The 115343-nt window shown below is 44.5% G+C and carries 116 protein-coding genes, 1 tRNA gene, 3 other RNA genes, 7 pseudogenes and 1 other annotated feature (2 of these 128 cut by a window edge); of the genes and pseudogenes, 22 read left to right on the top strand and 105 right to left on the bottom strand.

Annotated elements, in window-relative coordinates; translation table 11 throughout:
* The 4 genes in view from P8F77_RS07755 to P8F77_RS07740 are tightly spaced (at most 26 nt apart) and all read right to left on the bottom strand, a layout consistent with a single transcriptional unit that may run on beyond the window.
* Nucleotides 1–469: the beginning of an aminoacyl-histidine dipeptidase gene (locus P8F77_RS07755; RefSeq protein ID WP_287517953.1), read on the bottom strand. Its footprint begins 980 nt before the window's first position; only the first 469 of its 1449 coding nucleotides appear in the window; the start codon lies at nt 467–469; its stop codon lies beyond the left edge, outside the window.
* A gap of 2 nt (nt 470–471) precedes the next feature.
* The gene (locus P8F77_RS07750) at nt 472–1836 is read right to left on the bottom strand and encodes a PFL family protein (RefSeq protein ID WP_024727860.1); all 1365 of its coding nucleotides are present in this window, start codon (nt 1834–1836) and stop codon (nt 472–474) included.
* Nucleotides 1837–1848: 12 nt separating this feature from the next.
* Nucleotides 1849–2121 (bottom strand): ACT domain-containing protein, encoded by a 273-nt coding sequence (locus P8F77_RS07745; protein ID WP_006567296.1) that lies wholly within the window; start codon nt 2119–2121, stop codon nt 1849–1851.
* Nucleotides 2122–2147: 26 nt separating this feature from the next.
* Nucleotides 2148–2927 carry an MBL fold metallo-hydrolase gene (locus P8F77_RS07740; RefSeq protein WP_287517943.1) on the bottom strand — a complete coding sequence of 260 codons (780 nt, stop codon included), beginning with the start codon at nt 2925–2927 and terminating at the stop codon, nt 2148–2150.
* 208 nt (nt 2928–3135) lie between these two features.
* On the opposite strand from P8F77_RS07740, the gene P8F77_RS07735 reads away from it, so the two are divergent.
* The 3 genes from P8F77_RS07735 (at nt 3136) to P8F77_RS07725 (ending at nt 3937) form a co-directional block, all read left to right on the top strand.
* Entirely contained in the window at nt 3136–3342 is a 207-nt protein-coding gene (locus P8F77_RS07735; RefSeq protein WP_287517940.1) for a sigma factor, read from the top strand.
* Between the two features lie 156 nt (nt 3343–3498).
* Nucleotides 3499–3657, top strand: a complete 159-nt coding sequence (locus tag P8F77_RS07730) for an RsiV family protein (RefSeq protein ID WP_235824554.1) — start codon at nt 3499–3501, stop codon at nt 3655–3657.
* 73 nt (nt 3658–3730) lie between these two features.
* Nucleotides 3731–3937, top strand: coding sequence for a hypothetical protein (locus tag P8F77_RS07725; RefSeq protein ID WP_330625595.1), 207 nt, complete (start codon nt 3731–3733; stop codon nt 3935–3937).
* Between the two features lie 26 nt (nt 3938–3963).
* Here P8F77_RS07725 and coaE read toward each other — a convergent pair whose 3' ends face one another.
* From coaE to P8F77_RS07710, 3 genes are all read right to left on the bottom strand, one after another.
* The gene (gene coaE, locus P8F77_RS07720) at nt 3964–4563 is read right to left on the bottom strand and encodes a dephospho-CoA kinase (protein WP_024727864.1); all 600 of its coding nucleotides are present in this window, start codon (nt 4561–4563) and stop codon (nt 3964–3966) included.
* Entirely contained in the window at nt 4564–7197 is a 2634-nt protein-coding gene (gene polA / locus P8F77_RS07715) for a DNA polymerase I (protein ID WP_287517933.1), read from the bottom strand.
* Between the two features lie 181 nt (nt 7198–7378).
* Nucleotides 7379–7981 carry a pyridoxal-phosphate dependent enzyme gene (locus tag P8F77_RS07710; RefSeq protein ID WP_270431811.1) on the bottom strand — a complete coding sequence of 201 codons (603 nt, stop codon included), beginning with the start codon at nt 7979–7981 and terminating at the stop codon, nt 7379–7381.
* Nucleotides 7982–8227: 246 nt separating this feature from the next.
* On the opposite strand from P8F77_RS07710, the gene P8F77_RS07705 reads away from it, so the two are divergent.
* Both P8F77_RS07705 and P8F77_RS07700 read left to right on the top strand, forming a co-directional pair.
* Nucleotides 8228–9829 carry a transposase gene (locus P8F77_RS07705; RefSeq protein WP_347256053.1) on the top strand — a complete coding sequence of 534 codons (1602 nt, stop codon included), beginning with the start codon at nt 8228–8230 and terminating at the stop codon, nt 9827–9829.
* 315 nt (nt 9830–10144) lie between these two features.
* The gene (locus tag P8F77_RS07700; protein ID WP_347256425.1) at nt 10145–10990 is read left to right on the top strand and encodes an MATE family efflux transporter; all 846 of its coding nucleotides are present in this window, start codon (nt 10145–10147) and stop codon (nt 10988–10990) included.
* Nucleotides 10991–11051: 61 nt separating this feature from the next.
* Here P8F77_RS07700 and P8F77_RS07695 read toward each other — a convergent pair whose 3' ends face one another.
* The 6 genes from P8F77_RS07695 to P8F77_RS07670 all read right to left on the bottom strand — a co-directional run bounded on the left by P8F77_RS07695 (nt 11052) and on the right by P8F77_RS07670 (nt 15945).
* Complete coding sequence (locus P8F77_RS07695; protein WP_024727866.1) at nt 11052–11489, bottom strand: RrF2 family transcriptional regulator; 438 nt, start codon at nt 11487–11489, stop codon at nt 11052–11054.
* Between the two features lie 333 nt (nt 11490–11822).
* Nucleotides 11823–11906: transfer RNA gene (locus P8F77_RS07690), tRNA-Leu, on the bottom strand.
* A 79-nt stretch (nt 11907–11985) separates the two neighbouring features.
* Entirely contained in the window at nt 11986–13710 is a 1725-nt protein-coding gene (ilvB, locus tag P8F77_RS07685; RefSeq protein WP_024727867.1) for a biosynthetic-type acetolactate synthase large subunit, read from the bottom strand.
* A 91-nt stretch (nt 13711–13801) separates the two neighbouring features.
* Nucleotides 13802–14380: a TetR/AcrR family transcriptional regulator gene (locus P8F77_RS07680; protein WP_287518215.1), complete on the bottom strand. Its 579-nt coding sequence runs from the start codon at nt 14378–14380 to the stop codon at nt 13802–13804.
* Between the two features lie 185 nt (nt 14381–14565).
* The gene (locus tag P8F77_RS07675) at nt 14566–14745 is read right to left on the bottom strand and encodes a (2Fe-2S)-binding protein (RefSeq protein WP_024727869.1); all 180 of its coding nucleotides are present in this window, start codon (nt 14743–14745) and stop codon (nt 14566–14568) included.
* A 60-nt stretch (nt 14746–14805) separates the two neighbouring features.
* Nucleotides 14806–15945 (bottom strand): AI-2E family transporter, encoded by a 1140-nt coding sequence (locus P8F77_RS07670; protein WP_024727870.1) that lies wholly within the window; start codon nt 15943–15945, stop codon nt 14806–14808.
* A 156-nt stretch (nt 15946–16101) separates the two neighbouring features.
* On the opposite strand from P8F77_RS07670, the gene P8F77_RS07665 reads away from it, so the two are divergent.
* Together P8F77_RS07665 and P8F77_RS07660 are read left to right on the top strand one after the other, a co-directional pair.
* A complete protein-coding gene (locus P8F77_RS07665; RefSeq protein ID WP_024727871.1) occupies nt 16102–16830 on the top strand; it encodes a LytTR family transcriptional regulator DNA-binding domain-containing protein in 729 nt (242 codons plus the stop codon).
* 19 nt (nt 16831–16849) lie between these two features.
* The gene (locus P8F77_RS07660; protein ID WP_024727872.1) at nt 16850–17593 is read left to right on the top strand and encodes a LytTR family DNA-binding domain-containing protein; all 744 of its coding nucleotides are present in this window, start codon (nt 16850–16852) and stop codon (nt 17591–17593) included.
* A gap of 129 nt (nt 17594–17722) precedes the next feature.
* Here the strand turns inward: P8F77_RS07660 and P8F77_RS07655 are convergent.
* The 17 genes and pseudogenes from P8F77_RS07655 to P8F77_RS07575 all read right to left on the bottom strand — a co-directional run.
* A pseudogene (locus P8F77_RS07655) lies at nt 17723–17962 on the bottom strand (group II intron reverse transcriptase/maturase); the annotation flags it as partial.
* 648 nt (nt 17963–18610) lie between these two features.
* Nucleotides 18611–18789: non-coding RNA, 6S RNA (ssrS, locus tag P8F77_RS07650), on the bottom strand.
* A gap of 69 nt (nt 18790–18858) precedes the next feature.
* Nucleotides 18859–19449, bottom strand: a complete 591-nt coding sequence (locus P8F77_RS07645) for a DUF5662 family protein (RefSeq protein ID WP_024727874.1) — start codon at nt 19447–19449, stop codon at nt 18859–18861.
* A gap of 2 nt (nt 19450–19451) precedes the next feature.
* Nucleotides 19452–20030, bottom strand: a complete 579-nt coding sequence (locus tag P8F77_RS07640) for a chromate transporter (protein WP_024727875.1) — start codon at nt 20028–20030, stop codon at nt 19452–19454.
* Nucleotides 20027–20578: a chromate transporter gene (locus P8F77_RS07635; protein WP_024727876.1), complete on the bottom strand. Its 552-nt coding sequence runs from the start codon at nt 20576–20578 to the stop codon at nt 20027–20029. Before P8F77_RS07635 ends, P8F77_RS07640 begins: the two co-directional genes overlap by 4 nt.
* Before the next feature lie 109 nt (nt 20579–20687).
* On the bottom strand, nt 20688–22172 hold the full coding sequence (locus P8F77_RS07630) for a glutamate synthase subunit beta (RefSeq protein WP_287518217.1): 1485 nt from the start codon (nt 22170–22172) through the stop codon (nt 20688–20690).
* 12 nt (nt 22173–22184) lie between these two features.
* Nucleotides 22185–26717, bottom strand: coding sequence for a glutamate synthase large subunit (gene gltB, locus P8F77_RS07625; protein WP_287518219.1), 4533 nt, complete (start codon nt 26715–26717; stop codon nt 22185–22187).
* Nucleotides 26718–27279: 562 nt separating this feature from the next.
* Entirely contained in the window at nt 27280–28455 is a 1176-nt protein-coding gene (locus P8F77_RS07620; RefSeq protein ID WP_024727879.1) for an iron-containing alcohol dehydrogenase, read from the bottom strand.
* Nucleotides 28456–28618: 163 nt separating this feature from the next.
* Nucleotides 28619–29281, bottom strand: coding sequence for a 7-cyano-7-deazaguanine synthase QueC (queC, locus tag P8F77_RS07615; protein WP_024727880.1), 663 nt, complete (start codon nt 29279–29281; stop codon nt 28619–28621).
* A gap of 17 nt (nt 29282–29298) precedes the next feature.
* The gene (gene folE / locus P8F77_RS07610) at nt 29299–29886 is read right to left on the bottom strand and encodes a GTP cyclohydrolase I FolE (RefSeq protein ID WP_024727881.1); all 588 of its coding nucleotides are present in this window, start codon (nt 29884–29886) and stop codon (nt 29299–29301) included.
* Nucleotides 29887–29892: 6 nt separating this feature from the next.
* The gene (gene queE / locus P8F77_RS07605) at nt 29893–30561 is read right to left on the bottom strand and encodes a putative 7-carboxy-7-deazaguanine synthase QueE (protein ID WP_024727882.1); all 669 of its coding nucleotides are present in this window, start codon (nt 30559–30561) and stop codon (nt 29893–29895) included.
* A gap of 2 nt (nt 30562–30563) precedes the next feature.
* Nucleotides 30564–30983, bottom strand: coding sequence for a 6-carboxytetrahydropterin synthase QueD (queD, locus tag P8F77_RS07600; protein WP_024727883.1), 420 nt, complete (start codon nt 30981–30983; stop codon nt 30564–30566).
* A 287-nt stretch (nt 30984–31270) separates the two neighbouring features.
* Nucleotides 31271–31564, bottom strand: coding sequence for a hypothetical protein (locus tag P8F77_RS07595; protein ID WP_051405227.1), 294 nt, complete (start codon nt 31562–31564; stop codon nt 31271–31273).
* Complete coding sequence (locus P8F77_RS07590; RefSeq protein ID WP_347256424.1) at nt 31557–31679, bottom strand: hypothetical protein; 123 nt, start codon at nt 31677–31679, stop codon at nt 31557–31559. Before P8F77_RS07590 ends, P8F77_RS07595 begins: the two co-directional genes overlap by 8 nt.
* 49 nt (nt 31680–31728) lie before the next feature.
* A pseudogene (locus tag P8F77_RS07585) lies at nt 31729–31944 on the bottom strand (DUF4368 domain-containing protein); the annotation flags it as partial.
* Nucleotides 31935–32084, bottom strand: a pseudogene (locus tag P8F77_RS07580) (replication initiation factor domain-containing protein); the annotation flags it as partial. The pseudogenes P8F77_RS07580 and P8F77_RS07585, both read right to left, overlap by 10 nt.
* 583 nt (nt 32085–32667) lie before the next feature.
* Nucleotides 32668–33195 carry a GNAT family N-acetyltransferase gene (locus tag P8F77_RS07575; RefSeq protein WP_024727885.1) on the bottom strand — a complete coding sequence of 176 codons (528 nt, stop codon included), beginning with the start codon at nt 33193–33195 and terminating at the stop codon, nt 32668–32670.
* Between the two features lie 374 nt (nt 33196–33569).
* Between P8F77_RS07575 and P8F77_RS07570 the strand changes: the two genes are divergently transcribed.
* Complete coding sequence (locus P8F77_RS07570) at nt 33570–34421, top strand: site-specific integrase (RefSeq protein ID WP_287518223.1); 852 nt, start codon at nt 33570–33572, stop codon at nt 34419–34421.
* Nucleotides 34414–35565: an IS91 family transposase gene (locus P8F77_RS07565; RefSeq protein WP_287518225.1), complete on the top strand. Its 1152-nt coding sequence runs from the start codon at nt 34414–34416 to the stop codon at nt 35563–35565. The genes P8F77_RS07570 and P8F77_RS07565 overlap by 8 nt, the downstream gene beginning before the upstream one ends.
* A 563-nt stretch (nt 35566–36128) precedes the next feature.
* Here the strand turns inward: P8F77_RS07565 and P8F77_RS07560 are convergent.
* A complete protein-coding gene (locus P8F77_RS07560) occupies nt 36129–36206 on the bottom strand; it encodes a hypothetical protein (RefSeq protein WP_081723854.1) in 78 nt (25 codons plus the stop codon).
* A 164-nt stretch (nt 36207–36370) separates the two neighbouring features.
* Here P8F77_RS07560 and P8F77_RS07555 point away from each other — a divergent pair, with 164 nt between their 5' ends.
* A complete protein-coding gene (locus P8F77_RS07555) occupies nt 36371–36535 on the top strand; it encodes an EamA family transporter (RefSeq protein WP_334293353.1) in 165 nt (54 codons plus the stop codon).
* 71 nt (nt 36536–36606) lie between these two features.
* Here the strand turns inward: P8F77_RS07555 and P8F77_RS07550 are convergent, their stop codons facing one another.
* From P8F77_RS07550 to dapF, 30 genes are all read right to left on the bottom strand, one after another.
* Nucleotides 36607–37380: an ATP-binding cassette domain-containing protein gene (locus tag P8F77_RS07550; RefSeq protein WP_024727888.1), complete on the bottom strand. Its 774-nt coding sequence runs from the start codon at nt 37378–37380 to the stop codon at nt 36607–36609.
* Nucleotides 37377–38258: an ABC transporter gene (locus P8F77_RS07545; RefSeq protein WP_024727889.1), complete on the bottom strand. Its 882-nt coding sequence runs from the start codon at nt 38256–38258 to the stop codon at nt 37377–37379. The genes P8F77_RS07550 and P8F77_RS07545 overlap by 4 nt, the downstream gene beginning before the upstream one ends.
* Nucleotides 38259–38271: 13 nt before the next feature.
* Entirely contained in the window at nt 38272–39279 is a 1008-nt protein-coding gene (locus P8F77_RS07540) for an ABC transporter substrate-binding protein (RefSeq protein ID WP_287518228.1), read from the bottom strand.
* A gap of 135 nt (nt 39280–39414) precedes the next feature.
* Nucleotides 39415–39652 (bottom strand) — a binding site (T-box leader).
* Nucleotides 39653–39710: 58 nt separating this feature from the next.
* Nucleotides 39711–40346 carry a cell wall hydrolase gene (locus P8F77_RS07535; RefSeq protein ID WP_024727891.1) on the bottom strand — a complete coding sequence of 212 codons (636 nt, stop codon included), beginning with the start codon at nt 40344–40346 and terminating at the stop codon, nt 39711–39713.
* A gap of 106 nt (nt 40347–40452) precedes the next feature.
* Entirely contained in the window at nt 40453–40575 is a 123-nt protein-coding gene (locus P8F77_RS07530) for a hypothetical protein (RefSeq protein WP_347256423.1), read from the bottom strand.
* Between the two features lie 250 nt (nt 40576–40825).
* An RNA gene (gene rnpB, locus P8F77_RS07525) (RNase P RNA component class A) lies at nt 40826–41163 on the bottom strand.
* A gap of 47 nt (nt 41164–41210) precedes the next feature.
* The gene (locus P8F77_RS07520) at nt 41211–41411 is read right to left on the bottom strand and encodes a hypothetical protein (RefSeq protein WP_024727893.1); all 201 of its coding nucleotides are present in this window, start codon (nt 41409–41411) and stop codon (nt 41211–41213) included.
* A gap of 538 nt (nt 41412–41949) precedes the next feature.
* Entirely contained in the window at nt 41950–43605 is a 1656-nt protein-coding gene (locus P8F77_RS07515) for a nucleoside kinase (protein WP_024727894.1), read from the bottom strand.
* 25 nt (nt 43606–43630) lie between these two features.
* On the bottom strand, nt 43631–44413 hold the full coding sequence (locus tag P8F77_RS07510) for a Nif3-like dinuclear metal center hexameric protein (RefSeq protein ID WP_024727895.1): 783 nt from the start codon (nt 44411–44413) through the stop codon (nt 43631–43633).
* Nucleotides 44400–45095: a class I SAM-dependent methyltransferase gene (locus P8F77_RS07505; protein WP_024727896.1), complete on the bottom strand. Its 696-nt coding sequence runs from the start codon at nt 45093–45095 to the stop codon at nt 44400–44402. The genes P8F77_RS07510 and P8F77_RS07505 overlap by 14 nt, the downstream gene beginning before the upstream one ends.
* Nucleotides 45096–45106: 11 nt before the next feature.
* Nucleotides 45107–46201 carry an RNA polymerase sigma factor RpoD gene (rpoD, locus tag P8F77_RS07500; protein ID WP_009291195.1) on the bottom strand — a complete coding sequence of 365 codons (1095 nt, stop codon included), beginning with the start codon at nt 46199–46201 and terminating at the stop codon, nt 45107–45109.
* Between the two features lie 34 nt (nt 46202–46235).
* On the bottom strand, nt 46236–47993 hold the full coding sequence (gene dnaG, locus P8F77_RS07495; RefSeq protein WP_024727897.1) for a DNA primase: 1758 nt from the start codon (nt 47991–47993) through the stop codon (nt 46236–46238).
* A gap of 81 nt (nt 47994–48074) precedes the next feature.
* Complete coding sequence (locus P8F77_RS07490) at nt 48075–49082, bottom strand: deoxyguanosinetriphosphate triphosphohydrolase (RefSeq protein ID WP_024727898.1); 1008 nt, start codon at nt 49080–49082, stop codon at nt 48075–48077.
* Nucleotides 49083–49124: 42 nt separating this feature from the next.
* Complete coding sequence (locus P8F77_RS07485; protein ID WP_024727899.1) at nt 49125–49874, bottom strand: sigma-70 domain-containing protein; 750 nt, start codon at nt 49872–49874, stop codon at nt 49125–49127.
* Between the two features lie 9 nt (nt 49875–49883).
* Nucleotides 49884–50711 (bottom strand): undecaprenyl-diphosphate phosphatase, encoded by an 828-nt coding sequence (locus P8F77_RS07480; RefSeq protein WP_024727900.1) that lies wholly within the window; start codon nt 50709–50711, stop codon nt 49884–49886.
* A gap of 70 nt (nt 50712–50781) precedes the next feature.
* Nucleotides 50782–51021, bottom strand: a complete 240-nt coding sequence (gene rpoZ / locus P8F77_RS07475; protein WP_009291193.1) for a DNA-directed RNA polymerase subunit omega — start codon at nt 51019–51021, stop codon at nt 50782–50784.
* A gap of 14 nt (nt 51022–51035) precedes the next feature.
* Nucleotides 51036–51650, bottom strand: a complete 615-nt coding sequence (gene gmk, locus P8F77_RS07470; protein WP_024727901.1) for a guanylate kinase — start codon at nt 51648–51650, stop codon at nt 51036–51038.
* A gap of 13 nt (nt 51651–51663) precedes the next feature.
* Complete coding sequence (locus P8F77_RS07465; RefSeq protein ID WP_024727902.1) at nt 51664–52545, bottom strand: YicC/YloC family endoribonuclease; 882 nt, start codon at nt 52543–52545, stop codon at nt 51664–51666.
* Between the two features lie 83 nt (nt 52546–52628).
* A complete protein-coding gene (locus P8F77_RS07460) occupies nt 52629–53162 on the bottom strand; it encodes a Holliday junction resolvase RecU (RefSeq protein ID WP_024727903.1) in 534 nt (177 codons plus the stop codon).
* Complete coding sequence (locus P8F77_RS07455) at nt 53144–54133, bottom strand: RluA family pseudouridine synthase (protein WP_024727904.1); 990 nt, start codon at nt 54131–54133, stop codon at nt 53144–53146. Before P8F77_RS07455 ends, P8F77_RS07460 begins: the two co-directional genes overlap by 19 nt.
* A gap of 12 nt (nt 54134–54145) precedes the next feature.
* Nucleotides 54146–54904, bottom strand: a complete 759-nt coding sequence (locus P8F77_RS07450) for an SDR family NAD(P)-dependent oxidoreductase (protein ID WP_287518235.1) — start codon at nt 54902–54904, stop codon at nt 54146–54148.
* Between the two features lie 20 nt (nt 54905–54924).
* The gene (locus P8F77_RS07445) at nt 54925–55590 is read right to left on the bottom strand and encodes an HAD family phosphatase (protein ID WP_270431576.1); all 666 of its coding nucleotides are present in this window, start codon (nt 55588–55590) and stop codon (nt 54925–54927) included.
* Nucleotides 55584–56306, bottom strand: coding sequence for a pseudouridine synthase (locus P8F77_RS07440; RefSeq protein ID WP_270431578.1), 723 nt, complete (start codon nt 56304–56306; stop codon nt 55584–55586). Before P8F77_RS07440 ends, P8F77_RS07445 begins: the two co-directional genes overlap by 7 nt.
* Nucleotides 56306–57667: an RsmB/NOP family class I SAM-dependent RNA methyltransferase gene (locus P8F77_RS07435; RefSeq protein ID WP_287518239.1), complete on the bottom strand. Its 1362-nt coding sequence runs from the start codon at nt 57665–57667 to the stop codon at nt 56306–56308. The genes P8F77_RS07440 and P8F77_RS07435 overlap by 1 nt, the downstream gene beginning before the upstream one ends.
* Nucleotides 57668–57675: 8 nt before the next feature.
* Complete coding sequence (locus tag P8F77_RS07430) at nt 57676–58479, bottom strand: GTP pyrophosphokinase family protein (RefSeq protein WP_006567368.1); 804 nt, start codon at nt 58477–58479, stop codon at nt 57676–57678.
* A gap of 205 nt (nt 58480–58684) precedes the next feature.
* A complete protein-coding gene (locus P8F77_RS07425) occupies nt 58685–59647 on the bottom strand; it encodes a beta-ketoacyl-ACP synthase III (RefSeq protein ID WP_148459990.1) in 963 nt (320 codons plus the stop codon).
* 87 nt (nt 59648–59734) lie between these two features.
* A complete protein-coding gene (gene spoIVA, locus P8F77_RS07420; protein WP_095142990.1) occupies nt 59735–61207 on the bottom strand; it encodes a stage IV sporulation protein A in 1473 nt (490 codons plus the stop codon).
* A 129-nt stretch (nt 61208–61336) separates the two neighbouring features.
* The gene (locus P8F77_RS07415) at nt 61337–62206 is read right to left on the bottom strand and encodes a shikimate dehydrogenase (RefSeq protein WP_148459989.1); all 870 of its coding nucleotides are present in this window, start codon (nt 62204–62206) and stop codon (nt 61337–61339) included.
* Nucleotides 62207–62444: 238 nt separating this feature from the next.
* Nucleotides 62445–63905: a UDP-N-acetylmuramoyl-L-alanyl-D-glutamate--2,6-diaminopimelate ligase gene (locus P8F77_RS07410; protein WP_287518246.1), complete on the bottom strand. Its 1461-nt coding sequence runs from the start codon at nt 63903–63905 to the stop codon at nt 62445–62447.
* Between the two features lie 24 nt (nt 63906–63929).
* Nucleotides 63930–64766 (bottom strand): diaminopimelate epimerase, encoded by an 837-nt coding sequence (gene dapF, locus P8F77_RS07405; RefSeq protein WP_095142972.1) that lies wholly within the window; start codon nt 64764–64766, stop codon nt 63930–63932.
* A 151-nt stretch (nt 64767–64917) separates the two neighbouring features.
* Between dapF and P8F77_RS07400 the strand changes: the two genes are divergently transcribed.
* Nucleotides 64918–65799, top strand: a complete 882-nt coding sequence (locus P8F77_RS07400) for an AraC family transcriptional regulator (protein ID WP_095142973.1) — start codon at nt 64918–64920, stop codon at nt 65797–65799.
* Nucleotides 65800–65847: 48 nt separating this feature from the next.
* Here the strand turns inward: P8F77_RS07400 and P8F77_RS07395 are convergent, their stop codons facing one another.
* Genes P8F77_RS07395 through P8F77_RS07385 form a run of 3 tightly spaced genes read right to left on the bottom strand, consistent with a single transcriptional unit; the run spans nt 65848 to nt 69997 of the window.
* Entirely contained in the window at nt 65848–68103 is a 2256-nt protein-coding gene (locus P8F77_RS07395) for an alpha-galactosidase (protein WP_270431589.1), read from the bottom strand.
* A 27-nt stretch (nt 68104–68130) separates the two neighbouring features.
* Nucleotides 68131–69513, bottom strand: coding sequence for a melibiose:sodium transporter MelB (melB, locus tag P8F77_RS07390; RefSeq protein ID WP_270431591.1), 1383 nt, complete (start codon nt 69511–69513; stop codon nt 68131–68133).
* A gap of 13 nt (nt 69514–69526) precedes the next feature.
* On the bottom strand, nt 69527–69997 hold the full coding sequence (locus P8F77_RS07385) for a PTS glucose transporter subunit IIA (RefSeq protein ID WP_006567380.1): 471 nt from the start codon (nt 69995–69997) through the stop codon (nt 69527–69529).
* 331 nt (nt 69998–70328) lie between these two features.
* Here P8F77_RS07385 and P8F77_RS07380 point away from each other — a divergent pair, with 331 nt between their 5' ends.
* A complete protein-coding gene (locus P8F77_RS07380) occupies nt 70329–71696 on the top strand; it encodes an MATE family efflux transporter (protein ID WP_270431595.1) in 1368 nt (455 codons plus the stop codon).
* Nucleotides 71697–71722: 26 nt separating this feature from the next.
* On the opposite strand, the gene P8F77_RS07375 is transcribed toward P8F77_RS07380, so the two are convergent.
* From P8F77_RS07375 to P8F77_RS07310, 14 genes are all read right to left on the bottom strand, one after another.
* Nucleotides 71723–72973: an aminotransferase class I/II-fold pyridoxal phosphate-dependent enzyme gene (locus tag P8F77_RS07375; RefSeq protein ID WP_347256439.1), complete on the bottom strand. Its 1251-nt coding sequence runs from the start codon at nt 72971–72973 to the stop codon at nt 71723–71725.
* Nucleotides 72974–73005: 32 nt separating this feature from the next.
* Nucleotides 73006–74022: an NAD(P)H-dependent glycerol-3-phosphate dehydrogenase gene (locus P8F77_RS07370; protein ID WP_287518255.1), complete on the bottom strand. Its 1017-nt coding sequence runs from the start codon at nt 74020–74022 to the stop codon at nt 73006–73008.
* A 9-nt stretch (nt 74023–74031) separates the two neighbouring features.
* Nucleotides 74032–74658, bottom strand: coding sequence for a glycerol-3-phosphate 1-O-acyltransferase PlsY (gene plsY, locus P8F77_RS07365; RefSeq protein WP_095142978.1), 627 nt, complete (start codon nt 74656–74658; stop codon nt 74032–74034).
* On the bottom strand, nt 74658–75980 hold the full coding sequence (gene der / locus P8F77_RS07360; RefSeq protein WP_095142979.1) for a ribosome biogenesis GTPase Der: 1323 nt from the start codon (nt 75978–75980) through the stop codon (nt 74658–74660). The genes plsY and der overlap by 1 nt, the downstream gene beginning before the upstream one ends.
* Nucleotides 75981–76070: 90 nt before the next feature.
* Nucleotides 76071–76889: a peptidoglycan editing factor PgeF gene (gene pgeF / locus P8F77_RS07355; protein WP_095142980.1), complete on the bottom strand. Its 819-nt coding sequence runs from the start codon at nt 76887–76889 to the stop codon at nt 76071–76073.
* The gene (locus tag P8F77_RS07350; RefSeq protein ID WP_095142981.1) at nt 76879–77220 is read right to left on the bottom strand and encodes a YraN family protein; all 342 of its coding nucleotides are present in this window, start codon (nt 77218–77220) and stop codon (nt 76879–76881) included. Before P8F77_RS07350 ends, pgeF begins: the two co-directional genes overlap by 11 nt.
* A complete protein-coding gene (locus tag P8F77_RS07345; RefSeq protein WP_235824643.1) occupies nt 77217–77864 on the bottom strand; it encodes a ribonuclease HII in 648 nt (215 codons plus the stop codon). Before P8F77_RS07345 ends, P8F77_RS07350 begins: the two co-directional genes overlap by 4 nt.
* A 10-nt stretch (nt 77865–77874) precedes the next feature.
* Entirely contained in the window at nt 77875–78429 is a 555-nt protein-coding gene (lepB, locus tag P8F77_RS07340; RefSeq protein WP_095142983.1) for a signal peptidase I, read from the bottom strand.
* A gap of 8 nt (nt 78430–78437) precedes the next feature.
* On the bottom strand, nt 78438–79292 hold the full coding sequence (ylqF, locus tag P8F77_RS07335) for a ribosome biogenesis GTPase YlqF (protein WP_095142984.1): 855 nt from the start codon (nt 79290–79292) through the stop codon (nt 78438–78440).
* Between the two features lie 13 nt (nt 79293–79305).
* On the bottom strand, nt 79306–79830 hold the full coding sequence (gene lepB / locus P8F77_RS07330; protein ID WP_148460002.1) for a signal peptidase I: 525 nt from the start codon (nt 79828–79830) through the stop codon (nt 79306–79308).
* 98 nt (nt 79831–79928) lie between these two features.
* A complete protein-coding gene (gene rplS, locus P8F77_RS07325) occupies nt 79929–80270 on the bottom strand; it encodes a 50S ribosomal protein L19 (RefSeq protein WP_006567393.1) in 342 nt (113 codons plus the stop codon).
* Between the two features lie 115 nt (nt 80271–80385).
* A complete protein-coding gene (trmD, locus tag P8F77_RS07320; RefSeq protein WP_024727917.1) occupies nt 80386–81072 on the bottom strand; it encodes a tRNA (guanosine(37)-N1)-methyltransferase TrmD in 687 nt (228 codons plus the stop codon).
* Nucleotides 81065–81577 (bottom strand): ribosome maturation factor RimM, encoded by a 513-nt coding sequence (gene rimM, locus P8F77_RS07315; RefSeq protein ID WP_006567395.1) that lies wholly within the window; start codon nt 81575–81577, stop codon nt 81065–81067. Before rimM ends, trmD begins: the two co-directional genes overlap by 8 nt.
* Nucleotides 81578–81595: 18 nt before the next feature.
* Nucleotides 81596–83389, bottom strand: a complete 1794-nt coding sequence (locus tag P8F77_RS07310) for a DUF885 domain-containing protein (protein ID WP_287518267.1) — start codon at nt 83387–83389, stop codon at nt 81596–81598.
* Between the two features lie 117 nt (nt 83390–83506).
* On the opposite strand from P8F77_RS07310, the pseudogene P8F77_RS07305 reads away from it, so the two are divergent.
* The 5 genes and pseudogenes from P8F77_RS07305 (at nt 83507) to P8F77_RS07285 (ending at nt 87589) form a co-directional block, all read left to right on the top strand.
* Nucleotides 83507–84187, top strand: a pseudogene (locus P8F77_RS07305) (response regulator transcription factor).
* A 116-nt stretch (nt 84188–84303) separates the two neighbouring features.
* Nucleotides 84304–85242 (top strand): ATP-binding cassette domain-containing protein, encoded by a 939-nt coding sequence (locus P8F77_RS07300; protein WP_006567398.1) that lies wholly within the window; start codon nt 84304–84306, stop codon nt 85240–85242.
* A gap of 19 nt (nt 85243–85261) precedes the next feature.
* A complete protein-coding gene (locus P8F77_RS07295; RefSeq protein ID WP_347256422.1) occupies nt 85262–85918 on the top strand; it encodes an ABC transporter permease subunit in 657 nt (218 codons plus the stop codon).
* Between the two features lie 14 nt (nt 85919–85932).
* Nucleotides 85933–86670 (top strand): ABC transporter permease, encoded by a 738-nt coding sequence (locus P8F77_RS07290; RefSeq protein WP_227032000.1) that lies wholly within the window; start codon nt 85933–85935, stop codon nt 86668–86670.
* A 16-nt stretch (nt 86671–86686) separates the two neighbouring features.
* The gene (locus P8F77_RS07285) at nt 86687–87589 is read left to right on the top strand and encodes a HAMP domain-containing sensor histidine kinase (RefSeq protein ID WP_347256421.1); all 903 of its coding nucleotides are present in this window, start codon (nt 86687–86689) and stop codon (nt 87587–87589) included.
* A 1-nt stretch (nt 87590) separates the two neighbouring features.
* On the opposite strand, the gene P8F77_RS07280 is transcribed toward P8F77_RS07285, so the two are convergent.
* From P8F77_RS07280 to P8F77_RS07270, 3 genes and pseudogenes are all read right to left on the bottom strand, one after another.
* The gene (locus tag P8F77_RS07280; protein WP_287518277.1) at nt 87591–88370 is read right to left on the bottom strand and encodes a 1,4-alpha-glucan branching protein; all 780 of its coding nucleotides are present in this window, start codon (nt 88368–88370) and stop codon (nt 87591–87593) included.
* Nucleotides 88351–88820 (bottom strand): annotated as a pseudogene (locus P8F77_RS07275) (sigma-70 family RNA polymerase sigma factor). Before P8F77_RS07275 ends, P8F77_RS07280 begins: the two are co-directional and overlap by 20 nt.
* Nucleotides 88821–88858: 38 nt before the next feature.
* Nucleotides 88859–89188, bottom strand: coding sequence for a hypothetical protein (locus P8F77_RS07270; protein ID WP_287518279.1), 330 nt, complete (start codon nt 89186–89188; stop codon nt 88859–88861).
* 431 nt (nt 89189–89619) lie between these two features.
* Here P8F77_RS07270 and P8F77_RS07265 point away from each other — a divergent pair, with 431 nt between their 5' ends.
* Nucleotides 89620–90339: an Ig-like domain-containing protein gene (locus P8F77_RS07265; protein ID WP_287518281.1), complete on the top strand. Its 720-nt coding sequence runs from the start codon at nt 89620–89622 to the stop codon at nt 90337–90339.
* Nucleotides 90340–90473: 134 nt separating this feature from the next.
* On the opposite strand, the gene ssrA is transcribed toward P8F77_RS07265, so the two are convergent.
* The 13 genes from ssrA to P8F77_RS07200 form a co-directional block, all read right to left on the bottom strand.
* Nucleotides 90474–90820, bottom strand: a transfer-messenger RNA (tmRNA) gene (ssrA, locus tag P8F77_RS07260).
* Between the two features lie 215 nt (nt 90821–91035).
* Nucleotides 91036–91692 (bottom strand): glycoside hydrolase family 25 protein, encoded by a 657-nt coding sequence (locus P8F77_RS07255; protein WP_287518283.1) that lies wholly within the window; start codon nt 91690–91692, stop codon nt 91036–91038.
* Between the two features lie 60 nt (nt 91693–91752).
* Nucleotides 91753–92223, bottom strand: a complete 471-nt coding sequence (gene smpB / locus P8F77_RS07250; RefSeq protein WP_024727921.1) for an SsrA-binding protein SmpB — start codon at nt 92221–92223, stop codon at nt 91753–91755.
* Entirely contained in the window at nt 92186–94357 is a 2172-nt protein-coding gene (gene rnr / locus P8F77_RS07245; RefSeq protein ID WP_270431614.1) for a ribonuclease R, read from the bottom strand. Before rnr ends, smpB begins: the two co-directional genes overlap by 38 nt.
* 135 nt (nt 94358–94492) lie before the next feature.
* Complete coding sequence (gene secG, locus P8F77_RS07240; RefSeq protein ID WP_006565422.1) at nt 94493–94729, bottom strand: preprotein translocase subunit SecG; 237 nt, start codon at nt 94727–94729, stop codon at nt 94493–94495.
* Nucleotides 94730–94970: 241 nt separating this feature from the next.
* Nucleotides 94971–95387, bottom strand: a complete 417-nt coding sequence (locus P8F77_RS07235; protein WP_287518290.1) for a hypothetical protein — start codon at nt 95385–95387, stop codon at nt 94971–94973.
* Between the two features lie 53 nt (nt 95388–95440).
* A complete protein-coding gene (eno, locus tag P8F77_RS07230) occupies nt 95441–96736 on the bottom strand; it encodes a phosphopyruvate hydratase (RefSeq protein ID WP_024727924.1) in 1296 nt (431 codons plus the stop codon).
* A gap of 123 nt (nt 96737–96859) precedes the next feature.
* A complete protein-coding gene (gene gpmI, locus P8F77_RS07225) occupies nt 96860–98401 on the bottom strand; it encodes a 2,3-bisphosphoglycerate-independent phosphoglycerate mutase (protein WP_024727925.1) in 1542 nt (513 codons plus the stop codon).
* A gap of 100 nt (nt 98402–98501) precedes the next feature.
* On the bottom strand, nt 98502–99818 hold the full coding sequence (locus P8F77_RS07220; protein WP_287518293.1) for a hypothetical protein: 1317 nt from the start codon (nt 99816–99818) through the stop codon (nt 98502–98504).
* A 77-nt stretch (nt 99819–99895) separates the two neighbouring features.
* Nucleotides 99896–100645: a triose-phosphate isomerase gene (tpiA, locus tag P8F77_RS07215; RefSeq protein WP_024727927.1), complete on the bottom strand. Its 750-nt coding sequence runs from the start codon at nt 100643–100645 to the stop codon at nt 99896–99898.
* A gap of 39 nt (nt 100646–100684) precedes the next feature.
* Entirely contained in the window at nt 100685–101878 is a 1194-nt protein-coding gene (locus P8F77_RS07210; RefSeq protein ID WP_024727928.1) for a phosphoglycerate kinase, read from the bottom strand.
* Between the two features lie 244 nt (nt 101879–102122).
* Nucleotides 102123–103139 carry a type I glyceraldehyde-3-phosphate dehydrogenase gene (gap, locus tag P8F77_RS07205; RefSeq protein WP_148460109.1) on the bottom strand — a complete coding sequence of 339 codons (1017 nt, stop codon included), beginning with the start codon at nt 103137–103139 and terminating at the stop codon, nt 102123–102125.
* Nucleotides 103140–103308: 169 nt separating this feature from the next.
* Nucleotides 103309–104982, bottom strand: a complete 1674-nt coding sequence (locus P8F77_RS07200; RefSeq protein ID WP_024727930.1) for a Na/Pi cotransporter family protein — start codon at nt 104980–104982, stop codon at nt 103309–103311.
* Between the two features lie 158 nt (nt 104983–105140).
* On the opposite strand from P8F77_RS07200, the gene P8F77_RS07195 reads away from it, so the two are divergent.
* Nucleotides 105141–105950, top strand: a complete 810-nt coding sequence (locus P8F77_RS07195; RefSeq protein ID WP_270431627.1) for a histidinol-phosphatase HisJ family protein — start codon at nt 105141–105143, stop codon at nt 105948–105950.
* A 63-nt stretch (nt 105951–106013) separates the two neighbouring features.
* On the opposite strand, the gene P8F77_RS07190 is transcribed toward P8F77_RS07195, so the two are convergent.
* The 3 genes from P8F77_RS07190 to nagA all read right to left on the bottom strand — a co-directional run bounded on the left by P8F77_RS07190 (nt 106014) and on the right by nagA (nt 108917).
* Nucleotides 106014–106883, bottom strand: coding sequence for a radical SAM protein (locus P8F77_RS07190; RefSeq protein WP_287518300.1), 870 nt, complete (start codon nt 106881–106883; stop codon nt 106014–106016).
* A 28-nt stretch (nt 106884–106911) separates the two neighbouring features.
* Complete coding sequence (locus tag P8F77_RS07185; protein WP_270431631.1) at nt 106912–107589, bottom strand: L,D-transpeptidase family protein; 678 nt, start codon at nt 107587–107589, stop codon at nt 106912–106914.
* Between the two features lie 206 nt (nt 107590–107795).
* Nucleotides 107796–108917, bottom strand: coding sequence for an N-acetylglucosamine-6-phosphate deacetylase (nagA, locus tag P8F77_RS07180; RefSeq protein WP_287518304.1), 1122 nt, complete (start codon nt 108915–108917; stop codon nt 107796–107798).
* A gap of 295 nt (nt 108918–109212) precedes the next feature.
* Here nagA and P8F77_RS07175 point away from each other — a divergent pair, with 295 nt between their 5' ends.
* Nucleotides 109213–110475: an IS110 family transposase gene (locus tag P8F77_RS07175; RefSeq protein ID WP_148460424.1), complete on the top strand. Its 1263-nt coding sequence runs from the start codon at nt 109213–109215 to the stop codon at nt 110473–110475.
* Nucleotides 110476–110558: 83 nt separating this feature from the next.
* Here P8F77_RS07175 and nagB read toward each other — a convergent pair whose 3' ends face one another.
* Complete coding sequence (nagB, locus tag P8F77_RS07170; RefSeq protein WP_148460106.1) at nt 110559–111296, bottom strand: glucosamine-6-phosphate deaminase; 738 nt, start codon at nt 111294–111296, stop codon at nt 110559–110561.
* 86 nt (nt 111297–111382) lie between these two features.
* Nucleotides 111383–111568 (bottom strand): annotated as a pseudogene (locus P8F77_RS07165) (PTS transporter subunit EIIB); the annotation flags it as partial.
* Here P8F77_RS07165 and P8F77_RS07160 point away from each other — a divergent pair.
* A pseudogene (locus P8F77_RS07160) lies at nt 111568–111798 on the top strand (transposase); the annotation flags it as partial. The pseudogenes P8F77_RS07165 and P8F77_RS07160 overlap by 1 nt on opposite strands.
* On the opposite strand, the gene P8F77_RS07155 reads toward P8F77_RS07160, so the two are convergent.
* Together P8F77_RS07155 and P8F77_RS07150 are read right to left on the bottom strand one after the other, a co-directional pair.
* Nucleotides 111794–111943 (bottom strand): hypothetical protein, encoded by a 150-nt coding sequence (locus P8F77_RS07155; protein ID WP_347256420.1) that lies wholly within the window; start codon nt 111941–111943, stop codon nt 111794–111796. The pseudogene P8F77_RS07160 and the gene P8F77_RS07155 overlap by 5 nt on opposite strands.
* A gap of 242 nt (nt 111944–112185) precedes the next feature.
* Entirely contained in the window at nt 112186–112563 is a 378-nt protein-coding gene (locus P8F77_RS07150; RefSeq protein WP_024727938.1) for a helix-turn-helix domain-containing protein, read from the bottom strand.
* Nucleotides 112564–112749: 186 nt separating this feature from the next.
* Between P8F77_RS07150 and P8F77_RS07145 the strand changes: the two genes are divergently transcribed.
* Nucleotides 112750–113040 (top strand): hypothetical protein, encoded by a 291-nt coding sequence (locus P8F77_RS07145; RefSeq protein ID WP_024727939.1) that lies wholly within the window; start codon nt 112750–112752, stop codon nt 113038–113040.
* A 209-nt stretch (nt 113041–113249) separates the two neighbouring features.
* Here P8F77_RS07145 and P8F77_RS07140 read toward each other — a convergent pair whose 3' ends face one another.
* The 4 genes from P8F77_RS07140 to P8F77_RS07125 form a co-directional block, all read right to left on the bottom strand.
* On the bottom strand, nt 113250–113825 hold the full coding sequence (locus P8F77_RS07140) for a helix-turn-helix domain-containing protein (RefSeq protein WP_024727940.1): 576 nt from the start codon (nt 113823–113825) through the stop codon (nt 113250–113252).
* Between the two features lie 175 nt (nt 113826–114000).
* Nucleotides 114001–114234: a hypothetical protein gene (locus P8F77_RS07135; protein ID WP_081723853.1), complete on the bottom strand. Its 234-nt coding sequence runs from the start codon at nt 114232–114234 to the stop codon at nt 114001–114003.
* 23 nt (nt 114235–114257) lie between these two features.
* Entirely contained in the window at nt 114258–114788 is a 531-nt protein-coding gene (locus P8F77_RS07130) for a DDE-type integrase/transposase/recombinase (RefSeq protein WP_287520419.1), read from the bottom strand.
* A 27-nt stretch (nt 114789–114815) separates the two neighbouring features.
* Nucleotides 114816–115343, bottom strand: the 3' portion of a protein-coding gene (locus tag P8F77_RS07125) for a GntR family transcriptional regulator (protein ID WP_009291144.1). Its footprint extends 246 nt past the window's final position; only the last 528 of its 774 coding nucleotides appear in the window; the start codon falls outside the window, past its right edge; it ends in the stop codon at nt 114816–114818.

The raw sequence follows: 115343 nt of genomic DNA, 5'->3' as shown, positions 1-115343 counted from the left end.
CCGTGGCTCCCTCCATGCCCACCTCTTCTTCTGTAGTGAACACCACTTCCAGAGGTGGATGTTTCATTGAATCATCGTCCAGGAGCGCCAGGCAGTAAGCCACCGCAATACCGTCATCTCCTCCCAGCGTCGTTCCTTTTGCAGAGACAAAATCTCCGTCGGTCTGAAGTTCAAGCGCGTCTTTTGCAAAATCCACCGGACTGTCAGGGTCCTTCTGGCACACCATATCCAGATGCCCCTGAAGGATCAGGGCCGGCTTATGGGCACAAGAAGGAGAGGCCTCCTTTTTGATGATCACATTATAGTGGTCGTCCTGTATCACAAAAAGGCCTCTCTTTTTGGCAAAGTCCACGCAGAAATCACTCACGGCCTTACAGTTGTAAGAGCCATGAGGAATCGTTGTCAGAATCTCAAAATATTCAAATACTTTTTTTGGTTCTAAATGATCTAATACCCCAAAAGTCTTCACCTCTAATTTTTAAAACTGTGGATTGGCGCAGGAATTCTTCCGCCGCGGTTAATAAAATCATCACATGAAAATTCATTGACTGGCATGACCGGAGCGTATCCCAAAAGACCTCCGAATTCCACCTGGTCTCCCACATCTTTTCCGATGGCCGGGATAATCCGGACTGCGGTAGTCTTCTGGTTGATCATTCCGAGAGCCATCTCATCGGCGATGAGTCCCGCGATTGTCGCCGCCTTTGTCTTTCCTGGGATTGCGATCATGTCAAGACCCACGGAGCAGACACAGGTCATAGCCTCTAATTTTTCCAGAGTCAGGGCGCCTGCGTTGACCGCATCGATCATCCTCTGGTCCTCGCTGACCGGAATAAATGCTCCGCTTAAACCTCCCACGTAAGAAGATGCCATGACGCCGCCCTTCTTTACCTGGTCATTCAGCATGGCAAGAGCCGCCGTGGTTCCCGGTGCACCTGTGTACTCAAGGCCGATCTCCTCTAAGATCTCTCCAACGCTGTCGCCCACTGCCGGGGTCGGCGCGAGGGAAAGGTCGATGATGCCGAACGGGATTCCAAGGCGTTTGGATGCTTCCTTGGCAACCAGCTGTCCCACACGTGTGATCTTAAACGCAGTCTTCTTGATGGTCTCACAGAGAACTTCAAAATTCTCCCCGTGTACCAGTTCGATGGCACGTTTCACAACACCGGGTCCGCTGACTCCCACATTGATGACAGAATCTGTCTCGGTCACGCCGTGGAAGGCGCCTGCCATAAAGGGATTGTCATCCGGAGCGTTGCAGAATACGACAAACTTTCCGCATCCTAAACAGTCATTGTCTTTTGTCAGTTCGGCAGTCTCTTTGATCATCTCCCCGATGAGCTTTACGGCGTCCATGTTGATGCCTGTCTTTGTACTTCCAACATTGACAGAAGAGCAGACAAAATCCGTTTCCGCCATGGCTTTCGGTATGGAACGGATCAGCAGTTCATCCGCTTTCGTCATGCCTTTGCTCACCAGTGCGGAATATCCTCCGAGGAAATTGACTCCCACCTGCTTTGCCGCCTTGTCAAGCACCTTTGCAAGCTCTACGAAATCATCCGAAGTTTTACAGACATTCCCCGCCACCAGTGCGATCGGAGTGATGGAAATCCTTTTGTTTACGATTGGAATTCCAAACTCCTTTTCAATATCCTTCCCGGTTTTCACAAGATCTTTCGCCACCGTGGTAATTTTCGCATAAATATTTTCTTTTACTTCAGAGAGCGTGGAACCGACACAGTCCAGCAGGCTGATCCCGATGGTGATGGTTCTGACGTCCAGATTCATCTCTGAGATCATCTTATTTGTTTCGATTACTTCATTAATATTTATCATTTCAGACCCCCGTTAAATCCTGTGCATTACATTAAAAATCTTTTCGTTCTGTGCCTGAATGACAACGCCTAACTCTTCTCCGATCTGTTTGAGTTCTTCTGAGAATATTGTGATATCTTTTGTCGCCTCGGAAGAATCCACAACCATCATCATGTTGAAAAATCCCCCTGTGATGGTCTGGGAGATATCCAGAATATTCACATGATTGTTGGCCAGATAGGTGCAGACCTTTGCGATAATTCCAACATTGTCTTTCCCTACCACTGTAATTACTGTCTTATCCATTTTAAATCCTCCTAAAAATATGTATCTTAACTGACTTTTGTGATGGATGAAATGCTGTCTCTCTTTGCCACCTCCATCAGGAAATCCGGCTTTGTAAGCGCCACCTTTACGGTCTCATAGGCCAGCTCTGCAAAGTTGTTCTCCTTGCTTAAATGTCCCAGATAAACCTTCTTTGTCTTCTCCGTCACAGTATCTTCTATAAGCTGGGCACACCGCTCATTGGACAGATGTCCGTGATCCCCCAGTATACGCCTTTTCAGATAATACGGATAACTTCCCACCTGGAGCATATTCACATCGTGGTTTGCCTCTACAAACAGGATATGGGAATCTCTGATCTTTTCCACCAGATATTCATCGTAGTCTCCAAGGTCCGTGGCAATGCTTGCCTTGAACCCTTCTGAATAGAAGGAATAGCATACCGGGTCTGCCGCATCGTGCCAGACATGTGATGCCTCCACTGTTATATCGTCAAGCTGAAACGGGTGATCCGCCTCGATCGGATGAAACAAGTCCTTGTCTACCTTTCCGATGTACCTGCTGTCCAAAACCGCATCGATGGTCTTTGCCGTGGCGAAGACCGGAAGTCCATATCTTCTCAGCATCACTCCCAGCCCTTTGATGTGGTCGGAGTGCTCGTGGGTGATCAGTATCCCGGAAAGCTCAGACGCCCTGGTATCCAGTTCGTCCAGAGACTTTTCAATCCTCTTGGCACTGATGCCGCAGTCTACCAGAAGCTTGGTTTCCTTTGAACCTACGAATATAGAGTTGCCTTCACTGCTGCTTGCAATACTTGTTAATTCCATTCTTCTACCTCAATTCATCTTCGTCCGCATAAACACGTGCGGCGAATCTATCTGCCATTATATCATAAGGTAATAAAAAATGTATAGCATTTTCAAGTCAACATCCTGCAAAAATTTTTTATCACTCTTTGCGTTATAATGGATTTGAAACTATTTTTCTCCCTGCCGCGTCTAACTTTTGTAGCTACAAAACAAGGAGGTTTCATTCATGACAAAGATGCGGGAGATGGAAGATCTGACAGCCGGTATCATTCTCGATGAATATGAAAGCCTGTACCGTATGGCTTATACTTATGTCCATAATGAAAGTGATGCCATGGATATCGTTCAGGAAAGCGCATATAAAGCTATCACCAAATGTCAGACGGTAAAGCCCCGGTATCTGAAAACCTGGATTTATCACAACAGATTATGAAGTTCTTCTGAACAATGATTCCTTCCTTTCCATCCGGATCCGAACCGAGACTTCAGAAGCAAGCTCTCATTCCTACAGCCGCATTTATAACATCAATAAAAAGGCAGGTAAGATCATGAAACTTGGCAGCCTGTTTCGAAAAAAACTGATGTCCCGGTGGACGAATTCAAAAAAATTTCTGCCTCACAGAATTTTTACCTGACGTCATCCGGAGATCTGGTGATCGTATTTGACAAATATGAGGTTGCTCCGGGATATATGGGTGCCCCTGAATTTACAATTTCAAAGAAGCTGCTTTCTTCCATCTTACGATAAATAACAAAAAACCTGACACAGTGCTGTCAGGTTTTTTCTATTATAATAGAAATATCCGGAAAGAAGTTTTATTATGGATGAATTAAAAATAATCGCTGTAGACGAAAACAATATCGGCCAGGAACATATCTGCTGTGCTATCACTGACAAGAAAGGTGAAACCTGTGTATCTTCCAAAAAGGCCTGGATGCAGGAACGTTTTCCGGACAGGCTGGTGTTCAGAAAGCTTAATGTGCGCGGAAAAGTATTTATCGAATATATCCCTGCCGAGAACGCATGATTTGAAAAATTCATACAGCAGAACTTTTAAATTTCTGCTCCCAATATCTCTGCGATCTGCCGTTTTGTCTCATTAAGGCTTCCGGAATTGTCAATGATATGCGTCGCTGCCTTGCGGAAGCTCTCCTCTCCCGGCTGGCTCTTTATCATGGAGGCCGTTTTCTCATCTGAGTAGCCCCTTCCCTTTTTCAGTCTCTGAAACCTCAGATCTTCTCTGGCAAACACATACCAGAGCTGATCAAATCTCTGTTCAAATTCTGCCCCTGTGAGCAGGGCTGCCTCGTAGACGATCAGCCGGATATCCGGATCACTCTCCATGCTGTCCATCCGGTGCAGGATCTCTCTCTCCACATTTGGATGGGTAAGGCTGTTCAGAACTCCGAGTTTTTCTTTGTCCTTGAACACGATGGCACCCAAAGCGGCACGGTCGATCGTTCCCTCGTCAGTTAAAATACTATTTCCGAATTCCTTCACAACAGCCTCATAACTTTCCGCCCCCGGCTCCATGAGTTCATGTGCCACCCGGTCCGCCTCGATGAGACCGGCCCCGTATTCTTTCCTTAAAATATTCAATACCTCACTCTTTCCGGACCCTACACCTCCGGTGATTCCAATGACTTTCTTCATTTATTTTGCCTCATACCAGCTGTTTCCAGTGTGAATGTCAATGCTCAGCGGCACAGAAAGCTTTGCAGCGCTCATCATTTCTCTGGTGAGTATTTCTTTAACTTCTTCCACTTCGCTGTCATGGGCTTCGATGAGCAGTTCATCGTGGATCTGCAGGATCAGCCTGGATTTTAATTTTCTTTTCTTCAGTTCCATATTGACCCGGATCATTGCGATCTTTATAATATCAGCCGCAGATCCCTGGATCGGCGAGTTCATGGCAACCCTTTCTCCGAAGTTTCTCTGCATAAAGTTGCTGGACTTTAACTCCGGTATAGGTCGGATTCTCTGAAACATTGTGGTCACAAAACCTTCTTTTTTTCCTTTTTCCACTTCCCTGTTCAGGTATTCTTTAACCTTTGGGTAAGTCTCAAAATATTTGTCGATATATTCCTGCGCCTGCTTCCTCGTGATCTTTAAATCCTGACTCAGGCCAAAAGCGCTGAGTCCATAGACAATCCCGAAGTTTACCGCCTTGGCATCCCGCCTCTGAATGCTGCTCACCTGGCCGATCGGCACGCCGAACACTTCGGAAGCAGTCCTGGCATGGATATCCTGTTCCAGCTCATAGGCGTGGTTCAGATTTTTATCTCCGGAAAGATGGGCCAGCACCCTCAATTCGATCTGGGAATAATCTGCGTCCACGAACGTATATCCTTCCTCCGGCAGAAACACCTTCCGGATGGCCCGTCCAAGTTCTACTCTGGCAGGAATATTCTGCAGGTTGGGCTCCGTGCTGCTGATCCTTCCGGTGGCTGTGATCGTCTGGTTGAATTTTCCGTGGATTCTTTCGTCATCGCTGATATAGTTGGCCAGTCCGTCCGCATACGTAGATTTCAGCTTCGTCAGCTGTCTGTATTCAAGAATGTAGGAAATAATCGGATATAAGTGCTCGATCTTTTCCAGCACATCCACACTGGTGGAATAGCCTGTCTTTGTCTTCTTTCCGCCCTCCAGCTTCATATGCTCAAACAGGACGACACCCAGCTGTTTCGGAGAATTGATATTGAATTCCTCCCCGGCCTCTTTATAGATCAGTTCCCTAAGCTCCTCAATGCGCCCGATCAGCTGATCTCCATATTCCTTTAATGCTTTCCGGTCCACGTGGATGCCCCTGACTTCCATGTCGTGGAGGGCCACCATAGTCGGGATCTCTATCTCCTCATACAGGGAAAGCATCCCGGTTTCTGTAAGTTTTTTTCTTAAAGGCTCGATGCACGCGCATGCCACATAGGCCTCATAGCCGATGATCTGCTCTCCTTCCGGCAGCAGTTTCCCCTCTTCAAAAATACTTTTCTTCTTGTCCAGCAGTTCTTTTTTGGAAGGCAGCATAATACCCAGATAGTCTCTGGAAATATCATCGTATTCATAGGTGCTCTTTAACGGATTTAAGAGATAAGCCGCCAGAGCCGCGTCAAAGATGCTCTTGTCATCTTCGCTCAAAGACAATTCATCCAGGAATTCCTTTACATTCATCATGCTGACTCTTGGAACAGTGCGGTAAAGCTCTCCGGCCTGTCCTATCAGATAATCTCTGGTCAGAAAGCCCTCTGTCTGAAACAGGAATGTATCCGTCCCTTCTATACACAGCCCAAGGGAAGTATATTCCTGTTCATGATAGACTGCCAGCCCTGCCGCCTTACATTTTTTCGCTTTAGAAAAAATCTGATCGGCCTCATCCAGCTCAGAAACCTTTTTGAGGTTCACGGAAAATTCTTCCCCGTGTTCTCCGTCAAACCGCTTTAAGACTGACTTAAATTCCAGCTGTTTTAAAAGCTGATAAGCCTCTCCTGTAAAAATATCATTTAACTTGGCATCGTCAAAAGAAAGTTCGATCGGGCAGTCCAGCTTAATGGCAGCCAGTTCTTTGCTGAGCACTCCCTGGTCATAAAATTCCTCCAGCTTATTTTTAGCCCGCTTCGGCATCACTTCCTCAATGTGCTCATAGGCATTTTCTATACTCTTAAACTCCTTGATGATCTTAGCCGCAGTCTTTTCTCCGATTCCAGGAATTCCGGGAATATTGTCGGATGCATCTCCCATCAGGGCCTTCATGTCGATGAATTCTTTCGGCGTCACTCCGTAAGTTTCCATGACGTCCTCGGCAAAGTAGTCTTCTACTACATTTCCCCCGCCCTTAGTCTTTGGAATGCGGATCTGCACATTTTCTGTGGCCAGCTGCAGAAGATCCCTGTCTCCGGAAATGATCCGCACCTGATAGCCCTCTTGTTCCCCGATCACAGACATCGTCCCGAGAAGGTCATCCGCCTCATAGCCTTCTTCCATCATCAGCGGTATATCCATGGCTTTTAAAACTTCTTTAATCACGGGTACCTGTTCTCTTAATTCTTCGGGCATAGGTTTTCTGGTGCCTTTATACTCCTTGAACATTTCATGGCGGAAGGTAGGCGCACTCAGGTCGAAAGCCACCGCAAAATGGGTCGGCTTCTCCTCATCCAAAAATTTAAACATGATATTTAAAAATCCAAGGATCGCATTGGTATGCAGACCCTTACTGTTGGTCATATCCGGAAGCGCATAAAAAGCCCGGTTTAAGATGCTGTGGCCGTCGATCAGCATTAATTTTTTTTCCATAATGGACATTCTCCTTTTTTAAACAATTATCATCATTGTAACACAAAGAAAATAGTCTAGTCCACTTCATGTTAGCTTCTTTTCTCCTTCTATATTATTTCCCCGCTTCCGCCGCGCATACTCATAGAAAAAACCTGATATGTACTTATAAAAGCACATATCAGGCCCATCCGTAAGTTTATTATGAAAACATCGGTGTTGAAAGGTATCTGTCTCCTGTGTCCGGAAGCAGGGCAACAATCTTCTTACCCTTATTCTCCGGACGTTTTGCAAGCTGAATGGCAGCCCAGAGGGCGGCCCCTGAAGAAATCCCCACTAAAATCCCTTCTTTTCTGGCGATGGCTCTTCCAAGCTCGAAGGCATCCGCATCATCAACAGCAATGATCTCGTCATAGATCTTTGTGTTCAGTACATCCGGAACAAAGCCTGCCCCGATTCCCTGAATCTTATGAGGACCGCTCTGCCCTTTTGAAAGTACAGGAGAACTGCTCGGCTCCACTGCCACGATCTTAATATCCGGATTTTTTTCTTTCAGATATTCTCCGATTCCTGTATTTCCGGATGTGGGCTCAATGATGACGGACCCTTCTTTCAGCTTTCCTGCCGCCTCAGCGTCTTCGATCATCTGTGCCGCCACACGGTCTTTGACGCTTCCTGCCGGATTAAAATATTCCAGTTTCCCAATGATCTCTGCATCTGCTCCGCATTCCTTTTCCAGACGGTTCAAACGGACCAACGGGGTGTTTCCAATTAACTCTGTCACATTCTGATAGATTCCTGCCATATAAGATTTCACCTGTCTCCCCTGTCTTGAAAAAGATTCATTTATTTGGTATATTCTATATTGTTACCGAGTGAGCACCTACCGTATGCAAGGCTGATTCTTGCATACGTTTTTTATTTCATAGGATTAGGGTGTCAAAAGGTCATTGACCTTTGATATAAATTTGTACCTTGAAAATTTAACACGATATATCAATCCATCCGAACATTTGGTAAAATATAAATATCAAATATCGAGGTGATTCGCATGTGTTTTGTATCAAATAATAGTCAACAAATGTCGTTGACTGACAGCACATTTAACCTGACAGAAAGAGAACGTAGGTTTCTTGAAAAATCATGGGCAAAGACTTTTTCGGATAGGATTTTTCCTGCCATAAACGAAGATATATTTTCTGTATTGTATAGTAGTAAAGCTTCTCGTCCAAATACTCCCGTAAATGTCATCGTTGGTGCATTGATTCTCAAAGAAGCACTTGGTGATAGTGATGATGAACTTGTTCAGGCTCTAATGTTTGATATACGGTATCAGCATGCTCTTCATACTACTAGTTTTGAAGAACAGCCCTTGAGCGACAGAACTCTGAGTAGATTTCGTGCAAGATGCCTTGCTTATGAAACAGAAACCGGTATTGACCTGATTCATATATGTGTTACCTCTTTATCAAAAGAAATATCTGAATTTATGGGGCTTACCCCTTCTATGCAGAGAATGGACAGTATGATGATCGCGGCAAATATCCGGAATCTTTCACTATTAGAGCTTTTCTATACTTGTACTGCAAATTTAGCAAAAGTTATGGTTAGCAGAGGGGTTACTCTTCCAGAAAAGCAAAAACATTATGTGGAAAAGGATGATTACAATGCGTTTATCTATCACCAGCGTAAGCTAGATGCTAACGAAAGAACAATTGTTGTAATGCATGATGCCGAAAAACTTCTGGAACTCTGCGAAGGAGATTTTGATGATACCAGCGAATATCAGCTGTTGATACGTTTACTCAAAGAACAAACCATCTTCAATGACGATGGGACCCGCAGGTTGCGTGAAAAAAAGGAAAAAGAGGATCCATCAAAAGTGTTGTTAAATCCATCTGATCCGGAAGCCACTTTCCGAAAAAAAGCAGGAGGTAAACATTTAGGATACGTAGCAAATCTCACAGAAACCGTAGGGGAAAACAAAAGCCTGATCACCGATTATGCGTACGAACAAAACATATACGGAGACAGCCAATTCATGAAGGATCATTTAGCCAAGGAACCGATATATAAACAGGAAGTATTACTGATTGCCGATGGTGCTTACGGCAGTGAGGTTAATGTTGCCGAAGCTGCTAAACATAGAATCCGACTTATCACTACGAATTTTACCGGGAGAAAACCGGCTGATATTTTTGCAGAGTTTATTTTTAGCGAAGATGGGCATGAACTGTTGGAGTGTATCAATCATAAAAAGCCATATCAGTTCCGCTATGATGAGCACAATGACCGTTGTGATGCGTTGTTTAAAAAATGTGACTGTGCAGACTGTCCATACCTGGCAGAATGCAAACCACGTTTACGCCAAAACAATGCGTTAAAAGAACTGTCTTGGAAAGCAGTCAATCGAGCAAAACAACTTCGTTTTATGAAAACAGAAGAATTCAAGCAGTATGCACATTTCCGAAATGGAGTAGAATCATTACCTTCACTGCTTCGCAGAAAATATCATGCCGACAAAATCCCAACACATGGCAAAAAACAGACTCGTCTGCATTTCGGATTCAAAGTCGCAGCTTTGAATTTTCAAAAGCTATTGGATTATGAAAATAGCTTGGTTTATTGTGCCTCTGAAAAAGAGATAGCATAATTAATACTCAAAACATCAAGCTCACCTTCTGTTGATTGTTCTAAATTTAATATTCTCAAACCAATTCGTGTTAAATTTTCAAGGTACAAACAAAATCAGATATTTATTAATGTGTCTTTTGACACCCTAATCCTATGAAATAAAAACGCTCCGCGAGTTGTGCACAGATGCGTAAGGAAATTATTTGCCTGCGGCAAATTGCATCAGGCACGCAAAGTTGTCAAGCCCCTCAAAGAGTGAGGGGTTGGGGCGTTGAAGTGGGCTTGCCCACTTTGTTCTTCTATGGAGAAATGAACAGAAAAAACTGCAATTACATTGATCAAATTCTGCATACCACTTATTTTAAGCGGTATCCTTCAGCAGCTCTACAACTGGGCGGATGCATTTATTGTCGGAAATGTGGCCGGAGAAAATGCTCTGGCCGCCATCGGCTCTACAACTACAATCATTAACCTGTTCCTCACTGCCATAACAGGGTTTACTCTCGGCCTTTCCATTTTATTTGCCCAGAAATTCGGCGCCGGAAAAAAGGATCAAATCTCAAAAACTCTATCCGTATTCACTGTTGTTCTGGGCTGTGCTTTTTTGCTTGTCCCGGCAGCGGGCATTCCGGGCGCCTATCCATTGCTTCGCACGATGAATACGACACCGGAAACCATTCATATGGCAAAAAATTATCTTCAGATTATATTGATCGGCATACCGTTTCTTGCCGTATATAACGTCTACACTTCAGCACTCCGCGGCATTGGAAACAGGCGCGCTTCTTTTGGTTCTGTCCTCTGTTCGTCTGTCGTGAATGTTGTACTGGGAACCGGGGGATATTTAATTTCCATGTTTGGAATAAGTCCGGAATCGGCGGAGATCGGAAAAAATTTCTTCCAAAGAATTGCGGCGTTTTATGTGGTTTACGGCATCGCCATGTCCATCCGGGGTTATACAGAAGGAATCGGAGACGTTCTCTTCTCCAGTATATCGGGGATTGCCGCACTGGTCTCCCGTATTATATTTTCATATGCTTTTGCGGAACTTTGTGGAAACATGATCATCGCCTATGCGGAAGCAGGCTCATGGGGAGTCTTATTTTTCCTGTACCTTATACGCATCCTCTGGAGACAGAAAACGGGCATTCCGCCTCAAAAGGCTTTTTCAAAAAGTTAAATTCTGCAATAACGTCAAATTGAAAGGCTTCCCGAAATTCCGGGAAGCCTGCTGAATCTATCTATATTACAAAATCATTTCCGCCTTTTGAAGCGGCACGGTCCAAAATATCCTGTATCGTCACACTGCCCAGATAATCCCTCACAACTTTATCCAGTCCTTCCCATACAAAAATTGTCGGACAATCATAATAACGTTCGCACTGATTGGTCTCATCGTCCAGACACGCAACCGGGGCAATGCTGCCTTCTGTAATCTCCAGTACATCTCCGATCGTATATTCCGAAGGTTTTTTAGAAAGCTGATATCCTCCTCTCGGACCTCTCAGGCTTTTTAAATATCCGCATATACTCAGCTGTCTTACGATCTGCTCCAGATATTTTATGGAAATACCCTGTCTCTTTGACACATCCTTCAGTGAAATCCATTCTCCCGTATTGTGCTGTGCCAGATCATATAATAAGCGGACCGCATATCTCCCTTTGGTTGAAATCTTCACGGGTTCCCTCCTCATTCCTACTTTTTCACTATGTTATATCACTATTGTAAAGAATCCGGCTCTTTCTGTCAAACCCCTTTAACAGGAATATAAAAAACAAACTATTTAAGCAAGGAACAAAGTGGGCAAGCCCACTTCAACGCCCCAACCCCTCCCTCACTCTTTGAGGGGCTTGACAACTTTGCGTGCCAGATGCAATTTGCCGCAGGCAAATAATTTCCTTACGCATCTGTGCACAACCCGCGGAGCGTTTTTATTTCATAGGGAAGGTCGTGAACTTTCCTATGAAATAAAAAAACAGCTGAATTTATTGGTTTCAGCTGTTCTTTACTATGCCGGCAATGGGACTCGAACCCATACGCCCGTAAGGACAACAGATTTTGAGTCTGTCTCGTCTGCCAATTCCGACACGCCGGCTTGTCTTGACGACCTTGAATATAATATCATCTCTGTCATGGAATGTCAACAAGAAAACCCAAGTTTTTCATCTCTCCCCTTATTCTCCGCCGATCATATTTTCCAGTGAATTTCCCGGAGGTACAATTGGAAGTACATTCTGTTCTCTGCCTATTATAAACTCAATAACCGTAGGGACATTCTTGCTCTCTTTGGCTTTCAGGAGAGCGCTCCGAATGTCTTTCACTTCCCGGACACGAATCCCTTCTGCCCCGTAACTCTGTGCCAAATGGACAAAATCAGGGATATAACCGGATAGACAGTGTGCAGACGCACTTTTGCATTCTTTCATACAGCTTTCTCTGCGGCAGGTACATGTGGCAGAATAACGCCTGTCATAAAACATCTCCTGCCACTGCCGGACATTGCCCAGATAACCGTTGTTGAAGATGCAGATGATAATGGGGAGTTCATAGAGCGCTGCCGTGGCAAGTTCCTGAATATTCATCTGAAATCCGCCGTCTCCGCAGATGGCTATAACATCTTTTCGGGGTACTCCTAATTTAGCACCTATGGCAGCAGGGAAACCATAGCCCATTGTTCCCATACCTCCGGAGGTGAGCATTTTTCTCTTCTCCGACAGTTTCAAAAACTGTGACGCCCACATCTGATTTTGTCCCACATCCGTTGTGATCACGGCACTGTCAAACAGATCATTGATGTATTCTATCACATTCTGTGCGCTCATTTCTCCAGATGTGCTTTTCTTTAAAGTGACCGGATGCCGCTGTTTCCACAGTTTCAGACGGCTGACCCACTCCCCGGCCGCAGACGGCTTTGCTCTTTCAAGAAGAATTCTGATCAGTTTCCCTGCATCTGCGGCAACCGATATATCTGCCGGTACATTTCGCGAGATCACATCCGGCTCGATGTCTGCATGGATAATAACTGCCTTGTCTGCAAAGCTGTCCGTTTTTCCTGTTATGCGGTCGTTAAACCGGGTGCCGATGGCAAACAGAACATCACACTCACTGGTGGCCATATTTGCAGCGAAACTTCCGTGAATACCCAGATTCCCCATATACAGCGGATGATCTGAGGGAAGGACCCCTTTCCCCATAATGGTCGTGACAACCGGTATCCCGGTCTTTTCTGCCAGACTGGCCATTTCTTTTTCCGCCCCTGCAATATGTACACCTCCTCCCAGCAAAAAAAGAGGTTTTCGGGCTGCCCTTAAAGCTTCCAGACAGCGGTCTATTACTTCCTGTGGCACAGGCACTTCAGGTTTATCGTCTGTGCACAGCGGATAAAAGTCAGAACCCATTTCCTGCTGAATGTCTTTCGGCAGATCAACGACTGCCGCTCCGGGCCTTCCTGACCGGACTGCCTGAAAGGCACTGCGGATCGCTTTCCCCAGTTCACTGCGGTCACGTACAGTCACTACATATTTACATATACTCTTCATGATCTTAATCGTATTTACTTCCTGAAAAGATTCTCTCCCGATCAGCCCTGAAGAAACCTGTCCCGTAAAACAAACAAGTGGAACACTGTCTATATTTGCAGTGGCAATGCCGGTCACAAGATTGGTCGTCCCAGGTCCGCTGGTCACAATACAGACTCCTGTTTTTCCCGAAGCCCTGGCATATCCGTCTGCCGCATGCACTAGTCCCTGTTCATGGCGCGGCGTAATGACTCTGATCTCCTTCTCATCATAAAGCTCGTTAAATAAATCAATTACCTGACCTCCCGGATACGCAAACAAAGTATCTGTTTTTTCCGCCTTTAACGCTTTCACAACCAGCTGTGCTCCTGTAATCTCCATGTAATATTCCTCCATTCACTTCATAAAGCAAGTAAACACTTGCATATTGGTTATATTTATACGGCACCGTCAAAAGACAATGCCGCCTTCTTCACTCTGCCGTAATTCCATACAGGAATGCGGCAACTGTTTTTTTAATAAAGTCTTCTCTCCCAACCTCCGTAAGCTTTTCTTCAAACGACGCATTTAAAAACGTATAACCAAAAGCGCTGGAAAAAAGCGTCATAGCCAAAATCTCAAAATCCGACCTGGGAATCTTACCTCTCTGCGCCATCTGTTCAAAGTAAGAAATCAGCGATGAGAGGAACGCCTGAGGGATTTTCATAATAAACGGCGCTGTTTCCTCATAAATCTGCGGAGCCCGCAGACCGATGGAGAGTCTCACAAAGTCAGGGGTAATCCTCTTCATATACTCTCTCATATACATTTCCAGATCATACTGCAGCTCCCACCGGACATCCTGAAATACATCCGGCGTAAAATCCGCCCGCCACTTTTCCTGCTCGATACCGCTCATAACGATACTTTTCTTATTCTGAAACTTCCGAAACAGGGTGCATTCATTCACCCCTGCGGAATTTGCGATATCTTTTGTAGTCGTTGCCACGTAGCCTTTATCCCTTACCAGAGACATAGTCGCATCTATAATTTTTTGACCGGTCTCGTCCATATGTATCATCCCTCTCTGTAATGCAAGTATTTACTTTCATTTTAGAATCTCCCATAAAAAAAGTCAAGGCCGGAGAAGTGATATCTCATCAATTCTCCGGCCTTTTGTTATTTCATAGGAAAGTTCTACGACCTTCCCTATGAAATAAAAACGCTCCGCGGGTTGTACACAGATGCGTAAGGAAATTATTTGGATTTTAACTCTGTAAGTAATTCTTCAATATTGTCAAGACAAGCCCCGCAGATGCTTCCTGCGCCGGTTGCGTCTTTGACTGCATCCACTGTTGTGGCACCTTCTTCATAGGCATCCATAATTTCTCCCACGGTCACATCGACACATGGACAGATAATATCGTCACGGTCCATTCCTTCCACCTCCATAAATAATATAGGAGTATTATGGACCTAAATTCCGCGGAATATACACTATTTATTCTGAACTTTCTCAAGCAGCCCTTTTTTCCTCAGTCTTTCGTTGGCTGCATCCCTTAAAAGCGCATAAATAACGGAACAGGCCGGGATACTGATAAACATTCCGGCTACTCCGGCCAGATTGCCGCCGACGGTCACTGCAACTAAGACCCAGATGGCAGGAAGACCCACTGAATTTCCCACAACATGAGGATAAATAAGATTCCCTTCAATCTGCTGTACTACGACAAACATGATAACAAAAATAACCATCTTAAACGGGCTTACCATAAAAATCAGAACCGCCCCCAGAGTGCTTCCGATGAATCCTCCCAAAATAGGGATCAGCGAAGTCACGCCGATAAACATGGCGATCAGCATGGCATAAGGCAGACCGAGTATATTCATGCAGATAAAAATGATCGTGCCCAGGATTACGGCTTCCGTACACTGGCCGGACAAAAAACTTGAAAATGCCAGATTACACATGTTTCCAATGTATATGATACGGTCCGCATATGCTTCTTTCAGATAAGAGTATAGAAGTTTCTTCGTCTGAAGTACCAGCTTCTCCTTTTTCAGCAGTGCATTAACTGCAAAAACAATGCCAAGCAAAAATGTCACTACGGTCTGTACTGCCGAACTGATGACAGATACTGTGGAGCCCAGAATATTGCTGGCGCCGGACTGGAAAAATCCCATCAGTTCTGTACTGATTTTATTCCAATCTAAGTCGATCTTCATCAGATTCTGTTTGGTGAACAGAGGATTGTTGGATACATTCTGTAAAAATTCTTTGATCTCGTTCACAAATCCCGGAATGCTGGATGCCAGGCTGTAAAGTGTATTGGCAAGTTCCGGAAGAATGAGAAAACTGATCAGCGCCAGAACACTGATAATACATACGACAGCCAGGATCAGGCTCAGTGCCCGCTTTCCTTTTTTCACTTTTGAAAACAGCTTTGTTTCAAAAAATCTCATTGGCACATTGATAATAAATGCCATACATCCTCCGATAATAAACGGGAAAATCACTGAGACTAAATAGGAGAATGCCTTCAATATGTAGCTTATATTGCTGACACCCAAATAGAGAAGTACTCCAAACGCCACAAGTCCAAAGAATCCCTGTGTGTTTTTATTATAAAATTTCATATGATACTGCTCCTTTTAAAAGATATTAAATAATTATACCGAAAATAAAAACAGATATCCAGACATATTTAAAAAGATTCGGTTTCTTGTTGTGCTTCTAACTTTTTCCATGGTAAAATAGAGAAGTACAAAATGCGAAATGGAGAGTATATGCCAATGAACATTTACACTTTTAACAATAATCGGAACTCCTCCGAAGATCATATAAAAACATTGAAAGACATTGCTTCAGAGCACCACTTTAACATCCATATATTTAAATACACCAATAAAGACGAATTATTATTTGATCTGTCATCTCATCCGGAACGGGCAGATATTATTTTCCTGAGAATATCAAAAAGCAAAGACGATGAGATTGTCGGTCTTGAAGCGGCAAAAAGTCTCCGCAAGCTTTGCTGTCATGCCCTGCTTATTTTTATCTCTGCCAATAAACAGCTTGCTGCAAATACTTTCCCTACGTTTCCTTTTTACTTTTTCTATCTCAAATATCTGACTCTGGAACAATTCAAACCTGTATATTTAAAAGCTCTTTCACTGGCCGAAAGGAGGCGGAACAACCTGTTCCAGTGCGGCAGCGGCGCGCATGAACATTACATACCTCTGGGTGATATTTACTACTTTGAAATCTTTCAGAGGATTACAACTGTATACCACAGCAACACCAGCTTTTCGTTTTATATGTCCATGTCCAGGCTGGAAAAAGAATTAACACCGAAAGGATTTCTGCGCATTCACAGATCCTTTCTCATCAACATGCGCCATATTGACCAGATTACTGACCGCACGGTACGGCTGACGAATGGATTTACTCTGCCCATAGGAACCACCTATTTAAGTCAGGTACGAAAAATGTTGTCACAGCTTAAAATCTACACCCTATAAGAATTAAGAAGGTGATATTATGTTTTCAATCTGCTTTTGTGATGATACTCCCGCAACACTGCATAAGTACATAGAACTTTTTGAGTTGATCGCCGAGAGACATCAGATCCCTGTCAGTATTCGGGCATTTTCTTCGGGTGAGGAGTTTCTTGTTTACTTAGAGAACCCAAACCACTTTTTTGATCTTTATTTTGTTGAAGCCGGACTGAAAGACATAAGCGGGATTGACACGGTTCTCCGTATCCACGAGTATGATCCGTGGGGACTCGTGATCTTTCTCGGAGTCCGCGCGGAATGTGCCAGTGACTGCTTTGCCGCTTACCCTTTCAATTACATCATCAAGTCAAAGCTGAACTTTATCAGGGGCGAATCTGTCTTTCTCAATGCTTACTCGGTTTTCAAGCAAAAAAAGAAGCCGTATATCGTCTGTAAAAACCGGACCACGTTCCAGTGCATTCAGCTTTCCGATATTTCTCATTTTGAGACTCTCGGACGCCTCGTGGTTGTACATTTTAAAGACCGGAGTTTTGAATTCTATTCCAAACTCAATATCATAGAACAGTCTGTTAAAAACAAAGGTTTTATCCGTGTCCACCGTTCTTACATCGTAAACCTCTCCTATATTTTAGATGCGGATAAGGAAAATATCTTCCTGACAGGCCACGAAACTCCCGTCCCCATCGGCCAGATTTATCTTGACCATGTTCGCAGGGAGACTTATCCGTTTTTTTCCATCAATTCTTCCAGTCTGTCTGTCAAATAAAACAAGGACTTTTGCACCCTTATCTTAACAATGTACAAAAGTCCTGTTTATATGATGACGCCCTGTTTTAAGTCTTATGATCATCAATATTGCCGCCTGCGCGGATCACGATATGTCAGGACTCTCTGCATTGAGCTTCTTCACCTTATAGGAATTGCTTACTCCCCAACTACGGCAAGTCAGTTTCTTCATGCTCGCCTTGAACTTTGCTATCGATTTTGCGTGTGGTTTTGCCTTGAATTGATGTGCCCTGCTGTCAAAGCAGAACCCAAAGCCGAGGTATTTAAGCCCTAGTTTCTCTTCAATAAACTTTGTGAGATTTCTCATTACTCGCTTTGCCGACATTTCACTTCCTACCATAACAATACAGTAAGTAGACCCAGGGAACCTCCCCCTAAGTCCCTCTCAGAACTGTACGTGAACCTCTCAGCTCATACAGCTCCCATTATCCGGCCGATGGCAGTATTCCAAACTTCCAGTGCGCAAACAGATTCCCGTCTCGCTTGAATTGACCACCCTTTCCCCGATTGGTTACGGCAGATGTTGTCTCTTCTGCAATCCAGACTCTACTAAAACTGATTGACTGTTCACCCCTTCGCTCCATTTCCGTTACAGAAACTTCTTCACTACTATGGGCTCTGCTGACTTCTCACAGTTCGTTGTTATTAGGCTAATGAAACCTCTGTGAGACCTCCATGCTTAAGGTGCATGCTCTTTCCCTCCATATATCCGCCGCATTTACTTTACTCCTACAAATGTGATAGTTATTAGACTTTGTTGCTTTGAGCCAACTTATCTCTCAGAGTCCAGCCTTATATGCGATTTCTGTCCGTCGAACCGGAGGTTTGCTTTCAGCTTCCTTCAGATTCCATCTCACGATGGACACCCTTGCTGTTCGGCTATACATTTCCCACTACCCGGGCATGTTCGGGACTTTCACCCGTTAGAGTGCGCCCATGGCGCGCAAACTCAAAAGAGACTGCCGGCTCAGCCTGCAGTCTCTTTAACTTATCTTTTGTTATGCCCAAGATGCCGTTCCCCGCAATTTTGACTCCTAGCCACAGCTAGGTGGGTTTCCTCATCCTGCCTTCTACCTTCCACCGTGTTGTGGCTTGATATCCAGCCGGATATTCGGAATCCCGTTCAAATAGTTGTAGGTTCAAAATAGCAGGCGTTATCGAACACCCCAGGCCGTTTATTCCGTTTCTTTACAAGTTATTATACATGAAGTATGTGAGAGTTTCAAGAAGTACATACATGAAATTCTAGCCAATCGGCACCGGGCCTGTTTTCTCAAAAGGAGAAATGCGGTCATAGCCGCTGATGTCCTCTTTCAAGTCTCTTTTCAAATAGCGAAATGTCTCCTTCTCTCCTTTTTCAGCATACATTGTCAACAGCATCATCAGATAATCTTTGGAAGCCTCATGCATGATCAATGCCCCGATTCCGTTATTAAAATACTCCAGAGGACTCTCTTTCGTAAAATCATTCTTTTTGTAGATTTTCCCGGCGCTGATTCTGTCCACTAACATTTCCGCCATATATTTTTTCGGAATTTTCATTCCTACCAGGCCCTTAGCGTCAGGATTCAGGCTGTAATCGATCCAATACTCAAAATGATGCCTGTTCCTCCCTTTATGGTGCAGCCATGCCCTGGATATCCCATATTTTCTTCTTTCGATGTTGTTAGGGCTTTGATTTCCCTGGTAGTATTTCGCCCCCGGAATAAATTCCGTCGGAGAATACTTTGACATATCGTGCATGATACCCTGGTAGTAAAGTCCCACCTTAAAACAGCCTTTGGCCACAAGGATTTTATGTTTTGTAATTGTCTTAAAGTGTCCTAAAATATGCATAATCAAGCTCCCAGCACGGCAATCCCGATACATCCCGACAACACGATCAGGAAAATCGGATGTATGGATTTCCCACGTTTCTCTGCTACTTTATTTATCATATATAATATAACAAAAAGAATCACAGATTTAAAGTCAATGGAAGAAACTATTTTATGAAGATCCAGTTCACCATCTTTTAAAAACGCCACCTGAAACACAGACAGAGTCGCCGCGCAGATTAATCCGGCCACCACCGGACGGATGCCGTAAAATCCTGCCTCCACAAGACGGTTGTTTTTAAAACTTTCCAGCACTCTGGCAACGAGGATGATAATGACCACCGACGGCAGCACAAGGCCGAATGTGGCGATCAGGCTTCCGGGGATACCTGCGATATGAAATCCCGAATAAGTCGACATGTTGACGCCGATGGCTCCCGGCGTAGACTCGGAAATTGCCAGCATATTTACAATATCTGCGTGGGTAAACCAGTGAAAACGGTCCGCCATGCTGTAAAGGAACGGAAGTGTGGCAAGCCCGCCCCCAAGCGCAAAGAGTCCGGTCTTAAAAAATTCAATGAACAGCTTTAGAAGGATCATTTTCTATCTCCTCCTCTCCGCACTTTCCCGCAGAGCAAAAGTCCTAAAACAGCGCCGATGATTACATAAATCACAGGATTACTCATGAAAAATACCATGCCGAAAAATGTGGCCGCAAATATCATACCCGTCAGCCAGTCCACGACTCCGCCTTTTACCATCTTCTTGATACTGTTGATCATCAGAACACAGACACAGACCCGAATGCCCCAAAATGCACTCTGCACCGCTTTTAGGTCACTGAAATTGGTCATAAAAGCTGCGATGAGCATGATAATAATCAATGATGGGGCTGTAAACCCTAATGTCGCCGTGATACCTCCTCTGATACCCTTCAGTTTGTATCCAATAAACGTGGAGGTATTGACAGCGATGACTCCGGGCGTACACTGTCCTACCGCAAAATAATCCATGACTTCTTCACTCGTCGCCCAGCCTTTATTTTGAACAACCTCCCGTTCGATCATCGGGAGCATGGCGTAGCCTCCGCCGAATGTAAATGCACCCATTTTAAAAAAGGTTAAAAACAGTTCTTTATATTCTTTCAACTCGCTGATCCGTCCTTCCCATTAAGTTTTCTTTTTATTATACGGAAAAAATGCGAAAAAAACCAGAGACAAAACCAAACTGGCTTCGTCTCCGGAAATGTAAAACATATTACAGGTTTGTATATCCCATCATCTGAAGGTCGACTTCTCTCGCCGCTTCCCGTCCTTCGCGGATTGCCCACACGACCAGTGACTGGCCCCGGTGCATATCTCCCGCGGTAAATACATTTTTAACATTGGTGCAAAAAGAGTCCGGCTCTGTGGCTACATTGGTACGTTCATTGAGTTTTACGCCGAATGCGTCGGTCACATAGGATTCACTTCCGAGGAACCCGGCAGCGATCAGCACAAGATCCACCGAAATTTCTTTCTCTGTTCCAGGGACCTCCGCCATTGTCATCCGACCGGTTTTCTCATCCTTTTTACTTTCAAGCTTTACGATAACGGCTTTCGATACATCACCCTTTTTGTTTTTCTTAAATTCTTTCACTGTTGTCTGATAAGTTCTCGGATCATGGCTGAATAAAGCGATGGCTTCCTCCTGACCGTAGTCTGTCTTGCAGACTCTCGGCCACTCCGGCCACGGATTGTTCTCTGTGCGCTCATCCGGGAGTTTCGGCATCATCTCCAGCTGGATGACACTCTTGGCCCCGTGGCGGATGGATGTTCCCACACAGTCATTTCCCGTGTCGCCGCCTCCGATGACCATGACGTTCTTCCCTTTGGCACTGATGTAAGTGTTGTCTTTCAGTCCGCTGTCCAGCAGTGCTTTCGTGGTGGATTTCAGGAAGTCTACGGCGAAATAAATGCCTTTGGCATCCCTTCCCGGAACTTCGATGTCTCTCGGATGGGAGGAACCGCATGCCAGGATAATGCTGTCGTATTCTTTTTTCAGCTGTTCCGCCTTGACATCCTTTCCCACATCCGTATTCGTCTTAAATATAATGCCTTCTTCCTCCATGATTTTGATCTTCCGGTCCACGATCTGCTTTTCCAGCTTCATATTTGGAATACCGTACATCATCAGTCCGCCGACCCTGTCTGAACGTTCATAGACCGTAACCTGATGTCCTCTCTTGTTCAGCGAATTGGCCGCCGAAAGCCCGGCGGGTCCGGAACCGATTACAGCGACCTTTTTCCCGGTCCTGCTCTTTGGCGGTTTTGCATCCGCAAGTCCGTTGGCATAGCCGTATTCAATAATGCTCAGCTCATTCTGCTTGGAGCAGACTGGCTCCCCGTTGAGACCGCAGGTACAGGCCGCCTCACAGAGAGCAGGGCAGACCCTGCCTGTAAACTCCGGAAACGGATTGGTCTTCTTAAGCCTCTCAAATGCCTGTTCCCAGTTTCCTGTATAAATCAGGTCGTTCCACTCCGGCACCAGATTATTCAGCGGACACCCGGACGCCATGCCGCCAAGCATCAGTCCTGACTGACAGAACGGTACACCGCAGTCCATGCATCTGGCTCCCTGTCTCTGCTGCTCTTCAGTCGGGAGAGGAATGTGGAATTCATTATAATGTTTGATTCTCTCTCTGGGCTCCTCCGCCCTCGCGTCTTTTCTCTCGTAATCTATAAATCCAGTTGGTTTTCCCATTCGTCTGTCCTCCTACTTAGCGTTCTCATAAAATGCTTCGATCTGCGCCTGCTCACTGCTGAGTCCCCGCTCTTCCATCTGTACGATCAGATTCAGCATCCGTTTATAGTCTACCGGCATGATCTTTTTAAACTTCGGCAGGAATTCTTCAAAGTTTCTGAGGATCTTCTTTCCTTTTTCGGAATTGGTATAAGCCACATGTTCTTTCAGCATTTCTTTGACTTCAAGCACATCGTATTTGGAGGTGATATTTTCGATGGTCACCATCTCCTTGTTGACATTCATATAAAGGGAACTGTCCTCATCTAAGACATAGGCGATACCACCGCTCATGCCTGCCGCAAAATTCTTTCCTGTCTCACCCAGGACTAAGACACGGCCTCCGGTCATATATTCACATCCGTGATCACCCACGCCTTCCACTACGGCAGCAGCCCCGGAATTTCTGACACAGAACCGCTCTCCCGCGACTCCATTGATAAATGCTTTGCCGCTGGTAGCCCCGTAGAGGGCCACATTTCCGACAATGATGTTTTCTTCCGGTTTAAACTTGACGCCGGCCGGCGGATATACCACCAGCTTTCCTCCGGACAGCCCTTTTCCAAAGTAGTCGTTGCTGTCCCCGACAAGTTCCAGTGTGAGGCCTTTCGGGATAAATGCGCCGAAGCTCTGTCCGCCCGCACCACTGCATTTTACCGTGTACATGTCGTCAGGCAGCGTGTTTTCTCCCCATCGCCTGGTGATCTCGGACCCGAAGATCGTACCAAACGTACGGTCGATGTTTGTGACATCCAGTTCGATGCTCTTTCTCTGTTTTTTCTCAAGTGCGGGTTTCAGTTTTTTCAGAAGAACCGTCTCGTCCGCCACTTTATCCAGCTTAAAATCATAGACTTTCTTATGGGTGTAATCAATCTTTTCTGCCTTGGCATAGGAAGTATCCAGGATTCTTGACAGATCAATGTGTCTGTCTTGTGTCTCTTTTGTCGGCTTTAACAAATCTGTGCGTCCAACCAGCTCATCGATGGTGGCCACGCCCAGTTTCGCCATATATTCTCTCAGCTCCTGTGCTATAAACCGCATGAAATTGACCACATATTCCGGTTTACCGGCAAAACGCTTACGGAGCTCCGGATTCTGTGTCGCAACACCCACAGGGCAGGTATCCAGATTGCAGACACGCATCATTACGCATCCCAGCGTCACAAGCGGCGCCGTTGCGAACCCAAACTCTTCTGCACCAAGCATGGCGGCGATGGCCACATCCCTTCCGCTCATAAGCTTTCCATCTGTTTCCAGTACAACCTTGTTCCTTAAATTGTTCATGATCAGGTTCTGGTGCGCCTCAGCAAGCCCCAGCTCCCACGGAAGCCCGGCGTTGTAAATAGAGTTTCTCGGTGCGGCTCCCGTACCTCCGTCATAACCGGAGATCAGAATAACCTGGGCCCCGGCCTTTGCGACACCAGATGCGACCGTACCGACTCCCGCTTCGGAAACAAGCTTCACGGAAATCCTTGCATCTCTGTTGGCATTTTTGCAGTCATAGATCAGCTGTGCCAAGTCCTCGATAGAATAAATATCGTGATGCGGCGGAGGTGAAATCAGCCCCACTCCCGCCGTTGAATGACGGGTCTTTGCAATCCACGGGTAAACCTTCTTTCCGGGGAGGTGCCCCCCTTCTCCCGGTTTTGCTCCCTGGGCCATCTTGATCTGGATTTCCTTCGCACTTACAAGGTACTCGCTGGTCACTCCGAACCTTCCGGATGCCACCTGTTTGATGGCAGAACAGCGGTTCTTTCCGTCTCTTCCCACAGCCAGCCGTTCCGGGCGTTCACCACCCTCTCCGCTGTTGGACTTGCCGCCCAGCATATTCATGGCGATAGCCAGTGTCTCATGGGCCTCTCCTGAGATAGAACCGTAAGACATGGCTCCTGTCTTAAATCTCTTTACAATGGAATCCACACTCTCAACCTTATCCATAGGTATTCCCTTTGAGGGATAGTTAAACTCCATCAGGCCTCTTAAATTTCCGGGCTCTAATTCCTCATCGATCATGTGGGTATACTTTTTAAAGGTCTCGTAATTTCCTGTTCTCGCCGCCATCTGGAGCGTGTGGATCGTCTGCGGATTATAAAGATGCTGTTCCTTTCCGCTTCTGAATTTATGGCTGCCTGTGCTCTCCAGCATCAGGTCATTTTCCAGTCCCAGCGGGTCAAATGCAGATGAATGCCTGATGTCTACATCTTCTTCGATATCCTTTAGGGTGATTCCTTCCACGCGGCTGACTGTATTGGTAAAATACTTATCAATCACTTTAGAGTCAATGCCGATGGCCTCAAAAATCTGAGATCCCTGATAAGACTGGATCGTGGAGATCCCCATCTTGGATGCAATCTTTACGATTCCGTGAAGGACTGCGTTTGTATAGTCTTCCACAGCCGCATAATAATCCTTATGAAGCAGGTTATCGTCGATCAGCTTCCGGATGGCCTGCAGTGCCAGATATGGATTCACCGCACAAGCTCCATATCCGAGCAGCGTGGCAAAATGATGAACCTCTCTCGGCTCTCCGCTCTCAAGGATCAGAGCCACGGAAGTCCGTTTTTTTGTCTTGATCAGATGCTGGTGCATGGCAGATACAGCAAGCAGGGATGGGATCGCCACATGGTTTTCATCCACTCCCCTGTCAGACAGGATAATGATATTTGCTCCGTCCCTGTAAGCACGGTCTGCCTCAACAAACAAGCGGTCCAGCGCCTTCTCCAGGGATGTATTTTTATAATAAATGATCGGAAGCTCCGCTACCTGAAAGCCTTCTCTCTTCATATATTTGATCTTCAGCAGATCTGTGTCCGTAAGAATTGGATTGTGGACTTTCAGCACCTGGCAGTTATCCGGTTTCTCTTCCAGGATATTTCCGTCTTTTCCGACATAAATAGTGGTGGAAGTCACAAGTTCTTCTCTGATCGCGTCGATCGGCGGATTGGTTACCTGTGCAAACAGCTGTTTAAAATAGTTAAACAGAGGCTGATGCTTCTTTGAGAGAACCGCCAGCGGAGAATCCGTACCCATGGCCGCGATAGCCTCTGAGCCGCTTAACGCCATAGGCTGAATGGCAGTTTTTACTTCCTCATAAGAATATCCGAATGCCTTTAAAAGTTTTTCTCTCTGCTCTGTCTCATAAGACGGCACCGGAAGATTTGGGATCTTTAAATCCTTGAGTTCTGTGAGGTTACTGTCAAGCCATTCTCCGTACGGCTCTTTTCCCGCATAAGATTCCTTAACCACATCATCATCGATGACTTCGCCCCTGACCGTATCCACCAGGAGCATCTTTCCGGGACGAAGCCGTTCTTTCACGAGGATCTTGGTAGGGTCGATATCCAGGACTCCGATCTCAGAAGATAAGATCAGCTGATCATCATCTGTGATGTAGTATCTGGAAGGGCGCAGGCCGTTTCGGTCGAGCACGGCTCCTACCTGGTCACCGTCGGTGAACAGAATGGAGGCCGGTCCGTCCCACGGCTCCATCATCGTCGCATAATACTGGTAAAAATCCCTTTTCTTCTGGCTGATGACTTTATTGTTTTCCCAAGGTTCCGGTATCGTGATCATGATCGCGTGCGGCAGGGCCATTCCGCTCATCACAAGGAATTCCAGGGTATTATCAAGCCGTGCGGAGTCGGACCCGTTTGGATTGACCACCGGGATTACCTTATGCATCTGGCCCTTCAGGAACTTAGACTCCATATTTTCCTCTCTGGCCAGCATCTTATCTGCATTTCCGCGGATCGTATTGATCTCACCGTTATGTACGATGAACCGGTACGGATGCGCTTTCTCCCAGCTCGGAGTCGTGTTCGTACTGAAACGTGAATGAACGAGGGCGATTGCAGATTCATAGCCCGGGTCCTGAAGGTCTTTAAAAAATGTTCTGAGCTGTCCCACAAGGAACATTCCCTTATATACGATAGTCCTGCTGGACAGGGAAATCACAAAGGTCTCTTCATTACTCTGTTCAAATACTTTCCGGACAATGTACAGCCTGCGGTCAAACTCTAATCCTTTCTCCACATCCTCCGGCTTTTCGATAAATGCCTGGAGAATCTTCGGCATACATTCAATGGCTTTTTTGCCCAAAACCGTGCTGTCGGTCGGCACTTCTCTCCATCCGAGGAACTTCATGCCTTCCTTTTCCACGATGATCTCAAACATCTTTTTGGCCTGCTGTACTTTCAGTTCATCATTGGGAAAAAAGAACATTCCAACTCCATATTCCCTCTCTCCTCCGATTCCGATGCCGGACTCTTTACATGCCTTTTCAAAAAACTTATGGGAAATCTGGAGCATAATGCCGACACCATCTCCGGTCTCCCCTGCCGCATCTTTTCCGGCCCGGTGTTCCAGTGTCTCAACAATCTTTAATGCATTGTCGACTGTAGTATGACTTTTGATTCCCTTGATATTGACACAGGCACCGATCCCGCAGTTGTCATGCTCAAAGCTGGAATCGTATAACCCGGGTGTGTTGTCTCTTTTGATCGTCATAAATCTCTTCCTTTCATTCAGCAGTTTCGAAATGTTATTTTTTGTAGAATTTCTTTGTTGGAATCTATCATACAAAAATATATCTAACTTGTAAAGCATTTTTTTCTTAAGTTTTCTGATTATTTGAAAATTTAAATTATAATCTATAATTATCAGATTATTCTACAAAATAAAATCTCCAGTTCAAGACTGAAAAGAAGGTCTGTTCAGTAAACAATCGCAGCACAGCGCCGTTTTGCTGCAATAAGAATCACTAACATCTATTCAATAAATTTTTGGCAAATGCTCTTGCTCTATCAGTTTTATTATCACTGATAAATCCACTATTGTATCCCAAATCACGTTCTGACAGCATACCTTCGTATACAAGCCGATCAAGCAAGGCTTTCACAGGTGCTGGACACGACCAACTGTAAATGGGCGCAGCCAATATTATTTTATCAGATGCAAGAATAGAATTGACTGATTCTCCATCACAAATTATGTTTGCTGCCCAGCTTCTTCTTACAAGGAAAGGAACAGCCGGGACATAAACTGTCCCGGCCTCGATTATGTATATTTATTAAAATGTTACATCTTTTCCGTAGTAGATGCATTCCAAAACTTTTTCCATGTCATCTGTGGAAGTCTCTCTCGGATTAGATCCCGTACATGCGTCTGCCACGGCGCGCTCTGCGATCATCCTCTTCTTCTGATTAAATTCTTCTTCATTAATTCCAAAATCTTTCAGATTGGAAACAATGTTTAATTTCTTATTCATCTCGCGGATGGCCTCGATCAGTGAAAGAGTCAATGCCTTATCGGAATTTCCAGGAAGGCCGATCCTTCTTGCGATAGCTGCATAGCGTTCCTCACAAACCTTCGCGTTAAACTGGATCACATACGGCAGGTAGATGGCATTTGCACATCCATGTGTGATATGTCCGGTGTCAAAGACGGCTCCTGTCTTATGAGCCAAAGAGTGTACGATTCCCAAAAGTGCATTGGAGAATGCCATTCCTGCGAGGCACTGTGCATAGTGCATATTCTCACGGGCTGTCATATCCCCTTCGTAGGAAGCTTTTAAGTTGTCAAACACCATCTCAATAGCTTCTAATGCCAGCGGATCTGAGAACGGAGAATGAAGTCCTGCCACATATGCTTCAATGGCATGAGTCAGTGCATCCATTCCTGTATAGGAAGTCAGTTTCGGAGGCATCGTCTCCGCCAATGCAGGATCTACGATTGCAATATCCGGTGTGATCTCAAAGTCTGCCAGCGGATATTTGATTCCTGAACTGTAATCTGTGATAACAGAAAATGCCGTCACTTCGGTAGCTGTTCCTGATGTTGACGGGATCGCAAGGAATTTGGCTTTATTCCTGAGCGGAGGAACTGTAAACGGATCTTTTACATCGTCAAATGTAGTTTCCGGATGCTCATAGAAGATCCACATTGCCTTCGCAGCATCGATCGGAGATCCTCCTCCCATCGCAATAATCCAGTCCGGCTCAAAGTCTCTCATGACCTCTGCGCCTTTAAACACAGTCTCTACAGAAGGGTCCGGTTCTACACCTTCAATTAATTTTGTCTCAACTCCTGCTTCTTTTAAATAATCGACAACCTGGTCTACAAATCCAAAACGTTTCATAGAACCGCCGCCGAGTACCAAAACAGCTTTTTTTCCATCCAATGTCTTCAGTGACTCAAGTGATCCTTTTCCAAAGTATAAATCTCTAGGTAGTGTAAATCTTCCCATACGTTATCTCCTTTGCTGCAGAGGATTGAAATGTTGACAACCCTGACCAATGGTTACATTCTTATTGTACTGCTTTGTTAATGTTTTATCAATAAAAATCTGCAACAAAAACACACTCACACAAATGTTCTAATATTGACTATATGACATTGACATTTGTTCTTTATTTCTTTCGCTCCGAAAGATAGGCTTCCATCCCCCGCCTTCTGAGTCTGCACGCAGGACATTCTCCGCATCCGTCCCCCCTGACTCCATTATAGCAGGTCAGTGTTTCATGTCTTATCACATCAAATACTCCCAGATCATCGGCCATTTTCCATGTTTCTTTTTTGTCGATCCACATGAGAGGCGTAATCACTTCAAACTCGTAATCCATCGCCAGAGTCAGCGTCGTTTCCAGAGACGTAATAAATACATGTCTGCAGTCCGGATATCCGCTGAAATCGCTCTGGGACACGCCGGTCACCAGTACATGGATATCTCTCTGCTTTGCAAATACTGCCGCAAAGGTAAGAAACAGCATATTCCTTCCGTCTACAAAGGAATTCGGCGTACCCGTTTCAGGCGCCTCTTTGTCCACCTCAATATCTGCCCTCGTCAATGAGTTGGGCGCCAGCTGGTTTAAGAGGGCCATATCCAGAATATGATGTTCTACGCCATATTTTTTGCAGATTTCTTTGGCACAAATCAATTCATCCGAATGCTTCTGTCCGTAATTAAAAGAAAGCGCGATAACTTCTTCATATTTTTTCTTTGCCCAGAACAGACAGGTGGTACTGTCCTGTCCCCCACTGAATACTACAACTGCTTTTGTCGGTTTTGACATAGTTTTCTTTCCTCCTCTTATCTTTCTGCGAGCATATAAAAGCGGTTCTCCATGGCAGAGTCATTTTCAAACTTCCCTCTCAACGTAGATGTAATGGTCTTTGCCTGATTTTTCTTAATGCCCCTGGCGCTCATACAGCTGTGATTTCCTTCGATGAGCACAGCTACATCCTCTGTCCCTGCCACTTTGGAGATGATCTCTGCGATATCTGACCCGATCCGTTCCTGGAGCTGAAGCCTTTTGCCGACCATGTCACAGATCCTTGCGATCTTGCTCAGTCCCAGAATCTTTTCTTTCGGCTGATATGCCACAGTGACTTTCATATTGTACATAAGGGCCAGATGGTGTTCACAGTAGCTGAATATATCGATGTCTTTTACAACGACCATATCCTTATGATTTTTTACAGACAGATCGTCCTCAAAGGTTTTAGAGTACATTTCTGCAATCTGGTCATTGCTGTAATTCATCCCCTCAAACACTTCTTCATACATCCTGGCTACACGGTCCGGCGTCTCCTTAAGACCCTCCCGGTCCGGATTATCCCCCAGCGCTTCCAGGATACCTCTGATATGTTTTTTGACTGCTTCTTTATCGATTGCCATAGCTTCTTAGACTCCCTTCCGCTCCGGATTCCAGACAACTTTATGGATCTGGATCTGAAACCTGACTTTATTCATCCTGTGTTCTTTCATAAACTCCACGATCTCATCCGGAGGTATGGCACCGAAAACCGGACTGAAATACACGATCGCCTTTTCACAGAGAGAAAACCGTTCGATAACTTCTTTTGCCTTCTCCAGATCTTCTCTTGTCCCTATCACAAACTTTACGACATCCCACGGCTTTAATTCTTCCATATTTTCAAGGTACATGGACTCCTCCATGCCGCTGGAGGGCAGTTTATAGTCCATCGTCATCGAAAATCTCGCATCCCGCTCTCTCCATGGGCGGATGGGAATACTTCCGTTCGTTTCAATTTCCAGTTCTGTCTTTGGAAGTGACAAAATACTTCCAATCAATTCGCTGATATTTTCATCCAGCAGAGGTTCTCCCCCGGTCAATGTTACCAGATCTGCTTCTGACTCCTTTACCATCTGCGCCACTTCCGCAGCCGTCATGAGATCCGCCTCACCTTTTTTGCTGATGGCCCATTTGGTATCGCAGTAGGAACAGTTTAAATTACATCCCCGAAGGCGAATAAACATAGAAAGCCGGCCCGCCTTCTTCCCCTCGCCGTTGATACTCACAAAGCTTTCTGCTATTTTAAAAACTTCCATCGCTATTCTCCGTAAATGGCACAGTTATTCGGCGTCTCATATACTTCCACATAAGAAACGTCATAGCCGTCCTGTTTGATCCGGTCATAAAAATATCTGGCAAAATTCTCTGCCGTAGGGCGGAATTTAACTTCAATAATCCGGAAATCTTCTTCTCTCAGTGCTTCTATCGTCTTGGTCTTCAGTGTGTCTTTTTCCACGATCAGAGCATGGTCAAACTCGTCTGCGATTTCTTTTACCTTGTCCTTTAATTCGCCGAAGTCTACGACCATCCCCCTGGTCTGGCCCTGTTCTTCTACTTTTTCCTTTTGGATCGTCACCGATAGTTTCCACCGGTGTCCGTGCAGATTTCTGCACTTGCCCTCGTATCCCGCCAGAAAATGTGCGGAGTCAAAAGACGCATGTGTATTTAACTGGTACATGTTTATCCCTTTCTCTCGTTTTCTATTTCCCGCTGTTTCAGGCCTTCTTCCGAAAAGAACCCCATGAAACAGTAAAAGACACGCCACCCGCGGTGTCCGTGTCTCTAAGCATTCATCTAAGACATAAGAAATATGTCTGATCATATCCTCTTATTTTGTCCTAGTTTTGTTTAAAGACAGGATGGTACGAATGAACTGTCTGACATATTTACAATAACTAAATGAGTATAACACACTTTTCATTAATAGGGAATAAAAATTCCAAGTTTTCTTCTCTATCTTCTGTTTCACCTCATGGCTGCTGAAAATAACCGGATCAAGAATTTCCATATACGGGGATATTCCCTCAGGATCGTTTGTCTGATTTCTTCGCAGGCTGCCGTCCCTTTTTCTGTGAAAGTAAATGTTCCGTCAGCAGCTCCTCCGATGACTATGTGTGCATTGACATAACCTCCCACAGCAATGTGGGTGGCTAAAGCACATTCTCCTATGGAAATCAGCCCCGCAGAGAGCAGACCCACGGAGAAAAGACCAGCAGCAAAGTTTCCAATGGCTATGATTCCTTTTGCTTTATTATTCATAGTGGAGATTCACAGTCACATAGACTGCTTCCTTTTCTCCCGATGCACCAGAATTTCCAACCAACTCATCCATGCTGATATGAAAAATTCTGCTCAATTCCATCAGTTTCTTCATCTCCGGTGTTGTAGTCCCGTTTTCCCTTAGTTATAAATATAAACCATATTTATTCGTCTGCTTTTCCAATAAAACGGTAATATATCTCAATTTCCTGTATTCTTTCGTTATCCTCATTCGTTATTGCTTCATGAATGAGGATTTTTTCTATCATTGCATTTAATAATGGTGCTGTAAGTTCCTTTGGTACGGAATATTCCTTGATTAACTCAATCCACTTTTCAGCACCTACCATGTCCTGTTCCATTTTACTTAGTGCTTGTCTTTCAGTTCTGCCTGTTCTATCATATCTTTCAGTGTCGTTGTATGGTTTTCCTTGTCCAGTTCCTGTACCATTTTTATGGTTGGTGCTACCTGTCGTTGCAGCCAATTTAAAGCCTTTTGTAAGGTATAATGCTCTTAGCGATGGCAGTGGCTTATATGCCCTGTTCTTCAGCCGCTCTACAAGATTTGTAATGTTTTCTTCCAGATGTTCCCCATACTCTTCTTTCGTCACTTTGTCTATGCCTACTGCCTTGTTTCCATCCAATTATTTATGACACTGTTTTAACATTTCAGCATTTATCAAGTGATATAGAGACGTGAACTCCGGCTTCGGCGTTGTCTCCGATATTTCTGCTATTCTCTCTAATTTCGTTCCCATCAATACCTCCGTTCCTGGGCACGGTTGATGTGTCCTCAGAAAGACCGTTACTATGTAGCCCCCTTCCCTCCACCGGCATTACCCGGTCTCCCCGGTACTATGAAGCTATCCGACTGCCTGCCGCCCATCCGTCCATCTCCATCTTCTAGTTGATAGGACGTACTTGTCTCCAAGAAGTGTCAGGCTCTCCCCAGTTGACAACTAACCACAATGTCAAGCATGACTGGCTCTTTGACCCCGCAGTGCCGAACAGTTCTGGCTACTGCTGGTTGGCTGGACCTTCGCAGACAGGATTTGCACCTGCTGGGTTAATTGCCCTTTGCTGGGCGCACAACTGGAAGTTGTCTATTTCATTATCTTCTCAAATCTGAAAAAATCATATCCTCTTTCTTCCGGCATTCCGCCGGCAGGCTCTCCGTTTTGATGAGGGTCTTTGTGATATTGATTATAAAATTCTACGATATGAAATCCTAATCTGTTCACATAAAAGTGGATGTTTCTTTTTTCAAAATAAGGCGTATGTGTTTCCCAAACCTCCGTCTCAGGATGAAGTTCTTCGATTGTCTTCCAAAGGGCTTGTCCCGTGCCTTTGCTCTGACAACCAACCTTTACATATAACAAATCCAGATAGTTTTTTCTCGTCTCAGTATTGATTACAATTACAGCTCCACCTACAATTTCGCCGTCAATCAAAGCAAAGTATGTCTCTGCTCCTTTCGCTGTGAAAGATTCTTCAATATCTTTTTCCGGAAGAATTATGTCATCGCATAAGCCATATTCAGACTCATATCCAACTTGGAATGCTTCTTGGACTTGTTTAATAAAGAGCGGCTTTTCTTGCTCTGCAACAGGAAATAAAATCAATTTACTCATACTTCATTGTTCTCCTTAAATATTCATAGTCTGTTAAATCGAAGAAGTATGTGTTTATTCTCTTCCACCCCAGTTAAATAATTTCATTGTTTATCACTCCAAATTCTAATTGAACAAAATCGCTGCGCGATGGCCTACCAAGGCTGTGACATAGCGATTTTCTGTTTTCTGTAATAAAAACAGTGGAAAGCAAGTCCTAAAAGTAGTATTGTTAAGTTACCACACCAAACAATCAAACAGGATCGACCTTCCCACTGCCTATGAAAAGAATAACACCCTTCCGCTTGGTTGGCAAGCGGTTTTATGACCCAAATGCGCCTCCGTGTAAAGCAGTGACTTTTTGATACTACTGATTTTACATGGAGGATTTTATTATGTACGAAAAATACTTAGAAAAACTTGAGGAAGCCGCAAAAATCCGGAATCTTAAAGAACGTTCCATCAACTGTTATAAAAACTATGTCTCTTACTTTCTGAAATATCAGGGTAAGAATCCGGAGGAACTTACCTGTCAGGATGTCAGGACTTTTTTGCTTGCTAAAAAAGATGAAGGGCTGAAAGCCACAACCCTGAATCTTTATAATTCTGCCATCCGTTTTTTCTATCGGAATGTCCTGCACATCCTTTGGGATGACATCATGGTCCCACGGATGATTCTGGAACACAAGCTTCCAATAGTACTGACTATTGATGAAATCGACCGTCTATTAGAAACTGTCGATGATATCAAATATAAGGCTATGTTTGCAATAATGTATTCTTCCGGAATGCGGGTTTCCGAAGTGATTCACCTGCATTATGATGACATTTCCCGCTCAAATATGCAGATCCATGTCCGGGATACAAAGAACCGGATGGATCGCTATACAATCCTTTCCAAGCGGTGCCTGGATATCCTTACACAATACTGGTTTGAGAAAGGACGTCCCCGCGGAATCCTGTTTCCTAATAAATTCACTGGCAATTACCTGACAGTCAGTACACTGGAGCAGGTGATGCGTCGGGCAGTATCTGATGCTGGACTTCCCAAGAAGGCAACTCCCCACTGTCTTCGCCATAGCTTTGCAACTCATCTGATGGAGCAGGGGATAGAACGGCAAAATATTCAGGCACTGCTTGGACACCGTGATCCAAAATCCACGGAAGTTTATCTTCATGTCAGCAATAAATCCCTGATGGGAATCCAAAGTCCATTTGACAGGAAAGAAGGTGCTGTCCATGAATAAACCAACCGTGCAGGATATCTTTCTTCGTTTTTATCCAGCATATCTTGAAAAGCATTCTCCTTCTCCGGAACAGGCAAAAGCTGCCCGAAACATCTTGAACTGCAAAACAGGGGCTTACGGTGCGAATGTCAGTGTATACGAAGACTGTGGTGCTGTTCAGATTCATTATAATTCCTGCCGTAACCGTTGTTGCCCTATGTGTCAGGCTGTTCCAAAGGAAATGTGGATGGATGCCCGCAGAGAGGATGTCCTTGATGCCCCGTACTTCCACATAGTATTTACAGTGCCGGATGTTCTGAATCCAATCATTTACAGTAATCAGAAACTATTATATGATACCCTGTATCATGCTACTTCTGCTACAATCAGTGAACTGGCTACTGATCCAAAGTATCTGGGAGCTACTGTTGGATATATCTGTATCTTACATACATGGGGTTCTGAAATGAACTTTCATCCTCATATCCATACAATACTGCTTGGTGATGGTCTGACACCTAAAAACGAATGGAAAGACAATGGTACTGAGTTTTTTCTTCCCATATGGGTCATCTCCAAGGTTTTTCGTGAAAAATATATGGAGGAGTTGAAAAATCTCTGGAATACGAACCAGCTTAAGTTTCATAGAACTGCCGAAAAATACCGTAACCATTATGCATTCAAGGAACTGATTGATTCCTGTTATGATGCGGAATGGGTTCCTTATTGCAAGAAAACTTTTAATGGAGCACAGTCTGTGATTGATTACCTTGGAAAGTATACCCACAGAATTGCTATCAGCAATCACCGCATCATCTGCATGGATGATGAAAACGTCACTTTTTCTATAAAAGATTACCGGAACAAAGGACAATGGAAAGAACTGACCCTTTCCGGAGTTGAATTCATACGGCGGTTTCTAATGCATGTACCGCCAAAACGTTTTGTCAGGATTCGGCATTACGGACTTCTTTGTTCCCGCAGCAAACGAAAGAAGCTTACTTTATGCCGGAATATCCTTGGATGCAAAAAGTATCTCTCAAAACTCCGGGACAAGGAGATGCCTGAGATACTAAAGCAGCTTTATGGGATAAATGTCTGTGTATGTAAAGCCTGTGGCGGCCATCTTGGAAAACCACAGTTCCGAAAACCACAAAGATGTTAAAGCCTTATTCTTCCATATTTTTTCTGAAGCCTCAAAGTTTGAGGTTTTGTTGTCGTACCTATTTATCTGAAAATATTTGATTTCTGTAGCTTCTGTACAGAAAATCCTGTATAATCACGGGTAAGGGCAAAAGATTGAAAGTCCATAGGTAGTGGTTATCTGGACACTCACTTTGTTCAATTAGGCCAAATCGAAAATGGTGTAAACGAAGGGGCAGTTCACTGGAATGCCAAAACTGCTTTTTCGTTTACCCCATCATCGATTCTAACCTAAAGAATTTGTCTTTGTGTACATTATAGCATGATACTTCAATATCGTCATTTCTTTTCTGTTTTTGAAAAGTTACTTATCAGCCTGTGCTTTGTAAAGGGTGCTATTCAGCATTACTCATGCAACAAGCCCTTGACAAACTATAGACCAATAAGCTTTAGGATAATCAAGTGGAAATGAAATAGTCTGCTGTTTTACCGCAACGAAAAAGAGATACTAACACGCTTATGTAGTATCTCTAAGCTTAGTAACAATATTTTTTTATTTACAAGCAGGTAAACACAGGCTATTTCTCAATATCTTTTTGTTTGGGAAACTCCCAGTTCCCACTTGGATACGGTCTGCCTGGATACATACAGCTGGTTTCCCAATTCTTCCTGTGACCAGTCTTTCTCTTTTCTTAAACGATTTAAATTTTTATAGAATTTTCATAGGCTATCTCCTCTGTCTGTTTATATATATCATAAGAACTGTGGCTCTTTTTTCCACCAAATGCCGTTGGAAATATGTCAACTAAAGTTAACATCCACGGTTTTTGGCCATTTTATGTGGATATCTCGAACCACTGTCGGCACTCATATTCTCAGCATTCTTTCTCAGAGAGCGCCTGTCGGCTGTACAGCTTCTGGGTGCTGTTCTTATTTTGGGAGGGGCTGTTGCAAGTGAATTATTACAAAAGAAAAATCGGCATAGCCGATAATCACGACTATGCCGATTTTTTCTGGGTTATATATCCCTGTTAAACATCACCAAACATCTGTATATATTCACTCAATTCCCGGTCTCTATGCTGATCTCATTAAACTGATCCAGCAAATCTTCTATAGCTAAAGTTTCTTTTTCTTTTCCTGCCTTGTCTAAAATTGCCTGTCCCTGGTGCATCATGATCAGACGGTTTCCATATTCCACGGCAAACCTGAGATTGTGCGTGACCATAACAGTCGTTAAGTTTTTCTCCCTGACGATCTTATCCGTCAGTTGCATGATCAGTTCCGCCGTCTTTGGGTCCAGCGCCGCCGTGTGTTCATCCAGGATCAAAAACTCAATCGGCGTCATTGTGGTCATCAGAAGTGCCATTGCCTGCCGCTGTCCCCCTGACAGGGCGCCGACCTTTGTTCCCATCATATCTTCGAGCCCTAACCCCAGCTGGGAAAGCATTTCACGGTAATGGCTGATCCTTCTCTTATTTGTGCCCAGTCCGAGTCCATACGCCCTGCCTTTATTGTCTGCCAGAGACATATTTTCAAGAATTGTCATGGAAGGACATGTTCCCATGGCCGGGTCCTGATATACCCTTCCGATCTTTCTCTGACGGACAAACTCCTTCTGCTTTGTGATATCCTCACCGCCAAGGCTGATTGATCCGTTCTCGGGCTGGAGACTTCCGCAGATCAGGTTCAGCATTGATGTCTTCCCTGATCCGTTGCTGCCGATCACAGAAACGAAATCACCGTTCTGAATCTTTAAATTAAAATCTTTAAACAGACAGATTTCATTCACCGTTCCGATGTTATAATATTTGTCAATATTTTTAAGTTCAATCATGCTTTCACCTTCTTTTTCCGGTCCATACTGATGATCAGGATCACAAGAAACAGGATCGCAGTGATCAGTTTAAGGTCCTGGGAATCCAGTCCGATCTCGATGGCTGCTGCCACGCATGCCTTATAAATGACAGATCCGATGATAACAGCCGTTGTAGCCTTCAGAATATTTCCTTTAAAAATGTTCGTCCCGATGATAACGCTGGCAAGGCCAATGACGATAGTCCCGGTACCCATCGAGATTTCAAAAAATCTCTGCTGCTGGCACATGACACTGCCTGCCAAAGCTACCAGCCCGTTAGCGATGGAAAGTCCGACTATTTTTACAGACCCGCTGTCCTTAGCCAGTGACGTAACAATTTTTTCATTGTCCCCCACGGCTCTGAGCAGAAATCCGGATTTTGTCTTTAAGTACAAGTCCAGGAGGAGTTTTGCGATCAGCATGATCAGTGTAATGATGATCAGTGTCTTATACGGCTCAAGCGCCTCCGGAAATAATTTGTTGATAAAATCATTGTTAAAAATCGTATTGTAATTGAACAGAGGCACATTGGCACTTCCCCCGGTAATCCGCAGATTGATCGTATAAAGTCCCGTCATCATAATGATACCTGAAAGCAGATCCCTGACTCTGAACTTCACGTGGATGATCCCGGTCAAAGCCCCTGCTGCCGCTCCCGCCGCTGTTGAAAGGATCAGCGAAAGTATCGGATTGAACCCATTCATCAACAGTACCGTGGTGATGGCAGCACCTAACGGAAAGGTACTGTCCACAGACAAATCCGGAAAGTCCAGTATTTTATAAGTAATGTATACGCCCAGAGCCATCACCGCATAGATGAATCCCTGCTCGAAGACGCCAATGATCAGTTGTTCCATTTTTTGCTCCTATTTATTTGCTTGCTTTAATTTCTGTAAATGTTTCTACAGCCTCTTTCTTTACATCTGGCGGTAATTTAATTCCAAGGTCTTTTGCCGTTTTTTCATTGAGGTAGATGTCTCCCTGATTAAACGTCTCAAACGGAATTTCGGATGCTTTCTTCTCTCCCTTTAATACTTTGGCAGCCATTTTTCCTGTCTGTTCTCCAAGTTTTACGAAGTCAATTCCCACGCATCCAATACATCCTAATTTCACCTGTTCGATCTCTGAACCGAATACCGGGATCTTTGCCTTGTTAGCTTTTTCCAGGTAAGTCGGCATTGAGCTTACGACCAGATTATCTGTAAGGTTTGTAATACAGTCTACTTTTTTAATCAGGCTATCCGCCGCCATCGGCATATCTGCCGCCGCACTGATTCCCTGAGTAACAATCTTGAAACCGTTCTTCTCAGCTACTTTCTCATAAGCTTCAATTCCGGCTTTAGAGTTAACCTCATTTGTGCTGTACAGGATTCCTACATTTTTTGCCTTAGGAAGCACTTTACGGATCAGCTTCAGCTGTTTATCTGCAAGGATCAGATCAGAAGTTCCTGTAACTTCCCCTACATTTTTTCCGTCCTTGTCTACGAATCCTGCCAGTTCCGGTGATGTAACCGCAGTGTAGATAACCGGTGTCTTAGAATCAGAAGCTGCATTGTATGCGCTCTGGGCACTTGGTGTCGCAATGGCACAGATCAGGTCCATCTTCTTGGAAGCAAAGTTTGAAGCGATCTGGTTATCGGCAGCGGTATCAGCCTGAGCATTTTTATAAGTAATCTTTAAATTTTTTCCTTCCTTGATTCCTTCTTTTTCTAACCCCTGGATAAAACCTTTGCGGCAGTTATTTAAAGATTCATGCTCTGCAAACTGCTGAATCCCGATCTGATAGCTTTTGTCCTCACTTTTTTTTGAACATCCGGCAAATAATAATGTTGCTGCCAATACTGCGCTGCATCCTGCTGCTAATAATCTCTTTTTCATAACTTCTTCTCCTTTTCTCTACAATTGATTTTTTGCACTTATAGAGATAAACATTCATAGTAGTGGCAGGAGCGAATCTCTCCGCAGAAAGGTTCTCAGAACTTTCCTGTGGAATAAAAAACGCCCCAAGCTAATGCTTGAGGCGGATATCCGCGGTACCACTCAAATTGACATCATAAAAAATGCCCACTCTTTTCATATACCATCATATATGCCCTGTTGTGTAACGGGTCGGGTGCCCGGCAACTCCTACTGTGGTTCAGAACTGCCCTCGAAAGTCCATTCATCAGGGAATTCATGCTGCAATCCCACCATCTGCAGCTCTCTTAAAATCCTTCTGATCCTGACTACTACTCTTTCTCATCGGTTTATCACTATATGATAGAATGATAATACTTTTCTTTTTTCGTGTCAACCCCGAATTTTAACTCTTATTTATAAAAAGAATGTCCCTGATAAGTGAATAGTTTCGTCAGAGCCCTGTCAAACCAGGACACATTTCTTGGATTCGCCATTGTCTTTTCCACAAAATACAACGCGCCCTCTGAGTAGTCTTCTCCTTCCAGCGCCCGCTCCACACTTTCTCGTGTAGACGCTTTGATCGTCACCGAATTATACCGTCCGTCGGCTGTCGGAGAAAACTGTACGCTGCCATTGGTCCTCTGGAACACGACCTGTTCGATGGTGTTTGGAAATTCCTTGGAACGGACCCTGTTTATTATCACATTTGCGACTAAGATTTTACTCTTCATGTCTTTGTCAGTAGCTTCTGCTTCCACGATCCTAGTAAGGATTGCTTTCTCTCTTGTAGATATTTTTCCTTTGAGGCCTTTGACATCCTGTACTTTTTCAATCTGACGTTCTATATTTAACTTTTTAATCAGTGCTTTTCGCTCTTTAAACTGCTTCTGTTCTTCCAACAGTTTCCTCTGGATAAGCTGATCAACGCCATTTTCGCCCTGCGGCGGCTGAAATAAAGTATCACTTGCAAAGACCTGCTGCCCTACGCTGCATAAGCCAATCGCACAAGATATGGCTGCTACTTTCCATTTTTTCTTCAATGTCATATACACTCCTTTAATATAGTGTATGACATTTTTGAAACATTATTCACACTTTTGTAAAATTTAAATCCAATTTCAGATACATCTACATTCTTTTACATAGCAGCATTTATATCGTCATAACATATATGTCATTTTCTGTATTTAAATCAAATCCACAGGACAGCAGCAAACCGCAGGACGCTACATTCTCCTGTTCAGGCTGTACAACAATCCTCTCAGCATCATCCATACAGCTTTAGAGTCTTCTCCTTTCTTCGCTGTCTGTCCATTTTTCTTGATCTCTTTATATTTCTAATTCTTATTTTTTCTGTCTTTGGATCTTTCGTAAGGTGTTTTAACTGCTTATATGTAAATCCGTTTCCTCCAGTTTTACTTATAATATGATTTGCTCCAATCTGTTCGTTCGTCTTAGGCTCCACTGTGTTTTCATCCCTGGATTCTGATGTCTTGTCTGAAAAATTTCTATTTCAATAAAAATGGAATTTAGTTAATCTGTAAGCCGGGTTCTGTCTTAAATGATCATCTATCTCGACTTGCTGTTGCCAGCAAGCTCCAGCGGCACACCGAAAAGCGGACCGGGCAAGCCCATAGCTTTTCTCCTGCCTTGCTTCGGATGGGGTTTACATGTGCCTTGCCTGTTACCAGCCAAGCGGTGGGCTCTTACCCCGCCTTTCCATCCTTACCGGCGATCGCCGGCGGTTTATTTCTGTTGCACTGGCCTGAGGGTCACCCCTACCGGACGTTATCCGGCATCCTGCCCTGCGAAGCCCGGACTTTCCTCACCAAAATACTTTGGCGCGATCATTCGGTTAACTAAATTCCGAGTGGAATTATACCATGTTCTTGTATGTTCCGTCAAACGATTTAGGGATTCCTTTTCTTCGTCTTAATATCAATTATGATCCCTGAGGCACCCAGAAGGCTTATAAGTACCCAGCCAAATTTCGATACCTGCCCTGTTTTCGCCGATGCTGCTGAAGCCTCGCCTGTTTTTTTTCCGCCGCAGCTGATCCTCTCCTCTCTGGATCTCCTGATAATTCCATTTCGTTTCTTCTCCATTTTCATTTATGTTTCCTCCTTTGACACACAAGGTAAGCTCTGTTCTTACCTCTTTTTCGACCACAATGTTGTGTTCCGTCGTCGTTCCGGTAATTCAATAGCCTTTAGGATGCAGAATGCCGCCGTCTTTAGATACTCCTCCGACTGTGGCACCTGTCTTTTTAATCCGAATATCTCCCTCTCTGACATCTAAAAGAGTCTGTTCTTTTTCTGCGGTGGACTGTACTCTTCCCTCCGCGTTTTTTCTTCCCCTTGAACTGCCTTGGGTCTGCTTGTCAGAGACGATTTGATCTAACTCAAATCCCTTTAATTTCTATTAATTTCCTGTTCCGTATCAAAGGTCATTAACATTTCTGAGCCAGAGCCAGCAGCCAAGTATGCTCTGCCGTATATGAGCCCTGCAGCTGTGCCGCCTTTTTTCTGTTCTTATCTGTCTGCGGCTGCAGCAAAGCCGAATATATTCTATAATTCTTCGTAAAAAAATTCTCTCTCATTAATTAAGATAGGGGTTCATCCCGATTAGTTAGATAAAAAAACTGATCCGTCAAGTCTCAAAGCAGCTTCCCCCGATGAACTCTCTGATAAGAGACGTCTTCGGTATATCCTCGCTTTTAACACTCAGGAAGTAGTCCAAAAACTTCAGCAGGCGCTTGGATTCCTGATATTCCGGACAGCCCGGGCTGATCTGGAACAGAAGTGGCTCTGCATACTGTTTTAACACGGCCAGCTCATAAATCTGGGCAGAATTAAACATGATATCTGCCTCCTCCTGATAAGGGAAAATATTCAGTTCCTCACCCCTGCGCACAGATTCCCACCGTCCGATGGTCGTCTTTGCATCCGTTCCCCTGTGCCTTGCATCCCTCACGATCCTTCTCAACAGACGGCCGTCGGAGCTGGGTATCCGGTTGTGTTCATCTATATTGATCTGACTCAGCGCGCTGACATAAATCTTATATTTGTCTTCTTCCGAAATCTCACTGGACAGCATCCCGTTCAAGCCATGGATTCCCTCGATGACCAGCACATCATCCGGTCCGATCTTTTTATAATTCCCTTTGTATTCCCGTTTTCCTGAAACGAAATTATAGGTTGGGAGCTGTACCTGCTTCCCGGCCAAAAGACAGTTGATATCTTCGTTGAACAATTCCAGATCAAGAGATGCGATCGTCTCGAAATTATAGTTGCCCTCCTCGTCCCTGGGAGACAGCTCTCTGTCTAAGAAATAATCATCCAGAGAAATTGGGTGCGGAGTGAGCCCGTCGATCTGAAGCTGAATGGCAAGGCGGTGGGAGAATGTCGTCTTCCCGGAAGAAGACGGACCTGCGATCAGGACAACCTTTTTCCCGTCGTCCACGATCTTTGAAGCAATATCAGCCAGAAGCTTCTCCTGAAGGGCCTCCTGCACGAGAATCAGGTTATTGATATCGCCGTTGGTGATCTCTTCGTTGAGAGCCCCGACCGTGTCCACTCTCATAAGCTTGCTCCAGGATCTGGACCTCTGCATCACATGAAACAGCTTTGGCTGAGGCGTAAATCTTGAGACGGAATGGAGATGATCCCGTCTCGGGATCTGAAGAACAATTCCTCCCTGATACGCATCTACATAAAAATCCTGGATATATCCCGTACTGGGCGCCATATAGCCATAAAAATAATTTTCATATCCGTCCAGCGAATAGACATTGGTCCTCGAAACCCTGCGGAACCGAAAGAGTCTCACTTTTTCTTTCATCCCCTGCCCCGCAAACCTTTTCCTTGCCTCGAACGTATTGTAGGAAATTTTTTTGATCTTTAAATCCTGTCTCACCAATTCCCGCATTTTTCTCTGGATTTTTTTTGCCAGCTCATCGTCCACTTCCAGATCATCGAGAGAAAATTCACAGAAGGTACTGTTGCCGATGGAGTAATTCATCGTAATTCGGTTGGTGCACCCTTCTCCCAGCACTTCCTCACAGGCTTTTAAAAACACGAAATTAACCGTCCTCTTATAAGTCATATATCCAGTCTGCTCCTCATTCGTCACAAACCGAATATCACAGTCTTCATCAATCGTATGGTGAAGCTCTCTCAGCTTCTCTCCCGTATAGGCGAGCAAAATAACAGGGGCGCCCGGCCTCTGAAACCTTTTCGCAAGTTCCTCCAGGGCCGTGCCCTCTTTTACACTGATCTTTGCTCCTTCTACTGATACATGCAGCATATTCAGCCATCAACTCCTCTCTGCTCTATTTTACGTCAAACGGACATTTTGTATGACTCAGGATGATCTCACACTCCGGCACTTTTTGTTCGAGAAATTTACCCATAAAATCTACGAAGATCTTTTCCAGTCCGTGATGGCCTGCGTCGATGACCGTAAGCCCCAGTTCCATGGCGTCCAGCCCTTCATGATGTCCGATATCTCCGGTTAAAAATAAGTCTGCTCCCGTCTCGGCCGCCTGCTGTTCCATATGTCTTCCGGACCCCGGAACAACAGCAACCTTATGGATTTCTTTTCTTTCATCTCCAAAAAGCAGGACATGTTCAATATCAAACGTATTTTTTACCAGTTCTGCAAAATCCCCTGCTGTCATAGAACACTCAAGTTCTGATACTGTACCGATCCCTTTCGGAATCCCGTCTTCTGTACACGTCGTTTCTGCCGGAGCCAGACTCTTAAGTCCCAGCGCCTCACAGACGATTCTTCCCATATGCACCACGTCGAAATTCGTATGCATGGCAAAACAATTAATGCCGTTTTCTATCAGCTTCAGAAGCTTTTTTTGTGTGCCCGACTCATCGGTGATACTCTTTTGCGGAGAAAAAATAAGAGGGTGGTGAGTCAGCAGAAATTCCACCTTTTGTCTGACTGCTTCTTCCACCACCCCGTTGTCCGCATCCAATGCGACCATGATCTTATGGATCTTCCTGTCTCTTCTCCCTGTAAGAAGTCCCACATTATCCCACTCCATGGCATAACGTGCCGGCACATAATCTTCTAATATCTCCGTCAGTTCACTGCATTTCATAGTTCTTCAGTGCCTCCTTTATCTCTCTGAGGATACAGGACAGTTCTCCTGCCCTGCGCCTTAGATGTTCTGAATCCTTTCCCTCAAAAGAGTCAAGGATCTTCTGTTTGTCCTTCAGCTCTTTTTTCAGATACTCCTTCATCAGAGGATTTTTTAATCCCGTAAGATAAGTACCGTAAGAATACTGCCACGACTCACGGTAAGATTCCCGGCCCCTGACAGCTTTTATGACAATATAATATTTCCCGTCTTCTTTTATCAGTGCTTCTTTTTCGATGGCAAATCCATGGCTGTGCAGGAATCTCCTGACCTTCTCCCAGTGGGACTGTGGTGAGAGGACCAGCTCTGAGAGCCGAAAAAGCCTGTCCTCTCCCCCCATTAAGATCTGTTCCATCAGGTCTCCGCCCATTCCGGCGATCACCACACTGTCCGCATCTATCGGAAGTTTTTCCATGCCGTCCGAAAGGATGCACTCGATCCTGCCGTCAAGACCTTCTTTTCTTATGTTCTCCCCGGCCCTTTCAAGCGGTCCCCGATTGACATCCATGGCATATGCTTTGTCCGTCATCCCTTCGGAGGTCAGATAAATGGGTATGTATCCATGATCTGTTCCTATATCGGCGACACACATCCCTTCGGACACAAAAGAAGCAATTGTTTTTAACCGTGATGACAGTTCCATATCTCACCCGATCAATCTAAATAGTCTTTTAATTTTCTGCTGCGGCTCGGATGTCTCAGCTTTCTCAAGGCCTTGGCCTCGATCTGGCGGATTCTCTCCCTGGTGACGTTGAACTCTTTTCCTACCTCTTCCAATGTCCTTGCACGGCTGTCATCCAGTCCGAAGCGCAGCCTTAACACCTTCTGCTCTCTCTCCGTCAATGTTCCGAGCACTTCGCTCAGCTGTTCTTTCAGCAGCGTAAATGCCGCCGCATCCGCCGGCACCGGCACATTGTCATCCTGGATAAAGTCTCCGAGGTGGCTGTCTTCTTCCTCTCCGATCGGTGTCTCTAAAGATACCGGTTCCTGGGAAATTTTTAAAATCTCCCGCACACGGTCCACCGGAATATCCATCTCCTCGGCGATCTCTTCCGGAAGCGGCTCTCTTCCGAGTTCCTGCAGGAGCTGTCTGGATACACGGATCAGCTTGTTGATCGTCTCCACCATATGGACAGGGATACGGATTGTCCTTGCCTGGTCGGCAATGGCCCTGGTGATGGCCTGGCGGATCCACCATGTGGCATACGTACTGAACTTATAACCCTTCCTGTAATCGAATTTTTCTACTGCCTTAATAAGACCCAGATTTCCCTCCTGGATCAGATCCAGAAACAGCATCCCCCGTCCCACATAGCGCTTGGCGATGCTGACTACGAGACGCAGGTTGGCTTCCGCAAGTTTTTTCTTGGCTTCCTCGTCGCCTTCCTCCATCCTCTGGGCCAGACGGATCTCCTCATCCGCACTCAGCAGAGGTACCTTTCCGATTTCCTTTAAATACATGCGCACCGGGTCCTCGATGCTGACTCCGTCCGGGATCGTCAGGTCCGCTTCTTCTTCGATCTCTTCCTTGATCTCCAGATCTTCGTCGTCCTCTCCCTCAGGAATCGTAAGCACATCGACTCCGTTTTGTTCCAGGTAATCAAAAATTGCCTCCATCATATCCGACGTCAGCTTAAAATCTTTAAAATATGTCTCGATCTGGGCATACTCCAGAAAATTTTTATTTTTCTTCCCCAGTTCTACTAAACCTGCCAGCTTCTCGCTGAATTGTAACATTGTTTCGTCCATTAATTTCCTTCCTCTCATACCTATTTTAACCAACCTAAATCGAAATATGCAGCTTTGCCAGTCTGCCTTTCTCCTGGATCAGCTCCTGCCATTTCATGATGTCGTTGGATTCATTCATCTTGTGTTCAATGCTGTCTTCCTTTACTTTCCGGACAATATCGGTCAAAGCCTTGTCATTGTCCTCGGGCAGAGGCTTTAATTTCAGCGTCGTGTTGAACAGCTCCGCAATTTTCTTCTGGTCTTCCATGTCCGTATACTGATTCAGTATCTTAGCCGGCGTCACTTTGCCGTCCCTCTCGTATTCTTCAAAGAGCAGCATGGCAGCGCCGTGATAGATCGGTTCGATAAAATCGTCCGGTCCGATGATCCCGGCAAGCTTCTGAAAAAGAACCGGCTCATTGACCAGCCACGTGAGCAGCAGTTTCTGAGGCTCCTGCCTTTTTTCTTCTTTTTTAACTTCCGCCGGTCTTCGTTCCTGTTCCTTTGGTTTCTCCTGAACATATCCGCTGGTGCCGTAATACTCCACCAGATCTTTCAGTTCCTTTACGCCCATAAAAAATTCCCTGGATACGGCTTCACAGTAGTTATTCCTCTCCAGAGGTTCCCTTATACCGGACAAGAGTTTTGCCGCCTCGTGCTGGAACTTGGTTTTTTCCTCCGGGTCATCCTGATTGTACTTTCCTGCCGCCACCGATACCTGGAACATGAAGCTGCTCCTGGCTTTCTGTATACGGTTTCTAAGTTCTTCGCTTCCCAGTTCTTTTATAAATTCATCCGGATCTTTGTACGGAGTCAGGTTAAGGACTCTGACCGTGAGACCTGCACCTTTGAGGATGGGAATCGCCCTTAAAATCGCCCTCTGACCGGCCTCGTCGCTGTCGAAGGAAAGTATCACTTCGTTCGTATAACGTTTGAGAAGCATCCCGTGCCCTTCAGTAAACGCCGTTCCCAGAGCCGCCACCGCATTGGTGAATCCGGCCTGATGCATGGAAATGACATCCATATATCCTTCACATAAAATGATAAATTTCTCTCTGGAACTCCGGGCAAAATTCAGCCCGTAAAGATTCCTGCTCTTGTCAAACAGCTTCGTCTCCCTGGAATTTAAATACTTAGGGCTTCCGTCTCCCATGACCCGTCCCCCGAATCCTATAACACGGCTGTTGGCATCCTGAATCGGAAACATGACCCTGTTCCAGAACTTATCACTGCCTCCCCTGGCCTCATCAATGGTGACCAGTGCGGAATCCTTCAGTTCTTCGTCGGAAAAGCCCTTGCTCTTTAAAAACCGATAGAGGTCATCCTGATAGATATCTGCGTATCCAAGGCCGAACTTTTTGATCGTCTCCTCGGTAATCCCGCGTCTTGTAAGATATGCAAGTCCTTTTTCCCCTCTTTTGCTGTGAAGGAGGATATAAAAATAATTGGCTGCCATCTTATTCATCTCTTTTAATTTTACCTTGGCGTCTGCCTGCTGCTTTGCTTCTGCGCTGAGTTCCTGTTCCGGAAGTTCCATCCCGGCCCGCTCTGCCAGATACCGCACGGCTTCCGGAAATGTAAAGTTCTCATATTCCATAATAAAAGTAAAGACATTGCCGCCGGCCCCGCATCCGAAACAGTAATACATCTGCTTGTCCCTGCTGACAGAAAACGACGGTGATTTTTCATTATGGAAAGGACAGAGTCCGAAATAAGAACTGCCCTTCCGCTTGAGCGGTACATAGGAAGAAATCAAATCCACGATGTCATTGCGGCTTCTGACCTCTTCAATAATGTCATCTCCGTATAACAACAGCCTGTCCTCCTATCTGTGTGATAAATGTCCTCTATATATATTATTCTACATAAACTGATTCATTCCTTTTTATTTTTCTCACTTTTCCAGCCAGAACTTCGGAATGAAGATTTCTTTGTATGTCTCGATGGCAAAATGGTCCGTCATTCCCGCAATATAGTCACAGGCAGCCTGTTCTTTGGACTCGGTCACCCCGATTCTCTCTTTAGAGTAAGCAGGAAGCAGGTCGGTGTGGCGGACATAATATTCAAACAGCGGTTCAATGATGTGGTGCACTTTTCTTTCTTCTTTTTTCGTCTGAGGATTGAAGTACACATGGTCAAACATAAATCTCCTGAGCCCAAACATGGCCTTGTGCACTTCCTCGGACATCAGGATATCACTCCGGTTCTCGCTGTGCTTTACAATATCCCGGATGATCGTGTTGATTCTCTCCCTCACCGTATGTCCGAGCACATCCGTATATTCAGCCGGAATGTCTGATTCCCTCATGACTCCTGCCCGTATAGAATCGTCGATATCGTGGTTGATGTAGGCGGTCTTGTCGGCCAGACGCACGATCTTTCCTTCCAGAGTGGAGGAAATGCTGTGGGTGGAATGATTTTTCATTCCCTCCCGGACTTCCCATGTGAGGTTCAGCCCCCTTCCGTCCTTTTCCAGACACTCTACCACCCTGACGCTCTGAAGATTGTGGCGGAAGCCTTCGGGATTTAATTCGTTCAGCGTCCTCTCCCCCGCATGGCCGAACGGCGTGTGTCCCAGGTCATGCCCCAGGGCAATAGCTTCCGTCAGCAGTTCATTTAAGTTCAGCGCCCTGGCTATGGTCCTGGCATTCTGCGCCACCTCCAGGGTGTGCGTAAGTCTCGTCCGGTAGTGGTCCCCTTTCGGAGACAAAAACACCTGCGTTTTGTCCTTTAAACGCCGAAAAGCCTTGCAGTGGACGATCCGGTCCCTGTCCCTCTGGAAACAGGTCCGAAGTTCGCACTCCACTTCAGGCTTTTCTCTCCCCTTTGAACGGCTGCTCTGCGTCGCATATGGACTCAGCAGCTTAAGCTCTGTCTGTTCCTGCTTTTCTCTGATGTTCATTGCCCCACCTCTTCCTGCATATGGGCGGCCGGAAATTCCGGCCTATTTCCGGGTAATGTCTGTCTCAACGACAGAGATCGCATCAAGCGACATCTTCATGATCTCCTTTACTTCTTCTTCTGTCATCTTAAGGTGATCCGCAAGCTCTTTGGCAGTTGCCTCTCTTCCAAGGTTTTCTGCCAGAAATCTGGCTGCCTCGTCCAGACGGTTGGCCTGCCTTGCCATCTGTTCTCCCACCGAGTCCGTATTCATCTGCTCGGAAACGGCCTTCTTCATTGCCGACTCCGCTGCTTCCCGTAAAAATATCTCGGCTTCCTCCGGCTCTTTGTCTCCAAGTTCAAATACAGCTTCTATAAGGCCCATATTGCCCTCCTGGATCAGATCTCCGAGCAAAACACCGTGCCCCGTGTAATTCTTGGCAGCCAGCGCCACATCGGCGAGCATACTCTCGATCAGTTCATTTTGGACGTCTTCCCCGTCTGCCAGCCGGACAATGAATTCTCGTACTTTTTCGGGATCAGAGCCTCCCAGCTCTGCAAGTTCCTCCTCATAAAACCGGATCACTCCCGGATCTGTATCTTCTTTCTGCGTATTCTTTTTCGGGCTTTTTTCATACCCCTCCACCTGCACTCCAGCTTCCACAAAATAGTCGCAGAGCATGGTCTCGATCTCATCTGTAATGTTCATTCCTCCGAAATACGATAAAATATCTTCCTTCCGGATCTTGTCGCCCCCGGCCTTTGCGACCTCTAAAAGCTCCTGCATCCCTTTTAAAAATAATTCTTTCTCCATGTAATTCTCCTATTTTAAAAACATAAAATATCCGATGACCAGGATACCAAGTATGATCCTGTACACTCCAAACGCCTTAAAATCATGCCGTTTTACGTATCCCATCAAAAATTTAATCGAAACAATGGATACAAGGAACGAAACGATCATCCCTATGGCCAGCACCACAAGCTCTGTGCCGGTAAAGGAAAGACCGAATTTTAAGATTTTTAAAAGACTGGCTCCGAACATGACCGGTATTCCGAGGAAAAACGAAAATTCTGCCGACACGGTCCTGGAACATCCGATCAGGATTCCGCCCACAATGGTAGCTCCGGAACGGGACGTACCCGGAATCAGAGACAATACCTGAAACACTCCTATGATAAAGGCCATCCGGTATGTAAGGCCCGAGAGAGAATCCATCCCTCTTCTCCGGCTTCTCTCGTTATGATTTTCAATGACGATAAATAAGACACCGTAGATGATCAGGGTAGCCGCAACTACCACCGGATTAAAAAATCTGTCATGAATGGCATCGTCAAACAGTATGCCGATGACGGCTGCCGGAAGGACCGCAAAGATTACTTTGTACCAGAGTACCATAGTCTCATGTTTCTGCTTCCGGTTCTTTTTTGGCGAGAGCGGGTTCAGCTTGTGAAAATAGAGCACGACCACTGCCATGATGGCGCCCAGCTGGATCACCACGTCAAACATCTCTTTAAATGCTGCCGAGACATTTAAGTTTATGAACTCATCTACTAAAATCAGGTGACCGGTGCTGCTGATGGGAAGCCACTCCGTAATGCCCTCCACAATTCCTAAAATAACGGTTTTTAAGATTAATATAAGATCCATTTCTGTTCCTTTCAAGATGATATTTTAAAAGGGTGACTAGAAAAAATCCTATTCACCCTTCGTGCTTTCTCTATTCTTCGTCTTCTCCATCCTGAAGAATCTTTACTTTATTACTCCGTATCTCCTCAACCGCCGTGGAAAGAGGCTTCTGTTCGTCTGCGTCTTCCGTAAGGGGCATATCTCCACCGATCAGCTGTCTCGCTCTCTTGGCACTGGCAATGACAAGTGAGTAGCGGCTGGTGATGATATTCTTGTCTTCGTCATCTCCGTTGATGACCTGCATTAATTCTGAATATGATGGGTGTAGCATAAATATGATTCCTCCTATAAGGTTTTTAATCCTTCCATTGTTTCTTTTACCAGATCCATGTTGTGTCTGCGCTCACAGGACTGTGCAGTGACCACCGCATGCACCTGGCCGACGCACACTTCCAGATCGTCATTGACGATAATATAATCATACTGACACATGTCCTCGGACTCTTCCACCGCCCTTGAAAGCCGCTTCGCTATGACTTCCTCAGACTCGGTTCCCCTTCCGATCAGGCGGTTTTTGATCTCCCTGGCACTGGGAGCCGTGATGAAGATCAAAAGAGCATCTTCATACTGTTCCCTGATGGCAAACGCCCCCTGTACTTCAATCTCCAGAATGACATTGTGCCCCGCATTGAGCTCATCTTCCACGAACTTCCGCGGCGTGCCGTAAAAATTTTCAACATATCTAGCATATTCTATAAATCCGTTGTAGTCAATCAGGTTTCGGAACTCTTCTTCCGTCTTGAAAAAATAGTCTCTTCCGTCCACCTCCCCTTCCCGGGGCTGCCTGGTCGTTGCGGAAACCGACAGACTGTATCCGTATTTCTCCACCAGGCGCTTTGCGACTGTACCTTTTCCAACGCCGGAAAAGCCGGATAAGATGACCAACGCACCTTTTTTCATCGTTTTATCCTCCCTACTCGATATTCTGAACCTGTTCCCTGACCTTTTCCACGTTAGTCTTCAGCTCAATGGCGTGGTTGGAAAGTTCCACGTCACTGGACTTGGACAGGATCGTGTTGGCCTCCCGGTTCATTTCCTGGGCAAGGAAATCCAGTTTTCTTCCAACGCTTTCTTTCTCATAGAGTTCTTCCTGCATCGCCTTGATATGGCTCTTAAAGCGGACGATCTCTTCATCCACAGATATTTTGTCTGCGTATAAGGTTACCTCTGCCGCAATCCTGTTTTCGTCGATTCCGGCGTTATTTAGAAATTCTTTTACCTTATCTTCCAGTTTCGTGCGGTATTCCTGAATAATAGACGGAGAACGCTCGGCAATAAACTCAATGTCTTCTTCCATCCGGGCTAGCTTTCCTTCCATATCCTCCAAAAGTCTTTTCCCTTCCACTGTTCTGGACTCGACGAATTTCCCGCCGGCTTCCCTGACAGCTGCTTCGATCAGGCTCCACCACCGGCTCTCGTCAAAAGTCTCTTCTGTGAGAGAGAGCACCTCAGGAAACTGAGCCAGGCGTTCTGCCGTGACCGACACCGGAATTCCAAACTCTTCTTCCATCTGATGAAAGGCATCCATGTACTCTTTTGCCATCGCTCGGTTATAGTGGAGACCTACGCTGGTCTCGGACAAGTCTTCGTATGATATGGACAGATCGATCTTTCCCCTGTTCGCATACTGTTTAAACAGGTTCCGGACATCCGCCTCAAACATAGTAAACTTTTTCGGTATCTTTAATGAGATATCACAGTATCTGTGATTGACTGATTTCACCTCAACGGTGATCGTCTGATTGTTGTCATTGGATACGACGCTGCGCCCAAATCCTGTCATACTTCTAATCATTGGTCTATCTTCTTTCTGTGTATTCACTTGCCGGACGTAACGGCTGTTTCAATGTTTTATTATACGAAAAACAGCAGGCTAAGTCAACGCCTCCCGGCCAATAGTTTATTCAGGCACTCTAAATAATGCAGGATCATACCTTTTTTCATGGGAACAAAGAATCCTGCATCCAGTTCCTCAAATTTAAAATGCTTCGGACCGCCGTTTAACTGCCTGTTCCAGTATTTCATCGTCTCCTCAAAAGACATGAAATAACAGGCCTGCCTGTGGGTAAAATAAATCAGCAGAAAGCTTATGCCCCCCTGTTTTTCAAACCTCTCCATAAATTCTATTTGGTGTTCATGGATATTATGTACGGGAAATACGTCGTTTCCGCACTCTTTTGCGTCAAAACAGACGGGATATCCCTGGACAGCCCCCACATAGTCCACCGTACTTTTCTGGTCAAAATATGCTAAAGTGATCTGCCGGGTGGTCTTGTCAAACCGGACCGGCTTTATGGAGGTGGGGATCTTCTGGATCAGTGCCAGCCCCTGTTCCTTATATTTTTCATTTGTGTGGTTGATCAATTCCTCCAGAACCGATCCCCTCAGTCCTTTTAAATTCCAGGTTCCCATACGACTCTCCCAAACAATTCATTTGCTGTCCTCAAAAATATTTCCGGAGGCTCTGCGGCAACGGTCCTGCCGGACAGTTTCCTGCACCTTTCCATCTTTTCGGGAAACTTAAGACAGCCGCAGTGCAGCAGCTGGTGCTTTACGCCGAACTTCTGCTTCATCCACAGATTGACATCCCTGTCTCCGTACTTGGTATCCCCTGCCAGAGGGAATCCCATTCCGGCCAAATGGGCCCGGATCTGATGCGTCTTTCCGGTAATCAGTTCCACCCTCAGGAGCGTAAAGCCGTGCCCGGCTGCCATCGGCTCATAGGCCGTCTCGATTCTGCTGCCTTCGCCGAGCTTCTGCTCCGAAAAAGAAACCTTGTTTTCTCTGCAGTCCTTATATATATATCCGGAAATTCTTGCTTTTTCGTTCACCGTGCCCTTTACAACACAATAGTAATATTTTTTCACAAAACGGTCTCTCAGCACTTCCGCCATCGTCTGAAGCCCTTCCAGAGAGATTCCCGCGATCAGCAGCCCCGTCGTATTCCTGTCTAAGCGGTTGCAGACAGACGGACGGATTAATTCCAGGTCAGATTCCTTTAAAATGCCGTGTTCCAGACAATAGGGGACGATCAGCTCATTCACTGACACATCCGACGGCTTTGCTTTCTGTGACAGCATCCCGTAAGGCTTATTAATGATGAGCACATTGGAGTCCTGATAAATTACAGAAAGATCCGCCTTTCTCCTCTCCGCCCTCGGTTCTTTCCGGAAGGAGGCAATGGTTGCGTCCGCCATATAAATACACACCACATCGCCGGATTTCAGCTTTTCATTTCCTGATGCTTTTTTTCCGTTCAGTTTAATATTCTTTTTCCGGAGCATTTTATATAGAAAACTTTTCGGAGCCTTGTTCAGATATTTTGCTAGCAGTTTATCCAGCCGCTGTTCTTCTTCCCTGGCTGAGATTCTGATTTCTTTCATACAGGTTCCCTTCTAGCCTATCAGCCTGACGATCAGACCGCTCGGCAGCAGCTTGCAGAGGACTCTCACCGCCTTCATGGAAAGCCCGTAGACAGAGACCGCCCTGCCTCTTTTTACATCCCTCAGAGCCTTTTTTACTACTTTTTCCGGCTTTGACATTGCAAGCTTTTTATATAGTTTCATTTCTTTTTTTTGATAGGCCGTATCAAAGAATTCGGTCTTTACCGGTCCCGGACAGACAGCCGTCACAATAATTCCTCTCTTTTTCAGTTCCTGTCTCAATGCCAGGCTCAGATTCAATACATAGGACTTTGTTGCCGCATAGACTGCAAATCCCGGCTGAGGTACAAACGCCGCAGAGGACGCCACTTGTACGATACGGGCCTTTCTGGGCATATACGGCAGCACGGCTCTGGTGATCCTTGTGAGTGCCAGACAGTTTACTTTCACCATCTGATCCAGCATCTCTTCCTCCTGCCGGTCAAACTTCCCGGCCAGTCCAAGTCCGGAACAGTTTACCAGCACATAGACTCTCGGCTTTTCTTTTGCCAGGATATTTCTGATCCGTTCGGCACTGTCTTTTTTCGCAAGATCCAGTGGAATCGGCCGGATCACGATGTTGGAAACCAGCACCCCAAGTTCAAATAAACGGTCCGCCCTTCGCGCCACCACCCAGATCTCATCTAAAAATCCATGGCTCTTTGCCGTCTGAATGACGAACTGTCTTCCCAGACCTGAGGAAGCACCTGTAATAATCGCTACTTTCTTCATGTTATCACCTCTCGTATCGCTTAAACTGATTGATAGGTTCCGTTTATGATATCAAAGTAAGTTTCAATGTAATAGTCCGCCAATTCCTTTTTCTTTTCCGTTACCGCCTGGGAGTAGGAATCCCTGACCGCACAGGTCGTCATATTCGCTCTGTTTCCGGCCATGATGCCGTATGGAATATCTTCAAACACTAAAATATGTTCCGGAGAAACAGAGAGCTCCTCCGCGGTCTTCAGATACACATCCGGTGCAGGTTTCCCTTTCGGCACTTCATTGGAAGTACAGATATACTGAAAATATTCCCCGATTCCATGTGCCTCAAGACATGCCTTCGTCAGCTCCCTGGAATTGCTTGTAGCGATGCCAAGCGGAAGATTTTTCTCCTTCAGGATATCCAGGAACTCCTTTGCCCCTTCCTTAAGAGGGATCTCATTCATATACATCTCAAAAGCCATACGGTTCCATGTGTCCTTGATCTCCTGTATAGAAAGCGGCAGCGGAAAATTGTCTTTAAAATACTCCGCCGTCTCGTTAAAACTGAATCCCTCCAGGAGATCATTCAGCCCCTCCGGAACCTGAAGGCCATATTGTCCTAAAAATCGTTCGTCGATCTCCCGCCAGATCCACATGGAATCCACGAGAGTTCCGTCCAGGTCAAAAATAACTGCTTTTTTATCTTTTAGCATTGGTTCTCCTTTAAACATCTGATTTCTTCTTCTGTCAGCTCTCTTACCTGTCCCGGGAGAAGTTTTGGATCAAGGACAAGGCTTCCCATGGAAAGTCTTTTGAGTTCTAAAACTTTGCTGCCCACCGCCTCAAACATTCGTTTGATCTGATGGAATCTGCCTTCCGTGATCCATACTTCCGCCTCTGATACTTCTCCTGATCTGTGTATGACAAGTCTCGCCGGCTTTAAAGGCTTATCATCTCCGATATCCATGCCTGACTCAAAGACCTCCTGCTGCTCTCTGCCGATTTCCCCTGTTACAGTGACAGAGTAGCGTTTCGTGACATGATGCTTCGGAGACAGCAGACGGTGAGCCAGTTCTCCGTCATCTGTGATGAGAAGCAGGCCTTCTGTGTCCTTATCCAGCCTGCCTGCCGGGAACAGTCCCTTCCTGTGTGTTCCGGTAATCAGATCCATGACCGTCTTATCTCTTCCATCTTTTGTTGCCGTCACCACACCTTTTGGCTTGTTCATCATTAAATACTCATATTCCCGGAAGTTCAGTTTTTTTCCGTCGGCTGTGATCTCGTCTTCTTCTGGGTTTACTTTATGCTCTGGTTTCTTTATAATCTCGTCTCCTGCCAGGACTCTGCCCTGGCGGATCATTTTCCTGGCCTCGCTCCTGGTGCAGCCCAGGGCATCGCACAAAAACTTGTCCAAACGCAGTGTCTTCATCACATCCATCTCCATGACGGCGCATATTTATTTTTCATCCGTCCCTTTGACAGTTTCCCCCATCCGAGAGGATAACCGCAGACGGTGATCAGATACATACCGTCTTCTTTTTCGTCTGCAAGTATCGTTTCACATTTCAAATATTTCATGAGCCTGTCATCTGAAAGGCTTAGATCCAGGGTCCTCACATATCCGCTGTCGGATAGTGCCATAGCCAGCACCTGGCTTGGCTCAAATCTTTTCTTCTTCATCTCTCCCAGAAGCAGCCCGTGTCTTAAAACCCGGAGCCTGCCAAGGTCAGGCAGGTCTTTCGGCATAAGGATCAGTCTCCCCTTATGTTCTTTGATCCGGTCTCTGTCGAGGTCCAGCCTGCACTCGGACAAAAAGGCTTCTGCCTCCTCAGTGATCACTGCACGGGCAGGTCTGGATTCCTTCCTGCCCGAAGCCGGAGAGCCGTCCTTTTTCAAAAGAGCCAGAAAGTGGCCTTCCCCTTTGATCCTGTGCGGCCAGAGCCGGATACATTTATTTACCTCCTGAAGTCCTGACACCGTCCACTCGGCGTGTCCTCTGTCAAACCCTTCACAGTCCGGCATATCCGCCAGGGACAGTCCGGGCTCCTGTTCCAGCAGATACTCTATCAGCTGCTCGTCCTCCTCCGGAGAGAAGGTGCAGGTAGAATATAAAAGGTATCCCCCAGGCTTCAGCATCTTTACTGCATCCAGGATGATTTCCCTCTGGATCTTTACATAAGGTTCAATGCCGTATTCGGCCCAGTTTTTAATCTCGCTGCTGCCTTTGCGGAACATCCCTTCTCCCGAACAGGGCGCGTCCACAAGCACTTTATCAAAATATTCATAAAAGACCGGAACAAGATTTTTAGGTTCCTCGCTTACGATCACGCTGTTGCTGATGCCGAACATCTCCAGATTTTTCAAAAGGGCTTTTGTCCTTGTAATGCTGATGTCATTGGACACCAGAATCCCCTCTCCCCGGAGTCTTGCCCCAAGTTCTGTGGACTTGCCTCCGGGCGCCGCACAGAGGTCCAGTACCTTGTCCCCGGGCTCTACCGGAAGAAATGCCGCGGGTGCCATGGCGCTCGGTTCCTGAATATAGTACAGACCCGCATGGTAAAACGGATGCTTCGCAGGCTGCTCTTTTGGTCCGACAAAAAACCCGTTTTTCGTCCACGGCACCGGCTCGGTCTCAAATGGTGCGATCTTTTGAAATTCTTCCACCGATATCTTTGATGTATTGACACGGATGCCATTCTGCTTCGGCCGCTTTAAACACGCCTCATAATCGCTGTATTCTTCTCCCAGAAGGGATTTCATCTTCTCAACGAATAATTGTGGTAATTCCATAACTTCTCCTATGACAGGCTCTGTGCGCGGTAGCCTTCCGCAATGATGTCCAGCTGCTTATTGAAATGGATCAGCTGCTCCATATCTCCTGTCTCATATATTTTGTAAAACTCATCCTGTATTTTGATGACTTCCTGTTTGTTGGCAACTTTATATAAATTCTGCATCGTTGATAAAATCTCAGAAACGATATTCGCTTTCTTCCTGAAAGAGTTCTGTGCATCCATGATCTCGTCTCTGACAATCGACATCTCTTTGTCCAGGACCACGATGGCATCCGCTGCATTCATGAGCTTTTCCGTGATATGCTCCGGTATATTTTCCTTGTACTTGTACTGAAGGGAATGCTCCACTGTTGCCCAGAAATTCATGGCCAGCGTGCGTATCTGTATCTCCGCCTGGATTCGTTTTTTTCCGTAGATCGTATCGACATCGTAATAAATGATGACGTGAAAACTCCGGTATCCGCTGTCCTTTGCTTTTGTTATATAATCCTTTTTTGTCTTGATCTCCATGTCAGACCGCTGTTCAATAATCTCTACGACACGGTCGATATCTTCAACAAACTGACAAATAACCCTGATGCCCGCAATATCCTCCAGATCTGTCTCTATCTCATTGATATTGATCTTTTTCCTCTGCATCTTGTCAAGAATGCTGGAAATACTCTTTACTCTCCCATCCACCTGTTCGATCGGTGAATAGCGGCCTGCGGTCCTGTACTCATTCATGATGTGTACGAACTTCAGCTTTAATTCTTCCACAGCTAAGTCGTAAGGGCAAAGGATCTCTCTCCACATCTGTAATTCCATTGCCAACACCTCCTTTAATCTATATTCTTATATTATATCATACTTTAACATCTGAAGCACGTTCATCCTCACGCATCTGTGCACAACCCGCGAAGCGTTTTCATTCCATAGGGAAGCTCGTAAAACTTTCCTGAGAAATAAACAAAAAAAGCAGGAAGGCCCTACTTTTTTCTCAGATGAAACCAGAATCATCTCCGGCTGTTTCTTACCATTCTAAATAAATTGTTCCCCAGGTCAGACCTCCTCCAAATCCGCACATGACAATCTTATCTCCTCTCTCAAGCATGCCCTTTTTATTGATCTCATCCAATAAGATCGGGACACTTGCAGAAGATGTATTGCTGCACCGGTCCAGGTTCATCGGAAACTTTTCTATGTCAAGCTTCAGCCGTTTTGCGGCCGAATCGATGATCCGTTTGTTGGCCTGATGCAGGACGTAGTATTTGATCTCATCTTTTGAAACTCCTGCTTTCTCCAATACATTTTCAATCGTCTTGGGAACCGTCTTTACTGCAAACCGGTAAACTTCCTGTCCGTCCATAAAGACTTGTTCCAAAGGCTCATGGTTCTCTACCAATAAGTTATTTAATTTTCTCTCGCCGCAGGTCAATGCTTCACCGAGTTTTCCATTAGAGCCGTAATCAATAAATACTTCTCTGGAATCATCCGCTTCCACCACTGCGCACCCTGCCCCGTCTCCAAACAGGACACAGGAACTGCGGTCGCTCCAATCCACGATCTTTGATAAGGTTTCCACACCGATGACGAGCATCTTTTTCGCCATTCCTGCTTTTGCATATGCGATCGCAGTGGTCAGGGCATAGACAAACCCGGAACACGCCGCATTTAAATCCATACAGACCGCATTCTTGGCGCCGATGGCTTTTTGAACGTCACAGGCCCCGTTAGGAGTAGCCCGGTCACCGGACAATGTCGCAAAAAAGATACAGTCCAGCTCCTCCGGAGCGACTCCGCTTTCCTTCAGGGCTTCTTTCGCAGCTTTCACTGCCATACCGGATGTTGTATCGTCCACAGAAATATGACGTGCCCGGATTCCAGTTCTGCTGGCGATCCACTCATCGCTGGTATCCATCACTTTTGCTAAATCATCATTTGTAACAATCGTCTCCGGAAGATAACTTCCTGTACCTAATATTCTAATCGACATCTTATCATTTATCCTGCGCTTTCCTAATATTTTGTTTACCAAAGTATATTCTTTTTTTCGCAATTTGTCAATGCCGCCCAGCTATTGTCAGATGATGATGCAGACCAGTCCGCCGTTGCTCTCATTGACGATCTTCTCCATAGTATCCTGAAGTTTCTGCTGGCTTTCTTCCGTCATCTTCTGCGCTTTTGACTGCATGCCTTCTCCGACCAGCTGCTCCAGTGTCTTTCCGAAAATATTGATATCCCATATACTTTCCTGAGGATCACTCTTTCCCTTGTCAAAGTACTCCATCAGATCCTTGGCCTGATACTCTTCACCGACGATCGGTGCGATCTCCGTGGAGATGTTGGCCCGTATCATATGAATGGACGGGGCGCTGGCCTTGATCTTCACCCCGTATTTGTTTCCGTGCTTCACGATCTTAGGTTCTTCCAGCACAATATCTCCCTTAGTCGGGGTCACAACACCGTATCCCCGCTGTTTCACTGCGTTCAGGGCATCGGCCACTTCTTCGTATTCCTTTTTCTGTCTTGCAAGATCTCTCATGATAGAGATAAATTCGTACTCATTCTTGATCGGAAGTCCGATCGTATCACTTAAAAATTCATAATAGTAGGAATCATCCATATCCACTGCGATCCGGATCACTCCGGTATCCATGGCGACAGAATCCAGTTTCCACTGTTTTATGTATTGATTTTCGTAATCTTCCTCCTCATAGATGTCTTTCATGGTATCCTTCTCCATGAGCATCCTTCGGGCAGTCTCCATGATTTCCTGTTTGATCTTGTGGTCTTTTGGAAGCACCTCCACCCATTTCGGTACAAAAAAGCCAATAGAAGAAACCGGAAATTCCATCAGTACACTCTTGAGTATATAATAAATATCATCCTTTTTCAGCTGTTCACAGTTCATCGGGAGCACTTTTGCTCCGTATTTGGCTTCTTTTTCTTTGGCAAGATTCACGGTTTCTTCAGAATATGGACGGCTCGTATTTAAAAGTACCACAAATGGTTTATGTAATGCTTTAAGCTGTTTGATTGTCTCTTCTTCAGGCTCCTGATAATTGGCCGCCTCTATGTCGCCGAAGGAACCGTCCGTGGTCACTACGATCCCGATCGTGGAATGTTCCGTGATAACTTTTTTTGTCCCTATGCTGGCCGCTTTTGTAAATGGGATCTCATAATCAAACCACGGTGTCTTTACCAGCCGTTCTTCTTCTCCCTCAATGTGACCCACGGCTCCGTTTACCATGTAACCCACACAGTCGATGAGACGGACTTTCATGCTGATGCCGTCATCCACGTTGATCTCCACCGCTTCATTCGGCACAAACTTGGGTTCCGTTGTCATGATGGTTTTTCCGCTGGATGACTGAGGCAGCTCGTCGTTGGCACGGTTTCTTTCATTTTCATTTTCCATATTCGGTAGAACCATCAGATTCATAAACCGCTTGATGAACGTGCTTTTTCCGGTCCTCACCGGACCTACCACACCGATGTAGATCTCTCCGTCGGTCCTGGCCATAATATCCTTATATACATTAAAGTAATCCATAATATCCTCCTACGATAGACTGTTAAAGTATATGCAGACTTCTGGCAGGATATGACTGTAATAAAGAAAAAAGGACTGCGCGGGCAATCCTTTTTTCTCTTTTATTACTAGTTGATTATGTATTCTGTTTCAAGAAAAGAACTTTTCCTTTACTTCTTTTACCGGCATGTCCTGTCCGGTGAACAGTTTAAATGCAGCCACTCCCTGCCATAAGAGCATTCCGTCCCCCTGGACAGTCTTGCAGCCCGCTGCCTTAGCCTCTTTTAACAGCTTCGTCTCTTTCGGATTATAGACGACATCTGCCACAACCATATCTTTATGGAACAGACTGGTATCCCGGATCACGGAAGTGTCTTCTTTTGGTTTCATCCCGAGAAGAGTTCCGTTGATGAGGATATCGGTTTTTAATACCGCTTCTTTCACAGCAGCTTCGTCATCCAGATCGATCAAAGTTATGTCACAGTCTGAAGTTTCTTCCCGGAGCTTTTTATGCATCTCTTCCGCCCGTCCGAAGAAATCGTCCCTGGGGTTGATGACCGTGACGGATTTTGCTCCATCCAGAGCACACTGTACCAAAATCGCTGTCGCGGCACCTCCGGCGCCAAAAATCACAATATCTTTTTCCTCGATTGAAACCCCATGATCTTTAAGGTTTGCCACAAATCCTTCGCCGTCTGTTATATGTCCGTAAAGTTTTCCGTCCCTGTTTACCACAGTGTTCACCGCACCGATCAGCCTGGCTGCCGGAGACAATTCATCCATATATTTTGCTGCCTCCGTCTTACACGGCATGGTCACATTGATCCCCTGCATATTCAGTGTGCGCACTGCGCTGATGGCATCCTTTACCTGATCTTCTTTGATATCAAAAGCCAGGTAAGCTGCGTCAATCCCGAGTGCCTGAAATCCATAATTGTGCATAGCCGGTGATCCTGAATGTCCCACCGGTGACCCGATCAGTCCCAGTAATCTTGTTGTTCCTTTAATTCTGCTGTCCATAGTTCCTCCTAATTTCCTCCCGGAAAAATCTTATATGCTTCCGGTTTTTATTTTCATTTTATCTGAAAGCAGACGGCAATGTTGAGTCTGCCTTTTTTTCTTTCCCAAGAAACAAAAAACGCTCCGCAGATTGTGCACAGATGCGTAAGGAAATCATTTGACTGCGTCAAATCGCATCTGGCACGCAAAGTGGTGAAGGCCTGAGAGATAAAATGGGCTTGCCCACTTTGTTCTAAATTTAAACGGATTCTGTGATGATCTCCCGGATCAAATCTCTCTCATCCATGTGATGTTTCACCCCTTTGATTTCCTGATAGTCTTCATGGCCTTTGCCCGCCAGGATGACAATATCTCCCTTCCCCGCATGTTCCATGCAGTAGCGGATGGCTTCTTTCCTGTCAGGGATCGTGACATACTCACCCGGTCCCTTATGGACTCCCACCAGAATATCGTTGATGATATCCATCGGTTCTTCATTTCTCGGATTGTCCGATGTCACCACCGTAAGGTCCGCAAGTTTTGAAGATACTTCGCCCATCTCATACCGTCTGGCTTTGGCCCGGTTGCCTCCGCAGCCGAACAGACAGTAGATCTTTTTCGGGTCATACTTTCGGATCGTTGTGAGCAGGCTTTCCAGACTCATAGCGTTGTGGGCATAATCAATCATCAGAGTGTATTCGCCCGGTGTTTTCATAATTTCCAGCCGGCCTTTTACCTGGATCGTATTCAATGCGTCCAGGACATCTTTCTTTTGAATCCCCATATGGCGGCATAAAGAAATAGCTGCCAGAGAATTATAGACCGTAAAGTCCCCCGGAATGTCTACATGGACGTTGTACTCTTCTTTCCCTTTTAAATCGTAGGAAACGCCAAGGTATCCGGGTTCCTGAATGCGCTCTATATGTTCGGCATATACATCGTTGCCCGGATTCATCCCAAAGGTCTCCAAAGAACATGTATGTCCTTTAATGATCCTTTCTACATAGTCATCATCTCCGTTTACAATTCCCTGCCTGCACTGCTGAAACAGCAGAGATTTGCAACGAATATAGTCATCCATATCCTTGTGTTCGTTTTCTCCGATATGATCTTCGGCCAGATTCGTAAAGATACCGTAGTCAAAGGTAAAACCGCTCACCCTGTGGAGCATCAGTCCCTGTGAAGAAACTTCCATGACGACATTTTTGCATCCCGCATCCACCATCTTCCGGAAGGATTCCTGGATCACGTAAGATTCCGGCGTCGTATTGACCGAAGGTATCCTCTCTTCCCCGATGACTGTCTCGATGGTTCCGATCAGTCCGGTCTTCTGTCCCGCGTGTTCAAGGACAGACTGGATCATGTAAGTGATCGTTGTCTTGCCTTTCGTCCCGGTAATTCCTATGGTCGTCAGCTCTTCCGCAGGATATCCGAAGTAAGCCGCGGACATCTCTGCCAGAGCCTTTCTCGTGTCGTCAAAACGAATCACCGTCACGCCGTTCGGAACTTCCACATCCCGTTGTACAGCGACAACTTTGGCACCCTTTTCGATTACCTGCCCAATAAACTTATGTCCGTCAAAGGCAGCCCCGGAAATACAGACAAAAACATTGCCCTCCTCCACTTTTCTTGAATCATAGACAAGAGCCGTGATCTCTGTATCTTCCGTGCCCTGTATGAGAGTATATTCTGAGCGTTCCAATAATTTTGATAATTTCATAGATTCCTCCTAAGCCAAAACTTTTTAAAGGTCAATCTCCCCATCAAATACTTTTGTGGCCGGTCCTTTCATGAAGATGGTATGTTTCTCTTCGTCATATTCAATCTGAAGGTCTCCTCCCAAGAGGTGGACCAGGACTTTTTTGCCGGTCTTCTTATTCAGATAGCTTGCGTAGGCGCTTGCACATGCACCGGTTCCGCAGGCCAGAGTCTCCCCTGCTCCGCGCTCCCAAACACGCATCTTGATCGTATGGTCGTCGACCACCTGGATAAATTCTGTGTTGACTCTGTCCGGAAACATCGGGTGATTCTCAAACATAGGCCCGAGCTTTTCAATATCAAGATCATCCACAGAATCTACAAACACGACTCCATGGGGATTTCCCATAGATACACAGGTGATTCTGTACTCTCTGCCGTCTACAAGGACAGGCTTGTCGATGACTTTGTTCTCCTCATCATAAATCACCGGTATTTTATCGGCATCCAGCACAGGGGCCTCCATATCTACATTGACCCATGTGACCTTCCCGTCTTCCACCGTCAGGTCCAGTTCTTTGATCCCGCCTTTGGTCTCGATGGTGATCGTTGTTTTATCTGTCAATCCATAGTCATATACATACTTTGCGATACAGCGGACTCCATTTCCGCACATGGCTCCTTCTGTACCGTCACTGTTGTACATGGCCATCCGGAAATCCGCTTTGTCAGAAGGATGAATACAGATCATGCCGTCTGACCCGATCCCAAAATGGCGGTCACTGACAAACTTCGCCGCCTCATTCGGATTTTCTATCGTTTCTTTAAAACAGTTCACATATACATAATCATTGCCGCAGCCATGCATCTTTGTAAATTTCATGGAATCACTCCTTATTTTCATAGTGTTATTATTAGTTTATTTATTTTACCATAATCAATATGGAAACACAAAGTGTTTTCTGCCGTTTCCTGGTTGTGTTTTACTGCTTTTTATTATAAAATAAAAGTAAAAAACAGGGAAAGGAGAGACTATGTATTCATTTTTGGAAATCAAGAACCAGATGTTTTCTGACTTTTATCTCCTTTTCTGCGGCATACAGGAGTGCACACCTCTTTATTCCTTTGGGCCTGCTGTCCGGAGCCACCACCTGCTTCACTACTGCGTCAGAGGAAAAGGATATTACTATGCCAGGGACAAACAGTACACCATTGAGCCGGGAGATGCTTTTTTGATCCTCCCAGATGAAGTGACCTTTTACCAGGCAGACGAACAAGATCCCTGGACTTATCTCTGGGTCGGCTTTTCCGGAAATCAAGTCAATGACTATCTTCAGCGCTGCGGTCTGGACAGTGAACATTTGATCTGTCACTGTGAAGAGAAAGAACTTCTTGTATCTTATATTGAAGATATTCTCAGACATAACACCTTAAGCTACAGCAATGAGCTTTATATTCAGGGCATCCTCTTTCTGATCTTTGCCTCCTTCAGCCGATCCGCCGATATTAAATACAAGTCTGATTTTACAAGTGAAAACATACATATCAGCAAGGCCATTGAATTTATACAGAAAAATTACCAGAATGTCATTACCGTCAGGGACATTGCTGATTATGTTTCTTTAAACCGGAGTTATCTCTGCAGCATGTTCCAGAAAAACCTTCATATGTCTCCCCAGCAGTTTCTCTTAAGATTCCGCATTACAAAAGCCACAGAACTTCTTTCAGATACGGATCTTCCGGTCAAGAATATCTCTTACTCCTGCGGTTATGCCAATCAGCTTGCCTTTTCCAAGGCATTTAAAAAGATTACCGGTTTAAGTCCCACCGCCTACCGCAAAGAAAACCGGAATGTTCCGAATATAATACGGGATTTCGACCCTCACAAAGCAGAAAACCAAAAGCATTCTGAATAGATAAAAAGGAAAGGCTCCATACTGTAAACAGCAGGAGTCTTTCCTTAATCAGGAACGTACGGAAGGCGCTCGCAATTCGTCCTCCGCAGTTAAGATATATAGGCGAGACTGGTAATCTCCGTTGGCTCCGTTATATGTCTCACGGTTTTCACCGCTGGAAGCATCCGAAGTCACCAATCCGGCTTTCATTAGTTCATCGCCGTAGTGGCTGGTTTCATTGATCGTCACATGGTAGCATAAATTTTCATCGAGTCCCCGGAGCTTCAGTCTTGTGTATCCGGAATTCACCGGTTCCAGCGTGCGGAAGTATCCGACGACCGCCGTCCGTCTGTCTTGTGAGACTGACATCCATGCACTTGTATTGTGTTTAAAAGGGCTCTGAAGGCGGTAGAAGGTTCCAAACTGAAGGACCTCCCGGTATGTCTTCATGAATTCCACCTGTCCTTTTATTTTTTCCTGTTCCTCTGCTGACAACTTATTCAAATCAAGTTCATATCCAAAAGTCCCGAAGCAGGCAACATTTGCCCGTGTCTCAATCGGAGTATTCCTCAGCACCTGGTGATTCGGCACTGCTGATACGTGGGCCCCCATACTGCTGACCGGATAAACCATACTGGTGCCATACTGGATTTTAATTCTTTCTATTGCATCCGTATCATCACTGGTCCAGCACTGGGGCGCATAATACATCATTCCGGGATCAAATCTGGCACCTCCGCTGGCACAGGATTCAAACAGGATATACGGAAACTTCTTTGTCAGCCGTTCATAAAGATCATATACCCCAAGGATATATTTATGTGTAACTTTACCTTGATCCGACGCACCGCATCCTGCTGAATACACCTCTGACATGCAGCGGTTCATATCCCATTTTATATAAGACACAGGAGCATCCAGCAAAACTTTTTCCATAAGCCGGTATATATAATCCACCACTTCTTTTCTGGAAAAATCCAGGACAAACTGATTTCTTCCGTGACAGCTGTTTCTGCCCGGTGCCGCAAGCATCCAGTCCGGATGAGTCCGGTACAGGTCACTGTCCTTGTTGACCATCTCCGGTTCAAACCAAAGGCCGAATTTTAAACCTTTCTTCTCAATCTTTTTCGCTATGCCCTTGATTCCTTCCGGAAGTTTGTTAAGGTCCGGGTACCAGTCTCCCAGAGAACTTGTATCGTCATCTCTTTTGCCGAACCAGCCGTCATCCAGGACAAATAATTCAATACCGAGACGTTTCGCTGTATCTGCAATTAAAAGAATTTTATCTTCATCAAAATCGAAATATGTGGCTTCCCAGTTGTTCACAAGGATCGGACGGACTTGATCCCTCCACTCCCCTCTGGCCAGCCGTTTCTGATACAGCTCATGATAAGTCTGGCTCATACCGTTTAGGCCATCACCACTGTAGACCATCACCGCTTCCGGTGTCTGAAACTTTTCTCCCGGCTTTAGTTCCCACGTAAACGTGTTAGGATTGATTCCCATAGTGATCCGTGAGACATCGTAAGTATCCACTTCCACCTGCGCAAGAAAGTTTCCGCTGTACACAAAGGAAAAACCATAAACTTCTCCGTCATGTTCCGTAGTGTTTTCCCGTTTCAGTGCAATAAACGGATTATAATTATTAGAACTGCAGCCTCTCATGCTGTACACAGACTGGATACCATGACACAGTCTGCGCTCCTTTATATGCCTCTCTCTGGACCACGCTCCGGTCAGTTCAATCATCTCGTAGTCTGAATCCGGAAGATCCAGACAGAGGCTCATTGCCTGATCAAGGATCACAGGCTCTGTCCCCCGATTCACAAACCGTACGCTGCGTGCAATCGCTCCATAATGTGCAAATATGGAATACGACAACAACAGATCCACCTGGATCAATTCATCCCTAAGAAGAATTTCCAGCGTCTGTGCCTCTTTCGGATCCTCTGTATAGGTTGCAGGGAGTCCCGGAAGCTCTGGTTTTCCTTCCGTGATCTTATGGGATATATATGTAAAATCTGTGATTCTGCTTCCATTGCTCTGCAGGATCTGAAAAGCCGGGTATCTCATATCTCCTGATCCATAGGCCGGATATTCCTGCTTGATATGCTCCATAGAAAACGTCAGATCCCCTTCATAGGTACACGGTGCCATGGGACGCTGCCTTGCCTCAAATAAATGCTCATATTCTTCTCTGTCCCGTATTGCCGCTCCGCAGTAAAGCTGACCAAGCTGACCGTTTCTTAAGATTTTAAAAATATAACTGATCTTTTCATTATATAAATGAAATGTTTTAGATCTTTCATGAAAAATAATTGACATATATATTCCTCCGTCTTTTTTATATTATTATGAATTGTTTACCAGACGCTCGTCCAGTTTCTCTTTTCTCAATGCCAGAACATTCATGATTTTGTCGTAATATGCTCCATGAAGTTTAAATTTTGTCTTGTAGATCATAAAACTGAGAGCTACAAAAACAACTGGAACCCCGATCATAACAAAACGGATACCGTTCTGTGTTGATGCTGTCTGTACTGCATTTGGAATATACCCCGTGGCATTCAGTGCAAATCCGGTAAGAAGCGCGCCCATAGCCGAAGTGAACTTTACGAGCAGCGTTTGAATGGAAAAGGTGACAGATTCATTTCTTGTTCCGAATTTATACTCACCGTAGTCGACAACATCTGCCAGCACAACCGTCACAATCCCAAGCTGAAGTCCGGAACCGAATTTAACACCATAGCCGGCGATAGCTGTCAATACAAAATTCGTCGGCGCCAGATATCCGATGACTAATAAAAGCCCCAGTCCAACTGTCGGTATCAGGCTTGCCAAAAGATAAACCTGGTTTCTGTTCAGATGTTTCGCGATCCATGGAAACAGAAACAAGCCGGAGATCTCTGCAATCCCTGCAAACATAGTAAAGATCGAAAACATTGATTTGCTGCCTGCTACATATAAGAAGTAGTATAGAGATACCCCTGTCATAACCTGCATCGCAAAATTAAATGTCAGAATTACTGCAATGGCCACTAGGAGCTGATCATTTTTAGAAATAATATGCAGTAACTTCTTAAAGGATGTCTTCTCCTCTTTCACTGCTCTTACATGATCCGCCGATTTTACATTTGTTACTGTAATCGCAATGGTGATAATAAATACAGCCGTAATTATGTATGCAAAATAAGAAAATCCTTTCTGTGCATCACCTTTTCCCAGAAAATCCATAATCTGAAGTCCACATCCTCCGACGATCAGGGATCCTCCGACAGATGCGAAGATCCTGGGGATCACAGCCACCCGGTCGCGCTCTGATTTGTCACTGGTCAGATTAGGGAGCATAGACCAGTATGGGATATCCATAATGGTATAAGTCATCCCCCACAAAACATACATAACGGCAGCAAACACATAAAGTGCAGTTCCGGATAATCCCCAGTCCGTAAATAAACAGGCAAAGACAACGGCATTGATCAATGTTCCGACAGCCAGCCATGGCCTGAATTTTCCCCATCTTGTTTTCGTATTGTCAACGACCATCCCCATTCCGAGATCATTTACTGCATCCCAGAACTTTGCAAAGAAAAAGAGCGTCCCTACAAATGCTGCTGAAATTTTCAGTACATCTGTAAAATAGACCATTGCATAGGTAAATATGACTCCGCAGATCATATCTTTTCCTAAGGCACCGATTCCATAGCTATATTTTTCACGCACTGATAGCTTCATTCTATTCATCCTCCTATTTTTTCACGACCATTAGATCTTCATTAGCTTTAACCCGGCCTGCCTTCAGCACTTCAATGTTGTCATTTTCTACATTGGCAAATACGATAGGGGTTGCTTCTGATAAATTTTTTTCTTTTAATAGTTTTTGATCAAATTCCAGCAAAAGCTGTCCTTTATTCACATAATCTCCTGGCTCCACATATATATGAAATCCCTCTCCTTTTAGTTGATTCGTGTTAATCCCTACATGGATTAGATATTCATATCCAGACTTTGTCTCCAGCCCGACTGCATGGCGTGTCGGGAATGTAAAATTTACTTTTGCTGCCGACGGTGCAAACACTTTATCTCCCGATGGAAAAATAACCACCCCATCTCCAAGGAGTCCGTCTGCGAATGCCCTGTCCGGTGTTTCATCCAAAGGTCTCACTTCACCGTCCATCGGACATCCAAACACTTCTTTCCCTTTTGAAAATAATGCCATTTTCTTACCTCCTGATCATTTCTTTTTCTTCCATCGATGTTATCTAAATTATAACATTCGGACATACTTTTTCTAGCCAATTTTGTGTGCAGAATATGTCCAAATGTCATTTATTTGACACTTTTAACAAAAGAATATTTTGTTTTCCCCCTGTATTTATGCATTTCTGTACACAAGTGTTGTGATTTATATTTCTCTTTCAATTATTTTTATAGGTAAATATTTTATATAAATATATCCAAATGTTATTTTATTCAAGATTCTATTTATCCGGAAAACATGCTATACTTTTTACCAAAGATTGTTTGGAGAAACGAGGCTGTATCCGAGTATGGAAAAAACTAAGAATGATTTTACAAAAGGAAGCGTCACAAAAAACATCATAAACCTTGCTGTACCTATGACTCTGGCTCAGCTGATCAACGTACTGTACAGTATTGTTGACCGTATCTATATCGGAAGAATGGGAACAGATGCCGCTCTCGCCCTGGGAGGTGTGGGCATTACCTTTCCGATTATCACAATCATCATGGCATTTGCCAATCTGATCGGTATGGGAGGTGCCCCTCTTTGTTCCATAGAACGCGGAAAAGGGAATCAAAAAAAGGCCGAGGAGATCATGGGAAATTCTTTTTTCCTTCTGATTCTCCTGGGCCTTCTGCTCACGGCTGTAATACTCATATTTAAAAAACCTGTTATTTATGCATTCGGAGCGAGCCAAGCCACATTTCCCTATGCAGACAGCTACATCACGATCTATCTTCTGGGGTCTGTTTTTGTTATGATCGGCCTTGGTATGAACAGCTTCATAAATTCTCAGGGTTTTGCAAGAACCGGCATGCTGACGGTTTTGATCGGCGCCGTCTTAAATATTATATTAGATCCTGTTTTCATCTTTGTCCTGCATCTGGGTGTCAGGGGAGCGGCTCTCGCAACTGTCATTTCCCAGTTTATTTCCTCTGTATGGGTGCTCCTGTTTCTCGCCGGCAGAAAAACAATACTAAAACTGAAAAGGGAAAACTTCAGGTTAAAGCTCAGTCTGGTCAGGCAGATCGTAACCCTCGGTCTTTCCGGTTTTACGATGTCGGTCACAAACAGCATCGTACAGATTGCCTGCAATGCAACTCTTCAGATCTACGGAGGAGATCTCTACGTAACAGTCATGACGATTTTAAATTCGATCCGGGAAGTCATTACGATGCCGGTTACCGGCATCACTAACGGCGCACAGCCGGTCTTAGGGTACAATTACGGAGCAGAACAGTACGGCAGAGTCAGGCAGGCCATCCGCTTCATGACATTTTCATGCATTGTATACACCTTTTTCGTATGGGGAATTCTGCTCCTCGCCCCTCACTTTTTTATTCATATTTTCAACAGCTGCCCTGAGATCATAGCAAAGGGTGTCCCTGCCCTGAAACTTTACTTCTTTGGGATCTTCATGATGTCCCTGCAGTTTTCAGGCCAGTCCACTTATATCGCTCTGAACAGGTCCAAACAGGCCATCTTCTTTTCTATTTTCCGGAAGGTCGTCATTGTCCTTCCTCTGACCGTCTGCCTGCCAATGCTGTTCGGTCTCGGTGTCAACGGCGTTTTTATCGCAGAACCCGTCTCCAATTTTATCGGAGGAACCGCCTGCTATGTCACAATGCTGCTCACGGTTTACCGCAAACTGAAAGACTCCGGAGAACAAGCTTAAATGCTCGTTTCCGGAGTCCTCTTTTTTTATTCTCTAACCAGTTTATGAAGTGCTGCCTTCTTTACACAGACACAGAACAGTTCCATCGCCTGTTCCAGTTCTTCCACTGTAGGGTATGTAGGCGCAATCCTTAAATTGCTGTCCTTCGGGTCCTTCCTGTATGGATAAGTCGCTCCTGCACCGGTGAGTACAACACCCGCCTCTTTCGCCAGACGCACAACCTCTTCTGCACATCCCGGATATACATCCACAGACACAAAATATCCGCCTTTCGGCTCCTCCCATACAGCGAGCCCTGTTCCCGCAAGCTCTTTGTTCAGATATTTGAGAACCGTTTCAAACTTCGGCCTCATGCACTCAGCCAAAACCTGCATATGTGCTCTCAGGCCCTCTGCATTTTTAAAGAACTGTACGTGACGCAGCTGATTGACTTTGTCATATCCGATCGTTTGCGCACCCATGACTTTTTTGATTTCATTTATATTCTCGTCACTGGAAGCGATCAGGCTGACACCGGCTCCGGGGAAGGTAATTTTTGATGTGGAGAAGAAATAATACGGACGGTTCTTTGTACCGGCTTCTTCACATGCGTCAATGATATTCTTAACTTTCACATCCTCAAAGACCGGATGCACACCATAGGCATTGTCCCAAAATATTTTGAAGTCTTTCGCGGCAGTCTTCATGGAAGCCAGTCGGTCTACTGTTTCGTCACTGTAACAGATGCCCTGTGGATTGGAATACTTAGGAACGCACCAGATACCTTTGATGGACGCATCACTTCCCACAAGCTCTTCCACCATATCCATATCCGGACCTTCTTTCGTCATAGCAACCGGAATCATTTCGATATCCAGAATCTCGCAGATGGTAAAATGACGGTCATAGCCGGGACTTGGGCAGAGGAACTTCACCTTGTCAAGCTGACCCCACGGCTTCTCTCCCATAGTTCCGAACACAAACAGACGCATCACTGCGTCAAACATTAAGTTGAGGCTTGCATTTCCTCCGACGATCAGCTGGCCGGCCGGAATATCGAGCAGTTCACTGAAAAGTTCCTTCATTTCCGGAATCCCGTCCAGAACGCCGTAGTTTCTCACATCCATTCCTGCCTTTGTGTGATAGTCCGTCATTTCTTTCAGCATGCCGTTGGCGTGATCAATCTGCGACGGCGCAGGCTTTCCTCTTGACATATCAAGACTTAAATTCCTGGACTTCAGTTCCTCATAATCCTTGTCTGCTGCTTCCTTTGCCTGTTCCAATTCTTCCTTTGACATTTCCGCGAATTCTGTCATAGCTTTATCCTTTCTTATTCTTCTTCCCATTTAAGGTTTGTATGTTCCTTCTTGCGCTCCCTTAAGAGCAGGTCTGCCACTGCCTCTTTCGGATCTTTTTCCTCAAAGAGCACTTTGTTTACTTCTTCGATGATCGGAACACTGACATTGTTCCGCTTTGCAAGTCCGAGAGCCGCTTTGGCGGAATAGACGCCTTCCACCACCATCTTGACTTCATCCATAGCCTCTTTCGGAGTATATCCCTGTCCCATCAGGAGTCCGGCTTTCCTGTTCCGGCTGTGAACACTCGTACAGGTAACGATCAGGTCACCGATGCCGGTCAGACCGGTGAATGTCTCGATCTGTCCTCCGAGAGCCGCTCCCAGTCTTGTAAGTTCTGCAATTCCTCTTGTCATCAGTGCCGCTTTTGTATTGTCGCCGTATCCCAGACCGTCTGTGACGCCGGCAGCCAGGGCGATGACGTTCTTTAATGCTCCTCCGAGCTCAATTCCCATGATATCAGGACTCGTGTAGACACGGAACACCTCATTCATAAACAGATCCTGAAGCATGACAGCTACACTTTCCTTTTTCGCGCCGACAACACAGGTGGTCGGAAGTTTTCTTCCCACTTCCTCTGCGTGGCTCGGGCCGGAGAGTACACAGACAACAGCACCCGGGATCTCCTCCTCGATGATCTCTGTCAGCGTCTTATAGGTTTCATCCTCGATCCCTTTCGCCACATTGACGATGACCTGGCCTTCTTTTATATATGGAGCCATACGATTTGCCATTGAACGAACCACCGGAGACGGCACGGCCATGACGATGACATCTCTGCCGACGAGTGTTTCTTCAAGGTCGGCGCTGACCTTTATGTTTTCCGGAAGCTTCACTCCCGGAAGCTTGTCTTTCTGCTCTCTTTCCTTCTGAAGCATCTCGATCTCCCGGGAATCGTGAGACCAAAGTGTCACTTCATGTCCATTGTTCGCCAGCAAAACTGCCAAAGCACTTCCCCAGCTTCCTGCACCGATTACGCTAACCTTTTTCATAGTTTCCTCCTAACGTTTTACCTTCTGTCCGAGTTTGTTTTCCGTCCCGTGAATGAGCCGGTCGATATTTGCCCTGTGGCGCCATACGGCCATGACCGTAAACACACATCCCACCGCTACAAGCTGCCAGTCGCGGGGACTGCTGAAATATAAAATAAACGGGATCACCAGCACCATGCAGATGGAACCCAGTGATACATATTTGCTGATCCCCGTCACAACAGAAAAGATCAGCAAGCAGAGAAGTCCGAGTCTCCAGTCGAATGCAAAGATCACACCGCCCGTTGTGGCAATTCCTTTCCCGCCTTTAAAATGCAGGTAAAAAGGAAAATTGTGCCCGATGACCACGGCAAACCCGGTCACCAGCCAAAGCGTGGCTTCATGGGCCATTCCTCCAAACTGGGGAATTAATATGTATCTGGCAATATTGACTGCGATCAGCCCCTTTGAGGAGTCCCCAAGGAAGGTTAGCAGTGCCGCTGTCTTTCCGAGGGTTCTCAGTGTATTCGTCGTTCCGGAATTACCGCTTCCGTAATCCCTGATGTCGATATGATTGATTTTCCCAATGATAAATCCTGTCTGAATGCAGCCCAGCAGATATCCCATGGCCAGGCAGAGAAAAACACAAAGGACCATTACTTCTCCTTCCTTTCCCGCGCAATGATGTGGATCGGGGTTCCCCGGAATCCAAAAGTATTCCGTATCTGATTTTCAATATATCTGGTATATGAAAAGTGCATCAGCTGCCTGTCATTGATAAATACAACAAATGTGGGCGGCTTTACCGATACTTGTGTCATGTAGTAGAGCTTCAGCCGTTTTCCTTTGTCAGACGGCGGCTGTTTCATCGCCACTGCCTCAGCCAGAATCTCATTCAGCACTCCTGTCTGAACACGCATGGCATGATTTTCAATGACTGCGTCAAGCATATCAAAGATTTTCGGAAAACGCTGGCCTGTCTTTGCTGAGATAAAGATTAATTCTGCATAGGACATGTACGCCAATACTTCACGGATCTTGTTTGTGAACTTATAGATCGTCTTGTCATCCTTCTCCACCAAGTCCCATTTGTTGACCGCAATGATCATCCCCTTGCCCCTCTCGTGAGCAATACCTGCGATCTTTGCGTCCTGCTCGGTAATGCCTTCCGTGGCGTCGATGACCAGAACCGCCACATCACACCGTTCCACTGCGGAAACTGTACGGATGACGCTGTAACGTTCCAGATCTTCTTTGATTTTATTTTTCCTTCGGAGCCCTGCGGTGTCAATAAATACGTATTCCTTTCCGTTTTTCTGGATGACCGTGTCAATGGCATCCCTTGTCGTTCCCGCAACGTCCGATACAATAACTCTCTCCTCACCGAGCATTTTGTTGATGATAGAAGACTTCCCTGCATTGGGCTTTCCGATGATGGCGATCTTGGGCCTTTCATCTTCTTCCTCTTCCAGTGCCTTTGGATCACAGTTTTCCACGACCTCATCCAGCAGATCACCGAATCCCAGCTTGGAATTTGCAGAAACCGGGTGTGGATCGCCCAGTCCCAGGTTATAAAATTCATAGGTATCTGCCAGGAACTTGTCATAGTTGTCCACCTTATTCACTGCCAGGACCACCGGCTTTTGAGACCGTCTCAGCATGTCCGCCACCTGGAAGTCCGCATCCACCAATCCCTGCCTCACATCTACAAGAAAAATGATCACGTCTGCAGTCTCAATGGCGATCTGTGCCTGTTCTCTCATCCTGGAAAGAATCACATCTCCCGAATCCGGCTCGATCCCGCCGGTGTCGATCAGCGTAAAATTATAATTCAGCCAGGAAATATCCGCATAAATCCTGTCCCTTGTCACTCCCGGTGTATCTTTTACGATTGAAATATTCTCTCCCGCAAGTGCGTTGAACAGCGTGGATTTCCCCACGTTCGGCCTTCCCACTATTGCTACTATCGGTTTACTCATTTTTATTTCCTCTCTGTATGGAATCTCTCTTCCTAAAACTTCCGTTTGATTATATGATAATCTTTCCCTATTGTAAAGATTATATCACATTCAAAGCACAATGAATGCCCCCAAATTCCCCCGTTTTCCTTTTGTTGCCCGGTGGGAAAACAAAGCATCGCTGTTGCAGCAGGTACACAGATCGGTGATGTCCAGATTCTCCTTTAAAATACCTGCCTCCGTCAATATGATCTCGTTGGCCTTCCACAGGTCCAGCTGATACTTGTCATTTTCTTTCCTGTCCAGAAATTCTTCTTCCGGGTGTGCTGAAAATTCCTTTATGAACTGCTCTGCGACATCTTCGCTGACCTCATAGCAGTCTCTGCAGATAGACGGGCCGACAGCCGCCACAATATCCTCAGGACGGCATTCATATCCGTCTTTCATATGCATTACCATCTTTTCTCCGATCCTTCCGACCGTTCCCTTCCAGCCGGAATGGGCCAGAGCCGCCACTTTTTTGACAGGGTCAAAGAAGAACAGAGGCACACAGTCCGCATACCCCGTATACAGTGGGATTCCAGGTACATCGGTCACCAGTCCGTCCATTCCGGTCATGACTTTTCCGCAGTCTTCTTTCCCGACTGTCTTGATCTTCGTGTCATGGATCTGATTGGAGAATACAAGCTTTTTCTCGTCAAAACCTATGGCCTGCCCGATCCTGCGGAAATTTTCATCCACAGACGCTTCATCATCTCCCCTTGCATAGCTTAAATTCATAGAGGAAAACATCCCTTTACTGACGCCTCCCATCCTGGTGGAAAATCCATGGCGGACTCCTGCCTGATCCAGTTTTCTAAACGTTAGATACGGCACCTGCCCTTCGTGCAGCACCGTAGAATGATTATCGTTTGATCTCTTAAAATGCATTTTTTATCACCCTGATCTTCTTTCCTATGATCTCTACTACATCAAATCTTGCCGGCCTGTCGAACATGCCGCGGCAAAACAGATAATATTCTGCCGTCTTTTGAATCTTTTGCTGTTTCCTATGGTCAACAGCCTCTCTCGGATATCCGAAGGCTGTATCCCGCCGGTATTTCACCTCGGCAAACACAAGATACTGTCCATCCCTGGCAATAATATCAATTTCCCCATAACGGGAATAAAAATTTCTCTCGATGACTTCATACCCCTGAGTCAATAAAAACCGGCACGCAGTCTCTTCCTTCTCCATACCGGTCTTTCTATGATTTTTCATATGTATTTCCTTACAAAACTCTTTCGGTGAAGTGTACAGATACCGTGCTCTTTGATCGCCTCGATATGAGCCTTTGTCCCATAACCTTTATTCTTGGCGAACTGATATTGAGGATAGATCTGATCGTATTCTTCCATCATCCGGTCTCTGGTCACCTTTGCCACAATGCTTGCCGCCGCAATCGAAGCGCTCTTTGCATCCCCTTTGATGATCGGAACCTGCTCTGTTCCGATCCCCGGGATCGTCACCGCATCATTGAGCAGCAGATCCGGCTCGACCGGAAGATTTGAAACCGCCGTCCTCATCGCTTCATAGGTAGCATTTAAAATATTGATCTCATCTATGACTTTTTCCGAAGCCATTCCGATTCCGACGGCCAGAGCTTTCTCATAAATTTCATCATACAATGTTTCTCTCTTTTTGGGCGAAACTTTCTTGGAATCGTTCAGATATAAAATATCACAGTCTCCCGGCAGAATGACGGCTGCCGCTACCACAGGTCCTGCAAAAGGCCCCCGGCCCACCTCATCGATCCCGCATATATGGGAATACCCTTCGTATTCTCTCTCATAAGAAAACATCTCATACATGCGCTGCTTCTCTTTCTTCAGTTTATCTAACCGTTTTTCTTCCTGTTTTGTCATAAGTACCTCTCTATAAGATCCTTCCCGCATCTTTGAGCGGAAACAGCCTGAAAACTACTCTTCCCTGTATCTCTTTCCTGTTTATTGGACCCACTCTTATATCCCTGCTGTCCATGCTGTTATTCCGGTTATCTCCCAGTACAAAATATTCATCTTTTTTTAAGGTAATGCTGCCCTTCTCATTGACGGTAAATGTCATATGATCTTTGGAATAATCCCTGGATATCATCCGGCCGTTTATATAAACTGTGCCGCTACGGATCTCCACCGTCTCCCCGGGCATTCCGATGACTCTCTTTACCAGCTTTTCTTTTCTGTCCGCGGGATTTGGAAATACCACGACTTCAAAGCGCTTCGGGTCCCGGAACCGGTAAGTCAGCTTGTCGACCAATACGCTGTCCATATGGTGGAGCGTCGGCTCCATGGAATAGCCGGAAACCCCGGTTCTCTCCCCTAAAAATGTGATGACGAGAAAGGAAACACAAACTGCTATAAAAACAGTTGATCCCCAGAAACATAATTCAGAATAAAAACGATGCGCCCTGCGCCTTATTCGAAACGACATGTGTTTGATTACCCCTCAAAGTCAGCAGGTACTTCCAGCGTAATCTTTCCAAGCTTTCCGTTCCTGTATTCCTCCAGCAGGATGTGTGCTGCCTTTTCATAATCCAGCTGATTGCCTTTTTCTTTACAATTCCGGTTAGCCGCGATCTGTTCGAGGATTTTCAGTGTATTCTTCTCCTCTTCAACCCGGTAGCGTGCCGCTAAGATACCCGGATATTCTTTTACCAGAAACGGGATCAGCTCCATGGCCATCTCTTCCTGATTTAATATTTCTTCCTTGATAGAACCGATCAGAGCCAGATGAAGGCCTACTGTCTGATCCTCAAATTTGGGCCACAAAATTCCCGGCGTATCTAATAACTCGATATTTTTATTCAGCTTAATCCACTGCTTTCCCTTTGTCACGCCCGGTTTATTTCCGGTTTTCGTACAGGCTTTTCCGGCCAGACTGTTGATAAATGTAGATTTCCCTACATTCGGGATTCCCGCGATCATGGCGCGGATCGGCCGGTTCTTAATTCCCCTCTTCCGGTCCCGCTCGATCTTTTCTCTGCACGCCTCCATGACAATGCCCTGCACCGCTTTTACTCCGGTTCCCTTCTGGGAATTTACCTTCCCGACAAAGAATCCCCTGTCTCTAAAATACTGTTCCCAGAGTTCTGTCTTCCTGCTGTCTGCAAGATCCGTCTTGTTCAATAAAATCAGCCTGGACTTGTTCTGGGCCAGCTGGTCGATATCGGGATTCCTGCTTCCGAATGGAATTCTCGCATCCACCAGTTCGATCACAATATCGATCAGCTTTATATTTTCCTGCATCATTCTTTTTGCCTTGGTCATGTGACCCGGGTACCATTGAAATTGCATGTGTCCTCCTTCTTTATCCAAAAGGCCAATATTTGATCCCGACCTTGCCTATGATCTGTGTCTTTTTTACATTGCCGACTACGGCGCTCCTGGAATCTTCGCTGTTATTGTAATTGTCTCCCATGACAAAATATTGATTCTTGGATAGTTTTACGCCGTCTGCTGCCAGTCCGGGAGACAGGATCTGTTCTTTTCCGAAGCTTTTGGCCTTCCTGCCGTCTACATAGACGTTCCCGTCCCTGACCTGAACCGTCTCTCCTGGGAGTCCGACCACTCTCTTTACATAATACTGCTTGTTCGTCTCGTCCTCTGACTCGAACAATATTATATCATATCGCGCCGGACTTTTCACTTTATAAATCAGCCGGTTGACCAGCCGCTTTTCTCCGCTCTCATAGGTGGGAAGCATGGAATCTCCCTGTACCGTATAACCGGCACACAGAAAACGGACAATGATAAAAGCCGCAAAAATCACGGCCAAAAAAGTCAGCACATATGCCGCGATCTTATCCCGTCTCTGCCTTTTTTTCTTCCTCATCTGATAAGTAACCGTATATCCGCTCACAGATCTCACACCCTTTCTTTAAACAAAACAGGGACAAGCTCCGGCTCGTCCCTGTGTTTTTTTGAAAAATATTATACTCTTTCTTTCACTTTCGCAGCCTTACCTACACGGTCACGTAAGTAGTATAATTTCGCGCGTCTAACCTTACCTTTGCGCACAACTTCGATCTTCTCGATGATCGGAGAGTGTACCGGCCAGGTTTTTTCTACGCCGATGCCGTTGGAATTTTTGCGCACGGTAAATGTCTCGCGTGCTCCGCCGTTCTGTCTTTTGATGACAGTTCCTTCAAATACCTGAATTCTCTCGCGGTTTCCCTCTTTTACTTTTCCGTATACTTTTACAGTGTCACCTGTTCTGAAATCTGCAACTTCTCTTAACTGTGCATCTTCAATACTTTTAATGATATCGTTCATGTTGTTCCTCCTTAAAACTTTTTAGATGTTCATAATACCTTGCGTAACAGAGGACCATCCTATCTATAACAACTGCTATATAATATCACAACAACTTTTTTTTTGCAAGGATTATTTACTTTTTATCGAGCAGATCCGGCCTTCTCTCCTTTGTCCTCAAATAAGACTGCTCTTTCCTCCACTCTTCAATCCTTCCGTGGTGACCTGAAAGCAGCACCTCCGGTACTTTTCTCCCCAAAAACTCCGGCGGTCTTGTGTACTGGGGATATTCCAGCATCCCGTTTTCAAAAGACTCGTACTCCGCCGAATCTCCGTTATTCAGCACTCCCGGAACCAGTCTGGAGATGGCGTCGATCATCACCATAGCCGGAAGCTCTCCTCCCGTCAAAACGTAATCCCCAATGGAGACATAATCCGTGACAATCTCTTCTAAGACACGTTCATCCACGCCCTCATAATGGCCGCACAGAAAAACAAGTTCTTCTTCCTCTGCAAGCTCCTTAGCCATCTCCTGGTGAAACACCTTTCCCTGAGGAGTCACATAAATCACCCGGGGCTTCTTCTCCATCTTTTGCTCGATATGCTGATATGCCAGATAGATCGGCTCCGCCTGCATGACCATTCCGGCACCGCCGCCGTATGGATAATCGTCCACTTTTTTATGCTTGTCCCTCGTAAAATCCCTGATGTTTACGGCTTCCACACCGATATGTCCCGCCTCTTTCGCACGGCCTAAAATACTCGTGCTGCATCCGCTCTCGATCATCTCGGGAAATAAAGTCAAAACGTGAAACTTATTCATCCAGCAGTCCTTTCATTACAAAAACATCGATTCTCTTTTCTTCCAGAGAGACCTTTTTGATACAGTCTCTTATGGCCGGAAGCAGTACTTCCTTTCCATCATCCATTTTTACCACATACACATCGTTTGCCCCTGTCTGAAGCACGTCATCCAATATTCCCAGCTTCTTTCCGGTCTCCCGGTAAACATCGAACCCGATGATATCGGCAATGAAAAACTCATTCTCTTCAAGCTTAACTGCATTCTCTCTTGTGACAAACAGCCCGCAGCGTTTATACTGTTCGATATCATTGATATTGTCAAACTCCTCAAACTTAAGAATCGGCTGGTTTTTAAAAAACTTACAGGACTTCACATGCAGAAGCTTCATTTCCCTGCCCGTATCCAGCAGTACCTCCTTCAAATCCTTAAAGCGCTCCACATCATCGGTCATCGGATACACCTTGACCTCTCCGCGGACACCGTGGGTGGAAGCGATCGCTCCTACCTGTAATATATCTTCCATAATAAACTGTATTCCTTCCTATTTGTTTTCTTCGATATATGCCTCTACGGCTTTTCTCACTTGTAAAAAATTGCTCGGGCCGTTTTCAAGAATCACCTTGTGGAACTCTTTCGTCTGGAACTTCTTGCCAAGCTCCTTGGACGCCTTGTTTCTCAATTCCTGAAATTCCAGGGCTCCGGAATAATATTTCAGATAGTATCCCGGTTCCGAAGATACGAGCCTGTAAAGCTGGTCTGCCGCAGAACTTCCATATCCCATGTCTTCCAGCATGTCTTTAATCTGGTCCAGGGTCCATCCCCGGTAGTTGACATTGATATCGACAGCACTTCCGATGGCCATATTGATCTCGTCATTGATGCGTTTCAATTTGGCCACAGACTTATCATACGGAGCATAGTCAAAGGCATGCATCTCCACATAGGAGGCCCAGCCTTCCGAGTAACCAGGAAAATCCATGATCAAACGGATATCGTCCGGATCTGTGCTGAGAAAATAATTGTTTTGATAAAGATGCCCCGGATACCCTTCATGAGCCAGAGTATTGTAAATTCCGCTCTTATCGGTGGAACCCTTGTTAATATAGATGGTATTTTCCGTCTCATCATCGATCGGCGGGATCATATAAAATGCCGGACTTAAAGTATCTTCCAGCGCTTTTGGAACATATTTGATCTTATAATGGACTTTTTTCAGGGGTGGATAATCTGTTTTAGCCTTCTTCTCCAGATCAGCCAATACCTTTTTAGGACTGGTCATCACCGGATCAAAATTATAAAACTTTTTCTGGAGGCTCTCATCGCCCTGGATCAGATTCACCATCTGTTTCACTGAGCTCTGGAGACGGCCTGTCACACTTGAGAGCAGCTGGCTGACTGTTTTGTTTGTTCCTGTCTGCTCCTTCAAGACAAGCCGATAGTATTTTTTCCCGTTTTTTAAATTGCAGACACCTCCGCTGTTTTTTCCGGTTCCCTTCAGTGACAGAATCGTCTTTTTAAAGCTGCGGAATGCAGGATATACAGACTGCTTCAGCAGTTTCTTATTTTGTTTATTATAGGTTGTTTTCTGTTCCTTGCTGATACCCGAAAAGTCATTGACACGTTCTTTAAATGTAGCACTTAATATATTTTTTTCGCCGCTTTCTTTCAAAAAATCATCAATCTGCTTCGCCGCAGTATCTGCCGCCCCATCGGTTACATACAGTCCCGCTTTAGACTGTGCTTTCAGATACTCTCCTGCCTCCTGAAGATATCCCGTAACCTGAGACAGCAGGGTGAGATAATCTTGAATATCCTTCTCTCTGTAAAATTGATATTCTGCCAGTGTCACCGGAAGATTGGACTGGATGCCGGAAACCTCCCCGATAATATTGTCATATAATGGATACCGGCTTTCTTCTATGAGCATACCCAGATAATCTTCTAATATATCATACGTAAGTTTCTGTTTTTCTGTCAGACTGCTCCTTTTGAATTTAGAAAGCTCTTCTGCTGTCTTCTTATTTTCCTTCAGCGCTTTCTTATCTTGTCCGGGAGAAATATGTCCGATGGAAACCTTCTCCTGTTTGATCCCATACTTCTCAGGATCCTTCAGCTGATAATGAAGATTCAGCGTATTTTGAGACAACGTCTCTTTTACCTGTCGGTCTAAAAATTTGTCAAACTGTTTTTGTTCCTCGGTTTTTGACTGTTTCTGGCCGGTCTTCTGGCTGGTTTGTCCGCTTTTTCCCTGCTCTGTTGATGTTTTGCAGCCGCTCAGTGAAAACGCCAGCAGCAATGAGAGCAGCAGAGAAAGCAGTCTCTTTGTAAATTTCATAAATTTATCCTCCCGGTTATTTGTTCCTTATGAATATTTTAAATAAACAGCAAAAGATATGCAACCTAAAAATATGATATACTATTTAAAAACTTAGTGAAAGGACAAGTACTGTATATGTCAAGAATATTAATCATCGAAGACGACAAAGAAATCCTGAAAATTCTGTCAGACTTTTTATCCGGATACGGTTTTGAAGCCGTTTGAGAAACTGACGGCCGCTGTATTTGTCAAATCATCAGACACCAAAACATCGATCTGATACTTCTGGATCTCATGCTTCCATATAAAAGCGGCGATCAGCTCCTGAAAGAAATACGTTCCTGTTCTGATCTTCCCGTGATTGTCATTTCTGCCCGGGGAACGACTCAGAATAAAATTGATCTGCTTCGTCTCGGCGCGGATGATTATATTACAAAGCCTTTTGATCTGGATGAAACCCTTGCAAGGATTGAAAGCAACCTCCGGAGATCGAAGCTTCAGACATTCCCAAAAAAGGTCCTTAAATTTCAGGAGCTGACTTTGGATACCGGTTCTCTTACTGCATATCTCAAAGGCGTGGAACTTTCCTTAACAGCAAAGGAATTCAGGATTCTTGAGCTGCTGATGAGATATCCGGACAAAATATTTTCCAAAGCAAATCTATTTCAAAGTATCTGGGGCAGTGAATATTTAAGTGAGGACAATACACTGAACGTACATATCAGTCATCTGAGAAACAAACTCAAAGCTGTTTCTTCCGAAAACGAATATATTGATACTGTCTGGGGCATCGGCTACCGGCTGCACAAAGACTGAAAAATAGACGATCCATTGTTCTCATCTTTATCTTAATTTTATAATTTTCTGTTCCTAATTAAGAAATTCTTTAATATTGTGTCTTATACTGGTCTGAGAAGAAAGGAGCAGTTTATATGAATTCTACTGTATTAGAAGCACATAATTTAACGAAAAAATATAAGCATTCTTTGGTTATAGACCACATAAATTTAAGGATCGAGAAAGGCAAAATTTACGGATTTATCGGACAGAACGGCGCCGGAAAGACCACATTCCTCCGCTTGACTGCCGGGCTGTCCTTTCCCACGGACGGTACTCTTGAACTTTGGGGACAGAGGAACAGAACCGGTCTCCAGGAGCAGCGAAAAAGGATGGGATGTCTGATCGAGTCTCCCGCTCTTTATCCCAACCTGACAGCAGTTCAAAATCTTGAGGTGCAGAGGCTTCAGAGAGGCATTCCCGGAAAATCTGTCATTTCAGACTGTCTTCGCATGACCGGTCTTACAGATACCGCAAAAAAACCGGTCAGAAACTTTTCCCTGGGAATGAGGCAGCGCCTCGGAATCGCTGCCGCCCTGTTAAACAATCCTGAATTTCTTATTTTGGATGAACCTATCAACGGTCTTGATCCTAACGGTATCGTTGAAATCCGCAGACTCCTCAAAGACCTGAACCAAAAATACGGGATGACAATCTTAGTCTCCAGCCATATACTGGAGGAATTATACCAGACCGCTTCACAGTTCATCCTGATCCATAAAGGAAGGATCATTGATGAACTGTCAGGCCGAGAACTGGATGAACAGTGCAAAAGGCATATAGCCATCAAAACAAATCAGCCGCAGAACGCACTTCTGTCACTGGAAAAACACCTGCACACAGAGCATCTGCGCCTCATGCCCGACGGCACCATCCGACTGTATGAGTATCTGGATGATATAGAAACGGTTGCCCGGACCCTGTCGGATTCCGGCATCCTCGTTACCACCCTGAATGTATCCGGAGATACTTTGGAAGATTATTTTTTGAGAAAGGTTGGTGCAGTATCCCATGCGCAGAATCTTAAAAGCTGAGTTTTATAAACTATCGCGAATGAAAAGTTTTTGGGGACTCCTGGTCATTTCCTGTGTCCTGAGCTGTATTCTTCTGCTCGACGGATCGCCGCCCGCAAAATCACTGGATGTTTTCAATCATATCCTGTACACTGCTCCCCTGCTCTACGTCTTAATCATGATCTTCGGAGCGCTGTTCATCGGGTCGGATTTTGAAAACCGGACAATACAAAGCTATATTTCGGCAGGTCATAAAAGGGTTCACATCCTGCTGGTCAAGATCATCGTACACCTTACCGGATGTATTTCTATCCTCTGTCTTCCTCTGTTTGCAGGGGCAGCGGCAGGATGTATGCTGTTTGGAATCACCAGTGCCTCTTTATCGGCTCTTTTCCTCAAATCAGTGCTGGCTATCTGGATCATATGCGCAATGGCCATGCTTCCCTGTCTTTGCGGATTTCTTTTCCAAGGCGTTGGAAAGGCGCTGACTCTGCCGCTGGTCCTCTTTTTTGTCATGCTCTTTCTTTTAAACGGCCGGCACTATCCCCTTGTGGCAGCGGTTCTTCCGATGGGGCAGCTAAGGCTGCTGTGTTTCGATCAGCTGACAAGTTTAAATGTCTTTTTAACGAACTTTTTATGGATCTTTATCTGCTGTATTTGGGCTTATTGGAATTTTTCCCGAACAGATTTGAAATGAAAGAGGTGAAAGCATTGATCAATTTATTAAAGACTGAACGGTATTATTTTTTACACAACCGTACCTACTGGTGGAGCGTGATCATGATCTTTATGCTTGGCTTCATCACAGCGCCGGCTTACAGGTCAGAAATCTTCGGCCCCAAAGAAAAAATTGCCGAAAATCTTACAGATATACTAAACGGCATGGTGTATGACTCTACCTTCCTGCTGATTATCGTCTCCTGTATCCTGGCACTGGTCCTCGGTCAGGAATTTTCCTGGCGCACTATCCAGCAGGAAATCGCCGCGGGACATTCCCGTCTCACAGTATTTATAAGCAAAATCATCGTATATCTCACCGCCTTTAATCTTCTGGCGTTGGTGTTTCCGGCTGCAGGCTGCATCAGAGAATCTATTTATTTTGGTATTCATGATCTGATCGGTTTCTTATCAGATTTTGTCAGGGCTGCGGCTGATTCCTTTCTGTTTAACAGTCCTGTCCTGCTGATTCCAATCTTTTTGTGTTTTGTTCTGAGAAATATGCCCAGGGCAATCTGTGCCGCCGCTCTCCTCACCTTTGTGTTAAGTCTGTATCTGGGATACGGAATGATGCTGGACCTGCCGGTCCGCTTTCTGCCATCCTTCCAGATCCGTCAAGTGATCAGCGGTACCGAAATACTTACCTTCGGGAGTCTTGCTGTTTCGCTGTGCTGGAGTACCGTTCTTCTCCTGGCATCCTGGAAAACATTCAGAAGCTGTGAACTGAAATAAAAGAAAGGAAAATCATATGAACCTCGTTCTATTCTTTCTCCTCATATTATCTGTCATTATATCTTTCAAATATTTTGCGCTGAAATGGCAGATAAACCACATGTCCCTTCAGATTGACCAGGTAACCTGCGGCAAAACCGAAAAAATGCTGGACTTGTCTCTGGCAGATCAGGACCTGGAACTGCTGGCGGCAAAAATAAACCTCTTTTTTGACTGTCAGCGCAAGTCGGCTGCAAAAGCCTTACAGCATGAAGAAGAACTGAAAAATTCCATAGCCAATATATCCCATGATCTGCGCACTCCTCTGACTGTGATCAACGGCCACCTCCAAATCCTGCAAAAGAGCCGGCTATTGCCTGATCAAAAGGACCGCATTGAAACTGCCCTGCGAAAAACCTGCCGTTTAAGGGAGCTGATCGATGTGTTTTATGATCTGTCCATTTTGGAGACAGACCATACAGAACCTGATTGGGAAGATCTCAATTTTTCTAACTTTCTGATCAATTTTCTGGCAGACAGTGCCCCATTATTTCAAAGCAGACAGCTCTCTCCCCAAATCACAATGCCCGAATCTTCTGTCTTTGTAAAGGCGGACCGCAGCATGCTGGAACGTATTCTTCAGAATCTGCTGTCCAATGCAGTCCGCTATACGTCAGGAGAAATCTGTATTTGTCTTTCTCTGACCAAAAGCCGCAATGTGGTTTTTCGAATATCAAATGCGGTATCTGACCCTGAAAAGATTCAGGTGAGCAGATTGTTTGAACGCTTCTACACAAAGGACCAGTCACGTCATAATGAAAGTACGGGACTGGGCCTTTCTGTTGTAAAAATTCTGGTTAATAAACTGCACGGTACTGTCGAAGCTTCGGTCGATGGAAATGTCCTGTCTGTTACAGCCGTTTTTAAAAGCTCATTTTAAATTAATGTTCCCCATGGTGTCCCCCGCTGCCGTGATGTCCTCCCTGCTGCCGGTCCTGGCTGTTTCCATGGCTGTTTTCATGACCTTCTTCACACTGTTTTGTATAATCCTTTATCTCACTGATGGAATGGTCCCTGCACTTTTCTACCGTTGCCGTCTGGTCCACCTTTTGAAGTTCCTTAATGGCAAGATACTTAGCCGGCGTTACGTTCAAATGGTGTGATTTTTTCTTCAGTCGTTTTGATACGGCATACACCTCCACATTCTGCCTGCCGCCATGTTCACTGATGCATTGGTCAATCTCGGTCTGCAAAGTTTTAATTTCTGAGGCTTTCTCACGGTCTTTTCCCTGTACTGTCACAGAGATCATTCCGTTCTGCTTTAAATAACCTTTTTCTTTTATCTTCTTCAAAACGAGAGCTACCGCATCTTTGTAGCTTTTATGTTTAAGATTCAGCTCAGAGAGTACTTCCTTTCCATCTTTGTTATATGCAGACATCCGGATGACCCGGTCAAATCTGTTTACAGACAGTTCAATGGAGGGATTCACGTCCATATCAATATAACTGCTCTCCGAAAAATACATCTGAAAAGAACCGGCTCCAATCAAAAATATAAACGCTGCTGCCGCCACAGCAAGAGAAAATCTCTGAAACTTTCTTCTTGGCTTTGGTTTATCATTTAGCTTATTTAAAACTATTTCTCTGGTTTTTTGCTTTAATGCTTCTTCCGCCTTGATTTTTTCAAAGGATCTGCGAATATCATTCTTCAAAAAAGTCACCTCCTAAATCTTCCTTGAGCTTTTTTCTTGCCCTTCCAAGCCAGGTATAAATCGTGTTCTCTTTTTTATGAAGAATCTGTGCAATTTCCGGCACTGTATATTCTTCATAATAAAAAAGATAAACTACATTTTTAAATTTAGTCGGCAGCTTTGTTACTGCATCAAAAACATCCAGATCCCTCTCCTGCAAAAAAATGGGTTCTTTGCTAATGCAGTCATAAGACACTGCATTCCTCCGAAAAAAATTTTTCAGCACATCTTTACATCTGTTTACTGTGACCCTGATCAGCCAGGCCTTTTTATGTTCCTCACTCTCAAAGCTGATGTCGCTCTGCATATACTTTAAAAATACATCCTGAAATACATCTTCCACATCACTATAGTTCATATTTTCCTGAGCATATCGGAATATATTTCTATTGTATTTGTCAGGTCTGCTTCACTTCTCATTTCTGCCCTCCCAGGCGTCACTTTTACAAACTTTTATCTTATCTGTGATGTCTTCCATGATGACTGCTTTTATGACTGCTTCCGTGATGTCCGCTGTATCGTTTGTGGGTATGTTTCTTTGTTATCTTACATTTGGAAACACCGCAGTTATAACGTTTTGCTTTTGTATGGTGCTTTTTCTTAGTATGATGCTTTACAGTTGTGTGATGTTTATATGCACCTGTTTTTCTGCATGATTTTACTGAACAGACTGCCTGAACCGCAGGTTTCCTGGCTGACACATATTTTTCTGTGCCGCTTCCTGTAAAAGAAGATAATCCTCCTAAACATAAAATTCCTGTCGTAATAATCGCTGCTGATACTTTCATTTGATCCACCTTCTCTTTCTATATTTTTTAACGTTCTATCAATAATACGAATGACCGAAGGGAATCCTTTCATCTTTTGTTATTTATTTTTTTACCTGCTGTAAGTATAATATAAGTTTGGTAAAGTTCCAATTTATTTTGTATGAGTTTTTCTCCATTATCTCCAGTCGGCTCTTAACAGGCCTCCTTCCAACAATGGAGAAAACTATCGCAGGTGGTACTTTTGATTTCTAAGCAGCCTGCTCCAGCAGATAATATGTCCATTTTTTACGCGATTGGAGTGAGGCATTCTAAGAGTCGAACGGAAATCGTGTGGAAAATGTCATATGTTATAGTGCTTTTGGTATAAATTGTGGTATATTAATATATATTGCCATCAATTGTATGCACAAATGGAAGGTAACTTTATATTTAACAAAGAGGAGGTATTTATGAAAAAGAAATTATTTTGTGTCATGTTGGTATTCTCTATGATAATACCAACGCTTACGATTCCGGCAGCCGAGTCTTGTCACCATGAGTGGAGTGAATGGGATACTACGACTGAACCTACATGCAGTGATACTGGAGAGAAATCGCGCTGGTGTTATCTTTGCTATGAAAACCAGACTAAAACTGTCCCTGCAACGGGTGAGCACTTATGGGATGACTGGTATACTGTAAAAAAACCAACCATCCGTAAAACAGGGCTGAAACAGCGCGAGTGTCTTGAATGTTATAAAATACAGTCAAAGAAGACTGCAAAATTAAAACCGTATGTAAAGTTTACGAAGAAAACCGTAAAATTAAAAGTCTCAAAAACCTATAAACTGAAAATAAAATACGCAAAAGGTGACTCCGTAAAGAAATGGAAATCCAGCAATAAAAAAATTGTCACTGTCTCAAAGAAAGGAAAAGTAAAAGCAAAAAGAAAAGGCACTGCCAAAATCACAGTAACTATGAAGTCCGGCAAAAAAGCAACCTGCAGGATTAAGGTTTCTCCTAAAAAGAAGTCTTCAAAAAAGAAACATACAGAAACAGTTTATTGGACCCCCGGAGGGTCTGTATATCACAGCACCATAGACTGCCCGACCCTGGGCCGTTCCCGGACCATTTATCACGGCTCCCTGTCTTCCTGTCCTAAGAGCAGGCCCTGCAAAGTCTGCTACTAACCAGCTTCTCAAACAAAAAGAAGAAAATAAAAAAATGGCTTATTTATGTGTTTCAAACATATCTAAGCCATTCTTTTTTTATTATTCATTCCTAGTATCATTCAAAAAAAGAGCACGTAAACACGCGCTCCTTGCGATGGACTAGGCGGGAATCGAACCCGCGTCCAAAAACCCATCCCCTCAGGCATCTCCCATTACAGTCTCTGTATTGACATTCCCTCCGTACTGCTCCCAGAGACAGGATCAGTACTTCAGTAGCTTCATAAATACTTCATCTGCCGCAAAGCTTAAACAGACGAGGGTTCTACATTATTTGAAGCCTAATGACAGGCTGTAGATGACCTGTCACAGACTACTGCTGCCCTTAGGCTGCAGCGTACGCTAATTTATTATCTGCGTTTAATTTAAGTTTACACCGTAACGTGGTCTCTCCGAATGGCTTCCCGAGCTTCAGAATCCCTGTCGAAACCAGTACTAGCCCGAATATTTCCTTATATAGTATAACCCTTTTTTTGTGAAAAAGTCAATAAAAAGAAATGGATTGTATGTTAAACCACTGTGTAGATCAAAACAAGCAGTGATATTATATCACGGTTCTGAATGATTGTGGTAAAATGATGCCAGACAACTCATCAAAAGAGAACAAAAACCCATTCTGTATAAACCTGTCTCCGGCACATACAGAATGGGGAGCTTTTATTCTTCCTCTCGTCTTGTCTCCGGACAGAGCCTATGCCTATCCGTTGGATTTCTCTTCTCATAGTCTTTAAAGCTGTAATTCATGTCCACTTCGCCCCGGATGCCTCTGACTCTTCCGGAATCGGAATACTGCCACATGTCAACATCGTCCACTCCGAGAACATGCTGATATTTCGCCAGCCAAAGTTCATATTCCCTGAGGCGGCGGATATCAAAATAATCCTCTAAATCAGAAAGATTTGTGTAAAACATGGGTTTGTATCCGGCTCTTCGGATCTCATCGCAGAACTCTCTTGTAAAGTCTGTTGCAAGATCTTTTGTGATCGTGACACCCTGTTCCCTCGCATAATCAATGGAATCTTCTTCAAAATCAAAAGCCACGGGATATTCAACCCGATACCTTCTGATGATCTCGACACATTGTTTTGCCTCTCTTCTGGCCATCTCTCTTGTATATGCATAACTGAACCAGTAGATTCCGAGTGGGATTCTCTCACGATTGCATTCTCTTGCATTCCGTTCAAACTCCTGATCTATATTTCCATCGCCGAATCCGGCCCTGACCATTGCAAATTCTATCCTGTCTTTTCTGACTCTTCTCCAGTCAATCCGGCCGTCGGCATAGCTTACGTCAATACCCTTCCTTCTGTGCATACTGTCCTCCTGTCTTTTTGTAATTATAGTATGCTCGGAAGAAAGCGCCGTTCCATTGTCCTAACCCAGATTTCTGACCTTAAAGTCTCTCATCGCTTCTCTCTGCTGATCTTTCTTGGCAATATCCTGCCGTTTATCATACAATTTCTTACCGCGGCACAGTCCAATTTCAACTTTTACCAGACTGCCTTTGAAATAAACCCGCAGAGGGATCAATGTATAACCTTTTCTGTTTACTTCCGACATCATCCTGGTAATCTCGGAACTGTGCATTAAAAGCTTCCTCTCTCTGAGAGGGTCCTTGTTGAAAATATTGCCCTTCTCATAAGGGCTGATATGCATCTGTTTCACAAAAACTTCTCCATTTTCAATACTTATAAAGGCTTCCTTAATACTGCAGTGTCCCTGCCTCATAGATTTTACTTCTGTACCAAACAATACGATGCCTGCCTCAACCGTCTCCTCAACAAAATAATCATGACGTGCCTTTTTATTATTCGCAATCAGCTTTGTTCCGCCCGTCTTCGCCATGTTCATCCTCCTCAATAATCTCAAAATCAATATTCTTCAAAATCTTATCGACTCCGGTCACAACGATCTCTACCGGTTGTCCCAGCTTCCACTTACGCCCTGTCCTCTCTCCTGTCATAGAATAGGACGACTCATCATAATTGTAATAATCCCCGGGCAGCTTGGACACATGGACCATTCCTTCAATCGTATTCGGAAGTTCCACATAGATCCCCCAGCCAGTCACTCCTGAAATCACGCCTTTGTACTGCTGTCCGATATGTCGTTCCATATACTCTGCCTTTTTCAGTTTTTCTACTTCCCGCTCCACTTCATCTGCACGCCGCTCCATCTTAGACGACTGCTCTGAGACTTTCGCAAGAATAGACTCATAATGCCGGATTCTTTTGGCATCGAGTTTTCCCCGAAGAGTTTCTTTGATGATCCTGTGAATCTGCAGGTCCGGATACCTTCGGATCGGTGAGGTAAAGTGACAGTAATAGCTTGTAGATAATCCGAAATGTCCTGAACTCTCGGTTGTATACCTGGCCTGTTTCATAGATCTCAGGGTGAGCCTGCTGATCAGAGCCTCCTCCGGAGTGCCTTCCACCTTTGTCAAAAGTTTCTGTATCTCTTTCGGATGGATTTCATCTTTTTTAAGCTTCAGTACGATTCCAAAATTCTCGAGAAACGTCCTGAGTTTCTTGACTTTTTCCCCGTCCGGATTGTCATGGGTACGGTACACAAACGGTATTTCCTGCCAGTAAAAATTCTCTGCAACCGTTTCATTTGCAAGAAGCATGAAATCCTCGATGATCTTAGTTGCCTTATTCCTTTGGGATGGAATCACGTCGACTGCCTTTCCGTATTCGTTCAGCACAATCTTCGATTCAGGAAAATCAAAGTCCACACTTCCCCGTTCATGTCTCACCTCCCGCAGAATATCAGAAAGCTCTTTCATCTGCTCGAACATCGGAACAAGTTTTTCATATCTCTTCCGCTCTTTTTCATCGCCGTCCAGAATCAGTGCCACACTTGTGTATGTCATGCGTTCATCCACATGGATGACGGTTTCGGCAATGCGGTGTCCCTTTAAAATTCCTTCCTTGTCAAGATCCATGATACAGCTCAATGCCAGTCGGTCTGTACCTGCATTCAGAGAACAAATACCGTTGGAAAGCTGATGAGGCAGCATCGGTATGACCCGGTCCACCAGATAGACACTGGTACCTCTTTTCAGCGCTTCCTTATCCAGTGCAGAGTTTTCCTTCACATAATCGGAGACATCTGCGATATGGACTCCCAGCTGATAGCCGCCTGATGTTTTGGTCAGCGTGATCGCATCATCAAGGTCCTTGGCATCCTCTCCGTCTATGGTCACCGTCTGCCAGTCTCTCAGATCCAGCCGCCCTTCCAGCGAAGATTTTTCTATGACCGAAGGCACTGCTCCCACTTCTTTTTTGACTTCTTCCCCGAACTCCGTGGGAATATTGTATGCCTTTACGATCGATAAAATGTCCACTCTGGGATCATCCCTGTGGCCTAAAACCTCCAGTATCCTGCCTTCCGGACTCTTTCCTAAATCTCCGTAGTCAACAATCTTTACCAGGACCTTAAATCCATCGGTAAGATTTCCGCATTCCTCTTTCGGAATGAAAATGTCACTGTCAAATCTCAAGTTGTCCGGAACGACAAATCCATAGCTTTTACATTTTTCAAATGTGCCGACTATTTCCGTCATTCCCCGTTCCAGAACCTTTACAATTCTGGCTTCTTTCCGCCTGCCGTTCCTGGCCCGTTCCTCAGTCACTTCAATCTGCACAGTATCCTCATGGAAAGCTCCGTTCATATCATTTTCATTGATATAAAAATCGTCTTCTTCTCCTTCCACCGAAACAAATCCAAATCCTTTCTGGGTGCATACAAACGTCCCGGTCAGTGTCTTCTTTGACACCGGGCTGTATTTTCCTCTCTTAGAGACTTCCACGACTCCCTCATCAACGAGTTCATGAAGAATCTGGACGAACTCTTTTCTGTCTTCCGGCTCTACCTGCAATAAATAGCCGATCTCTTTTTGTTTCATAGGCTGATAGTGTTTATCATAAATCAGATCTCTGATTCTTTTTTTTCTTTTATCAAACAATTCCTTTTCCATTATCTTTCCTTTACTTTCTGCAACAATGCTGTACTATCCGGAGCATTTTTCATTCTACAGGAAGGTTCGCAGAACTTTCCTGTGGAATAAAAAAACACTTCTTAAACATTATCTGCTTAAAGAAGTGTTTCCATTCTAAAGAAATCTGGAACAAAGGAGCGCTGCTGTCACAAAAAAGATGACTGTAAACAGGGTTGTCGCTTTAATAATGTTCCCTTCCCTGGAACGGCCTTTGTTTTTACTCCAATATGTGCCGGAGGTTGTGGATCCTGTCAGTGATCCCAATCCAGCTTCCTTTCCTTCTTGCATCAATACTAATATGATTAGAACAACGCACGATATTAAAAATAATATAGTTAATGCCGTCTTCATTGCTTCTTCCTCCTAATGTTTCTGCTCACTGCTGATTATTCTAGCACACCTTACCATAAAATGCAAGGATACGTTCAAATCTTACTTTTCCTTGACAGGGATCTGTGTATAGATACGCTTTCCTATGATTTTACGAAAACCTTTCAGACGGAACCGATACTTCTTTTCTGGATTGATTTTTTTCTTCTCGGGATGTCTCCTTCACTTTTTTATATTTCCCTGATTTACTGACCCCCTCGTCTTACAATCTGGCTTCTCCTGCATAGCTGTCATAATAATCCACGCTGTGTTCCATTGTGATGGGAACAATTTTGGCATCGTTATACTGAGGAAACACATTTTTAATTTTCAATTTTCCTTCTGAAACTGCATCTATGTAAATGGATAGTGAGGAACGGTTACGTTCTCCTCTGCCATTTAAAATCCGCTCATATGCCGCAAAGCCTGTCAGAGGCTCGGAGCCTTTGTCATAAGTTAGTCTCTCCTGGTGGGTGTTAAAAAAATCAACTGTTTCATCCTCCGGAAACTGTACAAACAGGACAACGTTGCTCCGCTGTCCTGTTTTCTCTGAGGTCTGTTCTCCATATACAGAAATATTCCAAGTGAGAAGCAGGCAGACTGCCATGATCCACGATAAAACTTTTTTATAATTTCTCATCTTCCGCCCCTCCCACAATGAAATATTTTTTCTTTCTTTATACTATTATCGTTCTATAAATACAATCCATATCGCTTACAGGCACCCAATTCTTCTTCAATTCTCAGCAACCGGTTATATTTTGCTGTCCGGTCAGAACGGCAGGGCGCTCCTGTTTTAATCAGTCCGCTGTTTGTCGCCACCGCAATATCCGCGATCGTTGTATCCTCTGTTTCTCCGGACCGGTGGGATATGATTGTTTTATATCCTGCCCTTTTTGCAGTCTCTATGGCATCCAGGGTTTCTGTCAGTGTCCCGATCTGATTCGGCTTGATCAGGATACTGTTTGCCATATCATTCTCGATACCGTCTGTCAGACGTTTCTTATTTGTAACAAATAAGTCGTCGCCTACCAGGAGTATTTTTTCTCCCAGACGATATGTGAGTACTTTCCACCCGGGCGCATCCTCCTCGTTTAATCCGTCTTCAATGGAAAAAATCGGGTAATGATCGGTGAGCTGCTCATAATATTGAACCATTTCTTCAGAATTTCTCCGTATCTCTTTTCCGGTCATCTGGCTCTCACCCGGGAAATAATAGACATCCTCGTCTTCATTATAAATTTCTGACGCAGCACAGTCCATGGCAATCATGATCTGTTCCCCCGCCTTATAGCCCGCATTTTCAATCGCTTTTACCAGCAGGTCCAATGCTGCCTCCGAGCTTTCCAGGTTCGGTGCAAATCCTCCCTCATCTCCAACCCCGGTGCTCAGATGGTTTTCTTTCAGAATACTCTTTAACTTATGATAGATCTCTGTCCCCATCATCAGTGCTTCTTTGAACGTTTCGGCTCCAACCGGAGCGATCATAAATTCCTGAAAATCCACTGTGTTATCTGCATGTTTTCCTCCGTTTAAAATGTTCATCATCGGCACCGGCAGCTTACACGCGAAACTTCCCCCTAAATACTGATACAGCGGAAGGCCCAATCCGTTTGCAGCAGCCCTGGCAGTGGCTAGTGATGCTCCGAGGATGGCATTCGCCCCAAACTTTTCTTTGTTTTCTGTCCCATCCGCTTCAATCATAATCTGATCGATTTCAATCTGGTTCAGTGCATTTTTTCCCACCAGCCGGTCTGCGATCCGGTGATTCACATGGTTTACTGCTGTTTCTACTCCCAGCCCTCCGTAGCGTTTCTCGCGGTCACGAAGCTCTATCGCCTCAAATTTGCCCGTGGAGGCTCCGGACGGCACCAGTGCGGTTCCAAAATGTCCATTGGACAGCAATACCTCCACTTCTACCGTAGGGTTTCCCCTGGAGTCCAAAACTTCTCTTCCTATAACATCTTCTATTGACAAGCCATATTTCAACACATTCACATCCTTTACAAGTAATTAGTAGTATTTTATCCAGATAGATGAAAATCCATACATTGAAATACAAAAAGAAAGCAGTGTGCTTTAAACACACACTGCTTTCTGTCATATCGATATTTATTTTACTAACAAAGACTTTCCGGTCATGTCTTCCGGCTGTTCAAGTCCCATCATTTCGATCAGAGTCGGCGCGATATCTGCCAGACATCCGCCCTCTCTTAATTTCACACGGTCCTTATAATTTACTAAGATAAACGGTACCTGGTTGATCGTATGGGCCGTAAACGGAGCTCCTGTCACATAATCCACCAGCTGCTCTGCATTGCCGTGGTCAGCACAGATAAACATCTGTCCGTCTGCTTTTTTGATGGCTTCCACCGCTCTGCCCACACATCCGTCCACTGTCTCAATAGCTTTTACTGCCGCATCACAAATGCCGGTGTGTCCAACCATATCCGGGTTCGCAAAGTTAACGATGATCACATCATACTGATCGGACTCAATAGCCTCTACAAGTTTGCTGCCCACTTCCATGGCGCTCATCTCCGGCTGCAGGTCATAAGTTGCCACAGACGGTGATTTCACAAGGATTCTCTCCTCTCCTTCATTTGGAACCTCTACGCCTCCGTTGAAAAAGAAGGTAACGTGTGCATACTTCTCTGTCTCGGCCAGACGAAGCTGTTTCAATCCCTGTTCTGCCAGGAATTCTCCGAATGTATTTTTAATCTCTACTTTATGGAATGCCACCAGCTTATTCGGAACTGTAGCATCGTATTCTGTAAAGCATACATAAGTTGTCTTAAAGTAACCGTTTGGACGCTCAAAGCTGTCAAACTTATCATCACAGATCGCCCTGGTGATTTCTCTTGCCCTGTCCGGACGGAAGTTAAAGAAGATGACAGAATCATTTTCTTTGATCACAGCAGTCGGCTCTCCATTTTCCGTGATAACAGTCGGCAGAACGAACTCATCATTTACTTCCTCTTTGTAGGAATCCGCAATTGCATCCACGGCAGAATCTTTCATTACTCCTTCTCCCATGACAAGGGCTTTGTATGCTTTCTCCACACGGTCCCAGCGATTGTCACGGTCCATTGCATAGTAACGTCCGGAAACAGTGGCTACCTTGCCTACACCGATCTCTTTCATCTTTGCTTCCAGTTCTTCTACGAATCCCTTTCCGGAAGTAGGTGCCGTATCACGTCCGTCTAAGAATGCATGTACATAGACCTTTTCGATATTATTTCTCTTTGCGAGTTCTAATAATCCATACAGATGTGTATTGTGGCTATGTACCCCGCCATCAGATACTAATCCCATTGCATGGAGTGCACTTCCATTCTTCTTGCAGTTTTCTACTGCCTGAAGCAGCGCTTCGTTCTCAAAGAAGTCTCCATCCTGGATCTCTTTCGTGATCCTTGTAAGTTCCTGGTATACGATTCTTCCGGCACCCATATTCAAGTGTCCTACTTCAGAATTTCCCATCTGCCCTTCCGGAAGGCCTACTGCCATACCGGATGCATTTCCCGGAACAAACGGGCATGTTTTCATCAGTTCGTCCATGACTGGAGTATTGGCCGCTGCGATCGCGTTGCCTTCTTTCTTATCATTCAATCCGTAACCATCTAAAATCATTAAAACGGTAGGTTTCTTGCTCATTATTATCTCCTTTATCTTCATTGGCTGTCAATTTATAATCCGTTAATATTATAACGATTATTGTTTATAAATTCAATAACAGATTGAGTCTGACTGTAGACTATTTTTTTCCGGCTATTATTTTTCCACTCTTTAAATCCATTCCGTAAGCATTGTCTCTGGAACGATTACCGTCCCCTTTAAACATTAGAATGTCATAAGACGGATAAACAGGATCTCTGCTGCAGTTCAAGGCAGAATTGCTCCCCATTTTCTGCAGCTCAGCGCCTGTTACATAAACAAGTAGAGGATAATATTTACTTCCTGAACCGTTATTAGCAGTTCTCCTCAAATATACGACGCTGCTTCTCACTTGTATAAAACGATTATTTGTGAGTGTCAGCTTTCTGATGCCGCCTCCTGCCACACCATGTTTTGCCGTATTAGTATTTCTTTTATTTTTCAAACCAATTTTTGAAAACTGATTCGAATCAATCGTCGTATTTTCCCAATTCATCATAAAGACAGCATTATCATAAATGTTTTTAAACTGATTATTTCTAATCTGAATCCTCTGATGATAAACATTTACTGAAGACTTTGAATATTTCCCTTTTTTGTCTTTCTTTTGTGAGTATTTATGCGTTCCAATTGCGCGGTTCACTCCGTCAAATACATTATTATTGATCATGACATTTACATTCGGAGTCTGGTCTTTTCTGCTCCACCTGAGTGTAAATCCACCGGTCGCTTTATCTGGTGTATCGATATTAATTGCTTCTTTATTATATGCTGAACTCCTTGTACTGGATTTGGCAGAAAGAAATCTGTTATCTTTTATAGTTACATTTTTCACTCCGGCGATCTCAATATAATGCCCTCCATTCTGTCCCTTGAAGGTTATATTCTGAAAAGTTACATTCTGATTATGAGAACCAGATACTCCATGTGCCCCCTTTATATAAGATAAATCGATAATTGACTTACTTCCGTGGCCTATAAATTTAATATTTTTGGGTCCGTTATACTTTTTATATACATTTGTTTTATTTCTGTTTTTGTAAGAACAAAGCAAAAACATATTTTTTGTAGGCCTGTAGTTGCTTTTACCTTTGTTTATTTTCTTTAATACTGCACCTTCTTTAAGTTCAATTGTTGTATTAGAAGGTACAAAAAGAGTCGAACAGATCTTATATGTCCCCTTTTTCAAAACCAGTCTGCCACCTCCTTTTTGCAGTTTTTTTAGATAATATTGCATTTGAAGTGAGTTCTTAGTGTTTTTATTGTAGGCAGAAGATTTCTTAACGGACTTAGGAATTTTATTTGGACTGATTGTATAAGTCTTTCCCTTTGCTTCGACTTTCTTGACATAAACTGAAGGACAATTAAATAAGCCTGCAATCATAAAAAATGCCATTATTATATATCTCTTTTTCATATCCTTACTCTCATTTCCTTTAAACCGATTTTAAGTAAAAAGCTGCTGCAAATAATTTCTGCAGCAGCTTTATCTCTCTACTTGTAGTTTACGATCTTACCAAAGTCTGGTTTTAAAGAAGCTCCACCGACTAATCCTCCGTCGATGTCTTCCTGTGCGAATAATTCCGGTGCACTTGCAGCAGATACAGAACCGCCATACTGGATGCGGATGGCATCAGCGGTTGCCTGATCATAGACTTCTGCGATACACTCACGGATCGCTTTACAAACTTCCTGAGCCTGCTCTGTTGTTGCAACTTTTCCTGTACCAATCGCCCAGATTGGCTCGTAAGCGATAACAGCAGTCTTTGCCTGATCTGCAGTCACACCCTGAAACGCAATCTTGATCTGCTGGCGTACAAAGTCAATGGTCACACCCTGTTCTCTCTGAGCAAGAGTCTCTCCGCAGCAAACGATCGGAGTGATTCCATGTTCAAAAGCTTTTAAAACTTTTTTATTAACTGTCTCATCTGTCTCAGCGAAATATTCTCTTCTCTCAGAATGTCCGATGATGACATATTTTACACCTAAGTCAGTCAGCATATTTGGAGCGATCTCACCTGTGTAGGCACCGCTCTCTTCATAGTACATGTTCTCAGCACCGATGTTGATGTTGCTTCCTTTTGCAGCTTCGATCGCTGCCGGAATACAGATTGCCGGTACGCAGAATACTACATCAGATGTTTCAGTCGCTACCAATGGCTTTAATTCATTTACTAAAGCTACGGTCTCGCTAGGTGTTTTGTTCATTTTCCAGTTTCCTGCTACGATTGTTTTACGCATAATGGTATACCCTCCGATTACTTTCCTTGATAGTTAAAAAGCTTATTTATCATTTGCAGCTGCAACACCCGGTAATTCTTTGCCTTCCAGGAATTCCAGAGATGCTCCGCCTCCTGTGGAAATATGTGTCATCTTATCACCGAAACCAAGCTGGTTTACAGCTGCTGCGGAATCTCCTCCACCAATGATCGTTGTAGCATCAATCTCTGCCAGTGCCTCTGCAACTGCTATAGTTCCTGCCGCAAAGTTCGGCATCTCGAAACATCCCATAGGTCCGTTCCATACAACTGTCTTTGCATCTTTTAAGGCATCCGCAAATAATTCTCTTGTCTTCGGTCCGATGTCAAGACCCTGCCATCCTGCTTCAATTCCGCCTCTCTCTACGGTCTTGATGTTGGCGTCATTGGAGAAGTCATCGGCAACTACTGTATCAACAGGGATCAGCAGGTTCACGCCTTTTTCCTTTGCTTTGTCCATCATTTCCTTAGCATAGTCTAAGTAGTCAGCTTCCAGTAAGGAATCTCCAACCTCTTCTCCCAGTGCTTTCATGAAAGTATAAGCCATACCCCCGCCGATGATCAATGTATCGACTTTGTCCAGCAGGTTGTTGATGACAGAAATCTTAGAGGAAACCTTTGCTCCTCCTAAGATGGCTACCATAGGGCGTTCCGGATTGTTGACTGCATTTCCTAAGAAATCAATCTCTTTCTGCATTAAGTATCCTACAACTGCAGTGTCTACGAACTGTGTAACTCCCACGTTAGAGCAGTGAGCTCTGTGAGCAGTTCCAAAAGCATCATTTACAAATACATCACAGAGGCTTGCAAGTTCCTTGCTGAATTCTTCTCCGTTCTTTGTCTCTTCTGCTCTGTAACGTGTATTCTGAAGTAAAATGACATCTCCGTCCTGCATTGCGTCTGCCGCCGCCTTCGCATTCGGTCCTACAACGTTGTCGTCTGCTGCAAACTTCACTTCCTGACCTAATAACTCACTCAAACGTGCCGCCACCGGTGCAAGAGATAATTCCGGTTTCGGCTCTCCTTTCGGTTTTCCTAAGTGAGAGCAAAGGATCAGTTTCCCGCCGTCTGCGATTAGCTTCTTTAATGTAGGAAGTGCCGCAACCAGGCGGTTCTCATCTGTGATTTTTCCATCCTGAAGCGGTACATTAAAATCACAGCGCACTAAGACTTTCTTTCCTTTTACGTTGATATCATCTACTGATTTTTTGTTTAACATGTTCTTTCCTCCTGGGATTTCTTATAGGATTAAATCGAATGCCTATCCTGCCGGATTGCCTTCTTTAACAAACAAAATAAAAAAACGGGTCCGGTCCAAAAAGACCGGACCCATTTGAGTCTTTATACCTTATCGTGCAAAGCACGCTGCCCGAAGGGCATAAAATACAGTGTGCCCTGTGGGTATGGTATTGCAGAATACTACACTGAATATTGATGCCTGTCCGCATCCACAGCGCTGATGATTATGCTAATTCTGCAAAGTATTTGATTGTTCTTACCATCTGGCTTGTGTAAGAGTTTTCGTTGTCATACCAAGATACAACCTGAACTTCGTATAATCCGTCACCAATTTCAGTAACCATTGTCTGAGTTGCATCAAATAAAGAACCGTATTTGATTCCGATGATGTCAGAAGATACTAATTCTTCTTCTGTATATCCGAAAGATTCTGTAGCTGCTGCTTTCATAGCTGCGTTGATTCCATCAACAGTTACGTTCTCTCCCTTAACAACTGCTGTTAAGATTGTTGTAGAACCTGTCGGAACCGGTACACGCTGAGCAGATCCGATTAATTTTCCGTTTAATTCAGGAATAACTAATCCGATAGCTTTTGCAGCTCCTGTGGAGTTAGGAACGATATTGACTGCTGCTGCACGTGCTCTTCTTAAATCACCTTTTCTCTGTGGTCCGTCAAGAGTCATCTGATCTCCTGTGTAAGCATGTACTGTCAACATGATACCAGACTGAACCGGTGCGTACTTGTTAAGAGCATCAGCCATAGGTGCTAAGCAGTTTGTTGTACAAGATGCTGCTGAGATGACTGTGTCTTCTTTTGTCAATGTTTCATGGTTTACATTGTATACGATAGTTGGAAGATCGTTTCCAGCTGGCGCAGAAATAACAACTTTTTTAGCTCCTGCCTGAATGTGTGCAGATGCTTTATCTTTAGATGTGTAGAATCCTGTACATTCTAATACAACGTCTACGTCTAATTCTCCCCAAGGAAGTTTTGTTGCGTCTGCTTCTGCATAGATTTCGATTTCTTTTCCGTCTACTACGATTGAAGATTCTTTTGCTTCTACTTTGTCAGCTAATGCATATCTTCCCTGTGCAGAATCATACTTTAATAAGTGTGCTAACATCTTAGGATTTGTTAAATCGTTGATTGCTACAACTTCATAACCTTCAGCTCCGAACATCTGTCTGAATGCAAGACGTCCGATACGTCCAAATCCATTAATCGCTACTTTTACTGCCATCTCAATTCCTCCTAAGTCTTGAATGAATAATTTAATGTTGTCTGTCAATTGTCAATCTATTGACAAACTTCCTTTTTATTTTAAACAATATGTCCAAAAATATCAAGTCTATTTTAGCATTTCTCTCATGTATACAAAATCATATCTTTGTACAAGATTACCAAAAGCTTTATTTTTCATTCTCATCGATGATATAATTGGCAATATTGTCGGCATAGTCCGAAATACGCTCCAGACTTGTCATCATATCAATATAGATCACTCCGGCTTCAGGTATGCATGACTCCCGTTCCAGCCGTTCAATATGCTGTTTCCGGTACTTTTTCTCCATTCTGTCGACTTCTTCTTCTCCCTGAATTGCCTGTTTTGCAATTTCCACATCGTCTTTCTCAATAGCCCTGATGGCATAATCAAACGTTTTAATGACCTGAGCCGTCATTTTGTGCAATTCGTCCTTTGCAAGATCAGAAAATGCAATTTTATCGTCATGCTTTATCTGCATGAATTCAGCAATATTTTCGACATGATCTCCTGCCCTCTCGATATCCGAAATTGTGTAGAATAAATCCGTGACAATTTTGCTCTGTTTCTCCGTCAGTGCCAGATTGCTGATCTTTACAAGATACCCGGTGATCATAGTTTCTAAATGGTTGATGACCTTTTCATCCCTGAATACCTTGTCCAGCTGTTTTTCACTCGGCTGCGGATTCATGGCTTCCTTCGTAACACGCTTCATATTTTTCAGAACGATATCACCCATGCGCACTACTTCTTTGACTGCGTTTTCCACTGCAAAAGAAGGAGTCTCCAGGATACGCGGATCCAGGTGACGCAGCACCATCTCTTCTACTTCCTCGTCTTCCTCATCTTCCGGTTCTTCGTGGATAATCAGTCCTGACAGTTTCACCAATACATTGGCAAACGGGAACAGCAGTACAGTGACTGATACATTGAAGATAGAATGGAAAATAGAGATCTCCGTACTCGAAATATGCTGCATGGCCAGATGGTCAAACACTCCGAAGAAAATGGTCATGATAATTCCATAAATAGCAGCTCCGATGATGTTAAAAGATAAGTGAATTACCGCCGCCCTTTTTGCGGTTTTGTTTGCACCCGCACTGGATAAAAGAGCCGTTATACATGTACCGATGTTCTGCCCCAGCGTAATGAAAACGGCGGAACGCCAGTTTACAATGCCCTTCATGGCAAGTGTCTGAAGAATACCGACGGATGCAGAAGAACTCTGAATGATCGCTGTAACGACAGCTCCTACAAGAATTCCCAAAATAGGATTCCCCCCGAGAACTTCAAAAGCCTTTGCGAAAATAGGGCTGCTCTGATATACTCCGATGGAACTGGACATAAAAGAGAGTCCGATAAAAAGAACACCGAAACCTACGGCGATCTCTGCCTTCTGATTTAACTTTTGTTTATTTGAAAAAGTTACAATAAATGCTCCGATGGCTAAGATCAGCGGTGCAAAAAATTCAGGTTTCAGTGCCCCTGCCCATTCATTTGCCGACACAAGCCATGCGGTGATCGTAGTTCCGACGTTCGCACCCATAATAACGCCTGCTGCCTGGGTAAGATTCATGATGCCTGCATTCACAAAACCTACGACCATAACGGTAGTTGCCGAACTGCTTTGGATGATGGCTGTGACCAAAGCTCCCACTAAAACTCCTAAAAAGCGGTTGTTGGTCAGATATCCCAACAGCTGCCGCATCTTATTACCGGCAGTCTTCTGCAGTCCGTCCGCCATCACATTCATTCCATAGAGAAACATACCTAATCCGCCGGCAAAGGCAAACAGGTTTCCCAGATGATCTAATGTATTCATTTTTTTTCCTCCTGTATTAAACATCTTTAGTTTAACATAAGGTAATTGTTTATTTAAAGTAAAACTTTTGTAACTTATCTGATTTTCATGTATTTTTTTTAATAATTATATATAATAAGATTAAAACCTATCATTTTTTAAAATATAAAGGAGACGCCATGATTCACTCAGACTTTCATTTACATACCAGTCACTCATCTGACTCCCAGGCTTCAATGGAATCTATGATATTGAGGGCCATAGAGCTCTCTCTCAACAAAATCTGTTTTACGGAACATCAGGATTTTGATTATCCTGAAAATAAAGAAAATTTAGATTTTCTGGTGGATCTCCCCTCATTTAAATCTGAATTATTATCATTAAAAGACAAATACAATGACCGGATACAGATTTTATTTGGCGCCGAAGTCGGACTGATGCCGACAACCTATGACAAATGCCGGGACTTTGCCCACTCTGATGATTTTGATTTCATCATCGGTTCTACTCATATTGTTGACCAAATGGATCCATATGAACCCATATATTTTGAAACATATCCTGGAAAGAAAGGTCTTTTAAGATATTTAGAAGTGATACTCCAGAATGTCAAAGTCTATCATGACTACTGCGTATATGGCCACCTGGACTATGCCGTGCGCTATTGTCCCGATAAAAATTATCAGTTTGTCTATCAGGATTACGCCGATTTGATCGAAGAAATTTTAAAAACCATCATAGAAAACGGAAAAGGGATAGAGGTCAATACCGGCGGATATAAGTACGGGCTCGGATATCCGAATCCCCATCCGGATATTCTCAAACGCTATTTGGAACTGGGAGGAGAAATTCTTACGATCGGCTCTGACGGACACTGTCCCGAACATATGGCATACGACTTTCCAAAGCTCCGGGAACTCCTCACTTCTCTCGGCTTCCGGTTCTATACCGTCTTTCAGAACCAGACACCGGAATTTATAAAACTGTAATAGAAAAAAGAAGGAAAATGTATTTATTTACCCATTCTCCTTCTTTTTCTATCACTTAAAAATTTAAAATCCTCTCATCCATTCTTCTTTCAAATGCAGATTGCCCTGTATCGCCTTTTCAAGTTTAGCGATCATTTTATCTCTGTCCTCATTCAAAGTTCCTCTCAAGTTGACATAATTGGATGCATGGTTGGACCGGAAGATACATCCCGGACAGTCCATATGTTCCAGCATCAATTTTGTCTCTTTCAGATTATCATAAGGAGTGATCAGTTCAAACTCTCCGCTTCTGATCTTTTCTTCCAGTGGAAGTCCGGGTTCTATCATCAATGTCAGGAGTCCTATATAATCCGGTTTCATTGCAGAAAAAACTTTCCCTGTATCAACCGCATGCTCCATCCAGAGCTTTCTTCCCCCGAGCCCCGAAATAGCCGTCACTGACAGCCGGATACCCGCCTGTTTTATCTTGGACGCAGACTGTATCATCTCATCCGGCGTGGCTCCCTTTTTCATGAACTCAAGCACCTGGGCATTTCCCGATTCCAGGCCCATGTATACCATATCCAGGCCGTTTTCTCTCAGTTCCCGAAGTTCCTCTTTTGTTTTAATCATGACACTCTTAGGAGAAGCATAGCAGGTAACCTGCCGGCATTCCGGAATTTCTTCACGAATATATTTAAGAATCTCGTTCAGATACTCGTTTTTACAGATCAGAGCATCTCCGTCTGCCAGAAAAATCTTTCCGATCGAATTGTAGCACTCTCTTGCCTCTCTGAAGTCGGCCAGAACATCCTGAATCGGCCTCATCCTGAACCTTTTTTCTTTGTACATATTGCAGAAGATACAGTCATTCTGGCTACATCCGATGGTCGCTTGTATGATCAGACTGTACGCCTCACTCGGCGGTCTGTATACCATTCCTTCATATTCCATTTTTCTTTCCTCCTGGTAACTTTCAGTATTATTTTCGATAAATGCAGATCCTGGCTCCTGCTTCCGCATTTTTTATAATCTTCTTCATGCTTTTCCGGCTTACTGCAATACATCCTGCCGTGTAGGGTTGCTTTCCTTTACAGTGAAGAAATATTGCAGATCCCTTTTTATATTTATGTTTTGGATTATAATTGAGAAACATTCCATAATAATAATGCGGTTTATAGTCGATCAGATGCTCTCCACGGCAGCGGTGTTTCTTTTTTTTCACGTCTATCAGGCGGTTGTAATATTTTTTGTCCCCGCACCAGTAGAGGTACTTATTGACTCTGGTGTAATTCATCTTTGCTCCCGGATTTTTTTTGATCCCAAAAGCCCCTGTGAATCCAAAAGTGCCGGAAGGTGTCTTCATATCCCCTTCCTTCTTCTTGTTGATTCCCTTTTTTCCTACATAGCCTTTACATTTTAAAATGCGTTTCCATTTATGATCAATTTTTTGATACATATAGACAGCTGCTTTTGATCTCTTCTGGTATTTTACAAAAATCAGCTGATTCACTGTCTCATCATACCGGTACTGGCTGAACTTTTTCTGCCATACTGTCTGCCGGGCCGCCGCACGGACCGTCCGCTTTCCTGCATCTGTCCCTGCCATATTCCAAACAAATACTGCCATAAGAATGATTGCCATCCATCTCTTATTCATCACTATTGTATTCTCCTCCTGGGCTATTATACACAAATATAATAAAGAAAAAAAGAGTTTTCACCAAAATTATTTGTATACAAACAATTTATATACTAAATATAATTTTCCTCCAAACTCGAAAAAGAACGCACAAAAGCTGTCCTGAAAACAAAAAAAGTACCGGAGCCGCATTTCTGCATACCTCCGGTACTTGACTGATAATCTTAGTTTTGCTTCAGGATCTTCCCTTTTTTAATGATTGCTTTTATATCCAGATCTTTATCCAGAAGGACAACATTCGCATATTTCCCCTCTGAAATACTTCCGTAGCTGTCATAAATACCAATGGATTTGGCCGGATTCTCAGTAGCACATTTCACTGCGCTGTTAAGCGGAATTCCCATAGCCTTGACGGCAGTTCTCAGACAGTCCATAAGATTCGTGGCAGAGCCTGCAATTGCGCCTCCTTCGGCAAGTGTGGCAAGGTTGCCGACCACCTTCACATCCTGTCCTCCCAGCTGGTAAGTTCCGTCTTCCATTCCGGTGGCCATCATACTGTCACTGATCAGGATAATCTTATCATCCCCGAACATCTTAAAAGTTGTTCTCACGGCGCTCGGATGGATGTGGATACCGTCACAGATCAGCTCAACATCCAGTCCGTGATCACATGCTGCTCCAATCACTCCGGGTGCCCTGTGGCTGTACCCCGGCATGGCGTTGTAAAGATGAGTCACATGGCTGACTCCATTTTCAATCGCTTTGACCGCAGTGTCATAATCTGCAGCCGTATGTGCGATCGAAATCACCGCCTCATCCTTAACCTGGCGGATAAATTCCATAGCGCCCTCAGTTTCCGGTGCGATGTCCACCAGCTTAAACAGACCGTTGGATGCCTTTTGGAGTCTCTCATACATTTCTACATCCGGTTTATGAATATAAGCCGGATTCTGTGCGCCTTTTTTGGCCTCATTGATAAACGGCCCTTCCATATTGATGCCCACGAGGTCCGCTCCGCTGTCCCCTTGGTAGGCTGCCGCAGCCTCCGCGATGGTCATCAGTGTTTCCTCCGGCAGAGTCATCGTTGCAGGACATATGGCAAGCACTCCATTCTCTGCCTCATAAGAAGCAATTTCTCTTATGGCTTTTTCTGTCCCGTCACAAAAATCATATCCCACACAGCCATGGAAATGAATATCGATCAGCCCGGGAACCGCATAGCAGTCCTGTGCATCCAGAATCTCGTCACTGTCTGAAAAACTGCTGATCCGCTCGCCGTCCGTACAAATATCTTTTGTCCTGAAACCCCCATCTTCACAAAACACATCTGCATTCTTTATAATCATAATAATCTCCATTCCGCCGCCAAGTCGGCGGCACAAATAGTAATGAAAGTCTTTCACTTTTCCACATTGCTGATAAAATAGTTTTTAAAGAAGCTATACTACAAAGCACGGTGAGGTAAGTCGTAAAGACTTTCTTCGTTTTAGACAGCATAATAATCAGTGTAAGTTCCATCTTTCAAGCACAAATAAGGGGCTCTATAAGACCGTACAGTAAGAATTGTTTTAACTTCTCTGTTAAATGTGTGGTGGAACAGTCAATGGCTTCTTTATCTTATTTTGAAAGGAGTTCTTGATTATGAAAGTTGTTTATCAAACCTGTTGTGGTGTCGATGTTCACAAATCTTTTCTCGTTGCCACAATCATTAAAACCACTTCCGGTGTGGAACCTTCGTATCAAAAGAAGCGTTTCTCCACCTTTAACAATTCTATTCTGCAATTCAAAGAATGGCTTGTTAAAAACCAATGTCGCGATGTCTGTATGGAATCTACTGGAAAATACTGGATTCCCGTCTTTAACCTTTTAGAAGACGAAATAAACGTCACCATCGCTAACCCTAAATGGGTAAAAGCTGTCAAAGGCAATAAAGATGATACGAAAGATTCCAAATGGATTGGGGATTTGTTTCGATTAGGTCTGGTTCCGGGAAGTTATATCCCTTGTAAGCCGATTCGTATTCTGCGTGAATTTACAAGATACCGTTACAAACTGACTTCCTGCCGTACCAGTGAAAAGAACAGATATCAGAATGCGCTCACTGTCTGTAATGTCGCATTAGATTCAGTAGTTTCCGATATCTTCGGGAAATCAGCTACATCTGTTATTGATTACCTAATTGAACAACCTGACAATTCCATCAACCACGAAGAAATAGCTTCCAGACTGCTTCGTTCCCTAAAGAAGAAGTCTGACAGTGTCATTGAATCCATCGAAGGCTATCAGATGACTGATTCCCAAAAATATCGTATGCGCCTCATCCGCGCACATCTGGATTATATCACATCTACGATAAATGATATAGACACGATGCTTGATTCTTTGATTGCTCCATATGAAAATGCTGTCCAGTTACTGTGTACCATTCCAGGTGTTGATCGTAACAGTGCAATCACTGTTATCTCTGAAATTGGTACCGATATGACTCCGTTTTCGAATTCCAAACGTTTATGCTGTTGGGCGGGACTCACTCCCGGCAACAATGAATCTGCTGGTAAGAAGAAATCTGTCAGGATAACACGTGCCGGTGTCTACCTCAAACCTGCATTGGTACAAGTTGCCCATGCAGCCGTGAAATCTGATAAATCTCCTTACTACAAGCAAAAGTATGAACGCATCATGAAACGTCGTGGTAAAAAACGTGCCATTATTGCTATCGCCCGGATGATTCTCACTGCTATCTATCAGATGTTATCTACTGGGGAAGCATGGAATCCGACCGATTTATTTAAAATTGATATGCCAGAACCTATGAAAGAAAAACAAAAGGAAAAGGCAATCAAGCAGGCTATGAAACTTCTTATACGCGAAGGGAAAATTTCCGAATCGCAATTAGCTTCTTAGCTTTTTAAAACAATAATCTTTTTTGCGCTGCCATTAGACAGCTTATTAAAGTGCGCCTTTTATTGGCTGTCCTCTACTTTCTTTCACAGTAAATCCTCAACCTCTGACAATGCATCCGCATCTGCTACCAGGATCACATCATTGTGGAGCTGTAAGATAGATGCCGGAACTTTCGGTGTAACCGGTCCGAAGAACGCTTCTTTCACAATATTTGCTTTTTCCTTGCCGCTGATAATAAGAAGAATTTTCTTTGCTTTCATGATGGATTTGATTCCCATAGTATACGCCTGTCTCGGCACATCTTCTTCTTTCTCAAAGAATCTTTTATTAGCATTAATCGTACTTTCTGTCAGCTCTACACAGTGGGTCTCTTTTTCAAATGCTTCCCCCGGCTCATTAAAACCGATATGGCCGTTGTGTCCGATACCCAGAAGCTGAAGGTCAACTCCTCCCAAGTCCTCAAGCACCTGATTATATCTTGCACACTCTTTTTCGGAATCTTCTTCCATACCATTCGGAATGTTGATGTTTTCAGGCTTGATATTCACCTTATTAAACAGGTATTCATGCATGAAATAGTCATAGCTCTGGTCATTTTCTTTCGGAAGTCCTTTGTACTCATCCAGATTCACTGAGGTTACCTGGCTGAAATCCAGATCGTCCTGCTCATACCAGTGCACCAAATTTTCATAAATCCCGATCGGTGAAGAACCTGTAGCCAGTCCCAAAACACAGTCTGGTTTCGTGATAATTTCTGCAGAAATAATATTTGCCGCTTTTCTGCTCATGTCATTGTAATCTTTTCCCTTAATAACTCTCATCTTGTACTTCCTTTCTATAATGCGGGAAACAGTAACTGCTGTCTCCCCATATGTTATCCCTAATCACTTACAATATAACGCTTAATTTATTTTTCAGCAAGTTTTATCAATTCATCTGCAACAAACCGGACTTTAGTTCCTACAATAATCTGAATACTGTTTTTACCCGGACGGATGATTCCTGCAATTCCAGCAGATTTGATCTTTTTCTCATCTACCTGATCCTGATCTTTAATCTCCAGACGAAGTCTCGTAATGCAGCTGTCAATAGTTTTCCAAAGGATGGAAGAAACTGTGTGATTGGCTTGCAAAGTATAACTGTTCTGAAGTCTGTATGGAATCTACCGGCAAGTATTGGATCCCTGTATTTAATGTTTTAGAAAAGGAAAATAATTCTGTGTTTCTTGCTCATCCAAAATATACAAAACATCAAAAAGGAAATAAGACCGACCGAAAGGATGCGAAATGGATTTGCGACTTGTTCATGTGTGAAATGATCAAACTCTCTCAGAAAAACTAAGCAGGCGCTCCATGACTTTTACGGTATCATTATCTCTCGTCAGAGCATTTCCAACTACTGTAAATCCGCAGCTCTTTGCATCAAACCCTTTGTCGATCCGGATCTCTGATAGAGCTTCCGAAAACATGCCCGGCAAGTGGCAGCTTCTTATATTCCTTGGCCAACAGACGATCCTGAATCTTCAAAACCGAACCACAGCCTAAAAGGAGCAACTGCGCCCTTTTCCTGCCTTCCGGCGAGGATGGGTTCGGGCGCTGCCCTAAGCCCTCGGAGAGCTTAACGTTATCAATATCTACAGTTTTCAAGGTTCATCTAATCCTATTTTTTATGCTCACCTTTTTCATACATCACTTGACACTATCTATTGGTTTAATTATTATAATCACACTGTTGACATTGTGTCATAATATTTCCACTATTCTCTTTATGAAATATTCCAGACCATTTACATATACTCTGCAAAATTGGAACAACAGATTTTCCTTTTTCCGTAAGAGAGTATTCTACTCTTGGCGGGATTTCATCATACTGTGTTCTTTCCACAAGATTATCACTAATAAGCTCCTTTAATGTAGATGCAAGAACCGCATCTGTAATATTCATCATTTCTTTTCGGATGCCGCTATAACGTAAAACGCCTTTTTCATTTAGGACACATATCACACGAGATTTCCATTTACCTCCAAATATTTCTAATCCGTATTCTAAAGGACACCTTATATCCGTATCCATTTTTTTCTGATACACTTTGCATACCCCCTTATTCCAAAATTTATAAGTTGATTATATCACGCTTACTTATTATTGTTTAGTAACTAATAAATTTAATAGTAACTAATAAATTTCTTTATATCTTCTATTGCTTTAGCCACTGTGCTATTATTCGTATACGTTACAAAAATGTAAACACAAAATTATACGGAGGTATGTACAATGAATGTAAAAGCTTATCTTGAAATCACAATGAAAATCAACCCCGAAAATCGTGCTGCGGCTGCAAAGGTATACACTGATTACCGCCAACCGTTTCTTGATACCATTGAGGGGGCATTAACTAAAGAACTCCTTATCCGTAACGAAGATGTTCAGGTCATTCATGGTTTCGATAGCATGGAACACGCAAAGGCATATCTTGAAACAGATATGTTTAGCAATGATGTCGTTAAAGGACTCAAGCCAACTTGGGCAGGCGAACCCGACATTCGTTTTTATGAAGTAGCATAAAGCGTGTAAATATGAGCTAACATTTCTCCCCTTTGTGATTTTGGGAGGACACTGAAAAAGTAGATAATACCGCCTGTGTTTGCTACAATGTATATATCAAATATAGGCGGTGTTTTTATGATCGAACAACATCAGAGATTGGTGTTAAGTCGATACATGAAAATATATGTTGATTTTAGCTTTATTTACGATGAACTTCTTGATAAATATTATCTGAATAACGGTCGAAATGCAATTCCGCCTCGCTGTTTTTTCAGAGGAGCTTTCCCTTCTAAACGCAGCCTCCTCGGTTCTTTTAAATAGGCATTCTCGATTCTAAGCTTGAGAAGATCATCTTCAAGCTGTTTTATATGTTCTGCACTGGTATCTACAGGCGTTCCTTCGCTATTTTTCTCAGCAGTTTCCTTCGGTAGCTTTGTTTTCAATGACTTCTTCCGACCTTTCTTCTTTGGTCTCAGAGCATCAGGACTGGCAATTCTGAAATTGTTCACCCATCTAGTAAGCATGGAGGAATTGTTTATACCTTGAGAGAGAGCTAATTCCCGATATGAGACCTCACTTGATAAATATAACTCTACCATATGAAGTTTATATTCGAAAGAAAAAGTTGATTGTTTTCTGAAGCGTGTAAGTCCTTCATCGCCATTAGCATCGTAATTTTTTATCCACTTCCGAACATTTTCCCAGGGAATAGAGTATTTTCTACCTAATTCTTTATACCCTCCTTTTCCTTCTAAGTGTTCATTTACTATTTTCTTCTTAAATTCGAAACTATATTTTGCCATCTAAAAACCGACCTCCCAATCGTTAGATTTTTGGTCTAACTTTTGGGGGTCGGTTCATGAGACAAGTGGATTTCTTATGTCCTTAAAATTATAATTTGAAAGACCTGTATTTTTCAGTGCCCTCGATTTTGGCATTAGGGAGCTGTTTTATTATGCTGTTATTTTCCTCTAATTTTCACAACAATTCTTCTTCCCTCTGCTTAGTCCTGCTTTGTTGTCGGTCATGCTGTCGGCTTTCGTTCTGCTCCACACGTTCAATATTGTCTTTATTGTAGCTTACCACTTCCGCAAAAGCAAGGTTGTGGCACGTCCCTGCACGTTCATTTTTATGCAAAATGGCAAAACCAGCTGAGCCAGTCAACAGTAAAATGAATGGGCTTAGTCTGATATTGTCAATATTAGTTGACACATTTTTCTCAAAGATATCACTGACTATGCTGCCCGTCCCAAAGCCGCATAATATTGTCTGCGTTTTAGCATGGGAGACAGGCCTCTATTGGCGGAGCAGATTCTTCGGTTGTTCCAGTAGCTGAGAAAGTATCTCCAGATGAGTACCTTTAATTCTTCTACTGTCATCTCTCTTGCATCGTAACGGTCATAGGGGAGTTCTGTCTTCAACCGTACCCACATACTCTCACATCGTGCATTATCATGACATCGTCCTCCGGCACTATTCATACTTTGATGGATACCGTGTTTCCGAATATTCTGGCGGTAGACCTCACTGATATACTGCGTTCCACGGTCGCTGTGTATAATGGCTCCTTCCAAAGACGGATATGCAGTTAAGGCGTTCTCCAAGGTTTGGACACACAGATCCGCTTTCATGTTCATTTCCAATGCAAGACCAAGAACGCCAAGATCAAAGCATTGGAAAATTGCTGAAACATACAGCTTTCCTTCTTTCCCCTTAAATCCCAGTCCGGTTCCCATCAAAATGACTTCATTACCGGCTTCATCTATGGAACTGAATTGAAAAGCGCCGGCGTACTACTGGCGCTTCTCTCTCATAACCTTGTCTTTAACATGATCCTGGTTATACACCTGCATCTGTATCAGAGTCTTATATGCATCGGCCCTCGTTACCGCATATTCCAGCATATTCCCCTGCTCATCGTACGTCACTGTGGAAGAAATTGAAATCGGGTCTCCGGGTTTCAGATCTAAATGCATGGCATCATACTCGGATGCTTTTGAAATTTCTATGGTTTTGTCCGCTTTAAACGGCACATGACCGTACTGACAAAGTGTGTTGTGCAGAGAACGGTCTGAAAAATCATATTCCGTAAGCTCAGGACAAAGCTCATAGGGAATATATGCATTGGCCAGAGAATACAATTTGCCGTTGATATACCTCAGACGCTCCAGATGAAACACCTTGGCATTTTTGGGAAGTCTCAGCATCACAGCAACCTCTTTATCTGCAATCTCAATCTTCTGCAGCAGGACCTTACTGCTCGTATAGTCTCCCCTCAGACTAACCTGATTGTAGAAAGCAATGTCTGAGAACCTCATATC

The sequence above is a fragment of the Anaerostipes sp. PC18 genome (assembly GCF_039789045.1).
GTDB lineage: Bacteria > Bacillota > Clostridia > Lachnospirales > Lachnospiraceae > Anaerostipes > Anaerostipes hominis.
The sequence above is the reverse complement of the archived record's forward strand: the minus strand, read 5'-3'. Positions and strand labels throughout refer to the sequence as shown.

Bases quoted from the DNA above. Each gene is read 5' to 3' on its own strand.
- rplS (WP_006567393.1), bottom strand. From the start codon at position 80,270: ATGAACGATATCATTAAAAGTATTGAAGATGCACAGTTAAGAGAAGTT.
- P8F77_RS07455 (WP_024727904.1), bottom strand. From the start codon at position 54,133: ATGAAAGAAATCAGAATCTCAGCCAGGGAAGAAGAACAGCGGCTGGAT.
- P8F77_RS07435 (WP_287518239.1), bottom strand. From the start codon at position 57,667: ATGGAATTACCACAATTATTCGTTGAGAAGATGAAATCCCTTCTGGGA.
- P8F77_RS07185 (WP_270431631.1), bottom strand. From the start codon at position 107,589: ATGAATAAGAGATGGATGGCAATCATTCTTATGGCAGTATTTGTTTGG.
- lepB (WP_148460002.1), bottom strand. From the start codon at position 79,830: ATGAGGAAGAAAAAAAGGCAGAGACGGGATAAGATCGCGGCATATGTG.
- P8F77_RS07595 (WP_051405227.1), bottom strand. From the start codon at position 31,564: ATGAATAATAAAGCAAAAGGAATCATAGCCATTGGAAACTTTGCTGCT.
- P8F77_RS07385 (WP_006567380.1), bottom strand. From the start codon at position 69,997: ATGGCATTATTTTCAAAAGGGAAAGAAGTGTTTGGATGTCCGATGGAC.
- P8F77_RS07590 (WP_347256424.1), bottom strand. From the start codon at position 31,679: ATGAAGAAACTGATGGAATTGAGCAGAATTTTTCATATCAGCATGGAT.
- P8F77_RS07515 (WP_024727894.1), bottom strand. From the start codon at position 43,605: ATGCTGCATGTATCAGTAGAAGGAGCAAAGATCAGTGTAAAAGAGGGC.
- gltB (WP_287518219.1), bottom strand. From the start codon at position 26,717: ATGACGATCAAAAGAGACAACACACCCGGGTTATACGATTCCAGCTTT.
- P8F77_RS07680 (WP_287518215.1), bottom strand. From the start codon at position 14,380: ATGGACGAGACCGGTCAAAAAATTATAGATGCGACTATGTCTCTGGTA.
- P8F77_RS07705 (WP_347256053.1), top strand. From the start codon at position 8,228: ATGTGTTTTGTATCAAATAATAGTCAACAAATGTCGTTGACTGACAGC.
- P8F77_RS07530 (WP_347256423.1), bottom strand. From the start codon at position 40,575: ATGGATGATGCTGAGAGGATTGTTGTACAGCCTGAACAGGAGAATGTA.
- P8F77_RS07660 (WP_024727872.1), top strand. From the start codon at position 16,850: ATGTTTTCAATCTGCTTTTGTGATGATACTCCCGCAACACTGCATAAG.
- P8F77_RS07710 (WP_270431811.1), bottom strand. From the start codon at position 7,981: ATGGCAGGAATCTATCAGAATGTGACAGAGTTAATTGGAAACACCCCG.
- P8F77_RS07510 (WP_024727895.1), bottom strand. From the start codon at position 44,413: ATGAAATGCAGTGAACTGACGGAGATATTAGAAGATTATGTGCCGGCA.
- P8F77_RS07155 (WP_347256420.1), bottom strand. From the start codon at position 111,943: ATGTTTTCGGAAGCTCTATCAGAGATCCGGATCGACAAAGGGTTTGAT.
- P8F77_RS07745 (WP_006567296.1), bottom strand. From the start codon at position 2,121: ATGGATAAGACAGTAATTACAGTGGTAGGGAAAGACAATGTTGGAATT.
- P8F77_RS07485 (WP_024727899.1), bottom strand. From the start codon at position 49,874: ATGGAGAAAGAATTATTTTTAAAAGGGATGCAGGAGCTTTTAGAGGTC.
- rimM (WP_006567395.1), bottom strand. From the start codon at position 81,577: ATGGAAGATATATTACAGGTAGGAGCGATCGCTTCCACCCACGGTGTC.
- queC (WP_024727880.1), bottom strand. From the start codon at position 29,281: ATGTCAAAACCGACAAAAGCAGTTGTAGTATTCAGTGGGGGACAGGAC.
- P8F77_RS07400 (WP_095142973.1), top strand. From the start codon at position 64,918: ATGTATTCATTTTTGGAAATCAAGAACCAGATGTTTTCTGACTTTTAT.
- P8F77_RS07540 (WP_287518228.1), bottom strand. From the start codon at position 39,279: ATGAAAAAGAGATTATTAGCAGCAGGATGCAGCGCAGTATTGGCAGCA.
- ilvB (WP_024727867.1), bottom strand. From the start codon at position 13,710: ATGGAGATTACAGGAGCACAGCTGGTTGTGAAAGCGTTAAAGGCGGAA.
- P8F77_RS07145 (WP_024727939.1), top strand. From the start codon at position 112,750: ATGAATGTAAAAGCTTATCTTGAAATCACAATGAAAATCAACCCCGAA.
- P8F77_RS07255 (WP_287518283.1), bottom strand. From the start codon at position 91,692: ATGCACAGAAGGAAGGGTATTGACGTAAGCTATGCCGACGGCCGGATT.
- P8F77_RS07565 (WP_287518225.1), top strand. From the start codon at position 34,414: ATGAATAAACCAACCGTGCAGGATATCTTTCTTCGTTTTTATCCAGCA.
- P8F77_RS07380 (WP_270431595.1), top strand. From the start codon at position 70,329: ATGGAAAAAACTAAGAATGATTTTACAAAAGGAAGCGTCACAAAAAAC.
- P8F77_RS07375 (WP_347256439.1), bottom strand. From the start codon at position 72,973: ATGTCAAAGGAAGAATTGGAACAGGCAAAGGAAGCAGCAGACAAGGAT.
- nagA (WP_287518304.1), bottom strand. From the start codon at position 108,917: ATGATTATAAAGAATGCAGATGTGTTTTGTGAAGATGGGGGTTTCAGG.
- P8F77_RS07480 (WP_024727900.1), bottom strand. From the start codon at position 50,711: ATGGATCTTATATTAATCTTAAAAACCGTTATTTTAGGAATTGTGGAG.
- P8F77_RS07445 (WP_270431576.1), bottom strand. From the start codon at position 55,590: ATGCTAAAAGATAAAAAAGCAGTTATTTTTGACCTGGACGGAACTCTC.
- nagB (WP_148460106.1), bottom strand. From the start codon at position 111,296: ATGAGAGTTATTAAGGGAAAAGATTACAATGACATGAGCAGAAAAGCG.
- P8F77_RS07195 (WP_270431627.1), top strand. From the start codon at position 105,141: ATGATTCACTCAGACTTTCATTTACATACCAGTCACTCATCTGACTCC.
- queE (WP_024727882.1), bottom strand. From the start codon at position 30,561: ATGGAAGTTTTTAAAATAGCAGAAAGCTTTGTGAGTATCAACGGCGAG.
- gmk (WP_024727901.1), bottom strand. From the start codon at position 51,650: ATGAAAAAAGGTGCGTTGGTCATCTTATCCGGCTTTTCCGGCGTTGGA.
- P8F77_RS07550 (WP_024727888.1), bottom strand. From the start codon at position 37,380: ATGATTGAACTTAAAAATATTGACAAATATTATAACATCGGAACGGTG.
- P8F77_RS07535 (WP_024727891.1), bottom strand. From the start codon at position 40,346: ATGACATTGAAGAAAAAATGGAAAGTAGCAGCCATATCTTGTGCGATT.
- P8F77_RS07210 (WP_024727928.1), bottom strand. From the start codon at position 101,878: ATGTTAAACAAAAAATCAGTAGATGATATCAACGTAAAAGGAAAGAAA.
- P8F77_RS07430 (WP_006567368.1), bottom strand. From the start codon at position 58,479: ATGGAATTACAGATGTGGAGAGAGATCCTTTGCCCTTACGACTTAGCT.
- plsY (WP_095142978.1), bottom strand. From the start codon at position 74,658: ATGGTCCTTTGTGTTTTTCTCTGCCTGGCCATGGGATATCTGCTGGGC.
- P8F77_RS07575 (WP_024727885.1), bottom strand. From the start codon at position 33,195: ATGAGTAAATTGATTTTATTTCCTGTTGCAGAGCAAGAAAAGCCGCTC.
- rpoD (WP_009291195.1), bottom strand. From the start codon at position 46,201: ATGGACGAAACAATGTTACAATTCAGCGAGAAGCTGGCAGGTTTAGTA.
- P8F77_RS07570 (WP_287518223.1), top strand. From the start codon at position 33,570: ATGTACGAAAAATACTTAGAAAAACTTGAGGAAGCCGCAAAAATCCGG.
- pgeF (WP_095142980.1), bottom strand. From the start codon at position 76,889: ATGCATTTTAAGAGATCAAACGATAATCATTCTACGGTGCTGCACGAA.
- P8F77_RS07545 (WP_024727889.1), bottom strand. From the start codon at position 38,258: ATGGAACAACTGATCATTGGCGTCTTCGAGCAGGGATTCATCTATGCG.
- P8F77_RS07345 (WP_235824643.1), bottom strand. From the start codon at position 77,864: ATGACAAAACAGGAAGAAAAACGGTTAGATAAACTGAAGAAAGAGAAG.
- trmD (WP_024727917.1), bottom strand. From the start codon at position 81,072: ATGAATAAGTTTCACGTTTTGACTTTATTTCCCGAGATGATCGAGAGC.
- P8F77_RS07295 (WP_347256422.1), top strand. From the start codon at position 85,262: ATGAAAAGTTTTTGGGGACTCCTGGTCATTTCCTGTGTCCTGAGCTGT.
- P8F77_RS07395 (WP_270431589.1), bottom strand. From the start codon at position 68,103: ATGTCAATTATTTTTCATGAAAGATCTAAAACATTTCATTTATATAAT.
- P8F77_RS07665 (WP_024727871.1), top strand. From the start codon at position 16,102: ATGAACATTTACACTTTTAACAATAATCGGAACTCCTCCGAAGATCAT.
- P8F77_RS07490 (WP_024727898.1), bottom strand. From the start codon at position 49,082: ATGAACATCAGAGAAAAGCAGGAACAGACAGAGCTTAAGCTGCTGAGT.
- P8F77_RS07200 (WP_024727930.1), bottom strand. From the start codon at position 104,982: ATGAATACATTAGATCATCTGGGAAACCTGTTTGCCTTTGCCGGCGGA.
- dapF (WP_095142972.1), bottom strand. From the start codon at position 64,766: ATGAAATTTACAAAGATGCATGGCTGCGGCAATGATTATGTATATGTG.
- P8F77_RS07645 (WP_024727874.1), bottom strand. From the start codon at position 19,449: ATGCATATTTTAGGACACTTTAAGACAATTACAAAACATAAAATCCTT.
- P8F77_RS07415 (WP_148459989.1), bottom strand. From the start codon at position 62,206: ATGGACAGCAGAATTAAAGGAACAACAAGATTACTGGGACTGATCGGG.
- P8F77_RS07750 (WP_024727860.1), bottom strand. From the start codon at position 1,836: ATGATAAATATTAATGAAGTAATCGAAACAAATAAGATGATCTCAGAG.
- P8F77_RS07520 (WP_024727893.1), bottom strand. From the start codon at position 41,411: ATGAAAATGGAGAAGAAACGAAATGGAATTATCAGGAGATCCAGAGAG.
- P8F77_RS07350 (WP_095142981.1), bottom strand. From the start codon at position 77,220: ATGAAAAATCATAGAAAGACCGGTATGGAGAAGGAAGAGACTGCGTGC.
- gap (WP_148460109.1), bottom strand. From the start codon at position 103,139: ATGGCAGTAAAAGTAGCGATTAATGGATTTGGACGTATCGGACGTCTT.
- P8F77_RS07285 (WP_347256421.1), top strand. From the start codon at position 86,687: ATGAACCTCGTTCTATTCTTTCTCCTCATATTATCTGTCATTATATCT.
- polA (WP_287517933.1), bottom strand. From the start codon at position 7,197: ATGGAAAAAAAATTAATGCTGATCGACGGCCACAGCATCTTAAACCGG.
- P8F77_RS07465 (WP_024727902.1), bottom strand. From the start codon at position 52,545: ATGATTAGAAGTATGACAGGATTTGGGCGCAGCGTCGTATCCAATGAC.
- P8F77_RS07220 (WP_287518293.1), bottom strand. From the start codon at position 99,818: ATGAAAAAGAGATATATAATAATGGCATTTTTTATGATTGCAGGCTTA.
- P8F77_RS07300 (WP_006567398.1), top strand. From the start codon at position 84,304: ATGAATTCTACTGTATTAGAAGCACATAATTTAACGAAAAAATATAAG.
- folE (WP_024727881.1), bottom strand. From the start codon at position 29,886: ATGGCAATCGATAAAGAAGCAGTCAAAAAACATATCAGAGGTATCCTG.
- P8F77_RS07410 (WP_287518246.1), bottom strand. From the start codon at position 63,905: ATGAAATTATCAAAATTATTGGAACGCTCAGAATATACTCTCATACAG.
- P8F77_RS07190 (WP_287518300.1), bottom strand. From the start codon at position 106,883: ATGGAATATGAAGGAATGGTATACAGACCGCCGAGTGAGGCGTACAGT.
- P8F77_RS07270 (WP_287518279.1), bottom strand. From the start codon at position 89,188: ATGAAAGTATCAGCAGCGATTATTACGACAGGAATTTTATGTTTAGGA.
- P8F77_RS07725 (WP_330625595.1), top strand. From the start codon at position 3,731: ATGGATGAATTAAAAATAATCGCTGTAGACGAAAACAATATCGGCCAG.
- coaE (WP_024727864.1), bottom strand. From the start codon at position 4,563: ATGAAGAAAGTCATTGGAATCACCGGAGGTGTAGGGTCCGGAAAGAGT.
- P8F77_RS07620 (WP_024727879.1), bottom strand. From the start codon at position 28,455: ATGGGAAGATTTACACTACCTAGAGATTTATACTTTGGAAAAGGATCA.
- P8F77_RS07630 (WP_287518217.1), bottom strand. From the start codon at position 22,172: ATGGGAAAACCAACTGGATTTATAGATTACGAGAGAAAAGACGCGAGG.
- rnr (WP_270431614.1), bottom strand. From the start codon at position 94,357: ATGGAAAAGGAATTGTTTGATAAAAGAAAAAAAAGAATCAGAGATCTG.
- P8F77_RS07740 (WP_287517943.1), bottom strand. From the start codon at position 2,927: ATGGAATTAACAAGTATTGCAAGCAGCAGTGAAGGCAACTCTATATTC.
- P8F77_RS07265 (WP_287518281.1), top strand. From the start codon at position 89,620: ATGAAAAAGAAATTATTTTGTGTCATGTTGGTATTCTCTATGATAATA.
- der (WP_095142979.1), bottom strand. From the start codon at position 75,980: ATGAGTAAACCGATAGTAGCAATAGTGGGAAGGCCGAACGTGGGGAAA.
- P8F77_RS07640 (WP_024727875.1), bottom strand. From the start codon at position 20,030: ATGATCCTTCTAAAGCTGTTCATTGAATTTTTTAAGACCGGACTCTTT.
- P8F77_RS07425 (WP_148459990.1), bottom strand. From the start codon at position 59,647: ATGTCGATTAGAATATTAGGTACAGGAAGTTATCTTCCGGAGACGATT.
- P8F77_RS07140 (WP_024727940.1), bottom strand. From the start codon at position 113,825: ATGGCAAAATATAGTTTCGAATTTAAGAAGAAAATAGTAAATGAACAC.
- P8F77_RS07310 (WP_287518267.1), bottom strand. From the start codon at position 83,389: ATGAAATTTACAAAGAGACTGCTTTCTCTGCTGCTCTCATTGCTGCTG.
- P8F77_RS07505 (WP_024727896.1), bottom strand. From the start codon at position 45,095: ATGGAACTGTCATCACGGTTAAAAACAATTGCTTCTTTTGTGTCCGAA.
- gpmI (WP_024727925.1), bottom strand. From the start codon at position 98,401: ATGAGCAAGAAACCTACCGTTTTAATGATTTTAGATGGTTACGGATTG.
- smpB (WP_024727921.1), bottom strand. From the start codon at position 92,223: ATGGCGAAGACGGGCGGAACAAAGCTGATTGCGAATAATAAAAAGGCA.
- melB (WP_270431591.1), bottom strand. From the start codon at position 69,513: ATGAAGCTATCAGTGCGTGAAAAATATAGCTATGGAATCGGTGCCTTA.
- secG (WP_006565422.1), bottom strand. From the start codon at position 94,729: ATGAAGACGGCATTAACTATATTATTTTTAATATCGTGCGTTGTTCTA.
- P8F77_RS07440 (WP_270431578.1), bottom strand. From the start codon at position 56,306: ATGAAGACACTGCGTTTGGACAAGTTTTTGTGCGATGCCCTGGGCTGC.
- rpoZ (WP_009291193.1), bottom strand. From the start codon at position 51,021: ATGCTACACCCATCATATTCAGAATTAATGCAGGTCATCAACGGAGAT.
- P8F77_RS07460 (WP_024727903.1), bottom strand. From the start codon at position 53,162: ATGGGAACCTGGAATTTAAAAGGACTGAGGGGATCGGTTCTGGAGGAA.
- spoIVA (WP_095142990.1), bottom strand. From the start codon at position 61,207: ATGGATTACTTTAATGTATATAAGGATATTATGGCCAGGACCGACGGA.
- P8F77_RS07175 (WP_148460424.1), top strand. From the start codon at position 109,213: ATGAAAGTTGTTTATCAAACCTGTTGTGGTGTCGATGTTCACAAATCT.
- P8F77_RS07370 (WP_287518255.1), bottom strand. From the start codon at position 74,022: ATGAAAAAGGTTAGCGTAATCGGTGCAGGAAGCTGGGGAAGTGCTTTG.
- ylqF (WP_095142984.1), bottom strand. From the start codon at position 79,292: ATGCAATTTCAATGGTACCCGGGTCACATGACCAAGGCAAAAAGAATG.
- P8F77_RS07450 (WP_287518235.1), bottom strand. From the start codon at position 54,904: ATGAAGAAAGTAGCGATTATTACAGGTGCTTCCTCAGGTCTGGGAAGA.
- queD (WP_024727883.1), bottom strand. From the start codon at position 30,983: ATGTACCAGTTAAATACACATGCGTCTTTTGACTCCGCACATTTTCTG.
- lepB (WP_095142983.1), bottom strand. From the start codon at position 78,429: ATGTCGTTTCGAATAAGGCGCAGGGCGCATCGTTTTTATTCTGAATTA.
- P8F77_RS07235 (WP_287518290.1), bottom strand. From the start codon at position 95,387: ATGAGAAATTATAAAAAAGTTTTATCGTGGATCATGGCAGTCTGCCTG.
- P8F77_RS07675 (WP_024727869.1), bottom strand. From the start codon at position 14,745: ATGGACCGTGACGATATTATCTGTCCATGTGTCGATGTGACCGTGGGA.
- P8F77_RS07670 (WP_024727870.1), bottom strand. From the start codon at position 15,945: ATGAAATTTTATAATAAAAACACACAGGGATTCTTTGGACTTGTGGCG.
- P8F77_RS07735 (WP_287517940.1), top strand. From the start codon at position 3,136: ATGACAAAGATGCGGGAGATGGAAGATCTGACAGCCGGTATCATTCTC.